This is a genomic window from Flavobacterium sp. (assembly GCF_036741995.1).
In the GTDB taxonomy this organism is placed as follows: domain Bacteria; phylum Bacteroidota; class Bacteroidia; order Flavobacteriales; family Flavobacteriaceae; genus Flavobacterium.
On record NZ_DAINRG010000004.1, the window covers coordinates 1 to 105,735 of the forward strand.

91 protein-coding genes and 1 tRNA gene are annotated in these 105,735 nt (G+C 39.4%); 49 read left to right on the plus strand and 43 right to left on the minus strand.

Annotated elements, in window-relative coordinates; all coding sequences use genetic code 11:
- Positions 1–1,203, plus strand: a 1,203-nt coding sequence (locus V7D82_RS03020; protein ID WP_333599494.1) for an OmpA family protein, incomplete at its 5' end; no start/stop codon positions are given.
- A gap of 179 nt (positions 1,204–1,382) precedes the next feature.
- Here V7D82_RS03020 and V7D82_RS03025 read toward each other — a convergent pair.
- Both V7D82_RS03025 and V7D82_RS03030 read right to left on the minus strand, forming a co-directional pair.
- On the minus strand, positions 1,383–1,787 hold the full coding sequence (locus tag V7D82_RS03025) for an XAC2610-related protein (RefSeq protein ID WP_333599495.1): 405 nt from the start codon (positions 1,785–1,787) through the stop codon (positions 1,383–1,385).
- Positions 1,788–2,112: 325 nt separating this feature from the next.
- The gene (locus tag V7D82_RS03030; RefSeq protein ID WP_333599496.1) at positions 2,113–6,051 is read right to left on the minus strand and encodes a GEVED domain-containing protein; all 3,939 of its coding nucleotides are present in this window, start codon (positions 6,049–6,051) and stop codon (positions 2,113–2,115) included.
- 219 nt (positions 6,052–6,270) lie between these two features.
- On the opposite strand from V7D82_RS03030, the gene V7D82_RS03035 reads away from it, so the two are divergent.
- From V7D82_RS03035 to mtgA, 3 genes are read left to right on the plus strand one after another with little or no spacing between them, the layout of a single operon-like run.
- Complete coding sequence (locus V7D82_RS03035; RefSeq protein WP_333599497.1) at positions 6,271–7,386, plus strand: NAD(P)/FAD-dependent oxidoreductase; 1,116 nt, start codon at positions 6,271–6,273, stop codon at positions 7,384–7,386.
- Between the two features lie 28 nt (positions 7,387–7,414).
- Positions 7,415–12,196, plus strand: coding sequence for a T9SS-dependent choice-of-anchor J family protein (locus tag V7D82_RS03040; RefSeq protein ID WP_333599498.1), 4,782 nt, complete (start codon positions 7,415–7,417; stop codon positions 12,194–12,196).
- Between the two features lie 15 nt (positions 12,197–12,211).
- Complete coding sequence (mtgA, locus tag V7D82_RS03045; protein WP_333599499.1) at positions 12,212–12,892, plus strand: monofunctional biosynthetic peptidoglycan transglycosylase; 681 nt, start codon at positions 12,212–12,214, stop codon at positions 12,890–12,892.
- Between the two features lie 49 nt (positions 12,893–12,941).
- Here mtgA and V7D82_RS03050 read toward each other — a convergent pair whose 3' ends face one another.
- From V7D82_RS03050 to V7D82_RS03080, 7 genes are all read right to left on the minus strand, one after another.
- Entirely contained in the window at positions 12,942–13,322 is a 381-nt protein-coding gene (locus tag V7D82_RS03050) for a DoxX protein (protein ID WP_333599500.1), read from the minus strand.
- Between the two features lie 126 nt (positions 13,323–13,448).
- Positions 13,449–15,656: a TonB-dependent receptor gene (locus tag V7D82_RS03055; protein ID WP_333599501.1), complete on the minus strand. Its 2,208-nt coding sequence runs from the start codon at positions 15,654–15,656 to the stop codon at positions 13,449–13,451.
- Between the two features lie 57 nt (positions 15,657–15,713).
- Positions 15,714–16,067: a hypothetical protein gene (locus V7D82_RS03060; RefSeq protein ID WP_333599502.1), complete on the minus strand. Its 354-nt coding sequence runs from the start codon at positions 16,065–16,067 to the stop codon at positions 15,714–15,716.
- A 94-nt stretch (positions 16,068–16,161) separates the two neighbouring features.
- Positions 16,162–17,151, minus strand: coding sequence for an aspartate-semialdehyde dehydrogenase (locus V7D82_RS03065; protein ID WP_333599503.1), 990 nt, complete (start codon positions 17,149–17,151; stop codon positions 16,162–16,164).
- A 135-nt stretch (positions 17,152–17,286) separates the two neighbouring features.
- Complete coding sequence (gene mscL, locus V7D82_RS03070) at positions 17,287–17,703, minus strand: large conductance mechanosensitive channel protein MscL (RefSeq protein ID WP_333599504.1); 417 nt, start codon at positions 17,701–17,703, stop codon at positions 17,287–17,289.
- 74 nt (positions 17,704–17,777) lie between these two features.
- On the minus strand, positions 17,778–20,222 hold the full coding sequence (locus tag V7D82_RS03075) for a bifunctional UDP-N-acetylmuramoyl-tripeptide:D-alanyl-D-alanine ligase/alanine racemase (protein ID WP_333599505.1): 2,445 nt from the start codon (positions 20,220–20,222) through the stop codon (positions 17,778–17,780).
- 12 nt (positions 20,223–20,234) lie between these two features.
- Entirely contained in the window at positions 20,235–20,855 is a 621-nt protein-coding gene (locus V7D82_RS03080; protein WP_333599506.1) for a thymidine kinase, read from the minus strand.
- 198 nt (positions 20,856–21,053) lie between these two features.
- Between V7D82_RS03080 and V7D82_RS03085 the strand changes: the two genes are divergently transcribed.
- Genes V7D82_RS03085 through V7D82_RS03095 form a run of 3 tightly spaced genes read left to right on the plus strand, consistent with a single transcriptional unit; the run spans position 21,054 to position 23,815 of the window.
- Entirely contained in the window at positions 21,054–21,947 is an 894-nt protein-coding gene (locus tag V7D82_RS03085) for a hypothetical protein (RefSeq protein WP_333599507.1), read from the plus strand.
- Complete coding sequence (gene rsmI, locus V7D82_RS03090; protein WP_333599508.1) at positions 21,948–22,625, plus strand: 16S rRNA (cytidine(1402)-2'-O)-methyltransferase; 678 nt, start codon at positions 21,948–21,950, stop codon at positions 22,623–22,625. It begins immediately after the preceding gene.
- A gap of 5 nt (positions 22,626–22,630) precedes the next feature.
- The gene (locus V7D82_RS03095; protein ID WP_333599509.1) at positions 22,631–23,815 is read left to right on the plus strand and encodes a cytochrome-c peroxidase; all 1,185 of its coding nucleotides are present in this window, start codon (positions 22,631–22,633) and stop codon (positions 23,813–23,815) included.
- An 8-nt stretch (positions 23,816–23,823) separates the two neighbouring features.
- Here V7D82_RS03095 and ade read toward each other — a convergent pair whose 3' ends face one another.
- Positions 23,824–25,446 (minus strand): adenine deaminase, encoded by a 1,623-nt coding sequence (gene ade, locus V7D82_RS03100; protein ID WP_333599510.1) that lies wholly within the window; start codon positions 25,444–25,446, stop codon positions 23,824–23,826.
- A gap of 126 nt (positions 25,447–25,572) precedes the next feature.
- On the opposite strand from ade, the gene recJ reads away from it, so the two are divergent.
- Entirely contained in the window at positions 25,573–27,261 is a 1,689-nt protein-coding gene (gene recJ, locus V7D82_RS03105) for a single-stranded-DNA-specific exonuclease RecJ (protein ID WP_333599511.1), read from the plus strand.
- Positions 27,262–27,263: 2 nt separating this feature from the next.
- On the opposite strand, the gene V7D82_RS03110 is transcribed toward recJ, so the two are convergent.
- From V7D82_RS03110 to V7D82_RS03130, 5 genes are read right to left on the minus strand one after another with little or no spacing between them, the layout of a single operon-like run.
- Positions 27,264–27,689, minus strand: a complete 426-nt coding sequence (locus tag V7D82_RS03110) for a hypothetical protein (RefSeq protein ID WP_333599512.1) — start codon at positions 27,687–27,689, stop codon at positions 27,264–27,266.
- Positions 27,690–27,698: 9 nt separating this feature from the next.
- Positions 27,699–28,451, minus strand: a complete 753-nt coding sequence (locus V7D82_RS03115) for a UDP-2,3-diacylglucosamine diphosphatase (RefSeq protein ID WP_333599513.1) — start codon at positions 28,449–28,451, stop codon at positions 27,699–27,701.
- A gap of 12 nt (positions 28,452–28,463) precedes the next feature.
- Positions 28,464–28,916 carry a 6-pyruvoyl trahydropterin synthase family protein gene (locus V7D82_RS03120; protein ID WP_333599514.1) on the minus strand — a complete coding sequence of 151 codons (453 nt, stop codon included), beginning with the start codon at positions 28,914–28,916 and terminating at the stop codon, positions 28,464–28,466.
- A gap of 37 nt (positions 28,917–28,953) precedes the next feature.
- The gene (locus V7D82_RS03125; RefSeq protein ID WP_333599515.1) at positions 28,954–29,127 is read right to left on the minus strand and encodes a hypothetical protein; all 174 of its coding nucleotides are present in this window, start codon (positions 29,125–29,127) and stop codon (positions 28,954–28,956) included.
- Between the two features lie 5 nt (positions 29,128–29,132).
- The gene (locus V7D82_RS03130; protein WP_333599516.1) at positions 29,133–29,897 is read right to left on the minus strand and encodes an enoyl-CoA hydratase/isomerase family protein; all 765 of its coding nucleotides are present in this window, start codon (positions 29,895–29,897) and stop codon (positions 29,133–29,135) included.
- A gap of 98 nt (positions 29,898–29,995) precedes the next feature.
- Here V7D82_RS03130 and V7D82_RS03135 point away from each other — a divergent pair.
- Positions 29,996–30,069: transfer RNA gene (locus V7D82_RS03135), tRNA-Ala, on the plus strand.
- Between the two features lie 34 nt (positions 30,070–30,103).
- On the opposite strand, the gene V7D82_RS03140 is transcribed toward V7D82_RS03135, so the two are convergent.
- Positions 30,104–30,676 carry a DUF3109 family protein gene (locus V7D82_RS03140; protein WP_333599517.1) on the minus strand — a complete coding sequence of 191 codons (573 nt, stop codon included), beginning with the start codon at positions 30,674–30,676 and terminating at the stop codon, positions 30,104–30,106.
- Between the two features lie 87 nt (positions 30,677–30,763).
- Here V7D82_RS03140 and V7D82_RS03145 point away from each other — a divergent pair, with 87 nt between their 5' ends.
- The 3 genes from V7D82_RS03145 to V7D82_RS03155 are packed head-to-tail and all read left to right on the plus strand — an operon-like array spanning position 30,764 to position 32,188.
- Positions 30,764–31,339, plus strand: coding sequence for a MarC family protein (locus V7D82_RS03145; RefSeq protein WP_333599518.1), 576 nt, complete (start codon positions 30,764–30,766; stop codon positions 31,337–31,339).
- A 38-nt stretch (positions 31,340–31,377) separates the two neighbouring features.
- Entirely contained in the window at positions 31,378–31,575 is a 198-nt protein-coding gene (locus tag V7D82_RS03150) for a hypothetical protein (RefSeq protein WP_333599519.1), read from the plus strand.
- Positions 31,576–31,579: 4 nt separating this feature from the next.
- Positions 31,580–32,188: an FAD-dependent oxidoreductase gene (locus V7D82_RS03155; protein WP_333599520.1), complete on the plus strand. Its 609-nt coding sequence runs from the start codon at positions 31,580–31,582 to the stop codon at positions 32,186–32,188.
- Here V7D82_RS03155 and V7D82_RS03160 read toward each other — a convergent pair whose 3' ends face one another.
- The 3 genes from V7D82_RS03160 to V7D82_RS03170 form a co-directional block, all read right to left on the minus strand.
- Positions 32,189–33,757, minus strand: coding sequence for a S41 family peptidase (locus V7D82_RS03160; RefSeq protein WP_333599521.1), 1,569 nt, complete (start codon positions 33,755–33,757; stop codon positions 32,189–32,191).
- Positions 33,758–33,780: 23 nt separating this feature from the next.
- Positions 33,781–34,209 carry a deoxycytidylate deaminase gene (locus V7D82_RS03165; protein WP_333599522.1) on the minus strand — a complete coding sequence of 143 codons (429 nt, stop codon included), beginning with the start codon at positions 34,207–34,209 and terminating at the stop codon, positions 33,781–33,783.
- A gap of 111 nt (positions 34,210–34,320) precedes the next feature.
- Positions 34,321–34,914 carry a HupE/UreJ family protein gene (locus V7D82_RS03170; RefSeq protein WP_333599523.1) on the minus strand — a complete coding sequence of 198 codons (594 nt, stop codon included), beginning with the start codon at positions 34,912–34,914 and terminating at the stop codon, positions 34,321–34,323.
- Between the two features lie 150 nt (positions 34,915–35,064).
- Between V7D82_RS03170 and V7D82_RS03175 the strand changes: the two genes are divergently transcribed.
- Positions 35,065–35,496, plus strand: coding sequence for a tellurite resistance TerB family protein (locus V7D82_RS03175; protein ID WP_333599524.1), 432 nt, complete (start codon positions 35,065–35,067; stop codon positions 35,494–35,496).
- Between the two features lie 28 nt (positions 35,497–35,524).
- Here the strand turns inward: V7D82_RS03175 and fbp are convergent, their stop codons facing one another.
- Positions 35,525–36,532 carry a class 1 fructose-bisphosphatase gene (gene fbp / locus V7D82_RS03180; protein WP_333599525.1) on the minus strand — a complete coding sequence of 336 codons (1,008 nt, stop codon included), beginning with the start codon at positions 36,530–36,532 and terminating at the stop codon, positions 35,525–35,527.
- Positions 36,533–36,669: 137 nt separating this feature from the next.
- Between fbp and V7D82_RS03185 the strand changes: the two genes are divergently transcribed.
- The 11 genes from V7D82_RS03185 (at position 36,670) to V7D82_RS03235 (ending at position 49,907) form a co-directional block, all read left to right on the plus strand.
- A complete protein-coding gene (locus V7D82_RS03185; RefSeq protein WP_333599526.1) occupies positions 36,670–37,521 on the plus strand; it encodes a M48 family metalloprotease in 852 nt (283 codons plus the stop codon).
- Between the two features lie 6 nt (positions 37,522–37,527).
- Positions 37,528–38,001 (plus strand): GNAT family N-acetyltransferase, encoded by a 474-nt coding sequence (locus V7D82_RS03190; protein ID WP_333599527.1) that lies wholly within the window; start codon positions 37,528–37,530, stop codon positions 37,999–38,001.
- A 2-nt stretch (positions 38,002–38,003) separates the two neighbouring features.
- Positions 38,004–39,257, plus strand: coding sequence for an aspartate kinase (locus V7D82_RS03195; RefSeq protein ID WP_333599528.1), 1,254 nt, complete (start codon positions 38,004–38,006; stop codon positions 39,255–39,257).
- Positions 39,258–39,307: 50 nt separating this feature from the next.
- Entirely contained in the window at positions 39,308–42,706 is a 3,399-nt protein-coding gene (locus tag V7D82_RS03200) for a hypothetical protein (RefSeq protein ID WP_333599529.1), read from the plus strand.
- Positions 42,707–42,774: 68 nt separating this feature from the next.
- Entirely contained in the window at positions 42,775–43,389 is a 615-nt protein-coding gene (locus tag V7D82_RS03205; protein ID WP_333599530.1) for a hypothetical protein, read from the plus strand.
- Positions 43,390–43,731: 342 nt separating this feature from the next.
- Complete coding sequence (locus V7D82_RS03210; protein WP_333599531.1) at positions 43,732–44,709, plus strand: ribonucleotide-diphosphate reductase subunit beta; 978 nt, start codon at positions 43,732–43,734, stop codon at positions 44,707–44,709.
- Positions 44,710–44,849: 140 nt separating this feature from the next.
- Positions 44,850–47,264 carry a ribonucleoside-diphosphate reductase subunit alpha gene (locus V7D82_RS03215; RefSeq protein WP_333599532.1) on the plus strand — a complete coding sequence of 805 codons (2,415 nt, stop codon included), beginning with the start codon at positions 44,850–44,852 and terminating at the stop codon, positions 47,262–47,264.
- A 76-nt stretch (positions 47,265–47,340) separates the two neighbouring features.
- Positions 47,341–47,562, plus strand: coding sequence for a hypothetical protein (locus V7D82_RS03220; protein WP_333599533.1), 222 nt, complete (start codon positions 47,341–47,343; stop codon positions 47,560–47,562).
- Between the two features lie 2 nt (positions 47,563–47,564).
- Positions 47,565–48,071 (plus strand): RDD family protein, encoded by a 507-nt coding sequence (locus V7D82_RS03225; protein ID WP_333599534.1) that lies wholly within the window; start codon positions 47,565–47,567, stop codon positions 48,069–48,071.
- Between the two features lie 2 nt (positions 48,072–48,073).
- Complete coding sequence (locus tag V7D82_RS03230; protein WP_333599535.1) at positions 48,074–48,526, plus strand: GNAT family N-acetyltransferase; 453 nt, start codon at positions 48,074–48,076, stop codon at positions 48,524–48,526.
- Between the two features lie 46 nt (positions 48,527–48,572).
- On the plus strand, positions 48,573–49,907 hold the full coding sequence (locus V7D82_RS03235) for a deoxyguanosinetriphosphate triphosphohydrolase (protein WP_333599536.1): 1,335 nt from the start codon (positions 48,573–48,575) through the stop codon (positions 49,905–49,907).
- Here the strand turns inward: V7D82_RS03235 and V7D82_RS03240 are convergent.
- On the minus strand, positions 49,904–51,700 hold the full coding sequence (locus V7D82_RS03240; protein ID WP_333599537.1) for a 1-deoxy-D-xylulose-5-phosphate synthase: 1,797 nt from the start codon (positions 51,698–51,700) through the stop codon (positions 49,904–49,906). The genes V7D82_RS03235 and V7D82_RS03240 overlap by 4 nt on opposite strands.
- Before the next feature lie 37 nt (positions 51,701–51,737).
- Between V7D82_RS03240 and V7D82_RS03245 the strand changes: the two genes are divergently transcribed.
- The 3 genes from V7D82_RS03245 to pbpC all read left to right on the plus strand — a co-directional run bounded on the left by V7D82_RS03245 (position 51,738) and on the right by pbpC (position 60,435).
- Positions 51,738–52,181, plus strand: a complete 444-nt coding sequence (locus tag V7D82_RS03245) for a nucleoside deaminase (RefSeq protein ID WP_333599538.1) — start codon at positions 51,738–51,740, stop codon at positions 52,179–52,181.
- Between the two features lie 130 nt (positions 52,182–52,311).
- Entirely contained in the window at positions 52,312–58,008 is a 5,697-nt protein-coding gene (locus V7D82_RS03250) for an alpha-2-macroglobulin family protein (protein WP_333599539.1), read from the plus strand.
- Positions 58,009–58,059: 51 nt separating this feature from the next.
- Positions 58,060–60,435, plus strand: a complete 2,376-nt coding sequence (gene pbpC, locus V7D82_RS03255; protein ID WP_333599540.1) for a penicillin-binding protein 1C — start codon at positions 58,060–58,062, stop codon at positions 60,433–60,435.
- A gap of 31 nt (positions 60,436–60,466) precedes the next feature.
- On the opposite strand, the gene V7D82_RS03260 is transcribed toward pbpC, so the two are convergent.
- From V7D82_RS03260 to V7D82_RS03270, 3 genes are all read right to left on the minus strand, one after another.
- Complete coding sequence (locus tag V7D82_RS03260) at positions 60,467–62,695, minus strand: DUF7619 domain-containing protein (protein ID WP_333599541.1); 2,229 nt, start codon at positions 62,693–62,695, stop codon at positions 60,467–60,469.
- Between the two features lie 284 nt (positions 62,696–62,979).
- Positions 62,980–64,524: a ribonuclease E/G gene (locus V7D82_RS03265; protein WP_333599542.1), complete on the minus strand. Its 1,545-nt coding sequence runs from the start codon at positions 64,522–64,524 to the stop codon at positions 62,980–62,982.
- A gap of 353 nt (positions 64,525–64,877) precedes the next feature.
- Positions 64,878–65,249 (minus strand): HU family DNA-binding protein, encoded by a 372-nt coding sequence (locus V7D82_RS03270; RefSeq protein WP_333599543.1) that lies wholly within the window; start codon positions 65,247–65,249, stop codon positions 64,878–64,880.
- Between the two features lie 55 nt (positions 65,250–65,304).
- Here V7D82_RS03270 and mutY point away from each other — a divergent pair, with 55 nt between their 5' ends.
- Genes mutY through gldD form a run of 4 tightly spaced genes read left to right on the plus strand, consistent with a single transcriptional unit; the run spans position 65,305 to position 68,723 of the window.
- Complete coding sequence (gene mutY, locus V7D82_RS03275) at positions 65,305–66,345, plus strand: A/G-specific adenine glycosylase (RefSeq protein ID WP_333599544.1); 1,041 nt, start codon at positions 65,305–65,307, stop codon at positions 66,343–66,345.
- 45 nt (positions 66,346–66,390) lie between these two features.
- Entirely contained in the window at positions 66,391–66,828 is a 438-nt protein-coding gene (locus tag V7D82_RS03280) for a single-stranded DNA-binding protein (protein ID WP_333599545.1), read from the plus strand.
- A gap of 25 nt (positions 66,829–66,853) precedes the next feature.
- On the plus strand, positions 66,854–68,149 hold the full coding sequence (locus V7D82_RS03285; protein WP_333599546.1) for a gliding motility-associated protein GldE: 1,296 nt from the start codon (positions 66,854–66,856) through the stop codon (positions 68,147–68,149).
- Positions 68,150–68,156: 7 nt separating this feature from the next.
- A complete protein-coding gene (gene gldD / locus V7D82_RS03290; RefSeq protein ID WP_333599547.1) occupies positions 68,157–68,723 on the plus strand; it encodes a gliding motility lipoprotein GldD in 567 nt (188 codons plus the stop codon).
- Between the two features lie 46 nt (positions 68,724–68,769).
- Here gldD and V7D82_RS03295 read toward each other — a convergent pair whose 3' ends face one another.
- A complete protein-coding gene (locus V7D82_RS03295; RefSeq protein ID WP_333599548.1) occupies positions 68,770–69,159 on the minus strand; it encodes a heavy-metal-associated domain-containing protein in 390 nt (129 codons plus the stop codon).
- Between the two features lie 120 nt (positions 69,160–69,279).
- Between V7D82_RS03295 and V7D82_RS03300 the strand changes: the two genes are divergently transcribed.
- Positions 69,280–70,146: a DMT family transporter gene (locus tag V7D82_RS03300; protein ID WP_333599549.1), complete on the plus strand. Its 867-nt coding sequence runs from the start codon at positions 69,280–69,282 to the stop codon at positions 70,144–70,146.
- 49 nt (positions 70,147–70,195) lie between these two features.
- Here the strand turns inward: V7D82_RS03300 and V7D82_RS03305 are convergent, their stop codons facing one another.
- Entirely contained in the window at positions 70,196–72,247 is a 2,052-nt protein-coding gene (locus V7D82_RS03305) for a M16 family metallopeptidase (RefSeq protein ID WP_333599550.1), read from the minus strand.
- An 11-nt stretch (positions 72,248–72,258) separates the two neighbouring features.
- Positions 72,259–73,587: a M16 family metallopeptidase gene (locus V7D82_RS03310; RefSeq protein ID WP_333599551.1), complete on the minus strand. Its 1,329-nt coding sequence runs from the start codon at positions 73,585–73,587 to the stop codon at positions 72,259–72,261.
- 226 nt (positions 73,588–73,813) lie between these two features.
- Here V7D82_RS03310 and rplU point away from each other — a divergent pair, with 226 nt between their 5' ends.
- Both rplU and rpmA read left to right on the plus strand, forming a co-directional pair.
- A complete protein-coding gene (gene rplU / locus V7D82_RS03315; protein WP_333599552.1) occupies positions 73,814–74,251 on the plus strand; it encodes a 50S ribosomal protein L21 in 438 nt (145 codons plus the stop codon).
- Positions 74,252–74,270: 19 nt separating this feature from the next.
- On the plus strand, positions 74,271–74,531 hold the full coding sequence (gene rpmA / locus V7D82_RS03320; RefSeq protein WP_133532615.1) for a 50S ribosomal protein L27: 261 nt from the start codon (positions 74,271–74,273) through the stop codon (positions 74,529–74,531).
- A gap of 214 nt (positions 74,532–74,745) precedes the next feature.
- On the opposite strand, the gene ahcY is transcribed toward rpmA, so the two are convergent.
- Positions 74,746–76,062 (minus strand): adenosylhomocysteinase, encoded by a 1,317-nt coding sequence (gene ahcY, locus V7D82_RS03325; RefSeq protein WP_333599553.1) that lies wholly within the window; start codon positions 76,060–76,062, stop codon positions 74,746–74,748.
- A gap of 138 nt (positions 76,063–76,200) precedes the next feature.
- On the opposite strand from ahcY, the gene V7D82_RS03330 reads away from it, so the two are divergent.
- The 6 genes from V7D82_RS03330 (at position 76,201) to V7D82_RS03355 (ending at position 82,456) form a co-directional block, all read left to right on the plus strand.
- Positions 76,201–76,830, plus strand: coding sequence for a 4'-phosphopantetheinyl transferase family protein (locus tag V7D82_RS03330; RefSeq protein ID WP_333599554.1), 630 nt, complete (start codon positions 76,201–76,203; stop codon positions 76,828–76,830).
- Positions 76,830–77,543 carry a geranylgeranylglyceryl/heptaprenylglyceryl phosphate synthase gene (locus tag V7D82_RS03335; RefSeq protein WP_333599555.1) on the plus strand — a complete coding sequence of 238 codons (714 nt, stop codon included), beginning with the start codon at positions 76,830–76,832 and terminating at the stop codon, positions 77,541–77,543. Before V7D82_RS03330 ends, V7D82_RS03335 begins: the two co-directional genes overlap by 1 nt.
- The gene (gene pnuC / locus V7D82_RS03340) at positions 77,543–78,160 is read left to right on the plus strand and encodes a nicotinamide riboside transporter PnuC (protein ID WP_333599556.1); all 618 of its coding nucleotides are present in this window, start codon (positions 77,543–77,545) and stop codon (positions 78,158–78,160) included. The genes V7D82_RS03335 and pnuC overlap by 1 nt, the downstream gene beginning before the upstream one ends.
- The gene (locus tag V7D82_RS03345; RefSeq protein ID WP_333599557.1) at positions 78,127–79,719 is read left to right on the plus strand and encodes a DUF4301 family protein; all 1,593 of its coding nucleotides are present in this window, start codon (positions 78,127–78,129) and stop codon (positions 79,717–79,719) included. The genes pnuC and V7D82_RS03345 overlap by 34 nt, the downstream gene beginning before the upstream one ends.
- Positions 79,719–80,120 (plus strand): alternative ribosome rescue aminoacyl-tRNA hydrolase ArfB, encoded by a 402-nt coding sequence (gene arfB / locus V7D82_RS03350; protein ID WP_333599558.1) that lies wholly within the window; start codon positions 79,719–79,721, stop codon positions 80,118–80,120. The genes V7D82_RS03345 and arfB overlap by 1 nt, the downstream gene beginning before the upstream one ends.
- Before the next feature lie 221 nt (positions 80,121–80,341).
- Positions 80,342–82,456, plus strand: a complete 2,115-nt coding sequence (locus tag V7D82_RS03355) for a TonB-dependent receptor (protein ID WP_333599559.1) — start codon at positions 80,342–80,344, stop codon at positions 82,454–82,456.
- 41 nt (positions 82,457–82,497) lie between these two features.
- On the opposite strand, the gene V7D82_RS03360 is transcribed toward V7D82_RS03355, so the two are convergent.
- On the minus strand, positions 82,498–82,917 hold the full coding sequence (locus tag V7D82_RS03360) for a hypothetical protein (RefSeq protein WP_333599560.1): 420 nt from the start codon (positions 82,915–82,917) through the stop codon (positions 82,498–82,500).
- A gap of 162 nt (positions 82,918–83,079) precedes the next feature.
- On the opposite strand from V7D82_RS03360, the gene greA reads away from it, so the two are divergent.
- The 3 genes from greA (at position 83,080) to V7D82_RS03375 (ending at position 85,170) form a co-directional block, all read left to right on the plus strand.
- Positions 83,080–83,556, plus strand: coding sequence for a transcription elongation factor GreA (gene greA, locus V7D82_RS03365; protein WP_333599561.1), 477 nt, complete (start codon positions 83,080–83,082; stop codon positions 83,554–83,556).
- A gap of 1 nt (position 83,557) precedes the next feature.
- A complete protein-coding gene (locus tag V7D82_RS03370) occupies positions 83,558–83,947 on the plus strand; it encodes an HIT family protein (protein ID WP_333599562.1) in 390 nt (129 codons plus the stop codon).
- Positions 83,948–84,018: 71 nt separating this feature from the next.
- The gene (locus V7D82_RS03375) at positions 84,019–85,170 is read left to right on the plus strand and encodes a transglutaminase domain-containing protein (protein ID WP_333599563.1); all 1,152 of its coding nucleotides are present in this window, start codon (positions 84,019–84,021) and stop codon (positions 85,168–85,170) included.
- Between the two features lie 10 nt (positions 85,171–85,180).
- Here V7D82_RS03375 and V7D82_RS03380 read toward each other — a convergent pair whose 3' ends face one another.
- Positions 85,181–86,329: a sensor histidine kinase gene (locus tag V7D82_RS03380; RefSeq protein ID WP_333599564.1), complete on the minus strand. Its 1,149-nt coding sequence runs from the start codon at positions 86,327–86,329 to the stop codon at positions 85,181–85,183.
- Between the two features lie 100 nt (positions 86,330–86,429).
- Here V7D82_RS03380 and V7D82_RS03385 point away from each other — a divergent pair, with 100 nt between their 5' ends.
- From V7D82_RS03385 to aat, 3 genes are all read left to right on the plus strand, one after another.
- Positions 86,430–87,305, plus strand: a complete 876-nt coding sequence (locus V7D82_RS03385; RefSeq protein WP_333599582.1) for a flavin reductase family protein — start codon at positions 86,430–86,432, stop codon at positions 87,303–87,305.
- 2 nt (positions 87,306–87,307) lie between these two features.
- On the plus strand, positions 87,308–87,682 hold the full coding sequence (locus tag V7D82_RS03390; RefSeq protein WP_333599565.1) for a DUF3127 domain-containing protein: 375 nt from the start codon (positions 87,308–87,310) through the stop codon (positions 87,680–87,682).
- A gap of 115 nt (positions 87,683–87,797) precedes the next feature.
- The gene (gene aat, locus V7D82_RS03395) at positions 87,798–88,436 is read left to right on the plus strand and encodes a leucyl/phenylalanyl-tRNA--protein transferase (protein WP_333599566.1); all 639 of its coding nucleotides are present in this window, start codon (positions 87,798–87,800) and stop codon (positions 88,434–88,436) included.
- Here aat and V7D82_RS03400 read toward each other — a convergent pair whose 3' ends face one another.
- Entirely contained in the window at positions 88,437–88,997 is a 561-nt protein-coding gene (locus V7D82_RS03400; RefSeq protein WP_333599567.1) for a DNA-3-methyladenine glycosylase I, read from the minus strand.
- Between the two features lie 2 nt (positions 88,998–88,999).
- A complete protein-coding gene (locus tag V7D82_RS03405) occupies positions 89,000–89,647 on the minus strand; it encodes a queuosine precursor transporter (protein WP_333599568.1) in 648 nt (215 codons plus the stop codon).
- Positions 89,648–89,790: 143 nt separating this feature from the next.
- On the opposite strand from V7D82_RS03405, the gene V7D82_RS03410 reads away from it, so the two are divergent.
- Positions 89,791–91,893 (plus strand): M3 family metallopeptidase, encoded by a 2,103-nt coding sequence (locus V7D82_RS03410; RefSeq protein ID WP_333599569.1) that lies wholly within the window; start codon positions 89,791–89,793, stop codon positions 91,891–91,893.
- Positions 91,894–91,982: 89 nt separating this feature from the next.
- On the opposite strand, the gene tsf is transcribed toward V7D82_RS03410, so the two are convergent.
- From tsf to rplM, 4 genes are all read right to left on the minus strand, one after another.
- Complete coding sequence (gene tsf, locus V7D82_RS03415; RefSeq protein WP_333599570.1) at positions 91,983–92,813, minus strand: translation elongation factor Ts; 831 nt, start codon at positions 92,811–92,813, stop codon at positions 91,983–91,985.
- 138 nt (positions 92,814–92,951) lie between these two features.
- Positions 92,952–93,770, minus strand: a complete 819-nt coding sequence (rpsB, locus tag V7D82_RS03420) for a 30S ribosomal protein S2 (RefSeq protein ID WP_333599571.1) — start codon at positions 93,768–93,770, stop codon at positions 92,952–92,954.
- Positions 93,771–93,938: 168 nt separating this feature from the next.
- Positions 93,939–94,325, minus strand: a complete 387-nt coding sequence (rpsI, locus tag V7D82_RS03425; protein ID WP_129463372.1) for a 30S ribosomal protein S9 — start codon at positions 94,323–94,325, stop codon at positions 93,939–93,941.
- Complete coding sequence (gene rplM / locus V7D82_RS03430; RefSeq protein ID WP_333599572.1) at positions 94,325–94,780, minus strand: 50S ribosomal protein L13; 456 nt, start codon at positions 94,778–94,780, stop codon at positions 94,325–94,327. The genes rpsI and rplM overlap by 1 nt, the downstream gene beginning before the upstream one ends.
- Before the next feature lie 270 nt (positions 94,781–95,050).
- On the opposite strand from rplM, the gene V7D82_RS03435 reads away from it, so the two are divergent.
- Positions 95,051–96,076, plus strand: coding sequence for a LacI family DNA-binding transcriptional regulator (locus V7D82_RS03435; protein WP_333599573.1), 1,026 nt, complete (start codon positions 95,051–95,053; stop codon positions 96,074–96,076).
- Here V7D82_RS03435 and V7D82_RS03440 read toward each other — a convergent pair.
- From V7D82_RS03440 to V7D82_RS03455, 4 genes are read right to left on the minus strand one after another with little or no spacing between them, the layout of a single operon-like run.
- Positions 96,057–96,719, minus strand: coding sequence for a methyltransferase (locus V7D82_RS03440; protein WP_333599574.1), 663 nt, complete (start codon positions 96,717–96,719; stop codon positions 96,057–96,059). The two genes, V7D82_RS03435 and V7D82_RS03440, sit on opposite strands and share 20 nt — an antisense overlap.
- Complete coding sequence (locus V7D82_RS03445; RefSeq protein ID WP_333599575.1) at positions 96,720–98,237, minus strand: B12-binding domain-containing radical SAM protein; 1,518 nt, start codon at positions 98,235–98,237, stop codon at positions 96,720–96,722.
- Between the two features lie 4 nt (positions 98,238–98,241).
- A complete protein-coding gene (locus V7D82_RS03450) occupies positions 98,242–99,657 on the minus strand; it encodes a B12-binding domain-containing radical SAM protein (RefSeq protein ID WP_333599576.1) in 1,416 nt (471 codons plus the stop codon).
- Positions 99,657–100,736, minus strand: coding sequence for a radical SAM protein (locus tag V7D82_RS03455; protein ID WP_333599577.1), 1,080 nt, complete (start codon positions 100,734–100,736; stop codon positions 99,657–99,659). The genes V7D82_RS03450 and V7D82_RS03455 overlap by 1 nt, the downstream gene beginning before the upstream one ends.
- An 83-nt stretch (positions 100,737–100,819) precedes the next feature.
- Here V7D82_RS03455 and V7D82_RS03460 point away from each other — a divergent pair, with 83 nt between their 5' ends.
- On the plus strand, positions 100,820–101,926 hold the full coding sequence (locus V7D82_RS03460) for a glycosyltransferase family 4 protein (protein WP_333599578.1): 1,107 nt from the start codon (positions 100,820–100,822) through the stop codon (positions 101,924–101,926).
- Here V7D82_RS03460 and V7D82_RS03465 read toward each other — a convergent pair.
- From V7D82_RS03465 to V7D82_RS03475, 3 genes are read right to left on the minus strand one after another with little or no spacing between them, the layout of a single operon-like run.
- Complete coding sequence (locus tag V7D82_RS03465) at positions 101,914–102,948, minus strand: glycosyltransferase family 4 protein (RefSeq protein ID WP_333599579.1); 1,035 nt, start codon at positions 102,946–102,948, stop codon at positions 101,914–101,916. The two genes, V7D82_RS03460 and V7D82_RS03465, sit on opposite strands and share 13 nt — an antisense overlap.
- Positions 102,945–104,642: an ABC transporter ATP-binding protein gene (locus tag V7D82_RS03470; RefSeq protein ID WP_333599580.1), complete on the minus strand. Its 1,698-nt coding sequence runs from the start codon at positions 104,640–104,642 to the stop codon at positions 102,945–102,947. The genes V7D82_RS03465 and V7D82_RS03470 overlap by 4 nt, the downstream gene beginning before the upstream one ends.
- Before the next feature lie 57 nt (positions 104,643–104,699).
- Positions 104,700–105,575, minus strand: coding sequence for a hypothetical protein (locus V7D82_RS03475; RefSeq protein ID WP_333599581.1), 876 nt, complete (start codon positions 105,573–105,575; stop codon positions 104,700–104,702).
- Positions 105,576–105,735: the final 160 nt, after the last annotated feature.

Consider the following 105,735-nt stretch of genomic DNA (forward strand, 5'->3'; position numbering starts at 1 on the left):
GATGGGAATACGGCTTATTTTGCCAGCGAAAGCTATAAAGAAAAAGTATCGGAAAAAGATAAAAAAGCCAATGCCAAATTCAGTCAGGTGTATCTTTTTAAAGCTACTAAAAATGGCGGAACCTGGGGCAACATTACTGCTTTGCCTTTTAACGATAAAACCTTTTCATCTAGTAATCCAAGTTTGAGCAGAGACGGAAAGACGCTCTATTTCTCTTCTAACCGACCAGGAAGTATTGGTGGTGTAGACATTTGGAAAGTAGCTGTTAACGAAGACGGAACTTATGGAGAACCACAAAACCTTGGAAACAAAGTAAACACGGAAGGAAATGAAAGTTTCCCTTATATCGCTGATGATAATAAAACATTGTATTTCGCCTCAAGCGGAAAACAAGGTTTAGGAGGTTTAGATATCTATCAAATTGATTTGTCTAGCGGCTCTGATGCCAGTAACCTAGGGAAACCGGTTAATACAGAGAAAGATGATTTTGCTTTGTCTTTCAATTCTGTTAAAGGTGTTGGATTCTTGTCCAGTAACCGAAATGGAAACGACGACATCTTTGCGGTAACGCCAATTTGTGGTGTTGACGTAATGATTGCCGTTACGAATGCCAAAACAGGAGAGCTTTTATCTAATGCCAGTGTTTCTATCTTAGATGATAAGAAAAACGTTATTGCTACTGAAATGTCAAACGCCAAAGGCGAAGTAAAATACAGAGTAGAATGCGACAAGCCATATGTTGTTCAGGCTTCTAAAGACGGTTACGAAGGGAATACTTTTGCCGTAAACAAAAGCAAAGGCCCAACAGCTAAAGTGGATGCAGCCTTACAACCTATTGATGTGATTGTTAAAGAAGACGAAGTTGTGTTGAAAGACGTTTATTTCGAATTTAACAAAAGCAACATAACGCAAGAAGGCGCCTTTGAATTAGACAAATTAGTTCAGGTGATGAAAAACAATGACAAAATGGTCATCTTAGTTAAAGCTCACACGGATAATAGAGGTGGTGATAAATACAACCTTAACCTGTCTGACAGAAGAGCCAAATCAACCGTTCAATACATTATTTCTAAAGGTATTGCGGCTAACCGAATTTCCGGAAAAGGAATGGGTGAGTTAGAGCCAAAAGTGGATTGCGGTGATAAATGTACCGAAGAACAATACGCTCAAAACAGACGTTCAGAGTTCTTGATTGTTAAGTAATAATCTACTTTAGATATAAAAAAAACCCGAGCTATTTAGCTCGGGTTTTTTTATGAGTATACTTGAACTCTAAAGTGGCAACGGTAAAATGATTTTTAGTATCAATATGAATATATTGTGTCTTTCGTTTTTTTGCGGGATAAGTTCCTAGCTTAACAGTTGGTATATGCAACTTTTTATTATTCAAATCCATTAAAAATCAACTTCCATTTTTTTGTTTCCGGATTGTACTTAAAAGTTCGTTTATTCTTTTGATAAGCGTTTGCATGAACTAAAGTTGTAATTGTCTTCTTTATTGTATTGATTTCGATTGGGAAAAATTCCACCAAGTTACTTAAATAGGAACTCTTATAGAATTTTTTGTCTTCAGCTTGAAGGAAATAGGCATACAATGGCCCGCCGTTTCCACCGGGGTCACGTTTGATGGCAAAGTCTTCTAAACCGTCAAAATTAAAATCGGCAACTATGAAGTTTCCAGAGTCATTTCCGCCTCCTATAGGCAGTTCGCTATTTACTTTTGTGCTATACGATTTGACATTCTTGCAATCATCAAACGAATCCAAATAAAATCCCTCACACTCCATAGTAACCTTTGAGTTCTTTTTAAATTTACTTTATCCGTTACTTCTACTACAATTTGAATTAAATCCTCTTTTTTTGGAATTGGTATAACTTTAAAATTAAAGCTCTTTGAAAGGTTCTCATAGGAACATGTTTGACTCACGACATTCAAAGAAATCAAACTGATTAGAAACGTGAGTTTTAGAATGTTCATTTTTTGCAGTTGGGCTGTTAAAAAGAGTGAGTATAATGCTTAATTAAATAGTGTTATATCAAATTTACTAAATCCATGCCATAAAAAAACCACTCCTTTTGAGAGTGGCTTATTAATTATTTATTTATAAACGATTATTCTTTTATAAAACGTTTAGTCGTAGTAGCACTTCCGTCAGACACTTCAATTAAATAAGCTCCTGCTTTCAGGGTCGCTACATTGATGTTGTCATTTTCGATTTTTCCTTTTCCTAATTCTTGTCCCATCATGTTGTAAATTCTATAAGTTGATGGGCTGGAAAGATTAGCAATGTTCAACACATCTCCTTTCACAGGGTTTGGATACAAGTTATAAGAAAGAGTAGTGTTAGTGCCCAATTCTCTTGCCGATGACGTAATGTTTACGGTATAGTCTTCTACTTGCCCGTAAGAGAACGTTTCACAAGCGGTTGGTGTTCCGTTGTATTTCATGGAAACTCTCATTCTGGTGGCTCCTAATGCAGCTGTAGCTGGTATAGTAAACGTTCCGGTAGCCGGAGTTACTGTAGAAGTAGCTTTGGTGAATACTGTTTCGCCAGCATCGGTGAAGACACCATTTTGATTGTAATCAATAAACACGGCATAGCCTTCTGAATATACAGTGCTAGTCCAAGCTGGTGTAATAGTGATAGTATATGCTGTTCCTCTAACCGCATTGGTAGAAAGAGCAGTGAAGTTTTCATAACCGGCAGTTCCTGTAGAAGGATTAGTAATGGTTCCGAAAACTACTTTGCCTATTTTCTCATCAGTAGTCACATTGCCTTGTGAAGTGCAATAAGTTAAAGTAACAGCAGTCGTAGTCACACTAACTGTGTTGCTGGCAGGAGAAACATTTCCGGCAGCATCTTTGGCAATGACATAGAAAGTATAAGCGGTTGAGGCTGTTAAACCGGTTACGGCATAAGTTGTAGTGGCTACGTTAGCTTTGAAAGCGCCATTTTGATAAACATCGTAAGAAGTAACAGCAACGTTATCTGTAGCACCCGACCAAGATAAATTGGTTGCCGTTGCTGTAGTTCCCGAAGCGGTTAAAGTTGGGGCAGTTGGTGCTGTGGTATCCGCTACAGCCGCTTGAATGTTTACGGTATAATCTTCTACTTGTCCGTATGAGAAGGTTTCACAAGCTGTTGGTACTCCATTGTATTTCATAGAAACTCTCATTCTGGTGGCTCCTAAAGTAGCTGTAGTTGGAATAGTGAATGAACCACTGACTGGTGTTGTCGTTGAAGCGGCTTTTGTCCAAACGGTTTCGCCGGCATCAGTGAACACACCATTTTTGTTATAATCAATGAATACGGCATAACCCTCTGCATAAGCCGTGCTTGTCCAAGCCGGAGTAATAGTAATTGCATTGGAAGTTCCTGCTGTAACATTGGTTGAAAGTGCAGTAAAGTCTTCGTAACCGGCAGTTCCTGTTGAAGTATTGCTAATGGTCCCGAATGCAACTTTGCCAATTCTTTCATCAGCTGTGCTACTTCCTAATGAAGTACAATAAGATAACGAAGCTACTAGGGTAGTCACACTAACTGTGTTGCTGGCTGGAGAAACATTTCCGGCAGCATCTTTCGCAATTACATAGAAGGTATAAGTGGTTGAAGCCGTTAAGCCTGAAACAGTATACGTGGTTGAAGCTGTTGAACCTAATAATACACCATTTTTATAGACATCATATCCGGTAACGCCTACGTTATCAGTGGCGCCCGACCATGCTAAATTGGTTGATGAAGATGTAGTTCCCGAAGCGGTTAAGGTTGGTGCTGTTGGTGCTGTGGTGTCTACTACAGGAGCCAAAGTAGTAACGCTAACCGTGTTACTGGCCGGAGAAGCATTTCCGGCAGCATCTTTTGCTTTTACGGTAAATGCGTAGGTTGTTGAAGCTGTTAAGCCTGAAACAGCATAGGTAGTTGAAGCTGTTGAGCCTAATAAAACACCATCTTTATAAACATCATATCCGGTAACCGCTACGTTATCAGTAGCACCTGACCAAGATAAATTGGTTGTGGTTTGAGTCGTTCCCGATGCTGTTAAAGTAGGAGCCGTTGGTGCTACAGTATCGGTTGAACCTGCAGTAATGGTAAAGTTTGTATTGGAAACATCAAAGAAAATATGATTGGTTCCTTTAACCATAATTCTGTTGGTCGTTCCCGGTGTATTCGGAATCGTTACCGCTTGTGTCCCGTCATTTGGCGTAGCGGCTAATAAAGTTGACCAAGTAGTTCCGCCATCGGTTGATAATAAAATGTCAACATTGGCGCAGTTTACACCGTTGGCGGTTGTACCGGCTACAGCCCACGTAATGGTTTGAGAACTTCCACCAACATAAGAAACAGCTGTGTTTGGAGCCGTTACACTAAAAGGTCCGGCAGTAGCATTCACGGTTACAATCATATCGTCTGAATTGTTGGCAGGGCCACCGGCGTGATTGTCACGAACGGTCATTCTGAAATTCAATGTTCTGGCCACAGATGGTAAAGCTTCCACCGTAAGTTCTGTACCGGCCGTTGTAGTGGCTCCCGTTAAAACAGAAGACATTTTAGGGAAATATCTTGTTGGGGATGTGGTTGGATTGTACGATCTGAAATTCACACCACTGGTTTTAGTAGCACTTGGTGCTGCTGAAGTAGTTTGTGAATCCATTTGTTCCCAATCATAAGTAAGCGCATCGCCATTAGCATCTGTTCCGGCTCCTGTTAGCATAAACGGAGTGCTTTTAGGTACAGTATAATCTAAACCGGCACTGGCTGTAGGAACAGCATTTCCGGTAGCGGTATTGGTTTGACAAGTAGTAGTTTTAATATAGTTGGTTACTTGTTGAATACTAACCGCATGGAAATAAGGATCAGAGTGTGGTTGCACATCCAGCGATGTAATACCGGCATAGCCCATGATTGTTGAGCCTGAACCTGGTTCAACCTGAACACCTGTGCCTTCGTTACTGTGGGTGAAAGTATGGTTAGCTCCAAATTGGTGCCCCATTTCGTGCGCTACATAATCAATGTCAAAATTATCTCCGGCCGGAATAGCATCTGCTGGAGAAGTAAATCCACTTCCTTTTCCTAAGGGTACCGAAGTGGTTGGGTTTTTGCAAACACAAGCAATACAACCTGCATTTCCACCACCACCGGATGCTCCGAATAAGTGTCCGATATCATAATTGGCACTACCAATAACATTGGTTAAAGTAGTTTGTAATTGTTGGTTCCAGGTTCCGCCTGCTCCTGTTGCGGCAGCATCATAAGGGTCAGTTGAAGCACTGGTATAAATTACCAAATCCGTATTGGCAATCAAATTCATGTGAACGCCAAAGTCTTTTTCAAAAACACCGTTAACACGAGTCAAAGAGTTATTGATTCCGGCTAAAGCCAACGCTTTGGTGCCACCAAAATAGGCGGTGTATTCTCCGGTTACCGACATGGCCAAACGGAAGGTTCTTAATGTTGCATCATCCGCATTTGGACGAGCCATGCTGGCGCCACTAGCGGCTAAATCAGCTTGAGCAGAAGCCAAAACTTTGCATTCAAACTTGTCAAGTGAAGCAGCTTTATCTGTTTTTTTATAAACGGTATAGGTTGTTAAATCCTGTGAAATTGGCTCAATGAAGGTGGCTGAACGATCTGGGTAAATCACCATGGATTTAAAGCCTAGCGGAGACAAACTAAAGTAGGCCGTTGTTGCCGGATTATCAAGGTTAACACCAAAATACGATTTGATTTCAGGATATTTTGCTTCTAGAGCTGGATCCATGTTTGAGTTTTCGTATACTCGGTAGTTTTCTAATTGTCCCTCTGCATTGGGCAAGGCAATCACTTTGGAGGAAGAGCCTAAGTTTGCTGTTCTTTTTGGACTATTCTGTAATACATTCTTTAAACCATCGAGATTTAAAGTAAACAGGTTTCTTTCGGGTAAATTCATTCTGCTGTCAAGCGGCACCATGTCACTCTTTTTTGCAGTTGTGTTCCAAAGGCTTGTTTTGTTTTGGGCAAAGGCAACCGTTGAAACGGCAAGAAATACAATAGAAAGTAATTTAAATTTCATAACGTATTGAATTTGTTAAAATTAGTGCGTCAAAAATAAAATTATTTTTGAGAAATTGGCTTAAGATTTAGTAAAACTATTAACAAATCGACAATCTACAGGATAAATTCTTGAGGGATGAATAAAAAATGAAAGAAATTCGTATGAAAACCATAAATTTTAAATTTTATGCTTTAAGGTTTATCTGAAAAAAAGTATTTTTAGAAAAAAATAACACACATGAATCTAAGTTATTGGGAGCTTAAGAATTGGTTTACCGACGTTGATTACACCATTGTTGGAAGCGGGATTGTTGGTCTTCATTGCGCTTTGCGATTAAGAGAACAGTATCCGGAAAGCAAGATTTTGGTTTTAGAAAAAGGACTTCTGCCGCAAGGTGCCAGCACTAAGAATGCCGGTTTTGCCTGTTTTGGCAGTCTGTCTGAAATTCTGGAGGATTTAAAATCCCATAGCGAGGAAGAAGTAATTCGGTTGATTGAAAAACGTTGGCAGGGGTTACAGTTGCTTCGCAAGAACCTTGGTGATGCTGTTATTGATTTTAAACCGTATGGCGGTTATGAATTGTTTTTGAAAGAGGATGAAAGTACGTATGCGGAATGTTTACAGAAATTGCCCTTTATCAATGAATTGTTGAAGCCGCTTTTCAGAAATGAGGTGTTTGCTAAAGAGGTTGATCGGTTTGCTTTTAACGGTATTCAGGAGTATGTGATTTTTAATCCTTATGAGGCACAAATAGATACCGGCAACATGATGCAGGCGTTGCTTGCAAAAGCCATTTCTAATGGTATTATGATTTTGAATCAAGTGGAAGTAACGGCTTACCATGAACAGAGCAACGGCGTTCAGGTTGCCTTGGGGGATTTTAGTTTTAGGACTGCTAAACTATTGTTTGCTACTAATGGTTTTGCCGGGGCGTTAACTAATAATCAAGTGAAACCCGCGCGAGCTCAGGTATTGATTACAGAACCTATCCCTACTTTAGACATCAAAGGAACCTTTCATCTTGATAAAGGCTATTATTATTTTAGGAATATCAATGACAGAATACTGTTGGGCGGTGGCAGAAATTTAGATTTTGAAGGTGAAACTACAACGGAGTTTGGTGAAACGGAACTAATACAACATCGTTTGGAAACTTTATTGAAAGAAGTGATTTTGCCCAACACCGATTATACAATTGCGCACCGTTGGAGCGGTATCATGGGATTAGGTTCGAGTAAAAGACCGATAGTGGAACAACTTTCCGAACATGTTTGTTGTGGTGTTCGACTGGGAGGTATGGGCGTAGCAATTGGTAGTCTGATAGGCAAAGAGTTAGCCGATTTAACAAAATAATAGTATATTGCCCTATAAATTTAGTCACATGAAATACCGCATTACTTTCGTTCTATTTTTTCTCTTAGTAATCAAAGCCGGTGCGCAGCCTTTGATTAACGCACAGGTTTTAATTAATGGAGATACTAAAATAACAGCTTCTTATTTTGGAGGAGGTACCTGGGAAATCGAGTATGGTCCATCAGGGTTTGTTTTAGGAACAGGAACCGTTGTAGGTTGTGGGTCGTCTTATTCAAAAATTCTTAGGCTGAACCCTTTTACTGATTGGGATTTCAGAGCCCGATCAACGTATTTGTTTTCTACAACACCTTGGTCACAAGTGACTACACTCAATAACACCAATTGTGGTGCGACCACCAAAACGGTCGGGTATACTTTTAATTTTGATTCCAACCCTATTGCCGAGTGCTGGCGAGGGTATCAGGTTATTGAATATTATGATGGGTATTCCGGTACGGCCGATGTGGATGCGACACGCTATCATGGATCTTCGGGTTCATCTTTACGGTTGTCTTCGTATTACAAGTCAGGCATATTATTGGTTTCCCCTAAGATATCTGATTTAGCTACTGATAAAAAGATTAAGCTTTGGTTGTCGAGGGAATCCGGAAGCGGCGCGTTAAGCATAGGAACGATTGCCAATCCGTATGATAAAACGACCTATCACGAATTGGGGACAGTTAATGCCAGTTATAGTACCAGTTTTTCAGAGAAAACAGTGTTTTTTAACAATTATAACGGGACTGACCAGTATATCGCCATCAAATACTTAGAACCTTATGGCAGCTCAGGCTCTTTGTTTATCGACGATTTTAGTTATGAGCAATCGGTGAATTGTTTTGATGCGGGTAATTTTTCGGTATCCGACATTACAGAACATTCCGCCCAGGTTAACTTTAACGACTCAGGGCAAACGGTTTGGGAATTAAGTCTCAAAAATATGCTGACGTCGCAAGAACAAATTATCCCGATAACAGGAAGCCCCTATACGCTGACTAATTTAACGGGCAATACCAATTATCAGGTTAAAGTGCGGGCCAATTGTGATGCCGGTTTGTATTCGAACTGGACAGCGGTTAATTCTTTTACGACCACCTGTACCAATATGACCGCAGGGTATTATACCGGCTTTGATGAATCGTCATATCTAAACCCGTGTTGGACGAAGATTTTGAGCAATACCTATTATGACGTATTGCTAACCAATTCATCTAACACCATAGCTGCGGCATCCGGGAATAAATACTTAACCTTTGAAGGAACCAGTACCTATTACAACTACAACACCATTTTAGTTACGCCTTACGCGGCCGATTTGGATACCAATAAAAGAATACGATTCAAAATCTACGATAACAAAAGAACCGACTTTTTAGAATATCCTTTTATCATTGGAACTTTATCCAACCCTGCCGATGCCAGTACTTTTGTTCCCTTGGTTACCTTAGATCCGCATACTGTCAACCCAATTGGGATGTATGAACTGGGTTCTTTTTGGCAACAATATATTGTCGATTTAAGCGGTTATACCCTTCCGGCCAACAGCCATTATATCGCTTTCAAAATAGGAAACTTTTCCAGTGCCGGTTCGTTTTCCCAAAATGTTTTGTTTGATGATTTTTACTATGAAGAAATTCCGGCCTGCAAAGAACCGACGAATTTGCAGGTAGTAAGTTATGAATATGATAAAGCAACCGTTTCGTGGACCAGTGCGGCAGGAACCAATGCCTGGCAAATAGAATACGGGCCAACAGGATTCACACCCGGAACGGGAACGATAATTGATGCCGGGAGTTCGCCTTTTACTTTAACCAATTTACCAACCAGTACCGCTTTTGATTATTATGTAAGAACCGTTTGTTCGGGTACTCCCGGCAATTGGTCTTGTAAAGGGTATTTCAAAACAAGATGCGATGGTGTGACGGTAGGTTACAACACTAGCTTTGAAAATGAAAGTTTTGATGCCAATACAACGTGCTGGAGAAGACTTACGCCTTCCTTAAGAAATAATTCCTATAGTCCGAGTTACTTTATTAATAGCTATAATAATGGACAATTTGGTGCGCAAAATGCACATACCGGGACGAAACTAATTGCAATGCGTGGAGGAGCCGATTCACCGGATACCAATGAACAAAACAAGACGATTTTGGTTACGCCGCGATTGTTGGATTTTGATAATACCCGTCAGGTATCGTTTTGGGTTTACTGTTACAATAATCCCTATTCTACCTTACAGGGAATTGTGGTCGGAACTCTGTCAAATCCTAATGATTATAATTCGTTTGTGCCTTTTCAAACCTTTACATCGCCTTATACATTTTCCCAATGGAGAAAGTACACGGTTGATTTTTCCGCCTATACCGGGTCGAATCAGTATATCGGGATTAAACAATTGTCGTCAAACGGGAATTATTATTTGTATGTTGACGATTTTGAGTACTTCGAAAATCCATGTCGAAAACCCACAAGTTTGATGGCGTCACAAACGGGTGCAACCAGTGCTACATTGACCTGGAACTCTAATATTACTACCGATGCCAGTACCACTTGGCAAATCGAATACGGTGAAACAGGATTTACACCGGGTACCGGTACGGTTTTGACTGTTACCACCAATCCTTATGTTTTAAATGGTTTGGAAGTTTTGAAAAAGTATCAGTTCCGGGTGAGAAATATTTGCTCTAATAATTTTACTAACTGGAGTGATTTGTATACGTTCAAAATCACCTGCGGGTTTACCGCACCGTTTTATGAGAATTTTGATCAGTATCAGACTGTACAAGGTTTTAGCTCTATGGATCCAACTTCTTGTTGGACTTCTAATCATCCGAGTTATGCCGGAGTGGTTCAGTTTTCCTTAAATAATATCACCAGTGCACCCAACACGGCTCAGGTAGAAAGTTCCGGCCTGAATACATATCCGCCAAGCGGGTTGCAGGGAACTTTAATTTCCCCGTATTTATCGGATTTTGATAATACAAAACGAGTAAAGTTTTGGGCCTATTTTCCAGTTGGCTATTCGGTAAACACCATGAACCTTGTAGTGGGAACCGTAAAAAACCCTTTGGATCTTTCCACATTTGTACCCTATCAAACTATCCAAATGGATCCTCAGAACCACAGTGGTATGGAGTATATAGTTGATTTTTCCAATTATACCGGCGACAGTAAGTTCTTTGCTTTCAAATCAGATGGATTTACCGAACAGTATTTTGTCAGTAACCGGATTTATATAGATGATGTTCGTTATGAAACAATTCCAGCTTGTCCGGAGCCAGTCAATATTCATCCGGAATATGTAAGCGGTGATTCTACTCATTTCCTTTGGCAGAATACTTCGGGAGAAACGGTTACGATAGAATATGGCCCGGAGGGATTTGCTCCGGGAACCGGTACGGTGTTAACCAGTACTACTACAGATGTTATGGTCAATGGTCTTTTGCCATCGTCTACTTATGATTTTTATTTTACAGCCAGCTGCAGTAGCGGAAATTCTGCTGTCATAGGGCCTAAAAAAATTACGACCACCTGTTTGCCGGAGCCACTTCCCTGGCAGGAAGATTTTAACGGGTTAAGTAGTTATGGACTAAATGTTTTGCCGGCCTGTTTCAAGGATAATTCCTATGATGATTTTTACCTGTATAACTTTGCTGTGGATTCCAATAGTAATGCTAATGGGAATAGTGGAGGTTATAATTTTGACAATATGATAACCGGGTATAATGACACTACTTATTTGAGGTTTAGGGAGTCTTTTTTAAGCAGTATCTATACGCCAGTTTTTCATTTGAATGCCGGCGTAACCTATAAGTTGTCTTTGCAGGCGCGCAAAAATTATGAATACGATTTTGCCACCATAAATGTCAGAGCAGTACGCGGGCAGGAATATTATTTGAGGGATGCGCAACTTCAAAGAAATGGAGTGTTGACAGAATACAATTATGAAAAAAACAGCTTTTATTACACTCCTATCGAAAACGGAGATTATAGTTTTGATGTAGTACTCCGGGATGATGGTGGAATGGATATGATTCTGGATGATTTCAAGGTAGAGGAAGGGTATGACCAAGCTATTGATTCTTATGGAACCATCGATGTGAGTCAAAGTGCCGGAGGCGATATTGTAATTGAAGGAACGGAAACAACCATCGTTGATTCGGTTGTGGAAGAAGGCCAAAATGCCTTGAAGATGTCTGGCTCCACTCAAAATAATTTTATGCCAGCCACTGATTTATGGCAGGAAAACCAAAATTATCTCACTAAAGTGAACTTTAAAGTAGCGGCTTCCAATTTGGCAACGCTCTATCTGCGATTCGATTTAAAAGAGTTGTACAACCAAAACCCAACAGACTCCGGTTTCAGGGTGTTGGTCAATGGCGTTGATGTTAGTGGTGTTTTATACCCTTCGGCCTCCAAACAAAGCGGATTCCAAACATTTCAATTCAACTTAACGCCATATGTGGGCGCGAACATGTATGTTTCCTTGCAGCATATTGGTAAAACTGCTACGGATATAGCTTACTTAAGAAATGTGCAACTAACCCAAACCAGTACGTTGTCGGCAGCTGATTTTGATTTGGCCGGAATTAAAGCCTATCCCAATCCAACCCGGGATGCTTTGAATATCGAAGCGGCATCACTCATCCGAAAAATTGAGGTTTGCAATATTAGCGGACAAATCATAAATACGTTGGATGTAAATAATACAGCCACAAAAGTTGACTTGTCCGGATTTTCGAATGGAGTCTATTTTGTCACTGTTTTTGCGGAAGGACAAAATAAAACCCTAAAAATCATAAAACTGTAAAAGCAATCATAAGTAATGATAAAAAAGATTTTTCGTTGGATTTGGAAAGCCATGCTTTGGTTTTTTGGGCTTTCTATTTTGTCAGTCATTGTTTTTAAATGGGTGCCAATTCCTTTTACGCCTTTGATGATTACCCGAATTGTCGAATTTAAATTAGACGGTGGTGATGCTATTTATAGTCATGATTGGGTACCGCTGGAAGAAATATCGCCCAATTTGCAAAAAGCCGTCATTGCCAGCGAAGACGGGAATTTCTTAAAGCACTCGGGTTTCGATTTTAAAGCGATGCAAAAGGCTTTTAAAAGCAATCAGAAAGGAAGAAAATTAAAAGGCGGCAGTACCATTTCGCAACAAACTGCCAAAAACGTATTCCTGTGGCAAGGCCGAAGCTACATTCGCAAAGGATTGGAAGCTTATTTTACCGTTTTGATAGAACTCATTTGGGGCAAAGAACGCATCATGGAAGTCTATCTCAACAGTATCGAAATGGGCAACGGTGTTTATGGTGCCCAGGAAGCTTCCAGAGTTTGGTATAAAAAACCGGCTATAGCTTTAACCCCAAGAGAAGCGGCAGGAATCGCAGCTATTTTACCCAATCCAAGAAAATACAAAGCGGTTAATTCTTCCTCTTATATAGAACGAAGAAAAGATAAAATCGTTCGGATTATGGGACACATTGGAAAAATAAAGTATTAAAAAAAGCCGACTGATTTCAGTCGGCTTTTTGTTTTATCTTGACCTTTATTTAATAGAATAAGGGTTTGTATTGTTGCCAATGTTTGTAGATTAAAATGGTATTAAACACTACAATTGCCAGGGCAACAATTAATCCCGGAATGTCTAAAAACAGATGGAATAACAAAATGTTAATCGATATTGGCGCTAATAGAATTAAAGCAAAAGCTACCCAATTTTTCAGCAATAACATCCCTCCGATAATTACTTCTAAAACACCAACGACAGGAAAAATATAGCCTGTTGCTCCGAGTGAATTCATAAATTGTCCGGCAGCAGTATTGGTATCAGGAGCATCCATAGGCAAATAGGGATGAATCATATTAGCACCAAAAACAACTAGTGCCAATCCCAGTGCAATTCTAATAATTTTAGTAAACATTGAATTCATAAACAGATAGTTTTAAATTAGTAATATGGTAAAAATAGCATTAATTATTTATAAATAAAATGCTTTATTACCTAAAATTTTACCTTAATTATAAACAATTGGTGAAATGTATGAATAAAGTTTATTTTAAATGACAAAAGTTACTCCCAGTACAATGTTGCGTCCCACATTAGGAATACCGTCGGATTTCAATCGCGATAAGTGAGAGACATACGTTTTGTTGAATACATTATTAGCATTCAGATTCAATTGAAAAACCGATTTATGGATAGTGATTTTACCGCCGAGGCCAAGATTTATCAAAGTGTAATCGTTAGTTCTGGTTTCAAATTCGCTGTGGTTGTTCTGCGCAAAAGTGCTTTCGATGTTCAACGTAGCAAAACCTTCTTTCCACCAGTTTTTTAATTCAAATTCACCACGGAAAGTGTTGTTCCATTTGTTGGCCGGAATTAAAGGTAAGTTATCGCCGTTGTCTTTTTTGCCAATCACGGTTTCAAAACTACTGGTAAAATGCAGCCAGTCTATAGGATGCGGATGGAAGTGGATTCCGGCTTCTCCGCCATATAACTTGGCATTCGCCTGAACATAATCGTACACATTGTTGCCGTCAATTACGTTGCCGTTCGGCGAAATGAAAATATAATTGTTGATGTGATTGTAAAATCCGTTAGCAAAAATTTCAAAATGCGAACTTTTGTATTCCAAATTCAAATCGGTTTGCAGGTTTTGTTCGTTTTTCAAATCGGCATTCCCAATCTCATAGCGGTTACTGCCTTCGTGCACACCATTCGATGTTAATTCGGCTAAATTTGGAGCCCGGAAACCGGAAGCCACATTCAATCGCAACGTAAAATCATCGGCCAAATTGGTTTTGTAACCCAAAGACGCATTGAAGCTGTCAAAGCTTTTGTCAATGGCTTCAAAATAACCTTCATTGCCAACAATTCCGTGTGTTTCTGAACTTACTTTACGGTTGTCAAAACGCAGGCCGGCCTGCAACACATTTTTCCCGAATTCATAATTGGCAGTTCCAAAAACCCCAAAATCATTGGTCACCGCATCCGGAATTAAATATTCAGTCCCCGAATTGGTGTTGGTTTGATGCATGCCCTGTACGCCCACAATGGTTTCTACTTTGCCCAGTTTTGGCAAATAATATTTCAAATCATAATTAAAAGTTCGCAGTTTCATGTGTAAAGACGCCACATTACTGTCTTGAAATTCGCTGCGGTCATTGAAAATATAACCCAAATCAGCATCGAGTTTAGAGTTTTTAAAATAGAAACTATTGTGCAAACTCAGGATGTGATTATCAACCGCCTGTCTTGGAAATTGAGTGTCATGACTCGTAGATTGTTCCGCGATGCCATTTTCCGGAATGCCTAAATCCAGTTTGTTGAAATTATAACGCAGCACACTGGAGAAACTCGAATTGCTGTACCCGATTCCGGTTTTAAAATCACTTTCGTTATAACGGGTATTGGTCACACGGTCGCCATCCGGAATTTGATAATCGGCATGCGTATTGAAGCTGCCGCGTGCTAAAAACTTCCAGTTTTCGGTAGAGGTTTTCAATCCCAATGAAGTGTTGCTGCCCAAAGTATTCGAAAACAAACGCTGACTAAAATCGGCTTTAAATTCTTTTGGATTGGCAAATTTCTCCGGATTGAAATACAACACGCCACCAAGCGCATCCGAACCATATAGCAAGGATGCCGGGCCTTTGATGACTTCCACACTTTCTACACCGGCATCGTTCAAGCCAAGACCGTGTTCTTCCCCAAATTGCTGGTTTTCCAACCGAACGCCTTGCGAATACACCAAAACACGATTGCCACTCAAGCCTCGAATAACGGGCTTTCCGATAGAAGTTCCGGTGGAAACCTGAGAAACTCCGGGAATGGTTGCCAAACCTTCGATGAGGGTTGCCGTTCCTTTTTGTTGTAAGGACTTTAAGCTTTCGTGCTCCACTTTCATCACATTTTGCGATTGCAATTTGTTGAAAGCAGTAGAAACAATCACTTCGTCCATGTGAATGATGTTGTCTTCCAAAGTTACATTCAGTGTGATTTCTTTTCCAGAAAGCACGGTCGGAATATTTTGCGTGGTAAAGCCAACCGCAGAGAAAGCCACATTGAAATTACCATTGGGTAAATTGGTTAAAACATATTTGCCATCAGCATCAGAGATGGTTTCCTTATGAAGTTCCGGAATGGAAACAATGATGTTGGGCAAAGGCAAACCGACCTTATCCGAAATCGTTCCCGATATTTTATTTTGGGCAGTTGCCAATAGCGAAAACCCTATGAATAGAGCTAGATATAATGATTTCATGTGTATTATTTTATTGTTAAATGAGTAAATGCCAAAAGGATTTGGCCGAAAAAGGATTTAAACAATAAAACTAGGCGGCGCTCGAAGCGCAAAAAGACTTCCCCGAAAGGATTGTGTAATTTGTTTGGAATAACAAAAGGAGTAGGAAGCGTGTACTTCTGTTTTTTTGAAATCAAAAGAAAAAAAGTGAACAGGGGTGTAATGACTACTAGCAAATTCGCAAACAAAACAATGATCAAAATCGTGATGACTGTGATTGATTTCAGTTTTGTTTACGGCATATTTGTGATGGCAGTGTTTTTCCGAAATAAATTTCTCCAAGTGATGAAAAGAGTGAAAGGATTGCAATAGAATAGCGCCCAACACCATAAAGGTAAACAACAGACTTATTATGGAATATTTTTTCTTCATCGTTGCAAATGTAAGGTATGCCCAAAGAAAAACCGCTTGATTTTAACAAATTTTATGATTTGCAAAACCAAGCGGTTAGTATGTTTAGAATACATTAAACTAATTTATGAGCTACTAAATATTCAGCAATTTGAATGGTATTGGTAGCCGCTCCTTTTCTCAAGTTGTCGGAAACAATCCACATGTTAATGGTGTTGGCCTGGCTTTCATCACGGCGAATTCTGCCCACAAACACATCGTCTTTGCCTTGGGCATATAATGGCATCGGATAAGTGTAAGTATCGGTATTGTCCTGAACGGTAACACCGTCAGTGTGGTGTAAAATGTTACGCACTTCGGTTACATCGAAATCATTCGAAAATTCTACATTAACGGCTTCGCTATGTCCGCCAACTACCGGAATTCGAATAGCTGTAGCTGTAACGGCGATTGATTTATCCCCAATGATTTTTTGCGTTTCGCGTACCAATTTCATCTCTTCTTTGGTGTAATCGTTGTCTTCAAAAACGTCGCATTGTGGAATCGCGTTGCGGTGAATTTGGTATTTATAAGCCATTTCGCCTTGCACTCCGGCATATTCATTTTCCAGCTGTTGTACCGCTTTTACTCCGGTTCCGGTGATAGATTGGTAGGTAGAAACCACCACGCGTTTGATGTTGTATTTTTTATGTAAAGGTGCCAAAACCATGACCATCTGAATTGTTGAACAGTTAGGGTTGGCGATGATTTTGTCTTCTTTAGTAAGTGTCGAGGCATTGATTTCAGGAACCACTAATTTTTTAGTCGGATCCATTCTCCAGGCTGATGAGTTGTCGATTACTGTTGTGCCTGCTTCCGCAAATTTTGGTGCCCAAACTAAGGAAGTTTCGCCACCGGCTGAAAACAAAGCGATATCAGCTTTCATGTCTACTGCGGTTTGCAATCCTACTACTTTATATTTTTTCCCTTTGAATTCAATTTCTTTGCCTACTGATTTTTCAGAAGCCACAGGAATTAATTCCGTTACCGGAAAGTTTCTTTCGGCTAATACTTTGAGCATCACTTCGCCAACCATTCCGGTTGCGCCAACAACAGCAACTTTCATATTTTTATGTTTATTGATTTATAAATTTTTGAAGTACAAAAGTATAGAGAAATTCATTTGGTTTCTCATTTTTACAAAAAAAGAAAAACCGCCCCAAGTAAGGAGCGGTTTGGTTAGAATATGAGTATAGCGGTATTATTTTTTTAACAAATCCCGGATTTGAGTTAGTAACTCTTCCTGAGTTGGTCCGGCTGGAGCAGCAGGAGCGGCTTCTTCTTTCTTTTTGGCTTTTTCAGCAGCTCTTAAAACAACAAAAATGAAAAATGCAATGATTATAAAATTAATCACCGCCTGAACAAAATTCCCGTAAGTCATAACAGAGGCGCCGGCTTTTTTGGCAGCTTCTAAATTTTCATAACTCTGACCGTTTAATGAAATGAACTTCGAGGTAAAATCAATTCCACCCGTAATTAAACCTACCAATGGCATAATAAGATCATCAACTGCAGAGCCAACAATTTTTCCGAAAGCACCACCGATAACTACCGCCGTTGCTAAACTTAACACGTCGCCTTTCATTAAAGAGGCTTTAAAATCGCTAAAAAATCCCATAATTATTTTGTTTTAATGGTTAGTTAATGATGCTAAATTAGTTAAAATTTTAAAAAGTCCGTAAAAATTTAAAACTATTCTCTAAAAAACACTCGTTTTACTCTTTGTGAAATGCCCGTCAAAATCTCGTACGGAATGGTATTCAATTGTTTGGCCATAAAATTTACCGTTGGATTTTCTCCAAAAATGATAACAGTGTTGCCTTCTTTACAATCTATATTGGTAACATCCACCATCAGCATATCCATGCAAACGCTGCCGACGATTTTAGCTTGTTTGCCATTGATGACCACATAACCAACGCCATGCCCCCAACTTCGGCGGATACCGTCAGCATAACCAATAGGAATCGTAGCGATTTTGGTTGGTTTATCAGCCATAAATCTTCTTCCGTAGCCTACGCTTTCCCCTTCGTCAATCGTTCTGATTTGGGAAATAACCGATTTTAAAGTGCCCACATTTTCCAATTGTTTTTGCTCTTCGGCATCGTTGGAAACCCCATACAAGCCAATGCCTAAGCGCACCATATCGTATTGCGCTTCCGGATAATTGGTAATGCCCGAAGTGTTCAATATGTGGCGAATCGGTTTGATGTTGAGTTCTGTTTGCAGCTGGGAAGACAGTTTCTCAAACAAGGCAATTTGTGATCTCGAAAACGCGTCGTGTTTCAAATCATCACTGGTAGCCATGTGCGATAAAATACTTTTGATTTGTACTGTTTCGTTGCCTTTGAGTATGCGGATAAGCTCTTCCAGATTTTCTTCTTCAAAGCCCAAACGGTGCATGCCTGTGTCAATTTTGATGTGAATCGGAAAGTGTTTCAGTTTCTTTTGTTCGGCAATTTTCAGGAAGGCCTTCAGTCCTTTAATCGAATAAATTTCGGGTTCTAATTGATGTTGGATAATAGCTGAAAAACTCGTCGTTTCCGGATTTAGGACCATAATCGGCACGTTAATACCGGCATTTTTCAGCGAAATTCCCTCATCGGCGAAAGCCACACCCAAATAATTTACTTTGTGGTGTTCGAGCAATTTGGCAATTTCAAAACCACCGTTGCCATAACCAAAAGCTTTGACCATCACCATCATTTTGGTCTTAGGAGCCAACTTCGATTTGAAAAAATTCAGGTTGTGACTGATGGCGTTGAGGTTGATTTCCAAAACGGTTTCATGGGTTTTCTCCTCGAGCATCGATACGATTTCTTCAAAGTGAAAATCGCGCGCGCCTTTGATGAGTATGGTTTCGTTTTCAAAATTTAAATTGTCAAACGCATTGGTAAATTCGGCTACGTTTTGAAATGTAATCCCGTTGATGAATTTGTTTTTAAACTGAGAAATGGTCTCGCCAATGCCAATCACCCGGGTAATTTTGTTCGAAATAATCAATTGGGAAACCTGTGAATATAATTCTTCGTTATTCAATCCGCTTTGAAAAATATCGGAAAGAATAAGCGTTTTCTTTTTGTGCTGTTTTTGGTGTTCCAAAAAGTCTAAGGCAATTTTCAACGATTGGAAATCGGAGCTGTAACTGTCGTCGATAATGGTGCAATTGAAGATGCCGTTTTTCACTTTCAATCGCATTTCCACCGGATACAATTGCGCCATTCGGGTTTGAATCACATCGTATTTGTAACCAAAATAAAGCATGACCATCATGCAGTGAATCGCATTTTCTACCGAAGCCTGATCCTGAAACGATATGGTAATCGGGAAAGTGTCTTCGTGGAAAGTAACCTGCAGTTCCGTGAGTTCGCCAATGTTCTTTTTGGTGATATACACATCGGCACTTTTATCGTCTGAACACCAACTGAACGTTTTTATTTTCGGATTGACAAAAGCCGTAATCGTTTTATTCTTGTTTAAAATCAACACGTTTACTGAAGAGAAGAGCTTCAGTTTTTCTTTTATTTTTTCGGCAACGCTAGGAAAACCTTCGTCGTGAGCCGAACCAATATTGGACAAAATCCCTATAGTGGGCTGGATGATTTTCTGCAGTTTCTCCATTTCATGGGTCGTGGAAATGCCCGCTTCAAAAATACCCAGGTTGTGTTTTTCGTTAATGCCCAAAATCGAAAGCGGCACACCCACTTGCGAATTGTAACTTTTCGGACTGCGAATAATATTAAAATCCGGGCTCAACAGGAAATTCAGCCATTCTTTGATGATGGTTTTTCCGTTGCTTCCGGTGATTCCGATAATAGGAAAATCGAACAAGCTTCGGTAGTACCCAGCAAATTTTTGTAAAGCGTCGAGTGTATTTTCTACCACTAAAAAATTAGCTTTTCCCGCTGCATTTTCAGGAATATGATTGACCACAAAATACTGAACACCTTTGCCAATCAGTTCTTCAATGTATAAATGTCCATCGTGATTGGGTCCGGTAATGGCAAAAAACAAAGTGTTCTCGCCATTTTGCAACGAACGGCTGTCAATGGAAATAGCATCAATAACTGCTACATCATTTTGTCCAATCCAATTGGCTTTGATGATGGGAACAATATTTCGGAGGGTTAGTGTCAAAGTATTGGGGAATTATTCTTCTTTGGATAAATTTTCGGCGTCTTTTACGATTATGTTTTGGCGCATGGCATTGAAATAAGCCGCCCGGCTTAACGGTTCGTATTCTTCGGTTTCGCCCAGCATCACGAGTTTGTCGTTGTCATTTTTCCGGAAACTGTAATGGGCTAAATTTCCGGTGCGGGTACATACGGCGTGTACTTTGGTCACATATTCGGCAGTGGCCATCAGTGCTGGCATAGGGCCAAAAGGATTGCCTTTGAAATCCATGTCCAACCCGGCTACGATTACACGAATTCCGGAATTGGCCAAATCATTGCAAACCGCTACGATTTCGTCATCAAAAAATTGAGCTTCGTCAATCCCCACCACATCACAGCCTTGCGCCAATATGCGAATGTTGGCCGCCGCGGGAACAGGAGTGGAACGGATTTCGTTTTTATTGTGCGACACCACCATTTCTTCATCATAGCGCGTATCGATGGAAGGCTTGAAAATTTCGACTTTTTGTTTGGCAAATTGAGCCCTTTTCAATCGGCGAATGAGTTCTTCGGTTTTGCCCGAAAACATCGATCCGCAAATGACTTCAATCCATCCAAATTGTTCTTTATGATTTACTGTATTTTCGAGAAACATTTTGTAATTTTCAACCTTTATAATTTGAATACTTTTGTTACTTTGTAACGCAAACAAACCGACTTAGAAATTTTCTATTTTTACGTCGATTCAAATGTAGAAAATTTTTAACAAAGGTTACTTCTTCCCTGGGCTAAATAAAATCTACGGAAGAAATTTAATAAAAAAGACGAGCGTATTCCCTATAATTCAAAACTTATGAAAAAAAGATTAGAAGCCGAATTAATCAGCATTGCACACCGAATTCTAAAACTGAAAAACAAATCGGAGGTTGATCAATTGTATAAAGAAACCCAAAAATTATACGAAACCTTAGCCGTTTTAAAGTTTTATCAGGACAATTTCGAATCGGTAAAAGGCGATGTGGCTGACGATGTTTTAGAAGAAAAGATAGCACAGCATTTAGAAGAAGAAGCGCCAAAAGAAGTTGTTTTTGAAGCAAAGGAAGAAGCTGCTGCGCCAACTGTTGAGGTGGAAGCAACTCCGGAACCAGAAACAGAACCGGAAGTTGTTGAAGAAGCCACCGAAGAGGAAGAAGAAGAACTTGAATTGGAAATCGCTCCCGAGACGGATGAAAAAGAAGCGTTGGCTTTTGAACCTATTTTCGAACTTGAAGTAGAAGATGAAACGGAGGTCGTTGAAGAAGCTGAAGAAGAAACGGAGGAAGAAGAAATCGAACCGGCCGAAACAGTAACTGAATTTACTCCCGAAACCAAGAAAGTAGTTATAGAAGAGTTTTTGGGCGAAAGCTATGTGGATCCTGTTTTTGTAAAACCCAATGAAGTGTCTTTGTTTTCAACAGAAGCCACAGAAACTACTCAAGAAAGCGAAGCAAAACCGGCATCCCTGAATGCAACATTTTCGAAATCCATTGAAATCGGATTGAATGACCGCATTGCTTTTGTCAATAATCTGTTTGCCGAAAGCAACGAAGATTTTAACCGCGTCATCTCACAATTGAATACGTTTGACAGTTTTGAAGAAGCCAAAAACTTCATCAACGACATGGTGATTCCCGATTATAATTATTGGATTGGCAAAGAAGAATACATCGAACGTTTTATGGAGGTAGTGGAGAAAAAATTCGCTTAAATGGCTAAACTTTACATAGTGCCTACGCCGATTGGCAATCTCGAAGACATGACTTTCAGAGCCATTACCGTTTTGAAAGAAGCCGATTTAATCTTGGCGGAAGACACGCGCACCAGCGGAAAACTGTTGAAACATTTCGACATCTCCACGCACATGCACAGCCATCACATGCACAACGAGCACAAAACGGTGGAGAATTTAATCAAGCGGTTGCAAGCCGGAGAAACCATTGCTTTAATAAGTGATGCGGGAACACCTGCGATTTCGGACCCCGGATTTTTACTGACTCGGGCTTGTGTCGAAAATAATATTGAAGTCGATTGTTTGCCGGGCGCTACGGCTTTTGTTCCGGCATTGGTGAATAGTGGTTTGCCCAATGACCGCTTTATCTTCGAAGGGTTTTTACCCGAAAAAAAAGGAAGACAAACTCGGTATTTGGCTTTGGCCGAAGAAACCAGAACGATGATTTTCTATGTTTCCCCTCATAAATTAGTTAAAACGCTGGCCGAATTTGTACAGTATTTCGGAGCCGACAGAGCGGTTTCTGTTTCCAGAGAATTATCCAAACTGCACGAAGAAACCATACGCGGAACCGCTGAAGAAGTACTAAAACACTTTGAAGCCAAACCCCCAAAAGGAGAAATTGTGGCAGTAGTTGGCGGTAAACCTTTAAAATAATCAGGATGATAAAAGCGTTGGTCCTAACGTTATTCTTTGTTTTTTGTACTTCTTGTTCGAGCGATAGTAATTACGTTCCGGTAACGGCTGCTCCTCAAATAATTTCACTTCCGACTACGCCTTATGATTATACCCATTTAAATTTACCCTTGCATTTTACATCCAATGATGGTGGTGCTTTGGCGAGTTCCATCAATGGATTAGACAATACACCTGAAGATAATCCGGTTACCGATGCCGGGGCTACTCTGGGCAGAGTGCTTTTTTATGATATTAATTTAAGCCAAAATAAAACCATAGCTTGTGCCAGTTGTCACCGTCAGAACCTTGGTTTTTCAGATTCTCCTGTACACAGTCTCGGTTTTAGTCAAATTCCCACCAGAAGACATTCGATTGCGCTTGTCAATCAGCGGTATTACCAACGAGGACGTTTTTTTTGGGATGAAAGAGCAGCCACTTTAGAAGATCAGGTCTTGATGCCGATGCTTGATCAAAATGAAATGGGCTTAACAACCGCACAAATTCTGCAAAGAGTTTCCGAAAGACCGTTTTACAGCAGTTTGTTCCAATTGGCTTTTGGCTCCGGGAATATAACTACAGACAGAATTTCGAAAGCTTTGGCGCAATTCATAAGAAGTATAGTGAGTTCTCAAAGCCGATATGATGATGGAAGAGCTCAGGTTACTTCGATGCAGCAGCCGTTTCCCAATTTTACAGCCGAAGAAAATCAAGGGAAAGCACTTTTCTTAAAGCCGGTGGCTCAAGGCGGTGCCGGTTGTTTCAATTGTCATACTACGGAAGCTTTTGTGAGTCCGAATTCGGGACCAAAAAACAATGGACTTGATTTAGTGTCAACAAATGATTTCGGGGCTTTTGAAACTTTTTCCGGGAACAGTAATTTTAAAGGAGCCTTTAAAATACCGACTTTGCGCAACATTGCTGTGAGCGCTCCTTACATGCACGACGGTCGTTTTCAAACCTTACAACAAGTGGTGGAACATTACAACAGTGGCGTGAAGAATCATCCTAATTTATCTCCATTATTAAAAGACGCTGACGGAAATCCGCAACAACTCAATTTGACGGAGGCTCAAAAAGCAGCTTTAGTGGCTTTCTTAAGAACCCTTACGGATACTAATGTGCTTACGAATGAAAAATGGGGGGATCCTTATATCAACCAGCATCTTTAGCAGAGGAATTATTCCACTTCCAAATCCACAAACGAGAACGAATTCCCACTAAACAATCCTTTATCCGAAAGTTTCAAATCCGGAATTACTAGCAACGCCATGAAAGAAAGTGTCATAAAAGGAGCTTTCAACGTGCTGCCGAGTTCCTTGGCCATCGCATCGATTTCCTGATACAAACGTCCGGCTTCCCAACCGTTTTGGTCGCTCATGATGCCAGCAACAGGCAGCGCTAATGATTTTTTATCGGAACCATTCACCGCACAAATGCCACCGGTGTTGGCAATTAGCAAGTTTACAGCACTCAGGATTTCTTCGTCAGATGTACCCACGACCACTATATTATGGCAATCGTGCGCTACCGAACTGGCAATAGCTCCTTTTTTCAAACCAAAGTTTTTGATGAAAGCCACAGCCGGAGGCGTATTCGCATAGCGATTAACCACCGCCATTTTCAAAATATCATCTTCGGTATTGGAGACTAATTTTCCGTTGACCAATAAGGAACTGTGATGAATTTCATTGGTAATCAATTGGCCTTCCAACGCTTCAATGACGCGAATGGTTTTGGCGGAGCTCGGAATTTCAAATTCGCTGATGGTTTTGGCCGAAGTATTGAAATTATTAGGTTTTTCGAAATCAACATGCTGTACAAAGGATTGGCCTTCTTCGGCAACCAATTCGCCATTGATGTAGGTTTGTTTTACTTTGAAGTTTACCAAATCCTCTACTACTATAAAATCGGCATGGTCATTTTCTTTGAGTAATCCCACATCCATTTTATAATGATGCACCGGATTCACACAAGCTGACTGCAACACTTTGAAAACGTCAATTCCTTTAGCAACAGCTCTTGCGCAAAGTTGGTTGATATGCCCCACAATCAAGTCATCCGGATGTTTATCATCGGAACAGAACATCATGTTTTCGTAATTTTCAGGAAGTAAATCTATAAGCGCTTCAAAGTTCTTGGCGGCACTTCCTTCCCGAATGATGACTTTCATGCCCAGTGATAATTTCTCGGCTGCTTCGTCATAAGTGAAACATTCATGGTCAGTTGTAATTCCGGCGGAAATGTATTTTTTTATCGGTTCGCCCCGCAAGCCCGGGGCATGACCATCAACGGGTTTGCCGAAATGTTTGGCCCAGGCAATCTTTTTCAAAACCTCTTCATCGTCAAACAACACCCCCGGATAATTCATCATTTCGGATAAATAATAAATGTCAGGCAACGCCATTAATTCCTTAATTTGTTCCGAATCAATCACTGCACCAGCGGTTTCAAAAAAGGTAGCTGGCACACAGGATGGCGCACCAAAATGAAACTTCAGCGGTACTTTTTTACCGTTGTCAATCATATAATGTACACCGTCTTTTCCCAAGACATTGGCAATTTCATGCGGATCGGAAATCGTAGCTACAGTTCCGTGCAATACTGCAATTTTAGCAAATTCTGAAGGCACCAACATCGAACTTTCAATATGGATGTGAGCATCAATAAATCCGGGAAGGATATAGTTTTTCACTTCATGATTTTTTTCTGTGATGGAAACAATTTTTCCGTTTGCCACAGTAACTTCTCCCGAATAAATTCGTTTGTTTTCGATATCGACAATTTGTCCTTGAATTTGCATTTTGTATTACTTTTATGTTTCAAAAGTAGTAAATATTATTTTGGTTTTAATTTATTAAAATGTACACAAAAACTACCTTATTCTTTGTTGTGTTTTACATATTTTTGTTGGTAGTAGTAATTGATTATGCGCTGGACACTCAAACCCAAACCCGCTCCCGAAAAAATAAAAGCTTTAGCTTCTCAACTCAATGTTGATGAGCTTATTGCTGTGCTTTTGGTACAACGAGGTATTGAAACCTTTGACCAGGCGCGGCAGTTTTTCCGTCCGAGTTTGGAGGATTTACACAATCCGTATCTGATGAAAGATATGGACAAAGCGGTTGCCCGAATTGAATTGGCGATTGCCAACGGCGAAAATATCTTGGTTTTTGGCGATTATGATGTGGATGGGACAACTGCAGTTTCTTTGGTTTCAAGTTATTTGAGAAGTTTTTATCCGAATGTGGCGACGTATATTCCCGACCGTTATGATGAAGGGTATGGCATCTCTTATAAAGGCATCGACTTTGCCGAAGACAACGAATTTTCCCTGATTATTGCGTTGGATTGTGGCATCAAATCAATTGACCATGTGGCATACGCCAAAGCCAAAACTATCGACTTTATTATTTGTGACCACCACCGTCCGGGTGATACTTTGCCGGATGCAGTTGCTGTTTTAGATCCAAAACGGGACGATTGTTCGTATCCTTATGACGAATTATGCGGTTGTGGTGTAGGCTTTAAATTGGTACAGGCCTTGGCACAAAACCGGAATCAAACCATCGATGATTTATTGATTTATCTCGATTTAGTGGCCACAGCCATTGCCGCAGATATTGTTCCAATGACTGGGGAAAATCGGGTGTTGGCCAAGTTTGGTTTAGATGTTATTAATTCCGAGCCACGTCCCGGCATCAAGGCTTTGATTCAGAATGTGAAGAAAAAAGTATTGACCATTACCGATGTGGTATTTATTATAGCACCAAGAATTAACGCCGCCGGAAGAATAAAACACGGCAACGAAGCGGTGGCTTTATTGACGGAATATGACTTAGACCAAGCGGAACAATTTGCTTCCGAAATCGAACAATACAACAGCGATCGCAAAGATTTAGACAAACAAATCACCATAGAAGCGCTTTCGCAGATACAGGAAAACAACGAAACCAAAAATGTAACAACTGTAGTTTATAGCGAAAATTGGCACAAAGGCGTTATTGGTATCGTAGCTTCCCGATTAACGGAAACGCATTACCGCCCGACCATAGTGTTTACCAAAAGTGGTGACAAACTAGCCGCCTCGGCCCGCTCCGTAAAAGATTTCGATATTTACAATGCGCTCGAAGCCTGTGCGGAACATTTGGAACAATTTGGTGGGCACATGTACGCTGCTGGAATGACCTTGAAAGAAGAAAATTATGCCGCCTTCAAAGAGGCGTTTGAACGAGTGGTACAGGAAACCATTCATCCCGATTTACTCACACCTGAAGTTTCCGTAGATGCCGAAATTAATTTAACGGATATCAATGAAAAATTAATCCGAATCCTGAATCAGTTTGAGCCTTTTGGACCACAGAATATGACACCGGTTTTTATGACCAAAGGAGTAAAAGACACTGGCTACGCCAAAGGCATTGGTGCTGATGAAGACCATCTCAAACTATTTGTAAAACAAAATGGTTCCGACGGATTTGGCGCTATAGGATTTGGTTTGGGGAACAAGCTGGATTTAGTAAAAAATCAAGCTTCTTTTGACGCCGTTTATTGTATTGATGAAAACGAGTTTAACGGCAATGTGACGGTGCAGCTAAGGTTGAAGGATTTGAGGTAAAGCTATCTTTCGTATTTTATTATGGTGTTAAATATCTGCCCGGAAGGAGCTACCGTTATATCGTCATACTGAATGGTTAGACTGTGTTCTGTCAATGCTGTTATTGTACCAGTAACAATTGATGTTTCTCCTGATGAATAAGTTGTAGTCATTGAAATGGCATTTTCTTGCTTTGTGAAGGTTCCGGTAGACCCCATAACCGGCTGACAATCGATTATTGCCACCTGTCTAACTTTGTTTGTATCATAGAATTCTACATAATCTTTGCCACAACTTCCATAAATATAAGGATATGTACTTTCGCCCACAATTCTTTCTTTATAATACCATTTATGATAAATAGAAGCTTCCCCATTACCGTCAGAAGAACAGGAGTTGATTAGAAAAACAGTTGCCAGTAGCATAAAAAGGGTTGTGGTTTTTTTCATGCTATGGATTTAATATTCCTTCAACTCAAACTTATCGCCATCAAAAACACCATACGTAAAATAGCCAATCCAATCGCCTAAGTTTACATATTCAGCGTTTTCGCCAACTGTAATCACCATGGGTAAATGACGGTGACCAAAAATGAGGTAGTTGTAGTGCTTGGTTTCGAGTTTTCTTTTGGAATATTGTACCAGCCATTCGTTTTCTTCGCCCAGGAATTTTACATCAGCATCGCCCGAAATCAGTTTGTTTTTTACCGAAAGGTATTGGGCCAGTTTCATGCCAATATCGGGGTGTAACCAACGATACAACCATTTTGAAAACGGATTGGTAAATACTTTCTTCATGCGTTTGTAGCCTTTGTCACCGGGGCCTTTACCATCACCGTGACCAATTAAGAAAGTCTTGCCGTTAAACTCATATTCCTGATTGTCGTAGTACACCGGAATGTTCAGCTCCTTTTGAAAATAATCGTGCATCCACAAATCGTGGTTGCCCACAAAGAAATAAATAGGAATGCCGCTGTCGCGAATTTCGGCTAATTTACCTAAGACTCTCACGAAACCTTTAGGAACCACGGTTTTATATTCAAACCAAAAATCGAACAAATCGCCCAAAAGAAAAATACATTCGGCGTCTTTTTTCACTTCGTCAAGCCAGGCAACAAATTTTTGTTCCCGCGGAAAACTGGCTTCGGGCGTAGGCGCACCAAAGTGTTGGTCAGAAGCAAAGTATATTTTTTTGTTAGGAGAAATAGTCATCAAGAGTTGAGGTTATGCATTATCCGACGCATACCATTCGGCAAACGAGGTGTCGGTTTCTTGTAGTTTTAAGGAATGTAATTGGATATCTTGAGGCAAACGATTTTTTATTTTTTGGGCAAAATCAGTCACCATGTTTTCACTTGTCGGTTGGTATTCCACCAAAATTACGTGATGGCCGCGGCTTTTCAATTCGTTAGCCAATTCGATATGCGGTGTGTTTTTATTAAAAACGGTAGCGTGGTCAAAAATATCTACAATCTCTTCTTTCACAATTTTTTTCAAATCCGAAAAGTCAATCACCATTCCAAACTTCACATTGGAAGTATCCGTAATTGGTTTTCCAATCACTGTTACCGACAGTTTATAACTGTGTCCATGCACATTTTTGCATTTGCCGTCATAGCCATACAGCGCGTGTCCGGTTTCGAAAGAAAATTGTTTGGTGATTCTGATGTTGCTCATGGTAGCTATTTTATGCTGCAAATTTAGTAAAATATAACTACTCTTCGTTTTGTCTTTTTTTGGCGCGATAATACATCCAGTAAGCTGCGCCCACAATCAAAGCGAATGGTAAAATATTACCAATCCATACTCCGATAAGGTAGCCACTATCGGGAGCGTGTTTGATTTTTTCATTAACATCTATTTGCTGAATGAGTGAAATAAATCTCATGGATGTTATTTTTTGAATTGGCTTAAGGCATTTTTAGTAAAATCAGAAAGCACTAATTTCCCTGAAATAGCGGCGCGTTCGTAAAGTAACTTGTCCCAGTTTTCAGTGCCTTCCCAAAATACTTTTTTCATTTCAGCTAAGGCTTCGGGGTTATAACCAGCTAGTTTTTTGGCGAAAGCCAAAGTAGCTTCGTTCAATTCGCCAAAACTGTCAAAAATATCAGCATACAATCCTTTAGCCAAAGCCCAATCCGCCGATTGCCAATTGTTGGGTTGCAAAGTCAATTCCGTCATAGCGGTTTTACCGATTTTTCTCGAAACGGCCGGTTCAATCACAAACGGACCGATACCGATAGCAATTTCGGATAATTTGATCGCGGCATCCTGATAAGCAAAAGCAAAATCACAAGCTGAAATCAGTCCGACACCACCACCAACAGCCTTTCCCTGAATTTTTCCAACTATGAGTTTGGAACAGTTACGCATCGCATTAATCACATTGGCAAAGCCCGAAAAGAATTTTTTCCCGGTTTCAAAATCGGTGATGGAAAGCAATTCATCAAACGAAGCCCCGGCGCAAAAAGTGGTGCCTTCACTTTGTAAAATGACAATATTCACCTCGGTATTCTTACTAAGCGCATTCAATTCATCGGTCAATTTCTGCAACAATTCACTCGGGAAAGAATTACTCGCCGGATGACTGAATGTTACGGTAGCAATGTTGTTTTCGATTTGAATTTCAATAGATCCGTTGGAATTTTCGGTAGTCATAACAGGTATTTTGATGTAAATTTATAACAAATCTCAAAAAGTTGGGTTTTGAATTGCTTTTTGTTTTGAGAAAATGATATATTTGCCATCTCAAATGCGGGGATGTAGCTCAGCTGGTTAGAGTGCTTGCCTGGCAGGCAAGAAGTCGTGGGTTCGAGTCCCATCTTCTCCACAAAAAAGCCGAAGTTTAATGACTTCGGCTTTTTTTATTTTCCGTTCTTCAAATCTTCGGCAACTTTCTCTAATTCAGCATACCAATCTTCGCCAAATTTTCGAATCAAGGCTTCTTTTACAAATTTGTAAACAGGAACCTGAAGTTCTTTTCCTAACGAACATGCCGGATTGCAAATGTCCCAACGATCATAATTGACAGCAGCAAATTCGGTGAAATCTTTTACTCTTATTGGATATAAATGGCAGGAAACCGGTTTTTTCCAGTTGATGATGCCTTGATTGTAGGCTTGTTCAATACCGCAAAGCGCCGTTTTTCCATCAAAAATTACATACGCGCAATCTTTGTTGTCAATCAGTGGCGTTTCTAAATCCTGATCCGTTCCAAATACCCAAGTGCCCAATCTTTCGATAGCTTCAATGCCTTCCTTGCGCAGAAAAGGTTTTACTTTCGGATAAATTTCTTCCAGAATTTTAGTTTCGTCCTGAGTCAGTGGTGCTCCGGCATCACCGTCAACACAGCAGGCGCCGTGGCAAGCCGAAAGGTTGCACACAAAATCTTTTTCGAGTATATCTTCAGAAACTATGGTTTTGCCTAATTGGAACATAATCTGTTTTTAAGACTGCAAAAGTACAAATGAAAATTGGCTTGAGAGTAGTATTAAAAACCTAATTTTGTAAAAAATTTAGAAGGTATGAATTTAGATTTTAGAGAAATAGCGACAGCCACCATGGTGCTTTTTGCCGTGATAGACATAGTGGGCAGCATCCCGGTGATTATTGATTTGAGAGCCAAGTTTGGTCACATACATTCGGAAAAAGCTTCGTTGGTTTCCGCAGGAATTATGATTGCCTTTCTGTTTGTGGGCGAAGAAATCCTGAAATTAATTGGCATTGATGCTAATTCGTTTGCCGTTGCCGGTTCGTTTGTGCTGTTCTTTTTAGCTTTAGAAATGATACTCGGCATTCGATTATACAAAGAAGAAAAAGCGACTTCAGCTTCCATAGTTCCTATCGCTTTTCCACTGATTGCCGGAGCGGGAACGATGACGACTTTGCTTTCGCTGCGTGCCGAATTCCAATCGATTAATATTATCATTGCTATCTTTCTGAATATTGTTTTGGTGTATCTGGTGTTGAAAGCCTCTTCCAGAATTGAAAAATTGCTTGGGGAAAATGGGCTGAGCATCATCCGGAAAGTATTTGGCGTGGTGCTTTTGGCCATTGCTGTTAAATTATTTGCCGCTAATGTTAAAGGACTCTTTGCATAACATCAAATTTTAGTATTTTTGTCCTCTAAATATAGTACATGAAAATTTTTACCAATATTCTTCTCTTGATTGCTATTGCTCTGATAATAGTAAATGTTTTTCTTATCGATTTTAACAAACCCCTGGAAGGGAACAGCATGATTGCGTTGATTGGTATCGCAGCTTCGTTCTGTGCGGTTTTGATTCTGTTGATTTTCAGAATGTCAAAAAAAATTGAAGAAAAACTAAAACACTAAATATATGTTTGATGTTTTGATTATTGGCGGCGGTGTTTCGGGCATGTCTTGTGCTTTGATTCTGGGTTCGGCTCAGCACAAAGCTTTTGCTGCCGACAAGAAGATTGGTATCATCGCACATCAAAAAGCGTCCTCATTGCAAGATGCTTTATTCCACAACGCTTATGGCATTCCTTCCGGGAAATTAGGTTCTGAATTGTTGACTGAAAGCGTTGACCAATTACACGAATTATATCCTCACGTGATTCAAATTGCCGATGAAAAAGTAATGAAGTTGGAAGGAGAAGCCGGAAATTTTACGGTCATTACCAATAAAGGTTCCTATCAAACAAAATTAGTAGTGCTTAGTATTGGCGCCGGAAATCCTTTTACCATTCAAGGGTTAGAGGAATTTGTAATGCCACACCAAAAAGTAATTGCTGAGAAAAACAGAATTCAATTAAAAAACACCGACCACAAAGTAACCGATGGCCTTTATGTCACCGGAACACTTGCCGGTTGGAGAAGTCAGTTGGCCATTGCCGCCGGAAGTGGCGCTGCCGTTGCGACTGATATCCTTACGCTTTGGAATAATGGTGTTCATGCGCAAGTGCATGACAGCATAAGAAAATAATTATTTCAGCACTGCCTTAATCATCGTATCATCTTTCAGAATGATTTGGTAGTATTGGCTTTCGCCAAATAATTGTCGGGCAAATTCAGCCGTGATGTATTTTTTTACCAAAACCTTATTGCTTTCCAGTTTCATGTCTAAACCGGCATCTTTTAAATAGGCTTCAAACTTGGGAATATAACTGTTGTCATTTTCTATTTTCGATAAAAGCGCATTAAATTTTACGCCCTTGAAAGTGTTTCTGTTTTTGTCTAATTGCTCAAAAACAAAATGGCCTACCAAGCCTGAATTCAAGATATACGCCAAGTTTTCCTCTCCTTTTTTCACTTCAAGTGGCACAAAAATATCCGGAACGATACCGCCGCCGCCATACACAATTCTGCCTTTTTTGGTTTTGAATTTTAGCGAATCGGCCACTTTTATTTTATCTTTTTCGTATAATTCACCGCTTTCAAAACGGGTTTCGAAATCCTGACTGTATTTTTCGCCTTCACCTTTTACATACGGTTTTTGGATAGAACGCCCACTCGGAGTGTAGTACCGGGAAGTGGTTAGCCGAACGGCCGAACCGTCATCAAAATCCATTTCGCGCTGTACTAATCCTTTCCCGAAAGAACGACGTCCGACAATAGTTCCTCGGTCGTTATCTTGTATGGCGCCAGATAGTATTTCGCTCGCAGAAGCCGAATTCTCGTCAATTAAAACAAAGACTCTTCCGGTTTCAAAAATACCTTCTTCGGTGGCGTAGGTTTTGTCAATTTTGCCTTTACGGTTTTTGGTAAAAACAATCAATTCTTTGTCTTTCAAAAGATCGTCGGCAATCTCAACGGCTCTTTCCAAATAACCACCACCATTGTCACGCAAATCAATGACTAAAGTATTTATGCCTTTTTTCTTAAGGTCTTCTAATCCGGCATGGAATTCATCATAGGTATTTTCGGCAAAGCGATTGATTTTGATATAACCAGTCGTTTTATTCAGCATCAGATGCGTATCGACACTTTTTATCGGAACGACTTCACGCTCCACCGTAAGTTTTAGTTTTTTATGGGTGCTTTTTCTGAAAATAGTCAGCGTAACGGTTGAACCTTCTTCGCCTTTTAGTTTGTTGTATAAACTGTCGGTTGGCAATTTTCGCCCAAAAAGTTTGGATTTGTCAGCATACAAAATACGGTCTCCGGCTAGGATTCCTGCTTTGTCGGCCGGTCCATCTTTCAGCGGATTGACTACCGTAACGGTGTCGTTATACATATAAAAATTCACACCAATGCCCACAAAATCCCCTTTCATGATTTCGGCTTCCGAAGATTGTTCGCTGGGCGGAATGTAAACGGAATGCGGATCAAGATTAGCAAGGATGCTGTTCACGGTTAAATCGACTATGGAATCTGAATTCACTTTGTCCACATATTCGTCGTTAATGAAATCGATGAGTCGTTCGATTTTGGCCTTGCTGGCATTTCTTTTGGAAATGGTTCTTGCCGGAAAATTAATCATCCCACCAATGGTGATGCCCAAGGCAACGCAGGAGAATAGGAGTAAGGGCAGGTATTTTTCCTTTGATTTCATCGGGACAAATGATTAGTATAAAATTACTCTAAATTTTCGATTTGATGTACTTGAACGCCTGCCTTTTCTAAAAAATCAACGCCCGAAGTATCGCGATAGCCATGTTGGTAAACCACCCGCTTAATTCCCGATTGGTGGATCAGTTTGCTACATTCTTTGCAAGGCGAGAGTGTAATGTATAAGGTTGCATTTTCGCAGGTTTGTGTAGAGCGCGCTACTTTGGAAATGGCATTGGCTTCGGCATGAAGCACATACCAATGGGTTAATCCTTCGTCATCTTCGCAGCAGTTTTCAAAGCCGGAGGGTGTTCCGTTGTAGCCATCGGAAATGATCATGCGGTCGCGGACGATGATGGCGCCCACTTGTTTGCGTCTGCAATAAGAGAGTTTGCTCCATTCGGCGGCAATTCTCAAATAGGCGGTGTCGTATTTTTTTTGCTTTATTTCTTTCATTCCAAAAAATCAAAAGGTTTCTTCTCTAGCCCTGATGGGAGCCGACGCCGTGCGTGGCGGACAGCAGGAACAAGGATAGCAAATATACCCAAACCTTTCGCTTCTGAATAATTATTTATGCCAAATTTCACTTTGTAAAATCATCGGAATGACAACTCCTACAATAAAGGCAGAAATGAGTAAGGTCCAGTCGCGTTTAGAAAATTTGAACAGACTTTGCACCACGTAGGCCAAGAGTAGCGCCAGTAAGACCACTGTGATTTGTGCGGTTTCGATGCCTAGGCCAAATTCAAAAAGCGGTAGTAATTTGTCGGTTGGTTTTCCGGTAACCAGCGTGTTGAAATAATTGGAAAAGCCCAAACCGTGTATGATTCCGAAGCAAGCGGTAACAATACCAATGAAAGTAATGCTGTCTTTTTTGCTCGATTTGCCCGAAACGACAATGTTATACATGGCGGTGATGAGTATCGTTATTGGAATTAAAAACTCGACGATATTCGGTTTGATGGTGACGATGTTAAACACGGAAAGCAGCAGTGCCAACGTGTGTCCCAAAGTGAAAAGCGAGACTAGAATCAGCAGTCGTTTCCACGATTTGAATTCATAAGGAACGGTTAAGGCTAACAGAAATAAAACATGATCGTAGGCGAAAATATTGAGCACGTGTTTTAATCCGATAGTGGAGTATATCCAGAAATCTGACATGGTATTTGGTTGTTTTGGAACGTAAACGTACAAATTATTTTCAATGTCGATTCAAAATAATGGCTAAAATCGATGAAAAACATTTTTAAAAAATGGTTTCTGAAAAATGGGAAATTGCCTTATATTTGCAGTATTAAAACCCGTATAATTATGTCATTTTCAGATTTATTTGATAGCGAATTTAAAAGTAGAAATAAAGGTCATTTCTCAGCCATAGTACGTGTTGCCACGGCTGACGGTGATATGAGCAAAGAGGAAAAACAATTCTTAGACAAACTAGCTGTTCGTTTGGAGATTTCAAAAGAAGAGTATGAAGAGATTTTAGAAAACCCTTTGAAATACCCAATCAATCCTCCTTATTTGCATACACAACGTTTAGAGCGTTTGTATGATTTATCGAGAATGGTTTATGCGGATCACGTGTTAGGGCCTAAGCAAAAAGAAATCCTGACCAAGTTTGCTTTGGCATTAGGATTTACTCCGGGTAACGTGCCTTTCATCATTGATAAAGCCTTGTCGTTATTAGTATTGAATGTTGATTTAGATACCTTCACTTACGAAATGACCCACATGAATAAATAAAAAAAGCCCCGATTTCGGGGCTTTTTTGTTAACTGTATTTGGCCATGAACTCCTCGGCCTTTTCCACCATATTAAAGCTTCCGCAAAAGAACGGTACGCGTTGGTGTAATTCTGTTGGTTGGATTTCCATGATTCTTCCAAAACCGTCTGAGGCTTTGCCACCGGCTTGTTCCGCAATGAATGCCATGGGATTGCATTCGTATAACAAACGCAGTTTTCCGCTCGGCGATTTGGAACTGGTAGGATAAATGTAAATGCCACCTTTAATCATGTTTCGGTGAATGTCGGAAACCAAACTTCCGATGTATCTTGAGGTATAAGGTCGGTCGCCTTCTTCTAACTGGCAATATTTGAGATAATCTTTCACGCCTTGCGGAAAGTGAACATAGTTGCCTTCATTGATAGAATAAATAGTGCCGTCTTCAGAAAATTGCATGTTCGGATGAGACAAATAAAACGTTCCGATGGCCGGATTCAAAGTAAATCCGTTTACGCCATGGCCTGTTGTGTAAACTAACATAGTTGAGGTCCCATAAATCACATAACCAGCCGCCACTTGGCTTGTTCCGGGTTGCAAAAAATCTTCAATGGTAACCGGAGTGCCTACTGGTGTTACTCTTCTGTACACCGAAAAAATAGTCCCTACCGAAACATTTACATCAATGTTGGACGAACCATCCAAAGGATCCATCAAAACTACGTACTTATTATTGTGACTGTTGTCTGAACCGGCCACTGTGATGAAATCGTCATTTTCTTCCGAAGCAATCCCACAAACAATTTCCCGATTAATAAGTGTTTGAATAAAAATATCATTGGCATATACATCCAGTTTTTGCTGGTCTTCGCCCTGAATGTTTTGGTCTCCGGCAGCACCAACAATATCCACCAATCCGGCTTTGTTTACCTTGTAGTTTACCACTTTGGCGGCGAGTCTTATGGAGTTGATGATTCGGGATAATTCCCCTGAGGAGTATTGAAATTCAGATTGTTTTTCGATGATAAATTCACCTAAGGTTTTGTTGCGTTCTTCCATTACGAAATCGTTGTAGTTGTGAGTGCAAATATCGTTTTTTTTATCAAAATGCGATGCTAAACTTTAAAAAATGTCAGGTTAAATCTTTGTAAAACTTATTTTATCTTTGCTGTTCACTATGTTAAAAAATTAATACCATGAAGACAAAATTTATCCTTACCGCTCTTGTCGTTTCTGCTTTGAGTTTTACCAAAATAAATGCCCAAATTAATATTGGTGACAAAGCTATGGGAGCCCTGCAAACAGGAGTTGCCAGTTTTACGTATAGCGATGAAGATGCTGCCGCCATGTCAAAAGAAGCGGTGCGAAAAATGGATTCTGCCAATGTAGTCGCTGGTCCCAAAGACGGTTACGCCATACGATTGAATCGAATTTTTGGTAAACATGTAAACGAAGCAGGGTTAAAATTGAATTATAAAGTCTATATCACCAAAGATGTCAATGCCTTCGCCACTGCCGATGGTAGCGTTAGAGTTTTTTCGGGTTTGATGGATATTATGGATGACAATCAATTGTTGGCCGTAATTGGTCACGAAATTGGTCACGTGGCGAATCACGATTCACGCGATGCGATGAAAGCTGCCTTGAGAAAAGCCGCTTTGGTTGGTGCTGTTTCTTCGCAATCCGATAAAGTAGCGAAGTTGACGGACAGCCAATATGGGCAATTGGCCAATGCTATTTTGGACAGCAAATACAGCCGCAAACAAGAATCGGAAGCTGATGATTACTCGTATGCTTTTATGAAACGCAACGGTTATAATGTCAATGCGGTAGAAGCAGCTTTTACTATTTTGGCGAACATGAGTGGCGGAGCGCAAGCCGACTTCCTAACCAAAATGCTGAGCTCACACCCTGATCCAAAAGACAGAGCGGATAAAGCCAAAGCCAAAGCTACGGCTGACGGATTGTACAAACCGTATGTTCAAATGAAAATTTCGAATAAAGCAACTACTCCGGCTAAGAAAACGCCTAAAAAGAAGAAAAAATAAGAAGCCATGACCATTAGAAAAGGCGAAAAGAAAGACATGCAAGCCGTTCTGGAACTCATTCAGGAACTGGCTACTTTTGAAAAGGAACCCGATGCGGTTGTCGTTACTGTTGCTGATTTAGAGCGTGACGGTTTTGGCGACAAGCCATTATTTCATACATTTATCGCTGAGCTTGATGGCGAAATCGTTGGCATGGCGCTATATTACTACCGCTACTCCACCTGGAAAGGCAAAACGATTCACCTCGAAGATTTAATTGTCAAAGAAAAAATGCGCGGTTCCGGTTTGGGCTTTGCCTTATATTCCGAGATTATTGCTCAGGGCAAAAGAGACAAGGTCCGCCGAATTGAGTGGAATGTGCTCGATTGGAATACGCCGGCGATTGATTTTTACATCAAATCGGGAGCCAAGTTATTAGACGATTGGCGCGTAGCACAAATGGATGAAAACGGAATCAATGAATTTTTAAGTAAGGTATAACAATGAGAATATTCAAATTTGGTGGCGCTTCGGTAAAAGACGCCGAGGGCATTAAAAATGTATTTAGTGTTTTGGAAAAAGTAGGTCACGAAGACACGCTTTTAGTCATTTCCGCGATGGGAAAAACCACAAACGCTTTGGAGTTAGTAATCAAAAATTACTTTGAAAAATCCAATGAATTGCATTCTTCTCTGCAAGATGTAAAAAAGTACCACAACCAAATTCTATTGGATTTATTCGATGACGAAGAAAGCGATGTATTCTATGCTGTGAACAGTCATTTCGCCGATTTGGAGTATTTTTTACGCAGCAATAAATCCCCGAATTATAACTTTGTGTATGACCAGATTGTAAGCTACGGAGAAATCATTTCCACCACGATTGTCAGCCATTATTTCAATTTTGCCGGTTTGAAAAACAACTGGATTGACGTTCGAAACTTCATCAAAACCGATAATACGTATCGCGATGCGAATGTGGATTGGGAAAAAACCCAACAATTCATTTCAAAAGGCGTTAAGAAAAAAGCACTCAATATCACTCAAGGATTTTTGGGTTCCGATGAAAATAATTTCACCACTACGCTTGGTCGTGAAGGTTCCGATTATACCGCTGCGATTTTTGCCTATTGCTTAAATGCCGAAAGCGTAACGATTTGGAAAGACGTTCCCGGGGTGATGAATGCCGATCCGCGTTATTTTGAAAATGCGATTTTGTTAAACCAAATTTCGTATCGCGAAGCCATCGAGCTGGCGTTTTACGGAGCTACCGTTATTCACCCGAAAACCCTGCAGCCACTTCAGAAAAAAGAAATTCCGTTGCATGTTAAATCGTTTATCAATCCGCTGTTGCCGGGCACCAGCGTTTCCAAAGGAAAAGATTTAGAACCACAAGCGCCTTGTTATATCGTCAAAAGAGACCAGTTACTGATTTCATTATCATCCATCGATTTTTCGTTCATCATGGAAGAAAACATTAGTGAGATTTTTGCGTTGTTTCACCAATACAAAATGAAAGTGAGTCTGATTCAAAATTCGGCCATCAGTTTTTCGGTTTGTATCGAAGATAAATTTGGTAATTTCAACGAACTGAAAACCATTTTGTCCAAAAAATTCAAAGTGTCTTATAACGAAAATGTCTCGTTGTACACCATTCGTCATTTCACCAAAGAAGCTGCCGAAATGGTAGAAAAAGACAAAACCGTCCTGCTGAAACAAATCTCGAGAGAAACCATGCAAATTGTGACAAAAGAGTAATTCTGCTCCGATAGAAATACTACATTCAAACTTTTCTCGTTATTATATGTATGCTGAAAAGACTTCTTTTATTGTTGGTACTCCTTGGTTTTGCTAAGCTTTCGGCTCAGGAAATCAAATCGTTGTACCAAACGAAAAAAGTAGCCGTTTCTACAGACACCATCAGTCTCGAAAAAGTCAGCATCAGTCCGAGTTTTTTCAAATTGCAGAAGGCAGATGGAACTTCGATTGACACGACTTTCTATAAAATCGATTTTCAAAAAGGAAAGCTGATTTTCAAAAATGGCTTTGCATCGCAAGACAGTGTCACCGTTCGCTATTTTAATTATCCGGAACATTTAACGAAAACCTACAGCATTTACGACCAGGACAAAGTGGTTCCCAACGAAGCGGGAAATCTCTATAAAGTCAACCGTTCCGTGAAAAAGTTTGTGCCGTTTGACGGCTTAAACACCTCAGGAAGCATTACGCGAGGCGTGACGATTGGCAACAATCAGAATGCTTCGGTAACGTCCAATCTCGATTTGCAAATTACCGGAAAGATATCGGACAAGGTTTCGCTTCGGGCTTCGATTCAAGATTCCAATATTCCGCTACAGGAAGGCGGGTATTCGCAGAAACTGGATGAATTCGATCAAATTTTTATAGAACTCTTTACCGATAAATGGAATATCCGCGCCGGCGATTTATTTCTCGAAAACCGGCAATCGCGCTTTCTGAATTTCAACAAAAAAGTGCAGGGACTTTCCACGCATTTTACGTTTGGCGGTGAAGATAACAAAACCGAAATTTTTGCAGCTGGCGCTTTGGTTCGTGGGCAATATGCCAAAAGTTCTTTCACCGGGCAAGAGGGAAATCAAGGGCCGTACAAACTGCGCGGCAACAATGGCGAATTGTATGTGCTCGTCATCTCCGGTTCGGAGAAAGTATATGTCAATGGAATTTTGCGCAAGCGTGGCGAAAATAATGATTATGTGATTGATTATAATGCCGGAGAAATCACGTTTACCTCACTGTTTCCAATAACTTCCGAGATGCGGATTGTGATTGAATACCAATATTCGGATCGAAATTACACGCGATTTGTGACGTATGCCGGAGCCAATCATGAAGCTAAAACCTGGAGTTTGGGAGGTTATTTGTATTCGGAAAGCGATGTAAAAAACCAGCCGTTGCAGCAGAATTTATCTTCGGAACAAGTTGCAGTTTTGGTCAATGCCGGAGACAATGTTAATCTGATGAACGCCCCGTCTGCTTACCCCGATTCGTATTCGGAGAATAAAATTTTGTATAAAAAAATCACTGTTACCAGCGGTGAAGCTTTCGAATATTCCAACAATCCGGATGACGAATTGTTCAATGTGAAGTTCACTTTGGTTGGCAATAATCTCGGAAATTATATTTTGACTAATTCTTCTGCCGTTGGCAAAATTTATCAATACGTAGAGCCAATCAGCGGCGTTCCCCAAGGGAATTATGAGCCCATCACTAGATTGGTTGCGCCAACTAAAATCCAAATTGCAACGGTTCTTGGGAAATACAATCCGAGTGAGAAAACGAATGTTGATTTTGAAGTGGGTGTGAGTAATAACGATTTGAATTTGTTTTCTTCCATCGATGATAATGACAACAAAGGCGTGGCCGGGAAACTGAATTTCAAGCAACGGTTGTTTACCAAAAAATGGCAAGTGGATGCTTTTGGGAACTACCAATATGTGCAACAAAATTTCAAAACCATTGAGCGCTTGTTCAATATTGAGTTCAACCGCGATTGGAATTTAACCACTTTTGAAGGCAATCAGAGTTTGATAATAAACGGTTTGGATTTCATTTTGCCCGAAAAAGGAAAGCTGACGTATCAGTTTGAGAAGCTGGATTTCTCCAAAAGTTTTTCGGGAAACCGGCATCTTGTAAATGGGTTGTTCAAACTCAATAACTGGAACCTTCAGGAAACCGGCAGTTATTTAAAAAGTGATGGCGATTATGCTTCTTCCACCTTTATTCGAAACCAATCCCAGGCGCGGTATCATTTCAAAAAAAACTGGATTGGCGGGAGTTTGCGTTTGGAAAACAATAAAGAAAAGCTGGTGGCTACCCATCAATTATCAGCCTTAAGTCAGCGATTTACCGAGTATGGAGCGTTTGTCGGGCGTGGCGATAGCACCAAGGTTTTTGTGGAATTGGGTTATCTGCAACGGGTGAATGACAGTTTACAGAATGGTTTTTTGCAAAAAGTCAACACCTCACAATCGTATTATTTGAAATCAAAATTGATCCAAACCGATAAAAGTGATTTGTCGTTATTTGTCAATTACCGAAACCTGAAATATGTGGATAATGCCAGACCGAACGAGCCTTCGCTGAATTCCCGTTTGTTGTATAACGATCAATATTTCAAACAATTGATGCAAGTAACCACGGCGTATGAAACCACTTCGGGAACGATTGCCCAGCAGGAATTCACGTATTTGGAAGTCCAACCCGGACAAGGCGTTTATACCTGGAACGACTACAACGGCAACGGCATTCAAGAATTGCAGGAGTTTGAAGTAGCGCCGTTTCCCGATCAGGCGAAGTATGTGCGGGTATTTTTGCCAAATCAGATTTTCATCAAAACCCATCAGAATAAATTCTCGCAATCGCTGACGTTGAATCCGGCGCAATGGCAGAACGAGAATGGTTTTAAGAAATTAGTGTCTCATTTCTACAATCAAACTTCTTATTTAATTGAGCGTAAAATTCAGCGCAACGGCGATAATTTTGATTTGAATCCGTTTTCGTCTTCCGATGCTGATTTGCTGGGATTGAACACCAGTTTTAGGAATAGTTTGTTCTACAATCGCGGAAAGCAAAGACATTCGGTGACTTATACTTTTACGCAAAACAAAGTAAAAAGCCTGCTTTCTGTGGGTTCTCAGGAGAGTAAGAACAATTCGCATCAATTGCAATATGCCCATTTGGTGCAGAAAACCTGGTTGTTTTCGTTGGCTTCCAAAACGGTTTTCACATCGTTGTATTCTGAAAATTATGCCAGCAAAAACTTTGAAGTGAATGCATATCAAATCAATCCCAAGATTTCTTACTTATTTAATAAAAATGCGAGTTGGGACATTTTTTATGAATATCAGAACAAGAAAAACCAACTGGGCGATTACGAAAAATTACGGCAAAACCGCTTCGGGACCTCATTCTCGTATGCCAGCGAAAAGAAGCTGACGATGAACGGAGAATTCTCGTTGTATCAAAATAAATTTACCGGCGATGCGCAGTCACCGGTAGCTTTTCAAATGCTGGAAGGGTTGCAGCCTGGGAAAAACATGACCTGGCGATTATTGATTCAAAAGAACCTGACGCAGTTTTTGGATATCAATATCAATTACCAAGGCAGAAAAACGGAAACCAGTCAAACCATCCACACTGGAAATGTGCAATTGAGAGCTTATTTTTAATAGTTTTCAACAACGTTGTATTTATTTTTTGCTTACTTTTAATCCACCAAATATTAAAATTAATCACCATGAAAAAACTATTTTTAATGTGTTTCCTTTTCGCTTTTATAGTGAATACGAATGCTCAGGAAACGAAAGCAGAAAAGGCAAAAGCTAAAACTGAGAAAGCCGCAAAAGCAAAAAAAGCAAAAGCTGCTAAAGAAACCAAAGAGGAAAAAGCCGCAGCTAAAGAAACCAAAGAAAAAGCGGAAAAGAAAGCTAAGAAAGAAACTTCGGCAGTAAAAGAGAAAGCAACTAAAGCCAAAAAAGAAGCGGAAGACAAAGCGCCTCGTTTGAAAAAAGACGGAACACCAGACAAACGCTTCAAAGATACGGATGCTAAAGGACCATTGAAAAAAGATGGAACTCCGGACAAGCGTTTTAAAACGGCAGCCAAAGACAACAATGCCTCTGCAAAAGGGGAAGCAAAAGCGGCCGAAGGAAAAGCCAAAGCAGCGGCTAACAAAACAGAAGCCAAAGCAAAAAAAGAAGTAAAAGAAAAAGCGTCTACCGAAAAAGCGCCAAGAACACCGGACAAAGTAACCGGAGAGTATAAAGGTAAAAAAGTGTATACCGGGCCAAGAGGAGGAAGATATTATATTAACTCTAATGGTAATAAAACCTATATTTCGGATGATAAATAAGAAATAAGACTACACTTTTCTTAGAGCGGTTTTTTCAATGGGAAAACCGCTCTTTTTTTGTCTCCAAAAAATCCGTTTTCAGAAGATTGTAAATGTTAAAATTTCGCTATCAGTAAATTCCTAACTTCCTTTGTTTTAGGGCTTTTTTTGTTTTTTGTTTTTTGTAATTAACTGAAAAACAGTAATTTATAAATCAATCAAAACCCCATTCAAATCTGCCTATTTGTTAAAAACTAGACCCGATTGTGAATAAGTTTGACTTTCTTTTTACGTTTCGTTTGCCAATCTTTGTAACATACAGATTTCACTAAAAATCGTCTTAAAATTCAAAATAAATTCAACATGGCTACTATCGAACCAATTTTAAAAGAAAACAAAGATCGCTTCGTGATTTTTCCTATCAAGCACCAAGACATTTGGGAATGGTACAAAAAAATGGAAGCCAGTTTTTGGACGGCCGAAGAAATTGATTTGCACCAAGACTTGTCGGATTGGAATAATAAATTGAATGAAGACGAAAAATACTTTATCAAACACATTTTGGCTTTCTTCGCAGCTTCTGACGGAATCGTGAATGAAAATTTAGCCGAAAACTTTGTCAACGAAGTGCAATATCCGGAAGCCAAATTTTTCTATGGTTTTCAAATCATGATGGAGAACATTCACAGCGAAACCTATTCGTTGCTAATTGATACGTATGTAAAAGACGAAGCCGAAAAGGACAAACTTTTCCACGCCATTGATGTGTTTCCTGCCGTAAAGAAAAAAGCAGATTGGGCGTTAAAATGGATTTCCTCCGACTCCTTTGCTGAAAGATTAATCGCTTTCGCAGCGGTAGAGGGTATCTTCTTTTCGGGAGCTTTCTGCTCGATTTACTGGTTGAAAAAACGCGGTTTAATGCCAGGCTTAACGTTTTCTAACGAATTAATCTCCCGTGATGAAGGAGTTCACTGCGATTTTGCGGTGCATTTACACAACCACCATTTGGTACACAAAGTATCCAAAGCCAGAATCACGGAAATTATTACCGATGCCTTAAACATTGAAAGAGAGTTCATTACTGAGTCGCTTCCTGTGAGTCTGATTGGGATGAACGCCACTTTGATGACACAATATTTAGAATTTGTTGCCGACAGATTATTAGTAGAATTGGGTTGCAAGCGAGTGTACAACTCCACGAATCCGTTCGATTTCATGGACATGATTTCGTTACAAGGGAAAACCAATTTCTTCGAAAAACGAGTAGCCGAATACCAAAAAGCAGGCGTGATGAATTCCGATTCAGAGTCCAGCAAAATTAGTTTCGACGCCGATTTTTAGACCTAGCTCAGATTGTAGCGGCATCCTTTAAAAAGATATAGCGGAAAGCTGAAAACAGCTTCAAAAAATAAAACAAAACCAATTACAAATAACCAGAAAATAGGTAAAGGGATTTTCTATTTTCAAAAACTGACAAGCGTATGTATGTAGTAAAAAGAGACGGCCACAAAGAGCCGGTAATGTTCGACAAAATCACGGATAGAATTAAAAAACTATGTTATGGTTTAAACGATTTGGTAGACGCTGTTAAAGTGGCAATGAGGGTTATTGAAGGGTTGTACGATGGTGTTACGACTTCAGAATTAGATAATTTAGCGGCAGAAACCGCAGCTTCCATGACGATAGCTCATCCGGATTATGCACAGCTAGCCGCGCGTATCGCAATTTCCAACTTACATAAAAACACCAACAAATCCTTCTCGGAAACGATGAGTGAAATGTTTCATTATGTAAACCCAAGAACCAACCAGGCGGCACCGTTACTTTCGGAAGAAGTGCACCAGGTAATTCAGGAAAATGCCGAGTTTTTAAACTCTCACATCATATACAATCGTGATTTCAACTACGATTACTTTGGTTTCAAAACCTTGGAGCGTTCGTATTTGTTGAAAATCAACGGTAAAATCGTAGAACGTCCGCAACACATGTTGATGCGTGTAGCAGTCGGAATTCACTTAAACGACTTAGAAGCTGTAATTGAAACGTACGACTTAATGTCGAAAAAGTTCTTTACGCATGCGACACCGACGTTATTCAACGCGGGTACGCCAAAACCACAAATGTCTTCGTGTTTCCTGTTATCCATGAAAGACGACAGCATTGACGGAATTTACGATACGTTGAAATCAACCGCCAAAATCTCGCAATCAGCGGGTGGAATCGGGTTGTCAATTCACAATGTACGTGCGACAGGTTCATACATCCGTGGTACTAACGGAACTTCGAACGGAATTGTTCCGATGTTGCGTGTGTTCAATGACACCGCTCGTTATGTTGACCAAGGCGGCGGAAAACGTAAAGGAAGTTTCGCTATTTATTTAGAAACCTGGCATGCGGATATTTTCGACTTTTTGGATTTGAAAAAGAACACCGGAAAAGAAGAAATGCGGGCCCGTGATTTGTTCTTTGCCATGTGGACTTCCGATTTATTCATGAAACGCGTTCAGGAAGATTCGCATTGGACCTTGATGTGTCCAAACGAATGTCCGGGCTTATACGATGTTTACGGAGAAGAATTTGAAGCTTTATACACTTCGTACGAAGAACAAGGCAAAGGAAGAAAAACCGTGAAAGCACGTGAACTTTGGGAGAAAATCCTGGAGTCGCAAATCGAAACGGGAACGCCATACATGTTGTACAAAGATGCGGCCAACAGAAAATCCAACCAAAAGAATTTGGGAACCATCCGTTCGTCTAACTTGTGTACCGAAATTATGGAATACACTTCGGATGATGAAATCGCGGTGTGTAATTTGGCTTCCATTTCATTGCCAATGTTTGTGGAAAATAACCAATTTAACCACGAATTGTTATTCAACGTAACCAAGCGCGTAACCCGAAACTTAAACAAAGTAATCGACCGAAATTACTATCCGGTAAAAGAAGCCGAAAACTCCAATATGCGTCACCGTCCGGTAGGATTGGGCGTGCAGGGGTTGGCGGATGCGTTCATCTTATTGAGAATGCCGTTTACCAGCGATGAAGCCAAAAAATTAAATCAGGAAATATTCGAAACCTTATACTTTGCCGCCGTAACCGCTTCTATGGAAATGGCCAAAGAAGAAGGACCATACTCAACATTCAAAGGCTCTCCAATATCTAACGGAGAATTCCAACACAACCTTTGGAACATCAAAGACGAGGAATTATCAGGAAGATGGGATTGGGCCAGTTTGAGAAAAGAAGTAGTGAAACACGGTGTTAGAAACTCGTTATTGGTAGCACCAATGCCAACCGCATCTACATCACAAATCTTAGGAAACAACGAAGCTTTCGAACCTTATACATCCAACATTTACACGCGTCGTGTATTGTCGGGAGAGTTTATTGTGGTGAACAAACACTTGTTAGAAGACTTAGTAAACCGCGGCTTGTGGACCGAAGATTTGAAACAGGAATTAATGCGAAACAACGGATCAGTGCAAGCGCTGGATATTCCGGAAGATTTAAAAGAATTATACAAAACGGTTTGGGAAATGTCGATGAAAGATATCATTGATATGTCGCGCCAAAGAGGGTATTTCATTGACCAATCGCAATCGTTGAACTTGTTCATGCAGGATGCCAACTATGCAAAACTGACGTCAATGCACTTCTATGCTTGGCAATCCGGATTAAAAACAGGAATGTATTACTTAAGAACCAAATCGGCTGTAGACGCTATCAAGTTCACGTTGAACAATGATAAAAAAGCGGAACCAACCGTAGCCGAACCAGTAGCGGTTGAGGTAGTTGCTCCCAACGAAACCGGAGAAATGACCGCCGAAGATTTCAAAGCGATGGTAGAACGCGCCAGAGCTGCAGGACCGGATGATTGCGAAATGTGTGGGTCTTAATTAGAAAATAGAATAAGAAATAAAGAAAAGCAGCTGTCAACTTGATGGCTGTTTTGATTTTTAAATAAAAAATACAATGGCAAAAGAAAAAGGAGTTTACACCGGAATCATAGAAAAAGACGAACACGGGAATTATTTCTGTGGCGAATATTTGTTGGATTACCAATATACGGTAGCCAATTTTAAAGAAGGTGACGAAATCAACATCAAATCGGCGATTGCGAATCCTAGCGATAAGAGTTATAATTTGTACCCAAAGAAGTCAAGGAATTTCTTTTTGGCCAATCAAAAAGAATAATAATGGAAGGAAAGAACCCAAAGCAATTTACAGTAACCCAAGAACTTTTGGCGTCGCATGCGCAACGGTTTTTGAATTTGTTGTCGGATACCATGCTGCAGGTAGTCTTGTTTCTAATAGTGCTTATGGTCGTAGAAGCTTCGGCAGCACCCGCTGTAAACAAGGCCTTCCAAAGTTATGTACTCGTTAATCCTATTGGGCAATATACTTTTGTGAGTGTCATTGCTTTGTTATATTACAATATTTTCGAAGTGCTGTTGGCAAGAACGCCTGGCAAATTTATCACACAAACCCTAGTGGTAGATATCAATGGAGATTTGCCCAATCATCAAATGATTTTGGTTCGAACGTTGTGTCGGTTAATTCCGTTTAATGGCTTGTCTTTTCTCGGATTTCCGGCAAGAGGTTGGCACGACAGCATCTCCAAAACCTATGTGGTCAATAAGAAGTTATTGGAAGAAAAGAAACGCCTTTTTACGGCTTTGGAACCAAAACTAAAGGAAGAATAACGATGATTAGGCTGGAAAGAACAACTTCGGATCATCCCGATTTTGAAAAATTGGTGGTAGCTCTCGATGCGTATTTGAAAGTTTTGGATGGTGATGACCATGCCTTTTATGCCCAATTCAATAAAACCAATTTGTTGAAAAATGCCTTGCTGTGTTATGAAAATGATGTGGTTGTTGGGATTGGAGCCTACAAAGAATATGATGCCAATACGGCTGAAATCAAACGAATGTACACTTTGCCGGAACACCGAGGGAAAGGTATTGGCAAAGCTATTTTGACCGAATTAGAGCTTTGGGCGAAAGAGGAAAATTACACCAATTCCATACTCGAAACTGGTTATATGCAGGTTGATGCCATAGGGTTATATCAAAAACTAGGCTATGAAATCACCGAAAATTTCGGGCAATACATTGGAGTGGCCAATAGTGTCTGCATGAAGAAAATCATAAAATAAAACTATCTTTAACGGCTGAATTTATTAATCAACTATCTTCACTATCATGACCTGGGAACAACTTTTATCACTAAAACGCCAAGGCGACACCAGCAAAAGATTGCGCATCGAACAAGATGACACCCGCTTGGGCTTTGAAGTGGATTACGACCGTATCATCTTTTCGTCGGCTTTTAGAAGTTTACAAGATAAAACTCAGGTAATTCCATTATCGAAAACCGATTTTGTGCACACGCGTTTAACACACAGTTTGGAAGTTTCGGTTGTCGGTCGTTCCATAGGAAGATTGGTAGGTAAAAAAATCATTGAAAAATATCCGCATTTGAAAGAAGTGCATGGTTACCACATGAATGATTTTGGTGCGATTGTAGCCGCCGCCGCTTTAGCGCATGATATCGGGAATCCTCCGTTTGGACATTCCGGTGAGAAAGCGATTGGAGAATATTTTGCTATTGGGAAAGGTCAACAATACAAAGACCAATTAACCGCCAAACAATGGCAGGATTTAATCGATTTTGAAGGCAATGCTAATGGTTTTTCGGTGTTAACGAGTTCGCGTCCTGGCATTGAAGGCAGTTTGCGTTTGTCCTATGCTACGCTGGGTGCTTTTACCAAATATCCGAAAGAGAGTTTGCCAAAGAAACCGACCAAAAACATAGCCGATAAAAAATACGGATTCTTCCAATCGGATGTAGCCTTTTTTAAAGAAGTCGCCGAAGAACTGGGTATGATTTCCAACAAAACCGGAAATGATGTGGGGTATGAGCGCCATCCGTTGGCATTTTTGGTCGAAGCTGCCGATGATATTTGCTACACCATTATCGACTTTGAAGACGGTATCAACCTCGGTTTAGTTTCCGAAGATTTTGCTTTGGAGTATTTAATCAAATTGGTGAAAGACACTATTGATACCGCTAAATACCAAACCCTGACTACCAAAGAAGACCGCATCAGTTACCTGCGCGCTTTGGCCATTGGGAACTTAATCAATGATGCCGTAAAGGTTTTTATCGAAAACGAAGAAGCCATATTGCAAGGGAAATTCCATTTTGCCTTGACCGATAAAAGCAAGTACAAAGCGCAGATGGATGACATTATCAAACTCAGCGTGAAGAACATTTATCAAAGTCGTGAAGTCATTGAAAAAGAACTGTCGGGCTACCAAATCATCAATAATTTGCTGGATAAATTCATCACCGCTTATAACAACAATCACGAAGGCAAGGCCACGAATTACGACAAATTGTTATTGAAAATCCTTCCGGAAAAACACCATTTGGAAAAGGAAAGTTTGTATGACCGATTGCTTCATATCTGTCATTTTATCTCGATGCTTACGGATGGGAAAGCGGTGCAGTTGAATAAAATTGTGACGGCTTAATCTTCCTCGTCTTCTTCCTCAAGTAAACCTGAGAAAAGCGATTTTAAACCATCCACATCGATGTTGCAGAATTGCTGCAGTTCGTCAACCGTTCCGTGTTCTATGAAATAATCGGGCACACCGCAAAGGAAAATTTCATTCACATAATCATTTTTGGCCGAGAACTCTAAAACAGCACTGCCAAAACCACCGGTCGTTACGCCATCTTCCACTGTGATGATGGTGGAGAATTTATCGCAAATCTTGTGTAATTTTTTCTCGTCTAAGGGCTTTACAAACCCAAAATGATAATGCGCAAAATGGCCGGAATCCTCCATGTCGTTAAGTGCCAAAGTCACATTGTCGGCTATAGTTCCCGTTGATAAGACAGCTACTTTTTTACCTTTTCTAAGTTTATGCGCTTTCCCAATTTCGATTTTCTGAAAGTCAGTTGGCATTTTCCAATCCGCATTTTTGCCACGACCACGAGGATATCGAATCGCAATAGGATGCTTCAGTCCTAAGGAAGCTGTATAAAGAATATTTTGCAACTCGATTTCGTCTTTCGGAGCATAAATCATCATATTCGGGATGCAACGCAAATACGCTAAATCAAATACGCCGTGGTGTGTAGCGCCATCTTCACCAACCAATCCGGCTCGGTCTAAACAAAAAATTACCGGCAAATTCTGCAGTGCCACATCGTGGATGACTTGGTCATAAGCCCGTTGTAAAAAGGTGGAATAAATGTTGCAAAAAACCACCATGCCTTGCGTCGCCATTCCTGCCGAAAGCGTCACAGCATGCTGCTCGGCAATCCCCACATCAAAAGCCCGTTTCGGAAAAGCATCCATCATAAATTTCATTGAACTTCCGCTTGGCATAGCCGGTGTAATCCCAACAATTTTCGGATTGTTTTTAGCTAATTCCACTAAAGTCAAGCCAAACACATCTTGGAATTTTGGCGGTAAATTTTCGGTGGTGGTTTTATGAATTTCTCCGGTGGCCGCATCAAATTTTCCCGGAGCATGGTATTTTACTTGGTCTTCTTCGGCTTTTTGCAAGCCTTTGCCTTTGGTGGTTATAATATGTAAAAACTTTGGGCCTTTTACTTTTTTAAGGCGTTCCAATTCTTGGAGTAAAGCCGGTAAATCATGCCCGTCAATCGGACCCGAATAATCAAAGTTCAGCGACTTAATCATGTTGTTCTGCTTCGGATTTTTACCTTCTTTGACTGCAGTCAAATAATTCTTCAAAGCGCCAACACTAGGGTCAATTCCGATAGCGTTATCGTTTAAAATGACCAACAAATCCGCATCGGTAACCCCGGCATGATTTAGTCCTTCAAACGCCATTCCGCTGGCAATAGATGCATCGCCAACAACCGCAATGTGATGTTTGTTTTCGCCTTTCAATTGGGAAGCAATCGCCATACCCAAAGCCGCTGATATAGCCGTAGAAGAATGCCCCACACCAAACGTATCGTACACACTTTCGCTCCGCTTCGGGAACCCGGAAATGCCACCCAACTGGCGATTGGTATCGAATTTGGTTCTTCTTTCGGTTAGAATTTTATGACCGTAGGCTTGATGTCCGACATCCCAAACTAATAAATCATTGGGCGTATCAAAAACATAATGCAAAGCAATCGTCAATTCGACCACACCCAAACTCGCGCCGAGATGGCCTTCTTTTACCGAGACAATGTCGATGATAAACTCGCGCAACTCTTTAGCCAATTCGGGCAATTGAGTCACGGTTAATTTTCGTAAATCCGCAGGATTGTTTATATGTTCAAGCAATTTTTTTGACATGAGGCAAATGTACGAATTGAAATTGTATTTTTGTTTTATGGAAAACCCTTTCACCGACGAGTATTTTATGAAGAAAGCTTTGCAGGAAGCCGAAATCGCTTTTGAGAAAGGGGAGATTCCTGTCGGTGCCGTGATTGTCATTGATAACAAAGTCATTGCCCGAAGTCACAATCTTACCGAAATGCTCAATGATGTAACGGCTCATGCCGAGATGCAGGCCATTACTTCGGCCGCGAACTTCATTGGTGGAAAATATTTAAAAAACTGTACGCTTTACGTCACTTTGGAACCTTGCCAAATGTGTGCCGGTGCGTTGTACTGGAGTCAGATTTCGAAAGTAGTTTTTGGTGCTTCCGATGAGCAGCGTGGTTTTGAAAATCTTGGCACACAACTGCATCCGAAAACCCAGGTAATTAAAGGGATTTTGGCGCAGGAAGCTTCCGATTTGATGCTCCGTTTTTTCGCCTCCAGAAGAAAATAATTTTACAGGAAAAATATTCCTAAAAATATTTCTTGTTTGTAATACTATTTTAATATTTTTAACGTTATATAGCTAATTGAGAAAAAATTAGCTCAAGAAACAAGTTCTAACAAATAACTCTTTTACATCCATGAAAACCAGCAAGATTTTCGGCTTGTTCATTGCAATTTTTATGTTGCAATCCTGTTCAAAAAAATCGGCCTCCGATTTTGATTCAGATTATTCTCTTTACAAAGATTACATTACAAGTTTCTCTTCTGGTTTCGTCTCGGTCAACTCCGATTTTAGGGTGCAATTGGCCTTCAACAAAAGCGATTGGAAGCCCAATCAGGAGCTGGATGATGATTTGTTCGACATTTCCCCAAGCGTGAGTGGAAAAGTGGTGGCGCTATCCAACAACACCATAGCCTTTATTCCAAAAGAAAAACTGGAGCAAAACACGCTGTACCAAATTACGCTTCACCTTTCCAAAATCACCAATAAAGTGCCCAAAGAATTATCGGATTTTAACTTTTCGGTAAAAACCATCAAGCAGGATTTTATTGTGAATACACAGGATTTGCAGTCGTACAGCAAAGATTGGTATTACCTAAACGGGACGTTGACCACTGCGGATAATTTAAGTTTTGATGATGCCCAAAAAATAATAACTTCGACGCAAAGCGATAAAAAATTAAAAATCAAATTCGACAAAGCTCTTAGTACCAGCACGAATTTCAAATTTACCATTGACAGTATTCAGCGTTTTGAAAACGACTCTGAAATTGACATTGCCTGGGATGGCGATGATGTGGATATTGACCAAAAAGGCTCAGTGAAATTCCCAATTCCCGGGAAAAATCAGTTTAAGGTTTTGACCATAAAAGTTGGTGATGCTAATAATCAATCGGTGTTAATCAACTTCTCGGATCCGTTAAAAAAAGATCAGGATTTCAAAGGATTAGTGGCTATCGAAAACACCAGCAATCTCAAGTTTACCACTATGGGTAATGTGTTGAAAGTATTCTACAACCAGGAACCCGATAAATCTACGGTAGACAAAGGAGCTGCCAGTCAAAAAGTAGACGTCGCTGCTGCGGTGGATACGGCAACCATTGCTCTTACAGATACCACAGCCGTTGACACAGAGGACGAAGCCGTTGAAGAAGTGGCTACTCCGAACCAAAATTCTTTTTCAGGCAGTAAACTGGTAGAGGTTTTCCAGGGAATTGAAAGCATCGATGGATACAAAATGAAAAACAACTATTCGCAAAGACTGTTGTTTGAAGACATCAAACCGGGTGTGAAACTATTGAAAAGCGGTACCATTTTGCCGAGTTCCAATAATTTAAAAATCAATTTTGAAGTTGCCAATCTGAAAGCAGTGGATGTAAAAGTCTATAAAATTTACAAAAACAACATCATGCAGTTTTTGCAGGATAACGAACTCAATGGCACCGAAAACTTGCGCCAGGTCAGTCAGGCCATAGCCAAATCGACCATCGAATTAAAGCAGAACAATCTGCTGGATTATACCAAATGGAATACTTATGCTTTAGATCTTTCCAAAATCATAAATCCGGAACCGGGTGCCATTTACCGCGTGGAGTTCTCGTATAAAAAAGAATATTCCTTGTATAAATGTACGGGTTCCACTTCTAGCAGTGATGAGGGCGACGACGAAGAATACAGCAATAATAATAACGAGGAGAAAGAAGAAGTCGATGAAAATGATGTCAACTACAGCAACAGTGGCTACGACTACTATTACGAACAGGATTACGAATGGCGGGAACAACAAGATCCGTGCTCGAATTCGTATTTCTACAATACCAAAATCGGAACCAACATTCTCGCCAGCGATTTAGGTGTTATTGCCAAAAGAGGTACCGACAAATCGGTAGTAATTGCCGTAAGCGATATCGTTTCTACGGAAGCAGTTTCGGGTGCTACAGTGGATTTATACAATTACCAACAGCAAAAAATTGCGACTTCTGAAACCGATAGTGATGGGATGGCTTCTTTCCAATTGGAGAAATATGCTTATTTCGCTATCGTGACCGATGGAGAGCAAAGCACTTATGTTAAGCTTGACGATGAATTGTCGCTTTCCGTGAGTAATTTTGATGTGGCCGGGGAAACTTTGCAGAAAGGACTGAAAGGTTACATCTACGGAGAACGTGGCGTTTGGCGCCCGGGCGATACCGTGTATTTATCGTTTATTCTAAATGACAATGCCAATAAATTGCCACCATCGCACCCAATTAAATTGCGAATGAACGACCCTAATGGAAAAACCATATACGAGTGTGTTCAAAAGATGAATGATCTCAATCATTACAAATTCATCATTCCGACAGAAGCCAATGATATCACCGGAAACTGGGAAGCAGTAGTCAGTATTGGTGGCGCGCGTTTTTACAAAAGCATCAAAATTGAAACCATCAAACCGAATCGTCTGAAAATCAAAAACAGTTTCAATGAACCGGTGCTTTCGGCCAGCAAAAACAACGTAAACAACATTCAGGTATTGTGGTTGCACGGGGCTGTCGCCAAAGATTTAAAAACCGAAGTGCAAGCGAAGTTCTCGCAACAGGTAACCACTTTCAAAGGGTTTGACAAATACGTTTTTGACGATCCAACCCGCAGTTTTTCTACCGAAGAAGTGAATATTTTCTCTGGAAAAGTAGATGGTAATGGTCGTGCTTCCATCCCAATAAAACCAACCATTCAAGGACAGGCTCCGGGTATGTTGCGTGCGGCGTTCATTACCAAAGTCTATGAAAGCGGAGGCGATGTGAGTACGGATGTAGCGGCCACTTCTTATTCTCCCTACAAAACCTATGTGGGAGTGAAAGCTCCGGCAGCCAACAAATACGGCATGATTGAAACCGGAAAAAACAACCGTTTTGATATCGTAACCGTTGGCGAAAACGGCCGTCCAAAAGCGGTTAGAAATCTAGAGGTTCGAGTGTATAAATTGCAAACCCGTTGGTGGTGGGATGCTTCCCATGACGATTTGTCGAGTTACAATACGGCAAACGCCACGATTGCTTATAAAAATTTCACCATCAATACCGATGCTTCAGGCAAAGGCAGTATTGCCTTCTCGGTTAGAGATGAAGAATGGGGGAATTATTTGATTCGCGTTTCCGACCCAACCGATGGTCATGCTACTGGTGTGCGCGTGTTTATTGACATGCCATGGTGGTCTGCCAAATCCAGAAACACCGATGGTGAATCGGCTAAGATGTTGAAATTCTCTACCGATAAAACCAATTATGCAGTGGGTGACAAAGCCAAAATCTTTTTTCCATCCAGCGAGGGCGGCAGAGCATTGATTTCTATTGAAAACGGAACCAAAGTAGTGAAAACCCTTTGGGCCAAAACCCAAAAAGGAGAGACGACTGTCGAGCTTCCAATCACCGGCGAAATGGCACCCAATGTGTACATCAACATTTCATTGCTACAACCACATGCCTCTACCAAAAACGATTCGCCAATAAGAATGTACGGCATCGTTCCGATAGAAGTAATCGATAAAAACACAGTGCTAGAACCACAACTTTCCATGCCTGATGTGCTGCGTCCGGAACAAAATGTGAACATCAAAGTTTCCGAAAAACACGGCAAAAGAATGACTTATACCATTGCTGTTGCGGATGAAGGGTTGTTGGATTTAACCCGCTTTAAAACACCAAATGCCTGGGATAGTTTCTATACCCGTGAAGCTTTGGGCGTAAGAACCTGGGACATTTACGACGATGTAATTGGAGCGTATGGCGGAAAAGTAAACCAAGTGTTCAGTATTGGTGGAGATGCCGATTCGGGCGGTGGTAAAGCCAAAAAAGCGAACCGTTTCCAACCGGTGGTGATGTATTTCGGGCCATTCGAATTAGGGGCTGGCGATTCTAAAACCCATAAAATTAAGTTGCCAAAATACATTGGTTCCGTGCGTACTATGGTAGTGGCCGCTGATGCTAAAACCAGCGCTTACGGTATGGCCGAAAAAGCTACCCAAGTTAGAAGTCCGTTGATGGTGTTGGCTTCATTGCCACGAAAAATATCGCCATCCGAAAAAGTGACGATACCGGTGACGCTTTTTGCTACCGAAAAACAAATCAAAAACGTAACGGTGCAAATCAAAACCAACAGCAGTGTAAGAGTCATTGGAAGCACTACCCAAAAAGTACTGTTCACCGAGCCTGACGAAAAAATGGCCTACTTCAATTTGGAAGTCGGAAGCGTTACAGGTATTGGCAAAATTGACATCATCGCCACTTCCGGAAAAGAGAAATCTACTTATTCCGTAGAAATTGATGTGACCAATCCGAATCCGATAACCAATGCCTACAGCGATATTGTCATCGAGCCGAACAGTTCCAAAACCATTGCCTGGAAAACCTTTGGAGTACCGGGAAGTAACAAAGCCAAAATGGAAGTTTCTTCGGTACCAACCATCGATTTCAGCCGCCGATTGGATTACCTGATTCAGTATCCTCACGGCTGTGTGGAGCAAACCACGTCGTCTGTTTTCCCACAATTGTATCTAAACGATGTGATGGATTTAGATGCTGTTCGCAAACAAAACATTCAGAAAAATGTAACAGCAGCCATTCAAAGACTGAGCAATTTCCAATTGCCAAATGGTGGTTTCTCTTATTGGCCGGGAGGCACCAGTGCTGATGATTGGGGCAGTTCCTATGCCGGGCATTTCCTGATTGAAGCCGATAAAAAAGGGTACGTGTTGCCAATCAATTTCAAATCCAAATGGATTTCGTACCAACAAAAAGAAGCCAAACAATGGCGTTACGATAAAGAAGAAGACAATGATATAGCGCAGGCGTACCGACTTTACACACTAGCCGTTGCCGGGGCAGCCGATTTAGCTTCGATGAACCGTTTGCGCGAAACCGTGGGCATTTCGAATGAGAGTAAATTGCGTTTGGCGGCCACTTATGCCATTCTAAAACAAAACGCAGCCGGATTGGCATTGTTAAGCAAATCGTTCATCGACGAGCAAAATGATACCGAGCGTTACTACTACTATTATTACGGTTCAGCCGAAAGAAACAGAGCCATGGCCTTAGAAACTTTAATCCTGTTAGGTCAAAAACAAAAAGCATTTCTGATGGCCACCAAATTAGCCAAAAACCTCTCCAGCGATGAGTGGATGAGCACACAAACTACCGCTTACAGCTTATATGCGATGGCAAAATTCGCCACTTACAACGGTAGCAAAGGTGTTTCGGTTCAGTATTCCAATGGGGGCAAACCACAAATCATCAATACCAATAAAACGGTAGCCCAACGTGATTTGGTGATTAAAACCGGAACCAATTCAGTGACTATAAAAAACAACAAAAAGAACACTTTGTTCGTTCGCGTCCTGAATAGCGGTATTTTGCCAGTGGGTACTGAAAACGTCATTCAGAATAATTTATCAGCCAGCGTGGTTTTCAAAGACCGAAAAGGCAATGCCATCAACGTTTCCAAAATTGCGCAAGGCACTGAATTCTATGCCGAAGTGACGTTGACCAATCGCAAAAACGAAAGAGTAGAGAACATTGCGCTATCGCAAATTCTGCCATCCGGATTTGAAATTGTGAACACACGATACACTGATTTTGGCGATGCGACCAGCAATGTGGCCGATTATATTGATATTCGCGATGACCGGGCCAATTACTATTTCAGTCTGAAAGCCGGCGAAACCCGCAAGTTCAAAATGCTGTTGAACGCCTCCTATTTGGGCAGCTATTACTTGCCTGGATTGCAGTGCGAAGCCATGTATGACCACGACTTCTTAGCGCGTACCAAAGGACAATGGGTGCAAGTGGTAAAATAAAGTAATAAACCCTTCCGGCATAGCAATGTCGGAAGGGTTAATGCAACCAAAATGAAAGTTAAATTCATGGCGTTCTTGGAACGCATCATCGATTATATCAAACGAAACCCAAAGAAATCGGCCACAGTAGCAATACTCTTGGTGATCTATTACTTTTCGTTGCCCAGAACCCTATTCGAAGAGCCGTATGCCACGGTTATCGAAAGCAGTGACGGCGAACTGCTGGCAGCCAAAATCGCCCGTGACGGCCAATGGCGGTTTCCGGCACAGGACAGCGTTCCCGATAAATTTAAAAAGTGCATCGTTTATTTCGAAGACGAACATTTTTACTACCATCCGGGTTTCAATCCGGTGGCGATGGTTAAAGCTTTTCAGCAAAACCGAAATGCAGGCAAAGTCGTTCGCGGCGGGAGTACCTTGACACAACAAGTCATTCGGCTGTCGCGCAAAAACAAAAAGCGAACCTACTTTGAAAAAGCCATCGAAATCATTTTGGCCACAAGACTGGAACTGCGGCATTCCAAAGAAAAAATCCTCGAACTCTACGCGGCTCATGCGCCTTATGGTGGCAATGTAGTCGGTTTAGAAATGGCTTCCTGGCGGTATTTCGGCGTGCAATCGCATCAGTTATCGTGGGCAGAAAGCGCCACTTTAGCGGTATTGCCTAATGCACCCAGCTTAATTTATCCGGGCAAAAATCAAATCAAATTGCTAAAAAAACGCAACGGTTTGTTATTGAAATTATACAACGAGAAAATCATTGATAAAATGACCTACCAGTTGTCTATTCAGGAGCCTTTGCCACAAAAGCCGTATAATCTCCCACAGATTGCGCCTCATTTATTACAACGTGTGGCAAAAACGAGCGAAGGCCAACGCATCAAGACCACGATTGATATTTCGTTGCAAAACCGCGTGAACCAAATTGCGAAACAGTATTACAATCAGTACAAGCAAAACGAAGTCCACAACTTGGCGGTCATTGTCATCGACATTCAAAACCGCAACATCATCAGTTATGTGGGCAATTCACCCACCGACAAAGACCACGACAAAGACGTCGATATTATCTCAGCACCACGGAGTACGGGCAGTATTTTGAAACCATTGCTTTACGCTTCCATGCTCGATGACGGCGAGATTTTGCCTAACACTTTGGTGGCTGATATTCCAACGCAAATCTCCGGTTATGCACCACAGAATTTCAATCTCACGTTTGACGGTGCAGTTCCGGCACAACGGGCGTTGTCGCGTTCGCTGAACATTCCGGCGGTGTTGTTGTTACAGGAACATGGCGTGAATAACTTTTATGAATTGCTGCAAAAATTCAAACTCAAAAACATCAACCAACATCCCGATCATTATGGTTTGTCATTGATTTTGGGCGGTGCTGAGAGCAATCTTTGGGATTTGTGCCGCACTTACGCCAACTTATCTTCCACAATTAATTACTTCGATAAATCGGATGGAAAATACCGAACTAAAGAATTTGCCGAACTCAATTACGTCAAAGGATTTGAGCAGGAGTATGGCGCTGATAGTTATCAGAAAACGATATTGGGTGCCGGCTCCATTTATTTGACCTATAATGCCATGAAAGAAGTCAACCGTCCCGAAGGCGATGAAGCCTGGAAATTTTACGACTCCTCCTTAGAACTGGCCTGGAAAACCGGAACCAGTTTCGGGAACCGCGATGCCTGGGCTATCGGTACCAACTCGCGTTATGTGGTGGGTGTTTGGGTAGGCAATGCCAATGGCGAAGGCAGACCGGAGTTAACGGGCGTTGGAAGTGCTGCTCCGATTTTGTTTGATGTATTCAATTTGTTGCCCAGAAAACGTTGGTTTCAAGCGCCGTTAAATGATTTGGAATATGCTGAGGTGTGCACCTTAAGTGGCCATTTAGCCCAAGACGATTGCCCCAAAACCAAACAATTAATTCCCCGAAGCGGTAAAAAAACATCGGTATGTCCTTATCATAAATTGGTGCATTTAGACGCAACGGAACAATACCGGGTAAACAGCAGTTGTGAAGCCGTTGATAAAATGGTAACCAAAAAATGGTTTGTCCTGCCGCCGGTAATGGAGTGGTATTACAAAAGCCTGCATATTGACTACAAACCCTTGCCACCTTTCCGGGCCGATTGCCAGCAAAACCAGCAGGCTGCGATGGATTTCATTTACCCCAAAACCAACAGCAAAATCTATTTGGCCAAAGATTTCAACAGCAACATCCAGCCGGTGATTTTGAAAGTAGCCCATTCCAACAAAGAAGCCAAGTTGTATTGGTATGTAGATAATGTGTACAAAGGCACCACACAAACCTTCCACGAAATGCAGATTGTAGCCGAAACCGGCATTCATTACATCACAGTAGAAGATGAATTTGGGAATGAAATAAAGAGAAAGATTGAGATTATTAAGGATTAAAAAAGCCCCGAGGAATCGGGGCTTTTTGTTGTTATTCTTTTACAAACTTCCCGACAGCACTGCCTTTATCACTTAGTATTTTAATAAAGTAACTCCCTGCTTTCAAACCGGAAACATCAAGGGTTTGAGCCGGATTAGTATTCACTTGCACCAATTGTCCTAGGGTGTTGTAAATACTCACAGAGCTTATCGTCACGGCTTGTTTAGTCGAAATAGTAAGACTGTTTTTCGTTGGAACGGGAGCCAAAGTAAACACACTGCCAAAATCAAAATCCTGATGGCCCAACGCTGTAATGGTGGTCGTTGCGGTATTGGTCACAATCGGGAAATTATAATCAAAATAAATGCTCGCTTTGTTACTAAAAGTATCATCAACAGCTAACGTTGGTTTCGTTTTAATCTTAAACGCTACATACCCATCATTATTAGCATCGTCAAACGGCAGGTTGATATTCTCAAAAATAAAATCGACTTGATTGGTGCTGAAATACGAAGTGTTGACTCGCGTTACAAACGAAGCACTGCCTTGCAACGGCACTAAAGTAGCAATGTCAAACTTTGACGCATCAATAATATCTTTGACCACAATATTTTCAGCAATATCGGTTCCGGTATTTTCAAAGTGGATGATATAATGCACATAATCGCCCACCTGGCTTGGTGAAATCGTGAGGCCTTCCAAACAGGTTTTGTCATTTGGGTCTATAGAACCAACAACTATTTGCTTTAAAGAGCTCGTATTGTCTATTGGCATTTCGTCATCGGCTAACGGGCTAATGATGGCAGTAAAATTCAATTGGTCGCCAACATTTACTGCTGGGGTTTCCATTGGCGAATTAATATTCAAAGTAACTGCAATTGACCGACTTTCAAATGGTTGTAAATTGGTATAATCCCATGACAAATAAGAGGCTGCCTGACTGGTAAAAGCTGGAAAAGCCGAAACAAAATCCATTTTGTCGTCTTCATAACTAAAACTTACCGTTCCCGATGCCGCAACGGTGCCTTTGTTTTTATAAACCAATAAATACTTGGCATCAAAACCGGGACGGGCTCTTAGAATTGGAAGCAACACCACTTCAACATCCGTATGAGCACCATTAGGGGCAAGGCAAAAGCTTTGAACAACCGGACTGGTTTGATCCGGGAAAGTAACGGTCGCCACAGCCGGCGATACGGTAAAATAGCTTGGGTTTTCCAGCGCCGGAGTAATGGTTTGAGTGCCCGAACCAACAGTAATGTGGTAATTCCCGCTAGCATTTGAAATTAAATTTCCTGTAGTAACTCCATCCGTAATGTTATAATTCAGGTTTGGAAATATAGGATCATTGGCATCACAACCATTGTGGTCTATGTCTAAAGTATTAGTGCCCTGAATAGTGTAAAAAGTGCCGCCAGGAGTAAAACTGCAATAAGAATTTACATTGTCAATGTTGGGAAAATAGAGGTTTATGGTTTCAACATTCCATTCATCACAACAAACATATTCCAGGTTTGCATTGGAAAACTCACTATTATAAACATCAATTTTTCCGTTTTTAATAAACAGCGAAGTCAGGTTAGGACAAGCAGCACATTTAAGACTGCTCAATTTAGTATTAACCGAAAAATCCAAAGTAGTAAATAGGTTCGATCCGCAATTCAATGTGACCAAATTGCTAAGACTTGACACGTCTATTGTGGTTAATGAATTTTGATAACAATCAAGCGAAGTTATAGTAGTTAACCCCGATACATTGAGAGTAGTTAAATTATTTGACCTCACATTTAAGCCCTGCAAAAGATGCATATTGGAAACATCAACAGAAGATAGCCCGCAATTCGCTAAATTGATTCCTTTAAGAGCCGTAAGACCGGTCATGTTAATACTTCCCAGATTACTGTTGTACAAACCATTGAGAGACTCTAAATAATGCAGCGCTGTGATGTCCAAACCATTACTAACATTACTATAACTGAAATCCAAACTTCTAAGATTCGTGAAATATTGAATCCCGACTAAGCTGGTAATGACATAAGAAGAATAATCCGTATAACTGACATCCAATTTATAAACTTGCGCCGCTTCACTCACTTGTATGTTTCCATCGCCGTTAGCATCAATCTTGATCTTAGCATTGGCAGCATTAAAGGCAATATTGGAACCAATATTAGATTCTAACAGTTTAATTTTAAAATTCGGATCCGGAAAAGTAATAATCTGTGCATGACCTCTCAATCCAATCAACGCCATAACCAAAAGAATGTATAGTTTCTTCATAAAAAGAGTTTGAGGTTCAAATATATAAAAAACTTTACTACAAAATTCTCACGCACTTAAACAGTCTCATTACCGCATAAAAAAACCGCCAATCTTACGAGAGGCGGTTCTTTGTTTATTCTTTAATTTCCTTTCCTTCGTTGTCGAAGAAACGGTATTCTAAATACGTGTAAGCGTCACGAGATTTGATATTAAGAGGAGGAAGCCCAGTGGGCTTCAGGTATTTTTTGCTTTAGCAAAAAGATATAAAAAAACCGCCAATCTTACGAGAGGCGGTTCTTTCTTTATTCTTTAATTTCCTTTCCTTCATTGTCGAAGAAACGGTATTCTAAATACGTGTAAGCGTCACGAGGTATGATTTTCACCCACTTTTTATGTTCAAAAAACCATTTTGAACGTAATGATGGAAAACCTTTTTTAAGGTATGCTGCCACAAAAGGATGAACGTTAAGTTTCACACCACTGTGGTCTTTTACAATCTTTTCAAGCGAAAAATTGATCTTATCAATAATTTGAATCGGTGCATCTACATCACCACTCAAGTTATTAGGATTTTCTTCCCTTGTTTCAATATTGACTTCAGGTCTTACGCGTTGTCTGGTAATTTGAACAAGTCCAAATTTACTCGGCGGTAAGATCTTGTGTTTCGCTTTATCATCGCTCATTTCTTCTCTAAGGAAGTTGAACAACACTTGACGATTGTCTGAGTTCTGCATATCGATAAAATCGACTACAATAATACCACCCATATCCCTAAGACGCAATTGTCTGGCGATTTCGGCGGCGGCTATCATATTGACTTCCATAGCAGTGTCTTCCTGGTTGTTGGCTTTGTTCGAACGGTTTCCGCTGTTCACGTCAATAACGTGCAAAGCTTCGGTGTGTTCGATGATCAGATAAGCACCTTTGCTCATCGATACGGTTCGGCCAAAAGAAGTCTTTATTTGTCGTTCAATATGGTATTTCTCAAACAATGGTGTGTCTTTCGATTGATAAAGTTTAACAATTTTTTGTTTGTCAGGGGCTATTTCGGCTAAATAGTCCTTGGTTTCTTGGTACAACTCTTCATCATCTATTTGAATACTGGTAAAAGTATCGTTGAATACGTCTCTAAGAATAGAAGAAGCTTTGTTAAGCTCTCCCAAAATCTTGGACGGATGATGAGCAGTTGGTAATTTTTTACACATTGCAAACCATCTATTCATTAAGTTTTGCAAATCTTTTTCTAATTCGGCTATGTTTTTGCCTTCTGCTACTGTTCGCACAATAACACCAAAACCTTTGGGTTTGATAGATTGCATTAGCTTCTTCAGTCGGTCTTTTTCTTCTTTGGAATCTATTTTTTGTGAAATAGAAACGCGATCCGAAAAAGGCACTAAAACTACAAATCGTCCCGCGAAAGATAGCTCAGAGCTTATTCGTGGTCCTTTGGTAGAAATAGGTTCTTTGACTACTTGCACTAATACCGATTGATTGGCACTCAGGATGTCTGATATAGTACCATCTTTATCAATCTCTTTTTCAAACTGAAAGTTTTTTAGGGAGAAATCTTTTATTTTACCTGCGCTTACAAGTTTTATGAATTTCAAATAAGAAGCCAACTGTGGTCCTAAATCGTGATAATGCAAAAAGGCATCTTTTTCGTAGCCTACATTTACAAAAGCAGCGTTCAGACCGGCAACCGGTTTTCTGATTTTGGCGATAAAAATATCACCCACCTGAAAGTTGCTCGTTTCTTCTTCTTTGTGTAATTCAATTAGTTTTCCATCTTTTAATAAGGCAAAATCCACAGCATCAGCACTAGATCTAATGATTAGTTCTTTATTCACGTTGTAAATTTTTATCCGAACTTTTTGGCAATAGGCAATAGACAGTAAGCAGTAGGCAAAAAAGTGCCTATGACTTATAGCTTATAGCTTATAGCTAATTGTCAGGATGGATTAAACATTTTAAACAGGTATTGTATTACCCGGTGAAGTTAGATTTTAGAGGCAATCTAAAAAATCTAATCTTCCATTTCAATGAACTTTTTTTAAAAAAAGAAAAGTAGTTTAGAACTACTTTTTCTTTTTGTGTCGGTTAGCTCTCGCTCTCTTTTTACGTTTGTGAGTAGCTACCTTATGTCTCTTTCTTTTTTTACCACTTGGCATAAGTTAGTTTTTAGTGATTAATAAATGTGTTTTTATACTGCTACTTCAGTATTTGTTTTAACTGATTCTACAAATACTTTTGCAGGCTTAAATGCTGGAATGTTGTGAGCAGGAATTTTGATAGTTGTATTTTTAGAAATGTTTCTTCCTGTTTTTTCAGCTCTTGTTTTGATGATAAAACTACCAAAACCTCTTAAATAAACATTGTCTCCTGTTTCTAATGAAGTTTTTACTTCTTCCATAAACGCTTCAACAGTTGCTTGAACATCTCCTTTTTCAAGACCTAATTTTTCTGAAATTTTCGCTACGATATCTGCTTTCGTCATTTTCTTTCGTATTTTAATATTATGTGTAATTTTTTGAGGTTGCAAATATATGAATAATAAAAACAATATTTCAAGCATAATCTATTAAAATTTAATCACATAAAGATTTATTTTTGCGAACCACATTTTAGCTATGAAATTCTCCAACTTGTTAGTTCAATGGTATTTACAAAACAAACGCGATTTGCCTTGGCGCAATACCACCAATCCTTATATCATTTGGCTTTCCGAAATAATGCTTCAACAAACCAGAGTTGCGCAAGGATTGCCCTATTTTTTGCGTTTTACTGAGGCTTTCCCGACGGTTTTCGATTTGGCCAACGCTGAAGAGGAGGAAGTCCTCAAACTTTGGCAGGGATTAGGCTATTATTCCCGAGCGCGGAATTTGCATAAAACGGCCAAGCAGGTCGCTTTTGAGTTGAATGGGGAATTCCCCAAAAGCTATAAGGAGTTATTGCATTTAAAAGGAATAGGAGAGTACACAGCAGCAGCGATTGCCTCATTTGCCTATAATGAAAATGTTCCCGTAGTGGACGGCAATGTTTTCAGAGTCTTGTCGCGCTATTTTGATGTGGAAACCGATATCGCTTCTTCCGGAGCTAAAAAAGAATTTACCCAATTGGCCACAACCGTTTTACCAAAAGGAAAAGCCGATTTTTTCAATCAGGCTATTATGGAATTTGGCGCGCTGCAATGTGTTCCAAAGAATCCGGATTGCCCAAATTGTATTTTTAAGGATAGCTGTGCTGCTTTACAAAAGAAAAAAGTTGACCAGCTCCCAATCAAATCGAAGAAGGCGAAAGTCAGACAACGCTTCTTTACTTATTTAGTGTTTTCGGATGATGATAACCAAACACTACTGCACAAAAGAACCCAAAAAGGAATTTGGCATAATTTATATGAGTTTCCGGTAATTGAAACGGAAGAAATAACCACCGATGAAAATGTTTTAGTATTAATTCAGAATCAGAATTTTGTCAACAATACTATTCGGGAAATAGGATTGTATAATCCGGAAGCCATTGTTCACAAACTTTCGCACCAACATTTGAATATAAAATTCTGGAAAATCAAGGTAAACGGTAAACTTGAAAACGGAATGAACTGGAAATCAGCTAAAAAAATGCCTTTTCCCATCGTGATTTTTAATTTTATTGAAAAATATTCGTTTTAGATTTCAAAAAAAGTAGTAAATTTGAGGGAAACAAATGCTTAAATAATGAATGGGACTTTAAATAAAGTAATGTTAATTGGCCACCTGGGGGACGATGTCAAGATGCACTATTTTGAAGGAGGAAATTGCATTGGCCGTTTTCCTTTGGCTACCAATGAAGTCTACATCAACAAACAAACTAACGAGAAAATTGCCTCTACCGAATGGCATAATTTGGTGGTAAGAAACAAAGCCGCTGAAATATGTGAAAAGTATTTGTCCAAAGGTGATAAAATTTATATTGAAGGCCGAATCAAATCACGCCAATGGCAAGCCGAAGACGGCACCACAAAATACACCACCGAAATACAAGTGACAGAATTCACCTTTTTGACTACCAAAAAAGAAGTGGAAGGCATAAAAATGCCTCAAAATTTGGAAGCCAAAACCGCTACTTTTGAAGCACCCAATACAGCAACTCCCGAAAATGATTTGCCGTTTTGATATTGTTTAACTAACCCTGAACCCTTTGGACCCGGAGCCCAGTCTTTCCTTTTTTACCGTAATAGATACTAACTTGCTTTTTGGAAGTATCGGAATTGCGCTCTTCTTATTTTCTTCAGCCATGGTTTCGGCTGCTGAAGTTGCTCTTTTTTCATTAACACAAAAGGATATCAAAACTCTGTTTGATGAAGATGTTGCAAAAGCGAATCTGATTTCAAAACTATTGCAGCGTCCCAAAAAACTATTAGCAACCATATTAATTGCCAACAATTTCAGCCACATTGGAGTTGTTATTATCTTTTCATTTGTTGGTAGTAGTATTTTTTCCGCCATAGCTTCGCCAGTGTTGAAATTCATTGTTGAGGTGCTTTTGGTTACCTTTCTTATACTGTTGTTTGGCGAAGTACTGCCCAAAGTGTATGCCAGCAGAAACAATATCAAGTTTTCAAAATTTATTGCTACGCCTATATTGGTTTTAGACAAATTACTTTCTCCCATCAGTTTGCCAATGCGGGCTGTGACGATTTTTTTGCATGAAAAATTAGGGAAGCAAAAGACAAATATTTCGGTAGATCAATTGTCGCAGGCTTTGGAATTGACTTCAACAGAAGATACCAGTTCAGAAGAACAAAAAATCCTGGAAGGCATAGTTTCTTTTGGGAATACCGATACGAAACAGGTTATGAGTCCGAGAATTGATGTTTTTGCTTTGGAAATAGAAGAAACATTTGCCGAAATTTACCCAAAAATTGTAGACAAAGGCTACTCTAGAATCCCGGTTTACCGTGAAAGTATTGATCATATTGAAGGCATTTTGTTTGTCAAAGATTTGATTCCGCACATTCATAAAAAAGAATTTGATTGGAATAAGTTAATTCGACTACCGTTCTTCGTACCCGAAAACAAAAAACTGGATGATTTATTGAAAGATTTCCAGCGATTGAAGAGTCATTTAGCGGTAGTGGTGGATGAATACGGAGGAACTTCCGGTTTGGTTTCCTTAGAAGATATTATAGAGGAAATTGTTGGCGATATTTCGGATGAGTTTGATGATGAGAATATCAATTTCTCTCAAATTGACGACAAGAATTTCCTGTTTGAAGGCAAAATAAACCTAAAAGATTTCTACCGAATTGTTGACGTGGATGAGGAAATGTTTGAAAGCAGCAAAGGCGAGGCCGAAACCCTTGCCGGATTTATTTTGGAAATATTAGGCAACTTTCCCAAAAAAGCACAAAAAATCCATTTTTCGAATGTATATTTCACCATTGAAGTTGTCGATAAAAAAAGAATAAAACAATTAAAAGTAACGCTTGAATAATTTGAAAATGAGTAAAAAAATAATGGGAGGTTTGTCTTTAGTAATACTGCTGATTTTTGCCAACAGTTGCAAAGACGATGTGTTGCCAAAACCGGCCAGCCAATTGCGATTGGATTATCCGGTGGCCAAATATGCCTCTTTCAGTAATCATTGTCCGTTTGAATTTGATATGAATGAAGATGCGGTTATTAAAGAAGATAAGAACTGTGGTTTTTCTATTCATTATCCAAAAATGAAAGCCACAATATACTTGACGTATAAAACGGTCAATAACGACATCAGTTTTTTGTTGAAAGATGCTCAAAATTTAACCTATAAACTTCACACGTTAAAAGCTGACGCAATCATTGAACAACCTTTTGTGAATCCAAACAAAAAAGTTTACGGAATGTTTTATGATGTTACCGGCAATGCTGCCACAAATTCCTTGTTTTACGCTACGGATAGTATCAAACATTTTGTAACCGGTTCGGTTTATTTTTATGCTAAGCCCAATTATGATTCAATCTTACCGGCCGAGAGTTATGTCAAAAATGACCTGCAGCATTTGATGGAAACCTTAAAGTGGAAATAAAAAAAGGAACTCGATAGAGTTCCTTTTTGGTTTGAATTAATTGTAATTACGCTTTTACGTTTGTCTTCATATTGGATACTTTATAAGTAGTGCCATCGCCTGTTGATTCAACAGCCTGAGTCAATTTTTCCGGAGTTAAAACAGAAGCGTCAAACTCAACAGTAGCTTGTTTTTTGTCAAAATCAACAGTAGCTTTTTGCACACCATTCATTTTTGACAATTTCGTTTCAATGGTTTTGGCACACCCAATAGCACAACTCATTCCGTCTATTCTGAAACTGGCTGTTTCGGGTTTTACTGGTACAGCCGGTGCTTTTTGTTCATTTACTGCTGCTTCTTTGGTGTCGGGAGCCGCAGGTTTACTGGCAGTGTCTTTACAGCTAAAGAGTAGCGTGGCCACAAAACCGCAGGTTACTAATGATTTGGTGAAATTCATGATTCTTATATTTTATAGGTTCTTATTGGCAATATCGCATTAATTAGGAACAAAACTAATGAAAAATAAAATCGTTAGTTCTTAAAAAAATTACAAAATTTGCGAGATAAACTTTTGTCTATGAAATCACCACACTTAAAATGGTTCATCTTGATTGCACTTGCCCTCATTTGGGGAAGTTCTTTTATACTGATTAAAAAAGGATTGATTGGCTTGAATCCGTTTCAGTTGGGCTCGTTGCGAATTATTTTTTGTGCTGTTTTCCTTTTGATTGTAGGTTTTAGAAGTTTGGCTGCTATTCCACTGCATCAATGGAAATACGTGGCGTTGACGTCATTGTTCGGTACTTTTGTTCCGGCCTATCTTTTTGCCATAGCCGAAACCAAAGTGAGTAGCTCGATTTGCTCGATACTAAATTCGTTGACACCATTGAATACGCTGATTTTAGGCTCTGTAGTTTTTGGATTGAACTTTAAAAGAAGTCAATTTTTAGGTGTTTTGATTGGATTAGTCGGAACAGCTGTTTTGATTTTTAGCGGCAACAATCAGGAGGGAAGTGAGAATTATTACTACTCCGTTTTGGTGTTGATTGCTACGATTTGTTATGCTACCAATGTGAATTTGATTAAGAAATATCTATCCGATGTAAAACCCTTGAGTATTACTGCCGGAAACTTTGTAGTGATGTTGGTACCCGCTATTATTATTTTATTCCTAACCGATTTCCGAACCAAAATGGATTTACCGACTACGCACCACGCGATGTTGTTTGTTATGATTTTGGGTGTAGTAGGAACCGGAGTGGCCAATGTTATTTTTTATAAACTAATCCAAATTTCGTCACCGGTTTTTGCTTCTTCGGTAACCTATTTGATTCCGATTGTGGCTATCCTTTGGGGTGTTTTGGATAATGAAATCCTGACCCCATTTCAGGTTTTCGGAGCTTTCATTATTTTGGGAGGCGTTTATTTGGCGAATAAGAAATAAAAAAGACCGCTGTAAAGCGGTCTTTTTGTATATGAAAATCTGAAGTTAATTATTGGAAATCAGCATCAGAAACTCCTTCGTTGATTTTAACTTCTGACATTTTGATGTCTAATTCAAAACCAACATTCATAATAGTATTGAAAGGAAGTTTAACTCCTTTTACATCTCTGTAATCATTGAAGTTGGTTACTCTGGTCATTTTTTGGCCTCCTTGATCTTCCGTTGTAGCTTCAGCTGTTTTCAAACCTGATTTTACATCAAAATAGTAAGTAGTATCTCCGTCAACAACCGCATAAGCATCGCTACCGTTCATTGGTTCAATTCCTGAAAGCGTAACGCCTTTTTTCGTGGCTAATAAAGTTTCGTTGAACAACACAGCGCTTTCTTTCATTTTCGCTAAGTCTTCACCTTCTAAAACTTTTTTCTGACCTTGTTGCATCATGTAACCCGTGTTTCCGTTAACTACTTGTTTCATGATACTCATGCCCTGCATAGATAATTCCACCATCATTTTTCCTTTAGCATCGTTTTTAGCAGTATAAGACAACGGCATTGGTGCTTGTGGGATTTTAGTAGATCCGATATAAGCAATAGATTTTACGGATTTGATAGCTTTATCGCCACCAATGGCAGCCACATAACCATCAATAACTGATTTTACAGTAACTCCGGCAGGAACCGCTTTTTTCATAGCCGGTTTTTCGGTTGGGTTACCAAATTTGTCAAAGTAGAACATTGGGATTTTCAATTTTTCCAATCCTGCAATTACTTCGGAACCTTTTCCGGTAACGACAATTCTTAAGTTGTCTGCCAAGAAATATTTGTTAGCTACTCTCATGATATCATCTGCCGTAACTGCATTGATGTTTTTGATGTAGTTTTCGTAGAAATCAGCTGGTAAACCTTCTGTCTCAATGTTTAAAGCATAACGAGCTACAGTAGCTGGTTTTTCAACCTGCATCACAAAACGTCCAATGTAACCAGCTTTTACACTGTTTAACATTTCGTCTGTTACTTTCTCGGTTCTGATTCGGTTTAATTCTTTTAAAGATTCTACCACAGAGCTGTCGGTAACGGCATTTCTCACTTGTGCGTTCGCTTTGAATTTGCTGTATACATTTTTGTCAAAACCTACACTAGAACGAGCGCCATAAGTCCAACCGTGTTTTTCTCTCAAGTTCATGTTCATGTAACTGTTGAAATCACCACCAAATACTTGGTTAGCCAAAATCACAGGGAAAAAGTCAGCATCAGACATCTTTAAGTTTACCGTGTTAATCAATGAAATCTCAGATTGAACCGCGTTTGGCATATCCACAAAGTTAATTTGTGTGTACTGCACATTGGTTGGATTTGAATACGTTAATCTTGGTGCAGTTGCTTTTACCCATGAACTGAATAGTTTTTCCACCATTTTTTTCACGTCTTTGGTTTTCACGTCACCAACGATTACTAAGTAAGCGTGTTCCGGAACGAAATACGTTCGGTAGTTGTCTTTTACATCAGCTAAAGAAACATTATTGATGGTTTCTTCGGTTAAATATTCTCCGGATGGATGGTTTTTACCATAAGCCAAAACATTCTCAACTCTTCCGGCCACCACAGAAACATTTTTCTCTTGTGTTTTTAATCCTTCGATTAATTTGTCTTTTTCTTTATCAAATTCTTCCTGAGTGAAGTTAGGTGTTAAAGCTCCTTCGGCCATTAACTCCAGGATTCTTCCTGAATATTTTGACAAACCGCTTGCTGAAGCGCCTGAAGAAAAGAAGTTGATATTGGCTCCAAGAAAATCGATTTCTTCGTTAAAAGCATCTTTGGAGGTTTTAGTAGAACCGTTTCCGATTAAGCTGCTGGTTAAATCGTCCACTCCTTTTTTGTTGCCTTCAGCGTAAGGAGCATTGTCGATAGTTAAACTAAAAGAAACCCTTGGTAATTTATGATTCTCAACCACTAAAACTTTTAATCCGTTAGGTAACGAAAAAGTTTCCGGTTTTTTAATATTGATGGTTGGTGATGGGCCAGGTTTTGGCTGTGATCTGTCTTGTGCTTGCATAATAAAAGTTAAAAACAAGCTTGATACTACTATAATTGATTTTTTCATTGGTGTCATTATTATTTATTTTCAGCTTTGTCTTTTGCAGGAACATAATCCAAAATCAAACGTTGGTTTGGATTTAGGTATTTTTTAGCCACGGCTCTAATTTCTTCACGAGTGATAGAACGGTACATATCAATTTCGGTGTTGATTAAATTCACATCACCATATAGTAAGTAGTAAGTAGCTAAATTTTCTGCGACACCTTCAACACTTGAGTTGTTATCAACATAGTTGTTTTCATTGATGTTTTGCAGTTTTTGGAAATCTTTCTCCGAAATCAAATCCGTTTGTAATTTCACAATCTCTTCATCGATTTCTTTGATTAAGTCTGTAGATGTAAACTCACCTTGTGGCATTCCGTAAAGAATGTACTGACCATAATCTTCCTGGCTGTAATTGAAAGCTCCGATTTGCAACGCCATTTTCTTGTCGTCAACAATTTTTTTGTACAACTTAGAACTTTTCCCATCACTCAAATAAGTAGAAATCATATCTAAGATTCGGGCATCACGGGTTTTCATGGATGGCGTTCTGTAAGCAGCCACTACCATTGGTTTTTGGATGTTTGGATCTTCGTAAGTCGCGTGAATCGTTTCCGTGATAGGTGCTTCTACGAAAGTTTGTTTGTGCAATTCCACTCCTCTTGGGATTGGTCCGAAATATTTCTCAACCCAGGCTTTCGTTTGTGCAATGTCAATTTGACCGGCCACTACTAAAACAGCATTGTTAGGCGAATAGAATTTTTTGTTGAAAGCTTGGAATTCTTCCAATTTTGCGGCGTCTAAGTGTGCCATAGAACCGATAGTTGCCCAACGGTACGGGTGCACTTTGAACATATTTTTCTTCACTTCAGCAATCAATTGTCCGTAAGGTTGATTGTCTACACGTAATCTTTTTTCTTCTTTTACTACTTCATTTTGTGTATCCACACCAATTTGGTTGATTACCGGGTGCATTAATCTTTCTGATTCCATCCACAACCCAAGTTCAGTATTGTTGGAAGGGAAAACTTCGAAGTAATAGGTTCTGTCTTCCGATGTGTTGGCGTTGTTCGTTCCTCCGTTAGAAGTTACCGTTTTCATCCATTCCCCTCTTTTAATGTTTTCGGTTCCTTCGAACAATAAATGTTCAAAAAAGTGAGCAAAACCAGTTCTTTCCGGATTTTCATCTTTAGAACCTACGTGATACATTACTGAGGTGATTACCACCGGTGCAGACGGATCATTGTGTAAAATTACGTGCATACCATTCGGCAAATCGTACTCCTCAAAAGCTACCTTTTGGGCATGAGCTATTCCTCCAAGCATAAGCATTGAACTTAAAGCGATTAGTGATTTTTTCATAAAAAATTGAAATTTTTTCAGTTGATTGTTTGGTTAGTAGACTAACCATTTTATTTGTTACATCAAAAGTACTTTTTTTTCTCTAAAAACGTAAGAATTCTAAAAATTTCTAAAAGCCCCTCTAATTCCCTGACTGGCAATAAGAAACTTTTTTTACGATAGTGTTGCGTGTAAAAAAAATAGTAGTATATTTGCACACTTAAAAAATTAATTAAACATCATTGTTATGTACGCAATCGTAGAGATAGCAGGGCAACAATTTAAAGTAAGCAAAGACTTAAAGGTTTATGTTCACCGTTTGACTAATGAAGAAGGTTCAAAAGTTTCTTTTGACAAAGTTCTTTTATTAGACGATAATGGAAACATTACTTTAGGCGCCCCAGCTATAGAAGGTGCTTCAGTAGAAGCCAAAGTGTTACAACACTTAAAAGGAGACAAAGTAATCGTTTTCAAAAAGAAAAGAAGAAAAGGTTACAAAAAGAGAAACGGACACCGTCAGTATCTTACTCAAATTGTAATTGAAGGTATCAGCGCAACCGGCGGTAAAAAAACGGCTAAAGCTGAGAAAGCTACAGAACCAAAAGCAGAAAAAACAGCAGAGCCAAAAGCGCCAAAAGCGAAAAAAGCTACCACTGAAGCCCCTGCAACAGAAGAAAACAACTAATATTTAAAACTTATACGTCATGGCTCACAAGAAAGGTGTCGGTAGTTCTAAGAATGGTAGAGAATCAGAATCGAAACGTTTAGGCGTTAAGATTTATGGTGGTCAAGCAGCCATTGCTGGGAATATCATCGTTAGACAAAGAGGTTCTAAGCATAATCCAGGCGAAAACGTTTACATGGGTAAAGATCATACTTTACATGCAAAGGTTGACGGGATTGTAAAATTTCAGAAAAAAGGAGAAAACAAATCATTTGTTTCTATCCTTCCATTTGAGGCATAAGAACAAACTCTTACAATTATACAAAACCCGCTCAGCAATGAGCGGGTTTTTTGTTTTCAGCAGCGAATCACTCCGGGATTCTTGGTTTCCCTGTTCCTGCTGTCCGCGCTACATGGTAGCTCGCTCCCATCAGGGCTAGTTAGGAATGGTCTTTTTTTAACTAATAAAACCCTCACATTGCTGCGAGGGTTTCTTTATATAAATAGTTAAACTATTAGTATCTGTAATACTCAGGTTTGAATGGTCCTTCAACGGCAACACCAATATAAGCAGCTTGCTCATCATTTAAGGTTTCCAATTCTACACCTAATTTGGCTAAGTGTAACGCTGCTACTTTTTCATCTAAATGTTTTGGTAACATGTATACTTCGTTTTTGTAAGCGGCAGAATTATTCCACAACTCTAATTGAGCCAAAGTTTGGTTCGTGAAGGAGTTACTCATCACAAAACTTGGGTGACCGGTAGCACAACCTAAGTTTACCAAACGACCTTCAGCCAAGATAAGAATGTCTTTTCCGGCGATAGTATATTTGTCTACCTGTGGTTTGATTTCTACTTTAGACGCACCGTGGTTTTTGTTTAACCAAGCCATGTCAATTTCGTTATCAAAGTGCCCGATGTTACAAACGATAGTTTTGTCTTTCATTTGCTCGAAGTGGCTTCCCATAACGATATCTTTATTTCCAGTAGTCGTGATGATGATATCAGCATTACCAACTACAGTATTTAATTTTTTCACTTCAAAACCGTCCATAGCCGCTTGTAAAGCACAGATTGGATCGATTTCAGTAACCGTAACGATAGAACCAGCACCTCTAAAAGAAGCAGCCGTTCCTTTACCAACGTCACCATAACCACAAACTACTACTCTTTTTCCAGCCAACATAACATCTGTAGCTCTTCTGATAGCATCTACTGCTGATTCTTTACAACCGTATTTGTTATCGAATTTAGATTTAGTAACTGAGTCATTCACGTTAATAGCCGGCATGAATAACGTACCGTTTTTCATTCTTTCGTATAGTCTGTGAACTCCTGTTGTAGTTTCTTCAGATAAACCTTTGATGCCTGGAATCAATTCAGGGTAACGGTCGAATACCATATTGGTTAAATCACCACCGTCATCTAATATCATGTTCAATGGTTTTCTGTCTTCACCAAAGAATAAAGTTTGCTCAATACACCAGTCGAAAGACTCTTCGTCCAAACCTTTCCAGGCATAAACTTGAATTCCGGCAGCAGCAATAGCCGCAGCAGCCTGATCCTGAGTGGAGAAAATGTTACAAGAAGACCAAGTAACTTCAGCTCCAAGAGCAATTAAAGTTTCAATCAAAACAGCTGTTTGAATAGTCATGTGAAGACATCCGGCAATACGAGCTCCTTTTAACGGTTGGCTTGCACCATACTCAGCACGAAGTGCCATCAATCCCGGCATTTCAGCTTCTGCCAATTCAATTTCTTTTCTTCCCCAAGCTGCAAGCGAAATATCTTTCACTTTAAAAGCTACATAAGGTAATGTTTGTGTACTCATCTATTATGTATATTTGTTTTTTTAATTTCGGTGCAAAATTACATAATAAGAAAGAATTAAAAAAACGTTTTTTGCTTTTTTATGAATTGTCTAGGTACTTAATTTTCTGAAAAACAAACAGATAATCTAAAATCACGAATGCCACTACTCAAAATCATAGAGTTAAATCAAAACACACAATTGCTGGTCTGGAAAATTGCCGAGAGCTTTGATGAACTTTTTAATAGCGTTGCCCTTAAAGAGGTTTCTCTAGCGCGATTAGAAAGCATGAAATCCGAAAGCCATCAGAAGGGGTTTTTAAGTGTAAGACGATTGTTGGCCACAGCCGGTTATACTGATTTTGATTTGTATTATGACGAATTTGGGAAACCTCATTTAAAAGACAACAAACATATTTCCATATCCCATTCGCATGCCTTTTCGGTGATTGCTTTGAGCGATGAAATTATAGGTGTGGATTTGGAACAACTCAAAGAAAAAACGCTCAAAATCGCTCCCCGCTTTATGGATATTGCCCACCTGGAAAATCTTTCAGATGAGAATCGTTTGAGAAAAGCAACGGTAGTCTGGGGCATTAAAGAAGGAGTTTTCAAAATCAAAAACGAAAAAGGAATCAGTTTTCCTGATCATATTTTTGAACACGATTTTGACTTGAAAGACCAAAAATGTACGGCCGAATTGCGATTTAACAACCGAGTAGAGTACTTTGACATTCTCTTTGATTTTATCGAAGATTATGTTTTTGTGTGTGCGTTTGAAAAAAAATAATGGAGAATAACTACACCAACATACTCGAGGCAAAATCACGAAATCAAAAACTAGTAGCCCTCTTATTGGATCCCGATAAATTGGCTAATGATTCCGTTGCTGCTTTGGTACTAAAAATCAATCAATCACCGGCAACACACATTTTTATTGGTGGCAGCTCTTTTGATGGCACTCATTTGGATGAATTAATTGTCTTGCTGAAACAAAAAACAAGTTTGCCAATTCTCCTTTTCCCCGGAAATCCAACACAAATTTCTGCCGAAGCTGATGGAATTTTATTTCTGCAATTGCTCTCAGGAAGAAATCCGGATTATTTGATTGAATACCAAATTGAAGCAGTTCCCATTTTAGAGAAAACCAATTTGGAAATCATCTCCACAGGTTACATTTTGATAGAAAGCGGCAGTGAAACAGCAGTAGAAAGAGTAAGCAAAACCAAACCTTTAGACAGAAACAATGCTGATTACGTTTCCCAAACCGCCAAAGCCGGAGAAATAATCGGGAACAGATTAATCTACCTGGAAGCGGGAAGCGGAGCCCTAAACGCAGTTCCTTTGGAAATGATTACAGTCGTTTCCAAAAGAATTTCGGTTCCGCTCATTGTTGGCGGTGGCATTCGTTCGAAAAAAGGAATTGATGATGCGTTTAATGCGGGAGCTGATATGGTAGTCATCGGAACGGCTTTTGAAAATGATCTAAACTTTTTTGACTAATGCTCGAATTCCTCTTTTCACAATATAAAGACTATCCCATTCATATCATTGTCTTGGAAAACGTCGCCATTCTTTTTGGATTGCTCAGTGTTTGGTTTGCCAAAAAAGACAATATTTGGGTGTTCCCAACCGGCATTATCAACACCGCCATTTATGTTTATTTGCTTTGGAAATGGTCACTGCTGGGAGACATGATGATTAACTTTTACTATGTGGTAATGAGCATTTACGGCTGGTATCATTGGACACGTAAGAAAGATAATGTAGTAGAATTTCCAATTTCGAGAATGACTTTGTCGGAAAAGAAATGGTCGCTGGTCATTTTTGTGTTAACAGTGCTTTTTGTGGTGGCAGTTTACACATTTTTTGATAAATTTACCCATTGGACATCTTATGTCGATACACTGGTCACCGGAATTTTCTTTGTCGGAATGTGGCTGATGGCGCGACGGAAAATCGAGAACTGGATTTTATGGATTATTGGAGATATTGTTTCTGTCCCAATGTATTTTGCCAAAGGCTATACGTGTACCAGTATTGAATATTTATTTTTTACAATTATTGCCATTTTTGGCTATTTAGAATGGAAGAAAACTTTACAACAAAAGATAGTTTAACCATAACACACGGGTTTTCGGCTGCTGATTTTGAGCAAATCAAAACCTACGGGATTTCTTTGGCCAAAATTGCCGAAGAACTGGCGCTGTTCGAATCGGGAATTCCTAAGATTGCGCTAGCTAAACCGGCGCTTATTGATGACGGGATTGTCAAACTGACTACCGAAGAATTTCAACGCTTTGCTGAATTATTTGATGGTAAGAAAGGCGATTTAAAGTTGAAAAAATTCGTTCCCGCCTCTGGAGCCGCCAGTAGAATGTTTAAGTTTTTGAATGAATTTCTAAATGATTTCGACCACGAAAATGAAACCATCAACGCTTATATCAATAGAAAAAAAGATAAAAACCTTCCAACATTCCTGGCCGGAATTGAAAAGTTTCCTTTCTACGAAGAAGTAAAATCAAAACTGAAATTGCTCCATGATAATTACTACGCCATGGAGGGTCATGAGAAAAGCTATCATTTTATCAAGACCATGCTGGCTTCAGAACATTTTGATTTTGCCAACAAACCCAAAGGCGTTTTAGATTTTCATAAATACCACGACCACATTGCTACACCGGTCGAGGAACACTTGAATGAGTGTGCTTTTTATGCAGCTTCCAATGCGGTTTCCCATTTGCATTTTACCGTGTCTGATCATCATGAAGATTTATTCCAAAAAATTATTGATGACATCAAACAAAAGGTGGAAGATAAATCCAAAACAACACTTCATGTAACCTATTCGCATCAAGACAAAAGTACCGATACCATTGCGGTGAATACCAATAATGAGCCTTTTCGCAATGAAAATGGGCAACTGGTTTTTCGTCCGGGAGGTCATGGTGCACTGATAAACAATTTAAATGAATTGGATGCCGATGTTATTTTTATCAAGAACATTGACAATGTCATCCAAAACCACATTCAGGAAATTACCTTGTACAAAAAGGGATTGGCCGGAATTTTATTGGATTTACAACAACAGATTTTCCAAATTTTAGAAGCCATTGCCCATCAAAAAATCGAGGAGACCCACATCGAAAAAATCATTGCTTTTATGCAGCAAAGCTTGAGTATTGATATTGTGGAAGGGTTTTACAAATACACCATCGAGAACAAAATTGAATTCATCAAAGAACAACTCAATCGCCCGATACGCGTGTGTGGTATGGTGAAAAATGAAGGCGAACCAGGTGGCGGGCCGTTTTGGGTTCGCGATGTCAAAGGTCATTTGTCTTTGCAAATAGTGGAAAGCTCTCAAGTGGATACTCATAATCCGGAGCAGTCCCAAATTTTAGCGGAATCTACCCATTTCAATCCGGTAGATTTGGTTTGCGCTACTAAAAACTATCAAGGCACTAAATTTGATTTAACCCAATTCATTGACCATAAAACAGGGTTTATTGTTTCCAAACATAAAAACGGAAAAGAGCTGAAAGCCTATGAATTACCGGGGCTTTGGAACGGCGCTATGGCCAAATGGATTACGGTTTTTGTGGAAGTGCCGCTGGTAACTTTCAATCCGGTGAAAACGGTAAATGACCTATTAAAGCCGGCACACCAACCTCAGTAATGGAACCGGATAAAATTATTTCGGAACTGACTTTCAAAGCAGTCAGAAGCTCGGGAGCGGGCGGTCAAAACGTCAACAAAGTTTCTTCAAAAGTGGTACTGACATTCAATGTTAATGCTTCAAAAGCCTTGAATGATGAAGAAAAAGCCTTGCTTTCAGTTAAATGGGCCACCAAATTATCTTCCGAAAATCTTCTGATTTTAAACTGTGACGAAGACCGCAGCCAACTCAAAAACAAGGAAATTGTTATCAAGCGTTTTTTGGAACTGCTTAAACAAGCATTGCACATTCCCAAAAAAAGGAAAGCTACCAGAGTGCCGCGCTCCGTCATTGAAAAAAGAATCAAGGCCAAACGCAATCTTTCGGAAATCAAACAGAATAGAAGAAAGCCACATTTTTAGTTTTTGATTTTGATTATTGAAGTTTATAATGCTACCTTTGCCCCGTCTCAAAGGGGTGCTCAAATAACGAGCTGAGATTATACCCAATGAACCTGGGCGGGTAATGCTGCCAAGGGAAAAATGACAAAAAACGGTGTGCACGTCGTTGTGTTGTCATAGGAACATCAATTTAATTTTTAACCAAAGAATAATTACCCCTTTTATTCGTAACATTTTTACGAATGAAAACTTTATTCACAAAAAGCACTAAGACACTTCTTTTTGCTACATTTTGCCTTCTGCCTTCTGTAATCTTTTCACAAGAAAAAGTACAAGACACCACCAAAGTCAACCAACTCGATGAAGTCTTGGTTTCGGCAGTTCGGGTGACTACAAAAACACCGGTTTCGTTCAGCAATTTGGACAAAAAAGAAATCAAGTTGCGAAATCTAGGTCAGGACATCCCCATTTTAATGAACTTCATGCCATCGGTAGTTACGACTTCCGATGCCGGAAATGGCGTGGGCTACACCGGAATTCGCGTGCGGGGAAGCGATGCTACGCGCGTTAACATTACCATCAACGGAATTCCCTACAACGATGCCGAAAGCAGCGGAACGTATTGGGTCAACATGCCCGATTTTGCTTCTTCGGTGGAAAGTTTGCAACTGCAACGAGGCGTGGGAACTTCAACCAATGGTGCCGGAGCTTTTGGTGCCAGTTTGAATTTATTGACTGATAGTTTTTCCAAAGAAAGCAATGGCGAAATTTCAAATTCTTTTGGCAGTTTCAATACCCGAAAACATACGGTAAAATTCAGCTCAGGATTGTTGAATGACCATTTTGAATTGGCCGGAAGATTGTCCAATATTGATTCTCAAGGCTATGTAGACAGAGCCTCTTCGGATTTGAAATCGTATTTTCTGCAAGGAACTTATGTAGGGAAAACGACTCTAATCAAAGCATTGGTTTTTGGCGGAAAAGAAAAAACATACCAATCCTGGTATGGTGTTGACGCTGAAACTTTGGCTAATGACAGAACCTTCAACTATGCCGGAATGTACACAGATGCTTTTGGGAACACCCGATTTTATGACAATCAAACCGACAATTACCAACAAGACCATTATCAGTTGCATTGGAACGAAAGAGTTTCCGAAAATTGGAGCACAAACCTAGCGATTCATTATACCAAAGGAAAAGGCTATTACGAAGAATACCAAAACGGACAAGACTTTGCGGATTATGGTTTGACGCCGATTGATGTCAACGGAACCATAATTGACAACACCGATTTGATTCGTCAAAAATGGTTAGACAATGATTTTTACGGCACTACTTTTTCGACTACTTATAAAAAAGACAAGCTTGACTTAATCATAGGCGGAGGCTGGAACAAGTACGAAGGCAAACACTTCGGGAAAGTAATTTGGGCACGATATGCTTCTACCAGTGAATTGGGAGATCATTATTACGATGATTTTGCCACCAAAACTGATGGAAATATTTTTGCCAAAGCCAATTATCAAATTACGAAAAGATTCAGCCTTTATGGCGATTTGCAATACAGAACGGTCAATTATAAAGCAGACGGGGTTCAGGCTGATGTGGTGAATGATACGTTTAGTTTTTTCAATCCGAAAGCTGGATTTAACTTTGAGTGGAATGACAAAAACACTTTGTATTTCTCCTACGCCAAAGCCAATCGCGAACCAAACCGAACGGATTATGAGAATGGCAATCCAAAAGCAGAAAAGCTGGATGACTTCGAATTGGGATGGCGTTATAAAGATGCTAAAATGAAGTGGAATACCAATTTGTATTACATGGCTTATAAAAACCAATTGATACTAACCGGAGAGTTGGATGATGTTGGAAACCCGATTCGCGCCAACACAGATAAAAGCTACCGTCTAGGAGCTGAAGTGGAAGCGGCTTACATTATAACTAAGAAATTATCGGTTCAGGTGAACCTGACATCGAGTTCGAACATTATTAAAAATGGTTCTGATAAGAAACAAATAGCGTTCTCGCCTTCCATAATTTCGAGTTCAATAATCAGTTATGAGCCTTTTCAAAACTTTAAAGTGATTTGGTTGCAAAAACACGTTGGTCAGCAATACATGGATAATTCCGAATCAGGGATTTCAAAACTACCGGCTTACTCGGTGAACGATTTGAATATTGCTTATGAGATCAAACCAAAATCTATTTTCAAAGCCATAGTCATCACAGGTTTGGTAAACAATTTCTTAGATAAAGAATATGTTTCCAATGGCTATATGTATGGCCCGGATCCTTATTATTATCCGCAGGCCGGCATTAATTTCCTGATGGGATTAACCTTGAAGTTTTAAGCTAAGAATAAAAAACCAGACTATTCAGTCTGGTTTTTTATTTAATTGTATATGGTAAGCGTGCTTCCGGCAACTTGTACATTGTACTGCTTCATCGGATATTGCTGGCCGGCACCAAGACCGGTAAATAAACTATAAACACTGTTGTCGCAACTGCAATGGGCTTCAATACCACTAATGGTCATTGGGCTGGTACAGGAAGTGAAAATCTGGTTGGGAGCTGCCAAGTCAAAAGCATTAAAACCGCTTCCGGTATTGAACACCACGATACCTCTGGCTCCTTGTGAATAATCAACGATATGATTGCTGGGAAACTGCAAATTACTATAAGCCGGTAGGTTCATGTTGATTTGTAAATTAACCGGATAATTGGGGATGTTGGGATTGCTGTTATTGACTCTTCCGCCATCGCAGCTGAAGATAAAAGGTAAAAATGCCAACAGAATTAAAATCTTTTTCATAGTAAAATTATTTGAAATACATAGCGAAACAAATTTAATTTAATTAACTTTGACAAGCGTTACCAAACGCAAACAAATTTGAAATAAATCAAAAAATAGTATCTTTGCAAAAAGAAATCCCGTTGCGATGGGATTTTTTCTATTTATATAAAAGAGGAAAACATGAGTACAGTATCGTATTACACAGCTGAAGGATTAAAAAAATTAAAAGAAGAATTAGAGCAACTTAAAAGTATAGAACGTCCAAAAGCTTCTCAGGCTATTGCCGAAGCAAGAGACAAAGGTGATTTGTCTGAAAATGCAGAATATGACGCCGCCAAAGAAGCACAAGGCATGTTGGAAATGAGAATTGCCAAAATGGAAGAAGTATATTCTAACGCCAGATTAATTGACGAATCACAATTGGATGTGTCAAAAGCCTTAGTATTGTCCAATGTAAAAATCAAAAACCAGGCGAATGGTATGGAGATGAAATACACTTTGGTAGCTGAAAGCGAAGCCGATTTAAAAACCGGAAAAATCTCGGTAAGTTCTCCAATTGGCAAAGGATTATTAGGAAAATCGGTTGGGCAAGTAGCTGAAATTACCGTGCCGAACGGCGTATTGAAATTTGAAGTTTTAGAAATCTCAAGAGACTAAAATGGCCAGCCTTTTCACTAAAATAGTAAACGGAGAAATTCCTTGTTACAAAATTGCCGAAGACAATAATTACTTGGCTTTTTTGGATGTAAATCCGAATGCGAAAGGACACACGCTTTGCATTCCGAAACAGGAAATCAACAAAATTTTTGATATGGATGAGGAACTGTATTTGGGATTGATGCAATTCTCCAGAAAAGTAGCCAAAGCTATTGAAAAAACAGTCGAATGCAAGCGAATTGGGGTTGCGGTAATTGGTCTTGAAGTGCCACATACCCACGTTCATCTTATTCCGTTACACGATATGGAGGATATGCGTTTTCAACGAAAAGTTACGCTCACTAAAGAAGAATTTGAAAATTTGGCAAAAGCAATTCAAGGAAATTTGTAATTGCGGTTGCTTAAAAAAATAGAACCCTGCGGATTTTAAATTTTGGCAGGGTTTTTTATAGGTATAAAGTCATGAAGAATAGTTTGGTTTTTTTATTGCTGGTTTTTGCCCAACTTTCTATGGGTCAAGTGGCCAATGAGTATTTGACTTTAGATAAAAAAATGAATAAAATTCCGGATAGCTTAACAACCACAACTTCGGGAATAGCCGGTTTTATTGGGTCTAATTTCAAAACCGAAACTGAAAAAATCAGAGCCGTTTTTTATTGGACAGCCGCCAACATAAGCTACGATGTTCCCAATAGGAATGAACCCAATTATTTGGATGCGCCGGAAGTGAAAATAGCCAACGCCCTGAAATCAAGAAAAGGAGTCTGCATTCATTATGCTGAAATTTTTAATGATATTGCCAATAAAGCGGGAATCAAAACCTATATCATTCCCGGCTATACCAAACAAGCCGGAAAAGTAGACGCCATTTCACATGCCTGGTGTGCTTCCCGGGTTGACGGCAAATGGTTTTTATTCGATCCTACTTGGGGTTCCGGTTATGTTAATGGAAAAACTTTTACCAAAAAACTGAACAATGCCTACTTTAAAGTGGAACCCAAAAAGCTGATAACCTCGCACATGCCGTTTGATTATCTGTGGCAATTTTTAAACTCACCCTGGACGAATCAGGAGTTTTATGACGGGAAGGAAGATGTCAAAAAAGCAAAAGTAAATTTCGATTATCAAACAGAGATTGAGGCTTATGAAAAATTATCCGAAGGCGATAAAGCTTTTCAGGCAGCAGCAAGAATTCAGAAAAACGGACTTAAAAACAATCTGATTTCGGAAGAGTATGATAGTTTGAAAAAGCAATTTACGGCTTTAAATCAAAACAAAAACGTTGAAAAATTAAACGTAACAATAGCCAACTATAACGAAGCCATAAGCTTTCTCAATGATTTTGTGATGTACCGGTTCAAAAAATTCAAACCAACTGTTGCGGATGATGAATTAAAAAATATGCTGCAGAATATCAAAGACAGATTTACCAAATGTAAAAATGATATTTACGAAGTGGGCTCGGTGGGAGAGGAAAACAAAGGATTGCTTTTTAATTTAAAATCCAACATAAACTTGAATATGATTGAGGTCGAAAAACAAGAAACCTTCCTGAAAGAATACCTGAGCAAAGGACTTATAGGAAGAAAAATCATGTTAGCCAGTCAAAGGTAAGGCTTCCAATTTATGCTTTTTTAAAACTGACTTGCATCGTAGTGCCTTTCCCTACTTCGGAATGGAGTACTTTTATTCGTCCTTTGTGGTATTCCTCTACAATCCGCTTGGTTAGTGATAAGCCCAAGCCCCAACCCCTTTTTTTGGTGGTAAAACCAGGTTCAAAAACCCGCTTAAATTGTTTTTTAGGAATCCCTTTTCCGGTGTCAGTCACTAGGATTTTTACTAATTGATGATCACTTTCAATCACCACCGATAGTTTGCCTTTGCCTTTCATGGCATCGATGGCATTTTTGACTAGGTTTTCTACCGTCCAACTGTGTAATGCCGGATTAAGTGAAACCATGATAGGTTCTTTGGGTGCTTTAAAAGAAAATTCAACTTGTTTTGAAAATCGAGATCGTAAATAATCGAAAGACTCTTCAGTTTCTGCAACGATGTTTCTGAGTTCTAATATGGGTTCCGAACCAATTTTGGAAAAACGATCGGTGATGGTTTGCAAGCGGTTGATGTCTTTTTCAATTTCCGCGACAGTGGTTTCATCAACATTGTCGGCTTTCATAATCTCGAGCCAGCCTATTAACGAAGACAAAGGCGTGCCAATTTGATGTGCCGTTTCCTTTGCCATTCCGGCCCAGAGCTTATTTTGCGTAGCCATTTTGGAACTGCGATAATAATTGTAAACTACGGCTCCAAAAAGAAAAATAATCAATAGCAGAGCTACCGGATAATATTTCAATTTGGTTAGTAAAGAGGAATCGCCATAATACAAATTGTGTGTTTGATTTTCAGAAATCTGCATTACTATGGGCTCATTCTGATTTTTTAATTTTTGCAGAAATGCATTAAGTTTAGTCTTATTGTTTAAAATGTCATCGTCAATATTAATGGTATTGATGATTGAATCTTTTTCGGTTACTATAATAGGGATGGCAGCTTCCTGAATGATTTGAAACGGGAGTTCCATATCAACATCAGCATTGGGATCGGCACTGTTGATTTTTTTTTGAGCCAATGCCCAATTTTGCATTTTTACCCGCTCTTCGTTTTTAAAGATTTGAAAGAAAGAATAAGTATTCCACAATATCAATGTCACTATGACAAATGAAGTCAAAATGATAATCCAACGGGTAACATTCCTTTTTTCGGAAAACTGCATTTTTAAATTTTTTATAAATATAACAAAACTTGCAAAGTTTTATCTAAACCGAAGAATAGTAATTTTAAAACTCTGTATTTTTGTGAAAACAAAAAAAACGATGTTAAGTTTCGAACCTCATACACTGTCGCCGGCACAATTACAAGGTTATTTGCAAAGTGCTGTAGCCCCAAGACCCATAGCATTTGCCAGTACCATGGATAAAAATGGCAAACCTAATTTGTCTCCGTTTAGTTTCTTTAATGTGTTTAGTTCCAATCCGCCGATTTTGGTTTTTTCTCCGGCTCGTCGGGTTAGAAATAACACTACCAAACATACATTGGAAAATTGTGAAGCGACCAAAGAAGTGGTGATCAATGTGGTGAATTATGATATTGTACAGCAGGCATCCTTATCGAGCACTGAATATCCTGATGGAGTAAATGAGTTTCTGAAATCGGGCTTAACCATGTTGCCTTCGGATATCGTAAAACCTTATCGTGTGGCCGAAAGTCCGGTACAACTGGAATGCAAAGTGAATGATATTATCGCATTAGGCCATCAAGGCGGTGCCGGGAATCTGATTATTTGCGAAGTGGTGAAAATTCATATCCATGAAGCGGTTTTAGATGAGAAAGGAATGATTGACCAAAGCAAAATTGATTTGGTTTCGCGTTTGGGCGGCAATTGGTATTCGCGTTCCAATCAAGGCTTGTTTGAAGTCGAAAAACCATTGTCAACACTGGGAATCGGAGTAGATGCGATTCCCGATTTTATCAAAGAAAGCCCCATTTTTGACGGGAATGATTTGGGTAAATTAGGAAATGTAGAAGCATTGCCAACACAAGAAGAAATTACTATATTTGTAAAACAAAATTTTGCTGTAAAAGGTGTTTTAAGTTCGGATGACGAGCAAAAAATTCACCAAAAAGCAAAAGAATATTTGAATACTAACGAAGTACTATCTGCCTGGAAAGTACTTTTAGCAAAACAATAATTATGGAAGTTACCGGGAAAATTAAAGTGGTTAATGCTGAGCAACAAGTGAGTGCCAGTTTTAGAAAAAGAGAATTAGTTGTGGCTACTGAAGAGCAATATCCGCAATTTATCAGCATCAATTTTGTACAGGATAAATGCGATTTATTGAACAACTATAATGTTGGCGAAGCGGTGAAAGTTTCCATCAACTTAAGAGGAAGAGAATGGGTAAATCCGCAAGGAGAAACCAAATATTTCAACGATATTCAAGGTTGGAGAATTGAAAAATTACAAGCTGAAGCTCCGGCAGCCGGAATGGCTCCAATGCCAGCGGCAGAAGCTTTTGAACCGGCTACCAATTTCAACGAAGAAGAGCACGACGATTTGCCTTTCTAATCCAGAAAGCAAAAAGCTGATTAACAGAAGTCAGAAGTTAGAATTATGTTCTAGTTTCTGGCTTTTTTGCTAAATTAAATTTTTAAACCGTGTATTTTGTAAATCCTATTTTTTAATGCATTTTTTAACCAAAGACTTATACTTTCCGCCTGTTGAGGAAGCTTCTTACGAAGGAGTACTGGCTGTTGGTGGTGACTTGTCAACAGAGCGGTTGCTGTTGGCCTATCGCAATGGTATATTTCCTTGGTTTAACGAAGATGACCCTATACTTTGGTGGTCGCCGCCAGATCGGATGGTGGTTGTTCCGTCATTGTATAAAGTTTCCAAAAGCATCCGGAATTTGTTGAACCAAAATAAATTTCAAATTACCTTCAATCAAAACTTTGAGGAAGTGATTCGGAATTGCCAGCAAATTGAACGCAGCGGGCAAGATGGAACCTGGATTAGCGACGATATCATTGCTTCCTATACCAAACTCCACGAAATGGGTTTTGCTCAATCGGTTGAAGTGTGGCAAAAGGGCGAATTGGTTGGCGGCTTATACGGCGTGGATTTGGGCCATATTTTCTGTGGTGAAAGTATGTTTTCCAAAGTTCCAAATGCGAGCAAAATTGCTTTTGTAACTTTGATTGAACATCTAAAAAAGAACCACTACAAACTACTGGATTGCCAAGTGCATAACGACCATTTAGAGAAACTCGGAGCTTTTGAGATTTCGCGGGATATCTTTATCAGGGTTTTGAAATCGGAATAGTTATTTTCTTTTCCAACAATCCTCTACATGATCATTCACCATTCCGGTGGCCTGCATGTGAGCATACACAACGGTTGAACCCACAAACTTAAACCCACGCTTTTTTAAATCTTTACTGATTTCATCCGAAAGCGGTGTTGTGGCTTTAATATCGCTCATCTTTTTGATGTTGTTGTCAATGGGTTTGCCGCCGGTAAAGGCCCAAATGTATTTAGAAAAACTGCCAAATTCTTCCTGTACTTTCAGAAAAGCAATGGCATTGGAAATGGTTCCTTTGATTTTCAGACCGTTTCTAATGATGCCGGCATCCTGCATCAATGCTTCGATTTTGGCATCGTTGTATTGTGCTACTTTTTTATAATCAAATTGGTCAAATGCTTTGCGAAAATTGTCTCGCTTTTTCAAAATAGTATACCAACTCAAGCCTGCCTGAAAGGTTTCCAAGACTAAAAATTCGAATAATTTACCATCATCATAAACGGGATTTCCCCATTCATTGTCGTGATAATCTCTGTATAAATCGTCTTTCTCGCACCAGGCGCAGCGTATTTTTGTTTCCATTTTTATTTACTGTGAATGTATTTTTCAATTAAAGAATGTCCAAGATAAATGAGCGGTGTTAGAGCGATGGCAATGATTAATTTAACAAAATAACCGGTAAAAGCGGAAACAATAAAAGTAGGAGTATCCATTTTTCCGGTAAGCCAAAAGGCAATCCCGAGCACGATAAAGCTGTCAAACAATTGCGAAATCACGGTAGAGCCAGTGCTTCGGAGCCAAATCATTTTATCGCCGGTTTTCCCTTTTACATAATGAAAAATGCTGACGTCAATCAGTTGCGAAACCATAAAGGCAGTGATGCTCCCTACAATTATCCACATGCTTTGCCCAAAAACACCATGAAACTGGGCATCTGTTACCAGATTTTTTCCGTTTACGGCTGGAATTTGCATTGCTAAAAAGAGAATGACAAACGTATAAGCAATTAAGCTCGCTGTTATAAAGGAAAGTTTCCTGACCCCTTTTTCGCCAAAATATTCGTTGATCAAATCGGTTGTAACAAATACAATCGGCCAAGGCAGAATTCCGATGCTCATGACAGCAGAACCCACGTGAATCAGCTTTCCGCCAATCAATTCGGCAACGACCGCATTAGTTATAAAAATTCCGGCAAGGACAACATATACGGTGTCTTTTTTTGATTGAAACATAAGCCCATTATTTACCTAAAGTCTCAAAGTTACAGAATTTTTGAGTTGGATTTTTAAAAGAAATTTCAAAAAGTTAAGATGTGCTCTGGTTTTCCGGTTTTGACTATATTTGTTATCAAACGATTAATCACATGAAAAAAATTATGACAACAATTTTGATGGGTTCAACTTTATTGGGGATGAATGCACAGAATGGTAAAGACAATCCGCTTTTAAAAGACTGGGCGGGTTCTTATGGCGGAGTTCCGGCATTCAATGAGTATAAAATTTCGGATTTCAAACCGGCTTTAGAGTTTGCCATGCAGGAGAAGTTAAACGAAGTCAAAGCGATTGCCAACAATCCAAAACCGGCTACGTTTAAAAATACGATTGCAGCTTTGGAAAAAACGGGGAAACGATTAGCTCGGGTGTATGCGGTTTACGGAATTTACAGTTCCAATATGAACAGCCCGGAATTTGAACCGATCGAAAGCGAAATGGAACCAAAGTTGGCCAGTGTTGCTGATAAAATTACGCAAAACACTAAGCTTTTCAAACGCATCCAAACCGTTTACAATTCCAAAGACAAAAAGAAATTAACCAAAGAACAACAACGTTTGGTTAAAGTGTATTACGATAATTATGTGTATGCCGGAGCCAAATTGGATGCCAAAGCGAAAGCCAAAGTAAGCGAGCTTAACCAGCAATTGGCGGGACTTTATACCAAATTCAATCAAAACCTGCTTTCGGAAGAAAACAACCAATTCGTTGAATTAAAATCGGAAGCTGATTTTGCAGGATTGCCTGAGGAATTGAGAAATTCGGCTGTGGCCAATGCCAAAGAGCGCAAGCTTTCGAGTTTAGGTTCTGTGGCGAATACACGTTCTTCTGTAGAGCCTTTCCTGACATATTCGAGCAACAGAGCTTTGAGGGAACAAGTGTGGCAAATGTTCGTCAATCGAGGCGATAACGGTAATGCACAAGACAATAATGCTACGATTGTAGAAATATTAAAACTTCGTGCGCAAAGAGCTAAACTAATGGGGTATCCTTCTCATGCCGATTGGAAATTGTCCAATACGATGGCAAAGAATCCGGCCAATGCGATGAAATTGATGCTGGATATCTGGAAACCGGCCGTTGCTCAGGTTAAAATTGAGGTAGCCGATATGCAAAAAATTGTAGATGCCGAAGGCGGAAAATTCAAAATCCAACCTTGGGATTATCGCTATTATGCCGAAAAAGTTAGAAAAGAAAAATACGATTTAGATCAAAATGAAGTAAAGCAATACCTTCAGTTAGATAAATTAAGAGAAGGCATGTTTTGGGTAGCCGGCGAATTATTCGATTTGAAATTTGTTCAGGTATCCAATGTTCCGGTTTATCAACCGGATGTTACGGTGTATGAAGTGTTGAATAAAACAACCGGCAAACACGTTGGTCTATGGTATTTTGATCCATATGCTCGCAAAGGAAAACGTTCTGGTGCCTGGATGAATGAATACCGCAGCCAAGAAAGATTTGATGGAGAAGTGCCAACAATTGTGTCTAATAACGCCAATTTTATTAAAGGGGCGCCTGGGGAACCGGTTTTAATTTCCTGGGATGATGCCAGTACACTTTTCCATGAATTTGGTCATGCTTTGCACGGATTGTGTTCTAATGTGAATTACCCAACTTTAGCCGGAACGAATGTGGCCAGAGATTATGTGGAATTTCCATCACAGGTATTGGAACATTGGCTTTCAACTCCGGAGGTTTTGAAAAATTATGCTTTGCATTACAAAACGGGTCAGCCGATGCCGCAAGCTTTGTTGGATAAGATAGAAAAAGCGTCTCGTTTTAATGAAGGTTTCAATACAGTAGAGTTGATTTCGAGTGCTTTAATTGATATGAAACTGCACATGGAAGGCAATAAAACGATTGACCCGGATGCTTTTGAAAAAACCGCTTTAGCCGAATTGAATATGCCTTCCGAAATTGTAATGCGTCACCGTACCACACAATTTGGACACATCTTTTCAAGCGATGAATATTCGGCAGGATATTACAGTTATTTATGGGCAGATGTGATTTGTGCCGATGCGTATGAAGCGTTTACAGAAGGCAAAGGGCCTTATGATAAAGAAGTAGCCAAACGTCTTTTGAAATACGTTTTCAGCTCAGGGAATACCACAGATCAGGGCGATGCTTATCGTTCGTTCCGCGGCAGAGATGCCAAAGTTGATGCGCTGATGCGTGCCAAAGGATTTCCGATAGTGAAATAATCTAAAGAGATTGCATAAAAAAACCTCGTTTCATTGAAACGAGGTTTTTATTTTATAACAACTTCTGAAATGCATTCAGAAATGATTTGTTATCCTAAAGCAACTCTTTTGAATCCTGTTACTGTCAAACCTGCATCAACAGTTTTAACGTAAGCAGCAACGCTCATAGAGCTGTCTTTGATATAATCTTGGTTTACCAAAGTATTGTCTTTGTAAAAACGTTGGATTTTACCTTTAGCAATATTGTCTAACATGGCTTCAGCTTTCCCTTCAGCACGTAATTGGTCTTTAGCGATTTCTATTTCTTTTTCAATGATAGAAGCATCAACACCAGCTTCGTTTAACGCGATTGGGTTCATAGCAGCAGCTTGCATAGCTACGTTTCTTGCAGCTTCCTCAGCACCGGCAACATTAGCTGAAAGCGCTACCAAAGTAGCAATCTTGTTTCCAGCGTGGATGTAAGAACCAACAAAAGCACCTGACAATCTTTCGAAAGAAGCGATTTCAATTTTTTCTCCAATAACTCCGGTTTGCTCGATTAATTTCTCAGCAACAGTAATTCCGTTGAAATCTGCAGCTAAAAAAGCTTCTTTTGTGTCGAAGTTTAAAGCTAGAGCGGCTAAATCAGTAGCCAATTTTACGAAACCTTCATTTTTACCAACGAAGTCAGTTTCGCAATTTAAGGTAATAGCAACTGCTGAAGTTTTATCAGCATTAACCACTGCAATAGCAGCTCCTTCAGTAGATTCTCTGTCAGAACGGTTTGCGGCTACTTTTTGACCTTTTTTTCTAAGGTTTTCGATAGCTAAATCAAAATCGCCTTCCGCTTCTACTAAAGCTTTTTTACAGTCCATCATTCCTGCACCGGTAATAGTTCTTAACTTATTTACGTCTGCAGCAGTAATTGTGATTGTTGACATAATTTTTTTATTTTAAATTAAAAATGTTTTCAAAAAAAGAAATTCCAATTCTAAAATCCCAAATTCCAACTTTATTAAATCATCAAGAGTGATAATTTTTTGGAACTTGGAATTTTATTCTTGGAATTTAAATTTGTTTTATTCTTCAGATTTAGTTTCTGTAGCTTCTACTTCAGGAGCGGCCTCAACAGCTGGTGCTTCAACAGCAGCAACTACTTCAACTACTTCTTCTGTAGTATCAACATCTGTTTCAGGAGCAGCATCAGAAGTTCTGTTGGCTAATCCGTCTTTTACAGCGTCAGTTACTAAAGATAAAATTTTATCAATTGATTTTGAAGCATCATCATTGGATGGGATAACGTAATCTACTTCACGTGGATCAGAGTTAGTATCAACCATTGCGAAAACTGGAATGTTTAATTTTTGTGCTTCTTTTATGGCGATGTGTTCCGCTTTGATATCAACTACAAATAATGCAGCAGGTAATCTTGACATATCAGCGATAGAACCTAAGTTCTTCTCTAATTTAGCACGAAGACGATCAACTTGCAATCTTTCTTTTTTAGACAACGTCATGAAAGTACCATCTTTTTTCATTTTATCAATAGAAGCCATTTTTTTAACGGCTTTACGGATAGTAACGAAGTTGGTTAACATACCACCTGGCCATCTTTCAGTGATGTAAGGCATGTTACAAGCTAATGCTTTTTCAGATACGATATCTTTTGCTTGTTTTTTGGTAGCTACGAAAAGTATTTTTCTACCTGATGCTGCAATTTTTTTCATGGCTTCATTAGCCTCTTCAATTTTGGCAGCGGTTTTATATAGATTGATAATGTGAATTCCATTACGCTCCATATAGATGTAAGGGGCCATGTTTGGATCCCACTTACGAGTCATGTGTCCGAAGTGAACACCTGCTTCTAATAATTCTTTAACGTCAATTTTGTTTGCCATTGTGTAATAGTTTACGTTCCGTTTGATTAGCAATGCGTCACCTTTTTCGCTTTAAGTCTTTCAACTTTAAGACTTTGGACTGCATTTCGATGCTAAACTAATTCCCTTTTTACAAGGAATATCGACAACTTTATTAATTTCAATTTTAATTTGTAAAAACTCTGAAGATTAACGTTTAGAGAATTGGAATCTCTTACGTGCTTTTTTCTGACCGAATTTTTTACGTTCTACCATTCTTGGATCTCTTGTTAGTAATCCTTCTGGTTTAAGGATAGCTCTGTTTTCAGCTTCCACTTCACACATAGCTCTTGCAATTGCCATTCTCACAGCTTCTGCTTGGCCTGTTGAACCACCACCGTATACATTTACTTTTACGTCAAAGTTAGTTGCATTTTCTGTCATTGACATTGGTTGCATTACTTTGTACTGTAAAGTAGCTGTTGGGAAGTAGTTTTCGAATTCTCTTTTGTTTACGGTAATTTTACCTGTTCCTTCAGAAACATAAACACGTGCTACAGCACATTTTCTTCTACCGATTTTGTGAATAACTCCCATTACTTAAGATCGTTTAGGTTAACTGTTTTAGGTTTTTGTGCACCTTGTTTGTGCTCAGTTCCTACAACAACATTTAAATTTCTGAAAAGTTCTGCTCCTAATTTGTTTTTAGGCAACATACCTTTCACTGCTTTTTCAATTAGCAAAGCAGGGTTTTTTGATTGCAAAACCTTTGCAGTCAAACTTCTTTGTCCTCCTGGATAACCTGTGTGTCTGATGTACGTTTTGTCATCCAACTTGTTACCTGTTAGGTTGATTTTCTCTGCGTTGATAACGATTACGTTATCTCCACAGTCGACGTGAGGTGAGTAACTTGGCTTGTATTTACCTCTAAGGATCATAGCGACCTTTGAAGCAAAACGACCTAAGTTATGACCATCAGCATCTACAATGATCCACTCTTTTCCAGCAGTGGCTTTGGTTGTAGATTGTGTCTTGTAGCTTAATGCGTCCATAATATTTTTTTAATTAAACATTCCATTCCCAATAAAGGGAGTGCAAAAGTACAAATATTTATTAATAAAGCAAATACCATTTTCAAATATTTTTCTAAGGCTCAATATTTTACCTAAAATCTTTTTAATGAATAGCCTTAGCAACTAAAAACGGATTGCTTTTTAACATAAAAATAGCATGGGATTCTTAAAAATTATAGCCAACTTTCATTTTTGTGTGCGAGGTGGCAGTTTTTTTTTGCTATTTTTACACTTTAACCATGACCAAAAATGAAATCGAAAGCTACATTAAAACAAATTGCCAAAGAGTTAGGCGTTTCTGTTTCCACCGTTTCCAAAGCCTTGAATGGAAGCCCTGAAATCAGCGAACCAACTAAGCAACGTGTACAGGAATATGCCAAATTAAAAAACTACAAGCCCAACGTCATTGGTTTAAACCTAAAAAACAGAAGAACTAAAACAATAGGCGTTATTATTCCGAATATTTTGAATTCGTTTTTTGCCAAAGTCTTTAGCGGTATTGAAAAAGTGGCCGATGAAAAAGGCTATAAAGTGATTACCTGCATTACAAACGAATCGTTGGAAAAAGAAATCAACGCTCTGGAAATGCTAAGCAACGGAACTATTGACGGTTTTATTCTTTCGATTGCTGAGGAATCTCAAAAGCTCAAAAAGTTTGATCATTTTACCACCATCATTAATGAAGGTACGCCCATAGTGATGTTTGACCGAATTGTTGACGAGGTAAATTGTGACAAAGTTATTGTTGATGATTATGAGTCGGCAGTAAATGCAACGCAACATTTAATTAAAACCGGTTGTAAAAAAATAGCGTTACTGTCAGCCATTAATGACCTGAGTGTTGGGAAATTAAGAACACAAGGGTTTTACAAAGCCATGGAAGATAATGGTTTGAAAGTGGACGAGAATCTGGTTATTTTAACGAATAACAATGAGGAATTCAATTCAAAAATTGGCGGCTTTTTTATCAAAAACAAACCCGATGGTGTTTTTGCTATTGATGAACATGCTTCGGTAACGGCTATGAAATTGGGAATCCAAAACGGTTATAAAATTCCGAAAGATTTATCTATCATTGGTTTTGCTGATGGTGTTTGGTCAAGAAGAATGACGCCAAGCATGTCCACGGTGAGTCAGCACGGTCCTGAGATTGGCGAAGTAGCCGCACAATTGTTGATTGACAAATTGGAAAGCGAAGAGGAAACTTTTACATTCACTACTACCACTATAAAAACCGAATTACGACAACGCGATTCTACGAAGAAACTATTCTAAAGATATAATTGGTTTCGACCAATTCCTTTACTTCTAAAACAGGTTCAAAAGCTGTAGCATTTTTTAACGCTATGGCTTTTATTTTTTCCAAGTCACAATCTTCCGACAAAATCATGAAACAGCTTGTTTCAATAGTTAAGTGATTTGGTAACTGAAGAAATAATTGTTCAAAATACTCAAAATGCTCTCCACAAAACCAAGCTTGTTCTTTGCTGTTTTTGGGTTGTTTCGGGTAGTATGGCGGATTGATGATGATGTAATCGAAGTTCTTGTTTTCAATATTCTGAAACAAATCAGAGTAAACCGATTTTACTTTTAGATTGTTCTTTTGTGAGTTGGTTTCCAAATAATCTAAAGCGGTTTGATTGATGTCAGTAGCCGTAACCAATGCTTTCATTTTTGCTGCCAAAAGCGAAATGATTCCGCTACCACATCCTAATTCCAAAAAAGTTTTGTTTTCCAAATCCAATTCGTTGACGAAATCCAACAGTATTTTGGTGCTGAAAGTCAGTTGTGGTGGGAAAACATTTGGATGGACTTTGATGCTAATCCCATCATAAGTAAACTTTCTCGGTTTGGAATAATATAATCCTAAACCAAACTTCAAAAAAGGATGTGATATTTTTTTAAGAAATGCTCTCATTTATTCTGAATAAAAACCCTCAATTTCCGGCTGACGATATTTCCAAAGTTTGTGTAAAGCCTTGATTTCATATGGATAATTGTAAATCCCGGTTTTATAACGCAAACTCGAAACCGATTGCAAAATGGTTTTCTTGAATCCGCGAATTCTAAAATCAGAAACCGTAGGATAGTAGCCGTTCAATACGGTTTCAAAATTTTTAATCGTGTCAATCATATAGGGCTTTAACCAAGGAGTTAGCGGGTTTTTTCGCAAATCAAAATTCTCCCAACTTGGCGAAATCCAGTCTTCCAAATGCTGTGGGAATGAAAATCCGGCATCGAGAATTTGTTGGTACAAGTCGGAACCTTCCGTTGGCACCGGACTGAAAAGGTAAATGATAATCTCCGCATTCGGGTTAATGACTTTGATTTCTTTGATGAAATTGATGTCCCATAAAATTTGGTCGTACACTTCTTTCTCCGTTTTCGCGGGCATGCCCAATACAAAAGAAAGCTCCGGAATGATATCGGCATTTTTCATCCGCAGTACAAAATCCTTTATCATTTGTCCGGTTTGCGTGCCACCTTTGTTCATTTGTTTTAACACGGCATCATTACCGGTTTCAGCACCCAGGAAAATCATTTTGCAACCGGCTTTTCGCATTAGTTTCAATTCCTCGTCGCTATACATATTAATAGTATCGATACGGCCTTCGCCCCAATAACTGATGTTGTCATTCATAATAAGTTCCGAAAATTCGAGCACTCGTTTTTTGGAAGTGAAGAAGTTATTGTCGTGAAACTCGACAGCATCGATGTTGTATTTGTCTTTGAAGTATTTCACGTCTTCATAGATTCTTGTTGCCGACATGCCTTTCCATTTGGCATTATAAATGGGAACCACAGCGCAAAACGAACAGGAAAAAGGGCAGCCCATACTCGAATGGTAGGACAAGGTTTTATTACCCATAAAGGTTTTGACTAAATAATGCTCCACCGGATAAAACGAACTCAAATAGTCGTAGGGAAACTTTGGCAACGTATCCTGATCAAGCAAAGCCTCTACAGCCGTTTTGATGATGTCGCCATTGTCGTCTTTATAAATTAGATTTTTGATAAGAAAGATTTCCTCTTTTTTGTTTTGTTCCAAAGAGGCAATCAAGGAAGGAAAAGCCACATCGCCCGGACCATTAATAACAAAATCCACGACGCCCGATTCCAGAGAAACGGTATACTGATTGGCTGCAAAATAACCACCCCAAATTGTGATGGTTTCGGGATATAATTCTTTTATTTTCTTGGTAAACGGAATCGCCTGACGCAATTGCGGACCAGGCATTACGGTGGAACCGAAGTATTTATAATCACCCGTTTTTAAATAATCTTCAATGGTTTGCCAAGGGTCTTTTTCTAAATTACCATCTACAAAAACATAGTCGTATTTCCCATGTACAGCAGCTCCCACCTGCAAAATCGAATTGGGAATCCGATGCTTACCGTTGGCACTTTTGGGGTTGAAGAGGATGATTTTATTCATGGGGTTAAGATAGTTTTTCTGGTTTTAGCAGTTGCTTTACTTTGCGTTCCAGTGGAAAAAAATAATTGTTGGATTCGATACGCCAACGCGCTATTTTTTGAAGTAACACGAATAAGGGTTCCTTTTTTCGGTAAGCAATCTTTTGATAAAACTTGAAATTCTCTACAAGTGCTATCATTTCATCAGTCAGCCATTCACTTTTTTTGCTGTCAACATAATCAAAATCGCTCCATTCCTGTAGTGTTTCGTAGAAGTGATACCCAGCTGCGTGAAGTTCGTCGGCTATTTTATTTCCCGGATAGGGTTTGAAATAGAAAATCCCCATTTGAAAGGTACTACTCATTTCGCGAAGGCGTTTCACAATTTCCAATGTTTGGAGGATGCTTTGTTTGGGTTCATTCGGAAAACCTACGATAACACTAAAATTGATAGCAATATCATAATCCAGACATTTTTTGGCAACTTCAAAAATCTGCTCCACCTTGATATCTTTTTGCATCCAATCGAGCATTTCTTGTGATCCCGCTTCTATGCCAATCATCACTTTCTCTAATCCGGATTGCTTACACAATTGCCATACTTCCTCCGAAAGCCGGAATCCTTGGTCGGCTCGCATAGTGCCAAACCAAGTGATGGGCAGTTTCCGTTTGCTAAATTCCCTAGCGATTTCTTCTACCCTTGATTTGTTAGTGAAAAAAGTTTCGTCCTGAAAATGAACATGATTGAAGCCGTATTTTTTCCACAAAGATTCTATTTCATCCACCATTCTTTTAGGCGAATAGCCAAACCAGCCTCTTTTGTACATAAAAGGATCGGCACAAAAAGAACAACGAAAGCGGCAACCTTGTGAGGAAATATAATCGAGTTGTTTTCTGCCGCTTAATCTCATATAGGCAGGAACATCAATCAAATTGTAATTGATTTCGGGAAAGGAATTGATGTCTTCCATGGCTCTTTCCGGATTTTCTATAAAATTGCCATTGCGCTTATAGCTTATTCCTTTGACATTTTCAACGGATTGATTTGAAGCAAAACACGCCACCAATTCACTAAAAGTAATTTCGCCCTGACCTTTCACCACTACATCAATAGCGGCTTCCGCCAAGGTGTGTTTCGGAAATAGCGAAGGATGCCATCCGCCCCAAACAATTGGTAAATTGGGCATTTCTTTTTTTACTTCTTTTGATATTTTGAGTGCATCCTTAATGGGATTTCCGGTTAAAACGGTAGTGGCAAAACAAATCGGATTTTGGGTTAATGCTTCTTTGATTTTCAGCATCGGATTTTTCTCTAAACGACCATCAATAATGAGGACATTGTATTTTTCGGAATCCAAATAAGATCCAACCGCCAGCAATGCCAAAGGCATGGAGTAGAAAACCGCATACGGATTGTATAATATGACAGTTGGTTTCATCATTAAAAGGCGCTACAACAACGACTGCAAGCCGGAAGAAATCCACCGGCATCTCTTAAATCTTTTCGGAATTTCCCGAAAACCGGCGAGGTCCAAACCTCTTTCAAAGATTCGGTGTGGATATTGCCCACTTTCAAGTTATAACAACGGCCATGCGCCGGAATCGCAGAACCATCCGATTTAATCATAATGCTCGAATACACTGCTTCGCAGCGTTTGCCCAAAATCACTTCGGAGTGGTGGTAATAGGTTTCCAGACTTGGCAGATCATGTATTTCTGGAGAAAAGTAAACTCGGAAAGGATATTTTTCGGCTTTTATTTGTTGAATCTGTTCCAGTAATTTAGGCAAATCCATATTATTCAGATTAACTTCATCCAAATTGGATTCTGTTGCCGGATAAGTCATTCCCCAAATTTTATTGTGAGCCACCGCAATAGCCGGTTCGCCAAACTGGGTGTGCATAAATCCGATTTCGTGTAGCGGCAAGTCTTTAAAATAATCGGCAAATTCTTTTAAATTTTCCACACTCCATTCGGTTATGGCACTAACGATGGAAACTTTGGGATGCTTTTCAAAAGAAAATAATTTGGCAATGCCTTCCAAAGCTTTTTGAAACGATTTTTCATTTCCTCGAATGCTGTTGTGTGTTGTTTCCAAACCATCAAGCGATACAAAAATCTCACTCAATCCTGCTTTGACTAGGGCTTCGGCTTTGTTGGGCAAAAGCAAAGCATTGGTGGTAATGGCAGTATATAATCCTTTTGCACTGGCATATTCAACAGCTTTTACAATATGTGGATAAGCCAACGGTTCGGTAAAAGCAAAACCTAATTTGGCATTGGGATAGTATTGTTGGGTTTGATCGGCAATTTTTTCAAAAAGTTCCAGGGGCATGTTGAGCGGTGTCGTACCAACTAAATTTTTCGCGAAATTGGTTTCAAAATTCAAGGTGCCCACATCACACATTTTGCAATGGAGGTTACAGGTATTGTTGATTCCTAACACTATCCATTCGGGAGAAAAGAAGTATTTTTCGGGAAGTACTTTTTTATTAGCATATTTTAAAACACGCTCCATCATAGCCTTTTTTGGGGTGTAAACTGTGAGGAAATCTAAACCCTAACAAATATAGGGATTTTAAATATTTTTTCTAAATTTGATTGATGACTCAAACAAATAAAATCAATTTCATTGATATTTCCGTTCACAACAGAAATATAAAATCCATTCAGGAAGAAATCGATTTTACACAGCACTCTTTGGGCTATTTGAATTTTTTACAAGATAACATAAATCCCACCATTATTCGCTTTGGTGCTGTTCTGGAAACCAAGGACAACTATCGTCTTTACCGCTATTCCATTCAGGATTTGATTTTAATGTATCGCTTTTTTAAATCGCAAGAACCGACAGTGGCCTTGTTTCATGGTTTCTCATTTCCGTTTCGCTTTGTGTTTTTGAAACTCCTTTTGGGTAGCAATGTGCAATGGATTATTCAGCATCATGCCGGCCATCCTTCGCGAAATCCTTTGAAACGATGGATTCAGAAAATGACCTACCGTCTTGCGGATAGGTATATGTTTGTTTCCAAAGCCCAAGCTCAGCCGTTTGTTGAGGTCGGAATCATACAGTCAGCTTCGTTAGTGGCTGAAATCATGGAGTGTTCTACGCCTTTTCAACTTAAAGACAAAGTCGTTTGCCGAAACGCATTAGGCATTCCGAATGATGTGCTATTTTTTATTTGGGTTGGTGATTTGGATGCCAATAAAGATCCGATGTGTATGCTCAAGGCTTTGTCATTGTATCAGAAAAACGGAAATGATTTTCAATTGCATTTGTTTTATGTCGAAACGGAATTGCTAGCGTCAATGAAACAATTTGTGACGGAACAGCAACTCGAAGAGCATGTTGTTTTTCACGGGAAAATAGCCAATCCACTATTGGAAAACTGGTTCAATGCGGCGGATGTGTATCTTTCCTGCTCGCATTCGGAAGGCAGTGGGATTGCGCTTGCCGAAGCTATGGCTTGCGGTTGTTTCCCGATAGTAAGTAACATTCCTTCGTTTGTTCAGATGACCGTAAATGGAAAAAGCGGTTTGCTTTTTGAAAAAGGAAATTCCGAAAGTTTATATGAAAAACTAAAGCAATTGGATACTTTGGATTTAGCTAATGAACGTTGGAAAACCAATCAAACTTTTCAGAAGGAGCTATCTTTTGAAGCCATCGGAATCAAAACCTCGGAACTTATACAATCCCTTTATTCCCGGTAAAACAACTTATATATTTCCTGACAAACATAATCCATGGAGTAATAGCGAACTCTTTTGGGTTTTGGCATTTGTTCGAGTAACCTGTGAATGGTTTCCACCATAGCGGATTGCGAGGGACAATAATGAAAATTCTCGATGGGTTTGTCCATCATAGGAAGCCTCCCAACTAATTGGCAACCCGAAAAAAGCGCTTCAAAATAAACCGTCGAACCACCCTCAAAAAGCGAAGTGTGCAAAACGACTTTAGCAGCATTCATTTTTTGCAATACTTCCTGATGCGAAATCAAGCCCGTAAAGTGAAGGTTCTCTTCCAGATGATTTTCTTTTACAAAGTTTTTTAGTAGGGTTTCTTCTTCGCCACTTCCGGCAATTTCTGCTTTGATGTTGGGGTTGGTTTTTTTTAATTCCAAAATAATCTCGGCAAAAAGTCGGTAATTCTTTAAAGGCGTCAGCCAACCGGCTCCGAAAACATCGATGGGTCTTTCGTCTAAATTCAAATTCGGAAACTGATTTTCATCAATGGCCATAGGAATAATTTTATGGGCTCTGATTCCTGTAGTTTCATATAAAATGTCATTGTTGTAGTGCGACAGCGCCATTATTTTTTCCGGATTGGGTTTGAATAAGCGCAAACTCCAATTAGTTTTTTTGACATCCTGACCCAGCAGCCAAGTATAGCTTTTGGGATGCATAGCAGCAGTGAAAACACTAAACTCATGGAACCAGCAATTGAGGATTCCGTCATATTGATGTTCTTTATGCCGTTGACGAATTTTGAAAAAGGCTTTCGCCAAAAAAACCAATTTCATGGGATATCTTATATCATTTCCGCTGAGTGGAATCACTTGAATTCCGTGCCAATAATAGGGTTGGGTGATGGGTTTGTGAATGGCTATTACCGTTAATTCCACCTTGGGATATTTTTCTTTAAAATGTAAAAACACTTGTTGCAAAAACGGAATCACATGACTCTCTGTGCCATTTTTTGGAAATCCGGGCGTTATGAAGAGTAGTTTTTTCATGCCAGTAACGTAAGCTTGCTTTTATCAAGAAGGTAAACCCGGTCACAAAAAACAGCCATTTCGGAATGATGGGAAACGGTGATAACCGCCATTTTATTGGCAATGGCCATTTCCCGGATGAGATTGTATATCAAAATTTCCAGTTCTTCATTCTGCTGATTCGTTGATTCGTCTAAAATAAGCAATTGCGGTTTGTGGTATAAGGCTCTTGCCAAGGCCAGGCGTTGTTTTTGACCGCCGGATAATTTGGAAGTATTGTGCGTAATGATGGTTTGGAGTCCGCCAGGCAGTTGAGTTATCAAAGAGTGCAAATCGAGATTTTCCATCAGATATTGAACGTAATCCATATCGATAGTTCCCGGATTTTCCCGCATGGTGATGTTTTCCAATAGTGTTCCGTTGAATAAGAAAGGCTGTTGTGACACATAACTCACAAAAGAGAAAAAAGGGTTCTCTTTAGTAATGTCACCATCCATAATAATACTTCCTTTGTTGGGTGTTATTAATCCGGCTGCGATGTGTAAAAAAGTAGTTTTCCCAACTCCGGTAATTCCTTTGATGCCTACGATTTCCCCTTTTTTGATGGTAAAATTCAAGTGGTCAAAAAGGACTTTTTTTTCATTATAACTGAAGTTGATGTCTTTAAATTCAATGTTATCCATAAAGTCGGAATAGAGAACTTTTTTTGTCGGTTGCGGTCTGTTTTTAAGTATCGCAACACTATAGAAATAGGAATTAATCATGGTTATGGCATGCAGAATTTTACTCATAGCCGGAACGATTTTGATGCTTAAGGCTCCTAGAACCGCAACCAAAAACAAGGTTTCATTCCCGGCCGAAAAGAAATAGGTATATCCAACCAGCATTGCTATTCCGATGATTAGAAAGACTTCTAAGTATTTGGCATAATTGGTAGTAGAAGCATTCAGTAAACTGCTGACTTTGTTCAGTTTTTGGTTGTGTTTTTTAAATTCGTTCAGGAATTCGTCCTGGTTTCCCGAGCTTTTGATTTCGAGATACCCTTCTAAAATGTTCAGCAATTCGGCATTGGCTTTGGAAGCTGTTTCTTTGTAGGTTGTGTTAATCAAATGCATTTCGCCTTTCTTGATTCGGTAAATGATAAAGGCAAAAAGGAGAGCGGCCAGTAATGCTACTAGCGTTAATTTAAAATAACACCAAAGTAAAACGACTATAATTACGAAAAAAGTAAGACTTTCAGAAACCAAAAGCAATAGGGAAGGAAGCAGGCAAGTGGCAAAATCCCGAGCTACTGTTGTCGCATTTTGAATCATATTTCCTTTGTTTTGCTGTTGGAAATACAAATAATCACCTTTTAAGTATTTTTCGAGTATATCTGATGAAATCTCATGCGACAAGCCATATAAAAATGCGTGAAGGTGGCTGTTGAATTGGGTTTGCAACAAATTTTTCACCATAAAAAAAACAACGAGAAACAACACACCAAAGCCAATAGTTTTCGGACTTAAAAAATCATCCGCCAAGTGATATGTCAACAAAAAATCATTCAATTTGGTTTTGTCTAACACCACTAAAAGCACCGGAATCAAATAGGCCACCGAAATCAAATCGAGCAGACTGAAAAGAATAGATTTATAGCACAGTTTTCGAAAACTTTTTTTCTTGTTTTCGGGAATAATGGCGTAGATGTCATGAAATAGCTGGAATGGTTTCATGGTTTTGTCAATGATTTTAAAATCGGCTTGCTCAAAGGTACTTTTTTTAGGATTACGCTACTTTCTTTTTGGCAAAAGCCAAAATTTATGAATATGAGCCAAAAACGGCGATGGACTCAGGGTTTTTTCACCGGCAATACTTTGAGCTACATACACTTTTTGCGAATCATAAGAATGGATTTGAGTAAGCCTAACACTGTAATATTTCGAAACAATGTTCGGTACCGCAATTCCATAATTAGGATCCATTGTATAATCAATTTCCCGGTTTTCGGTGCTGTAATTTCCCAACTGATAAATCAAATGTTTTTTTGAAAACTCAGAAAGACCCATGACCATCGTATCACCAATGTTGACTTGCTGCATTTTCTGATTCGAAGTTCTTACGCCAAAAATAAAAAGAGTGCCTACTTGACGGCAAGTATCCACCGGAAAGGCATTTTCGCCAGCAGTAGCAGCAGTACTGACGATGTAAACCGGTTTTGGATAATAAAAAAAAGAAATCATCTTATCAAAAACCCTTGTATTGAAGGTATTGATGACGTAGTTGTTTTTTATAATGGCTCTTTTAAAAAAACGACGGATATAAAGGCGTTCCCAAAAATTGGTTTTTAAATCGGCATTCACCACTTCAAAAAGGAGAATAGTTTGAGCACCCAGATTTATGGTGGCGTTAAAATTTACCGTCCATTCTAATTTTATTTTATGGAATTTATTAATGGTTATTGTTTTTATGGGGGATACTTGCTCAGCCGTTAACGATTCGGGAATTGTGATGCCTATAAGTTGTGGCTCGTATAGTAGATGAAAATAAGTTGCTTTGTATTGTTTGTTTTCCAGTGTGATTTCGATAGTGTTTTCGGGGATTTCTACAAGTGGGACTTGCACAAATTCCGGATGTTTTTTTCGAAAAAAGGAAATGAGTTGCATCATTATTTGTAGAGTGTCATTAATGTAGTAGCCAATAGGGATTTGGTTTTCAGTTTCAGCGCTTTCCAACTGGTTTTCGAAATTGTTTTATGGAATTCGACTTCGTTCACCACTTTGTTAACGGCGTATTTGTAAAACTTTCTTGAGTAAGTGCGTTCAAAGT

Excerpts from the sequence above, each read along its gene's own strand:
- V7D82_RS03245 (WP_333599538.1), top strand. The coding sequence starts at position 51,738 with ATGGAAAACCCTTTCACCGACGAGTATTTTATGAAGAAAGCTTTGCAG.
- V7D82_RS03220 (WP_333599533.1), top strand. The coding sequence starts at position 47,341 with ATGGCAAAAGAAAAAGGAGTTTACACCGGAATCATAGAAAAAGACGAA.
- V7D82_RS03130 (WP_333599516.1), bottom strand. The coding sequence starts at position 29,897 with ATGACTACCGAAAATTCCAACGGATCTATTGAAATTCAAATCGAAAAC.
- V7D82_RS03160 (WP_333599521.1), bottom strand. The coding sequence starts at position 33,757 with ATGAAATCAAAGGAAAAATACCTGCCCTTACTCCTATTCTCCTGCGTT.
- ahcY (WP_333599553.1), bottom strand. The coding sequence starts at position 76,062 with ATGAGTACACAAACATTACCTTATGTAGCTTTTAAAGTGAAAGATATT.
- V7D82_RS03310 (WP_333599551.1), bottom strand. The coding sequence starts at position 73,587 with ATGAAAAAATCACTAATCGCTTTAAGTTCAATGCTTATGCTTGGAGGA.
- V7D82_RS03165 (WP_333599522.1), bottom strand. The coding sequence starts at position 34,209 with ATGAAAGAAATAAAGCAAAAAAAATACGACACCGCCTATTTGAGAATT.
- V7D82_RS03035 (WP_333599497.1), top strand. The coding sequence starts at position 6,271 with ATGAATCTAAGTTATTGGGAGCTTAAGAATTGGTTTACCGACGTTGAT.
- V7D82_RS03410 (WP_333599569.1), top strand. The coding sequence starts at position 89,791 with ATGACAACAATTTTGATGGGTTCAACTTTATTGGGGATGAATGCACAG.
- V7D82_RS03440 (WP_333599574.1), bottom strand. The coding sequence starts at position 96,719 with ATGAGAGCATTTCTTAAAAAAATATCACATCCTTTTTTGAAGTTTGGT.
- V7D82_RS03205 (WP_333599530.1), top strand. The coding sequence starts at position 42,775 with ATGAAAAAACTATTTTTAATGTGTTTCCTTTTCGCTTTTATAGTGAAT.
- rpsI (WP_129463372.1), bottom strand. The coding sequence starts at position 94,325 with ATGGGAGTTATTCACAAAATCGGTAGAAGAAAATGTGCTGTAGCACGT.
- V7D82_RS03125 (WP_333599515.1), bottom strand. The coding sequence starts at position 29,127 with ATGAGATTTATTTCACTCATTCAGCAAATAGATGTTAATGAAAAAATC.
- V7D82_RS03055 (WP_333599501.1), bottom strand. The coding sequence starts at position 15,656 with ATGAAATCATTATATCTAGCTCTATTCATAGGGTTTTCGCTATTGGCA.
- rplM (WP_333599572.1), bottom strand. The coding sequence starts at position 94,780 with ATGGACGCATTAAGCTACAAGACACAATCTACAACCAAAGCCACTGCT.
- V7D82_RS03355 (WP_333599559.1), top strand. The coding sequence starts at position 80,342 with ATGAAAACTTTATTCACAAAAAGCACTAAGACACTTCTTTTTGCTACA.
- ade (WP_333599510.1), bottom strand. The coding sequence starts at position 25,446 with ATGCAAATTCAAGGACAAATTGTCGATATCGAAAACAAACGAATTTAT.
- arfB (WP_333599558.1), top strand. The coding sequence starts at position 79,719 with ATGGAACCGGATAAAATTATTTCGGAACTGACTTTCAAAGCAGTCAGA.
- V7D82_RS03270 (WP_333599543.1), bottom strand. The coding sequence starts at position 65,249 with ATGCTTGAAATATTGTTTTTATTATTCATATATTTGCAACCTCAAAAA.
- fbp (WP_333599525.1), bottom strand. The coding sequence starts at position 36,532 with ATGGAAGAACGCAACAAAACCTTAGGTGAATTTATCATCGAAAAACAA.
- V7D82_RS03030 (WP_333599496.1), bottom strand. The coding sequence starts at position 6,051 with ATGAAATTTAAATTACTTTCTATTGTATTTCTTGCCGTTTCAACGGTT.
- V7D82_RS03435 (WP_333599573.1), top strand. The coding sequence starts at position 95,051 with ATGAAATCGAAAGCTACATTAAAACAAATTGCCAAAGAGTTAGGCGTT.
- V7D82_RS03305 (WP_333599550.1), bottom strand. The coding sequence starts at position 72,247 with ATGAAAAAATCAATTATAGTAGTATCAAGCTTGTTTTTAACTTTTATT.
- rpmA (WP_133532615.1), top strand. The coding sequence starts at position 74,271 with ATGGCTCACAAGAAAGGTGTCGGTAGTTCTAAGAATGGTAGAGAATCA.
- V7D82_RS03060 (WP_333599502.1), bottom strand. The coding sequence starts at position 16,067 with ATGAAGAAAAAATATTCCATAATAAGTCTGTTGTTTACCTTTATGGTG.
- V7D82_RS03210 (WP_333599531.1), top strand. The coding sequence starts at position 43,732 with ATGGCTACTATCGAACCAATTTTAAAAGAAAACAAAGATCGCTTCGTG.
- V7D82_RS03375 (WP_333599563.1), top strand. The coding sequence starts at position 84,019 with ATGAAGAATAGTTTGGTTTTTTTATTGCTGGTTTTTGCCCAACTTTCT.
- V7D82_RS03300 (WP_333599549.1), top strand. The coding sequence starts at position 69,280 with ATGAAATCACCACACTTAAAATGGTTCATCTTGATTGCACTTGCCCTC.
- V7D82_RS03370 (WP_333599562.1), top strand. The coding sequence starts at position 83,558 with ATGGCCAGCCTTTTCACTAAAATAGTAAACGGAGAAATTCCTTGTTAC.
- V7D82_RS03450 (WP_333599576.1), bottom strand. The coding sequence starts at position 99,657 with ATGATGAAACCAACTGTCATATTATACAATCCGTATGCGGTTTTCTAC.
- V7D82_RS03155 (WP_333599520.1), top strand. The coding sequence starts at position 31,580 with ATGTTTGATGTTTTGATTATTGGCGGCGGTGTTTCGGGCATGTCTTGT.
- aat (WP_333599566.1), top strand. The coding sequence starts at position 87,798 with ATGCATTTTTTAACCAAAGACTTATACTTTCCGCCTGTTGAGGAAGCT.
- V7D82_RS03380 (WP_333599564.1), bottom strand. The coding sequence starts at position 86,329 with ATGCAGTTTTCCGAAAAAAGGAATGTTACCCGTTGGATTATCATTTTG.
- recJ (WP_333599511.1), top strand. The coding sequence starts at position 25,573 with ATGCGCTGGACACTCAAACCCAAACCCGCTCCCGAAAAAATAAAAGCT.
- V7D82_RS03445 (WP_333599575.1), bottom strand. The coding sequence starts at position 98,237 with ATGAATAAAATCATCCTCTTCAACCCCAAAAGTGCCAACGGTAAGCAT.
- V7D82_RS03095 (WP_333599509.1), top strand. The coding sequence starts at position 22,631 with ATGATAAAAGCGTTGGTCCTAACGTTATTCTTTGTTTTTTGTACTTCT.
- V7D82_RS03335 (WP_333599555.1), top strand. The coding sequence starts at position 76,830 with ATGGAGAATAACTACACCAACATACTCGAGGCAAAATCACGAAATCAA.
- V7D82_RS03465 (WP_333599579.1), bottom strand. The coding sequence starts at position 102,948 with ATGAAAAAACTACTCTTCATAACGCCCGGATTTCCAAAAAATGGCACA.
- V7D82_RS03460 (WP_333599578.1), top strand. The coding sequence starts at position 100,820 with ATGACTCAAACAAATAAAATCAATTTCATTGATATTTCCGTTCACAAC.
- V7D82_RS03385 (WP_333599582.1), top strand. The coding sequence starts at position 86,430 with ATGTTAAGTTTCGAACCTCATACACTGTCGCCGGCACAATTACAAGGT.
- V7D82_RS03240 (WP_333599537.1), bottom strand. The coding sequence starts at position 51,700 with ATGTCAAAAAAATTGCTTGAACATATAAACAATCCTGCGGATTTACGA.
- V7D82_RS03225 (WP_333599534.1), top strand. The coding sequence starts at position 47,565 with ATGGAAGGAAAGAACCCAAAGCAATTTACAGTAACCCAAGAACTTTTG.
- V7D82_RS03120 (WP_333599514.1), bottom strand. The coding sequence starts at position 28,916 with ATGAGCAACATCAGAATCACCAAACAATTTTCTTTCGAAACCGGACAC.
- V7D82_RS03080 (WP_333599506.1), bottom strand. The coding sequence starts at position 20,855 with ATGTTTCTCGAAAATACAGTAAATCATAAAGAACAATTTGGATGGATT.
- V7D82_RS03145 (WP_333599518.1), top strand. The coding sequence starts at position 30,764 with ATGAATTTAGATTTTAGAGAAATAGCGACAGCCACCATGGTGCTTTTT.
- mtgA (WP_333599499.1), top strand. The coding sequence starts at position 12,212 with ATGATAAAAAAGATTTTTCGTTGGATTTGGAAAGCCATGCTTTGGTTT.
- V7D82_RS03195 (WP_333599528.1), top strand. The coding sequence starts at position 38,004 with ATGAGAATATTCAAATTTGGTGGCGCTTCGGTAAAAGACGCCGAGGGC.
- mscL (WP_333599504.1), bottom strand. The coding sequence starts at position 17,703 with ATGGGATTTTTTAGCGATTTTAAAGCCTCTTTAATGAAAGGCGACGTG.
- V7D82_RS03345 (WP_333599557.1), top strand. The coding sequence starts at position 78,127 with ATGGAAGAAAACTTTACAACAAAAGATAGTTTAACCATAACACACGGG.
- V7D82_RS03110 (WP_333599512.1), bottom strand. The coding sequence starts at position 27,689 with ATGAAAAAAACCACAACCCTTTTTATGCTACTGGCAACTGTTTTTCTA.
- V7D82_RS03280 (WP_333599545.1), top strand. The coding sequence starts at position 66,391 with ATGAATGGGACTTTAAATAAAGTAATGTTAATTGGCCACCTGGGGGAC.
- V7D82_RS03230 (WP_333599535.1), top strand. The coding sequence starts at position 48,074 with ATGATTAGGCTGGAAAGAACAACTTCGGATCATCCCGATTTTGAAAAA.
- pbpC (WP_333599540.1), top strand. The coding sequence starts at position 58,060 with ATGAAAGTTAAATTCATGGCGTTCTTGGAACGCATCATCGATTATATC.
- V7D82_RS03455 (WP_333599577.1), bottom strand. The coding sequence starts at position 100,736 with ATGATGGAGCGTGTTTTAAAATATGCTAATAAAAAAGTACTTCCCGAA.
- mutY (WP_333599544.1), top strand. The coding sequence starts at position 65,305 with ATGAAATTCTCCAACTTGTTAGTTCAATGGTATTTACAAAACAAACGC.
- V7D82_RS03390 (WP_333599565.1), top strand. The coding sequence starts at position 87,308 with ATGGAAGTTACCGGGAAAATTAAAGTGGTTAATGCTGAGCAACAAGTG.
- gldD (WP_333599547.1), top strand. The coding sequence starts at position 68,157 with ATGAGTAAAAAAATAATGGGAGGTTTGTCTTTAGTAATACTGCTGATT.
- V7D82_RS03085 (WP_333599507.1), top strand. The coding sequence starts at position 21,054 with ATGAAAAAAAGATTAGAAGCCGAATTAATCAGCATTGCACACCGAATT.
- V7D82_RS03140 (WP_333599517.1), bottom strand. The coding sequence starts at position 30,676 with ATGTTCCAATTAGGCAAAACCATAGTTTCTGAAGATATACTCGAAAAA.
- V7D82_RS03405 (WP_333599568.1), bottom strand. The coding sequence starts at position 89,647 with ATGTTTCAATCAAAAAAAGACACCGTATATGTTGTCCTTGCCGGAATT.
- V7D82_RS03175 (WP_333599524.1), top strand. The coding sequence starts at position 35,065 with ATGTCATTTTCAGATTTATTTGATAGCGAATTTAAAAGTAGAAATAAA.
- V7D82_RS03185 (WP_333599526.1), top strand. The coding sequence starts at position 36,670 with ATGAAGACAAAATTTATCCTTACCGCTCTTGTCGTTTCTGCTTTGAGT.
- V7D82_RS03190 (WP_333599527.1), top strand. The coding sequence starts at position 37,528 with ATGACCATTAGAAAAGGCGAAAAGAAAGACATGCAAGCCGTTCTGGAA.
- V7D82_RS03295 (WP_333599548.1), bottom strand. The coding sequence starts at position 69,159 with ATGAATTTCACCAAATCATTAGTAACCTGCGGTTTTGTGGCCACGCTA.
- V7D82_RS03400 (WP_333599567.1), bottom strand. The coding sequence starts at position 88,997 with ATGGAAACAAAAATACGCTGCGCCTGGTGCGAGAAAGACGATTTATAC.
- V7D82_RS03115 (WP_333599513.1), bottom strand. The coding sequence starts at position 28,451 with ATGACTATTTCTCCTAACAAAAAAATATACTTTGCTTCTGACCAACAC.
- rsmI (WP_333599508.1), top strand. The coding sequence starts at position 21,948 with ATGGCTAAACTTTACATAGTGCCTACGCCGATTGGCAATCTCGAAGAC.
- V7D82_RS03215 (WP_333599532.1), top strand. The coding sequence starts at position 44,850 with ATGTATGTAGTAAAAAGAGACGGCCACAAAGAGCCGGTAATGTTCGAC.
- V7D82_RS03025 (WP_333599495.1), bottom strand. The coding sequence starts at position 1,787 with ATGGAGTGTGAGGGATTTTATTTGGATTCGTTTGATGATTGCAAGAAT.
- V7D82_RS03260 (WP_333599541.1), bottom strand. The coding sequence starts at position 62,695 with ATGAAGAAACTATACATTCTTTTGGTTATGGCGTTGATTGGATTGAGA.
- tsf (WP_333599570.1), bottom strand. The coding sequence starts at position 92,813 with ATGTCAACAATCACAATTACTGCTGCAGACGTAAATAAGTTAAGAACT.
- pnuC (WP_333599556.1), top strand. The coding sequence starts at position 77,543 with ATGCTCGAATTCCTCTTTTCACAATATAAAGACTATCCCATTCATATC.
- V7D82_RS03360 (WP_333599560.1), bottom strand. The coding sequence starts at position 82,917 with ATGAAAAAGATTTTAATTCTGTTGGCATTTTTACCTTTTATCTTCAGC.
- V7D82_RS03050 (WP_333599500.1), bottom strand. The coding sequence starts at position 13,322 with ATGAATTCAATGTTTACTAAAATTATTAGAATTGCACTGGGATTGGCA.
- V7D82_RS03150 (WP_333599519.1), top strand. The coding sequence starts at position 31,378 with ATGAAAATTTTTACCAATATTCTTCTCTTGATTGCTATTGCTCTGATA.
- V7D82_RS03470 (WP_333599580.1), bottom strand. The coding sequence starts at position 104,642 with ATGAAACCATTCCAGCTATTTCATGACATCTACGCCATTATTCCCGAA.
- V7D82_RS03200 (WP_333599529.1), top strand. The coding sequence starts at position 39,308 with ATGCTGAAAAGACTTCTTTTATTGTTGGTACTCCTTGGTTTTGCTAAG.
- V7D82_RS03330 (WP_333599554.1), top strand. The coding sequence starts at position 76,201 with ATGCCACTACTCAAAATCATAGAGTTAAATCAAAACACACAATTGCTG.
- V7D82_RS03170 (WP_333599523.1), bottom strand. The coding sequence starts at position 34,914 with ATGTCAGATTTCTGGATATACTCCACTATCGGATTAAAACACGTGCTC.
- V7D82_RS03250 (WP_333599539.1), top strand. The coding sequence starts at position 52,312 with ATGAAAACCAGCAAGATTTTCGGCTTGTTCATTGCAATTTTTATGTTG.
- V7D82_RS03475 (WP_333599581.1), bottom strand. The coding sequence starts at position 105,575 with ATGATGCAACTCATTTCCTTTTTTCGAAAAAAACATCCGGAATTTGTG.
- greA (WP_333599561.1), top strand. The coding sequence starts at position 83,080 with ATGAGTACAGTATCGTATTACACAGCTGAAGGATTAAAAAAATTAAAA.
- V7D82_RS03235 (WP_333599536.1), top strand. The coding sequence starts at position 48,573 with ATGACCTGGGAACAACTTTTATCACTAAAACGCCAAGGCGACACCAGC.
- rplU (WP_333599552.1), top strand. The coding sequence starts at position 73,814 with ATGTACGCAATCGTAGAGATAGCAGGGCAACAATTTAAAGTAAGCAAA.
- rpsB (WP_333599571.1), bottom strand. The coding sequence starts at position 93,770 with ATGGCAAACAAAATTGACGTTAAAGAATTATTAGAAGCAGGTGTTCAC.
- V7D82_RS03065 (WP_333599503.1), bottom strand. The coding sequence starts at position 17,151 with ATGAAAGTTGCTGTTGTTGGCGCAACCGGAATGGTTGGCGAAGTGATG.
- V7D82_RS03040 (WP_333599498.1), top strand. The coding sequence starts at position 7,415 with ATGAAATACCGCATTACTTTCGTTCTATTTTTTCTCTTAGTAATCAAA.